Source organism: Enterococcus pingfangensis (assembly GCF_005405205.1).
Classification (GTDB): Bacteria; Bacillota; Bacilli; order Lactobacillales; family Enterococcaceae; genus Enterococcus_A; species Enterococcus_A pingfangensis.
In genome coordinates this window covers 57,672-173,014 of the sequence record NZ_BJDP01000007.1, presented here as the reverse complement: position 1 = coordinate 173,014, position 115,343 = coordinate 57,672, and the positions used below count along the sequence as shown (strand labels likewise).

Below are 115,343 nucleotides of genomic sequence, written 5' to 3'. Positions count from 1 at the left end.
TCGGCGGGATACAATTATTATGTATTGGAATCATCGGGAAGTACATCGGAAAAATCTTTCTGGAAACGAAAAAACGACCCGTCTATATTGTCAAGGAAACAGAAAAAAAGTTGGAGCAATAGACTCCAACTTTTTTAGTACCCGCGTTGCAACTCAACTTGATTGACTGCTAGTTCATTCGTTGCTACATAATTTTTTAGATTGGTTAAGAAAATCTGCATAAATTTATTTTGGAAATCGACGGTCATCCCGGAGATATGCGGGGTGATCAAGAGGTTGTCCAATGTCCAAAGCGGGCTTTCTTTAGGTAAGGGTTCTTCTTCAAAAACATCTAAGGCGGCAAAGGCAAAATATTTTTCTTCCAGAGCAGTCAGCAATTCTTTTGTATGAACGGTATCGCCTCGGCCGACGTTGATAAAAAGGGCCTCTTTTTTCATTTTTTCAAAAATATCGCTGTTGAAGATATGATAAGTTTCATCCGTTCCCGGCAAGATCCCAATCACGATATCCATTCCAGGAACAATTTTTGCTAAATTTTTGATCGAGTAGGTCTCAACAAACCCGTCAGCTGGATGTCCCGTTGTATTGATCCCATAAACATTTACACCGAGACTGCGGATCGATTTTGAAAGTTGTTGGCCGATATGTCCCGTTCCGACAATCAATAAATTTTTTCCGGCAAGCTGGTCATAGTGAATGGCATCGTGGTCCCATTTCTTTTGTTCTTGGTTCTTCACCGCTTGATGAAGTCCACGGTAATAACCTAGCAAGACACCAATGATGTGTTCACTGATCGACAATGCGTGGATTCCGCTGCCGTTGGATAATAAAATATTTTTTGCTGAAAATTCAGCTAAAGGCAGAGAATCGATCCCAGCTGAGATGGCCTGCACCCATTTTAGTTGATTTGTTGCTGACAGTTGATCGTTGAATTCTTTTGACCAGCCGACGGATATTTCTACTGCTGAAAATTCTTCTGGAGTGATTGCTGTTTTGATTTGATAAGCCGGTGCGATTGCCTGAATTTTGTCGATAAATTCTTCACGGAATGTTCGTTGTAAAAAAATAATTGGTTTTGTCATAAGGAGCCCTCATTTCTTTTTACTAGAAATCTCAATTTAATTTTATCAAAAATTCCGAAAAAAAACTGCTTACAAAATCGCAAGCAGTTAATTGGTCGGTAATTCAATTTTGGGAAAATAGTTGATGACTCGGAAAAAGATAAATAAACTAATAAAGGTGATCAAGATACTTGAATCAAAACTAGGTTGGAATAACAGCACGATCGCGGCTAAGATCGTTGGAATCGTGGCGCAAAAGATAATTGTTTTAAAACAATCAAAGAATTTTACTTGCCGTAGTCTTAGTTTTGCTACGATCATACCAGCAAAACCAGCAAAGACCAAGGTCACGAATAAATTGATGAAGGAAGGGTAGATTCCTGCTACCAACATCACCAGTGGTGTCCAAATCGGTATCTTCAAATCTTTCAATTCGCTTCTCAGCTTATCACCAGTCATACTATTTAGCGGCTCTTGACTATAAGAAAATTTCAAAACATTGTCGCCAAATAGTGCGGAACTAACACCGCCGTAATCAGGCAAGACAACGAGTGCCTGTTTTTTTAATAGTCCAATGCTAAAGTAATTTCCAACGAGATCCTTTTCAATATCTTCTTGCGTCCGTTTGTTTTCAGGGTCGAAGGTCAAGATAATTGAATTCGTTTGATAGATGAAGCCTTTTTCGGGCTCTGTCGTTTTGATCTCACCATTTTCAATTTGAAAATCGGGAATCTTTTTGACGATTTTCAGACTGTCGTTTTTGATTTGATCCATTACTTGCAGTGCTTGATGGACACTAGGAATCGCTAAAATCAGACTCAAACCTAATAAATAAACAATCACCTTCCAAAAGGATGTGTTTTTAGCATTTTTCAGATCTTCGAAACGAAAAAGAGATCCTTTGATTAATTGACGAAATGTCATGTGATCGCTCCAATCTTTTTATACAAGAGCCATTGTAGCGAAGTAACGTTGAAATAACAAGGCGATCCGTAAAAAAGTAAAAAGAAATCAAGAAAGAATTGACTAATATTTCCGGCTTCGTTATCTTATTTTAAGAAGAACAGAACAAGAAAGTGAGTAATTATGAAAATCTACCGTCTGTTTAAGGACTATTTAATAGAAAAAAGACTCTGGGAAGTCTTTATTTATTTATTTTTTGGGGGATTAGCAACAGTCGTAAATATCGTATCGTTTACACTATCTTATCAAGTGTTTGACTTGAATTGGCCAATCTCAAATACTATTTCTTGGGTATTTTCGGTCCTTTTTGCTTTTGTGACTAATAAAGTCTGGGTCTTTCAATCAAAAACCGAAAGTTTTAAGGAACTGATTTGGGAATTTAGCAAATTTATTTTTGCCCGCGTGGTTTCTTTCGGACTTGATATGGCTGCGATGTATCTCTTGATCGATTTGCTCCATACAGGCAATTTGATTGCTAAACTAATCACTCAAATCATTGTTGTGGTCGCCAACTATGTTTTCAGCAAAGTGTTTATTTTTAAGAAGGTCGAGATCATCGAGGATAAGGAAACGAATTCCTCACCGCGGTAGGCATATCTTTTGAAGAACAGCGCATTGTTTGATACAGTTAAGATGTAAGATATTTTAAGGAGGAATTGAATAATGGCTTATACTTTACCAGATCTACCTTATGAATACGATGCGTTAGAACCTTACATTGATGTTGAAACGATGCACCTGCATCATGACAAGCATCATAATACTTATGTGACTAATTTAAACGCTGCGATTGAAAAATATCCAGAATTAGCAGAACAATCGATAGAAGAACTAGTAATAAACTTAAATGAACTACCAGAAGACATCAAAACAGCCGTTCGTAACAATGGCGGCGGACATGCAAACCATAGTTTCTTCTGGAAAATCATGGCACCAAACGCTGGCGGTACACCAACTGGCGCCATCAAAGTGGCGATCGATGAAGCTTTCGGCAGTTTTGAAAAAATGAAAGAAGAATTTAAAACAGCGGCAACTGGTCGCTTTGGTTCTGGCTGGGCATGGCTAGTATGGAACAATGGCAAGTTGGAAATTACTTCAACTGCTAACCAAGACAACCCATTGACAGACGGCAAGACACCAATTATTGGTTTAGATGTTTGGGAACATGCATATTATTTGAAATATAAAAATGTTCGTCCAGATTACATCGCAGCTTTCTGGGATGTTGTAAACTGGGAGCAAGCAAACGAAAATTTGGCAGCTGCTAAATAATTTGAATATAACGGAAAGACTGTTACATAGGTCTTTCCGTTTTTTTGTTCTTTTGTTAAATTTTTATGTCCTTCCTAAAATCTTCATAAATATATGGTATAAATCAACTTTGAAGAGCAAATGATCGATTCTTTTAAGGTTTTATTACATAAAATAAATTATTTTTGAGCGGTAGTTGAACCATTAACCGATCTATGAGAAAATAAAACGTAAAAATCGTTGATAGAGGTGTGCCATGAGTCGTTGGAAAAAAATTGTTATAGGATTACTTGTCCTACTGAATCTGGTTGTAGGCGGGATCACGTATTATGCAGTCCAGGTGACAGCTGATGCAAGTAAAATGGTCGATAGTATTCGCCAAACAGTCAAACGAACCAGTTTGAAAAGAGAAAGTGGCGAGAAGCCTAATATCAACGATGCGGAACCTTTTTCGATTTTGCTCGCGGGAGTAGATACGGGCGATTTAGGGCGTTCAGATCAAGGCCGTTCAGATAGTATGATGGTAGTGACCATTAACCCTAAGCAAAAAAAATCAACGATCGTCAGTCTTGACCGAGATATTTTAGCCAAGATCGTCGGCTACGGCACGAACGATAAACTGAATCATGCGTATGCTTTTGGCGGTGTAGAGATGTCAATGGACACGATTGAAACCTTGTTAGACATCCCATTAGATCATTATGTGTCGATCAATATGCGCGGCTTGAAAGATTTAATTGATGCAGTCGGTGGGATCGAAGTAAATAATAAGATTGATTTCACCTTAGATGGTATCCATGTAAAAAAAGGCAAGCAGACGTTAAACGGTGAAGAAGGTTTGGCTTATGCGCGGATGCGTTATGAAGATCCAGAAGGGGATGTTGGCCGCCAACGACGCCAACGAGAAGTTGTAACCAAAATTTTGCGTAAAGCGATGTCGATCGATGGAGTCGGAAATTATCGCAAGATCTTAAAAGCAGTCGAAAAAAATATGGTAACAGATTTATCATGGGATGACATGATGGATATCGGAACTAATTATTTATCGGCCTTTGATACGATCAAGCAAAAACAATTAGTCGGCAAGAGTCAAATGATCGATGAAGTTTACTATCAGATTCTAGGAACAGAAGAATTGCTAGGTATTCAAAATACCTTGAAGAAACAATTAGGCCAAGCAACTGCGGAAACATTACCGAATCTTGAAGAGGCAGACGCTGACAGCTTGTTCTACGACGATTCTGATGGGGGAGCTAGTGAAGACTCGAGTCAATATGCCCCAGGCTATGATGATCCTAATAATTATGACAGCGGTACTTATAGCGATTCTTCAAGTACGGATAATGGTTATCAGCAGTACGATGATTCTACGAGTGAGCAGTATACAGATCCAAATCAAGCGGGCTATGGGGAGAATGCGGATGCACAATATGGACAACCGGCAGTAGCTTACTAATTACTAACTAGGTAAGTAAAAAAGCTTTTTAATAAGTAAGACAACTGAGAAAATTTCCTAAATGAGTATCTATGAAAAAGGCGTATGACAATTTTGTCATACGCCTTTTTTTCGAATAAATAGTGAAAAGTAGCTCTTTGCAATGAGCCGAAATTTCATACTTATTTTTTGAAGCCAGCACTTCTGTTTTAACTTCTTTTTATTTTTGAGATAATTTCACGACCACTTCGCAACGAGCGGTTTGTGGAAACATATCTACTGATTGCAGGTAATCTACCTGATAAATTTTAGTAAGACTCACTAGGTCACGTGCTAAAGTTGAAACATTGCAAGAAATATAAACCATTTGCGGACTAGGTGACTCTTGGATCGCTTTTAACAACTGATCATCTAAACCCGTTCTCGGCGGATCAACGACGATCGCATCCGGTGCGAAACCTTCTTTTAACCATTTTGGCAAGAGACTCTCAGCCGTTCCAACTTCGTAATGCGTGTTGGTCAGATTCATCGTTTCAGCATTTTTTTTCGCGTCGTCGATTGCTTGCGGGATGATATCCATGCCGCGCACTTCTTTTGCTTGCTTAGCTAACGACAGACCGATCGTTCCGACGCCGCAATAAGCATCCACGACTGTTTTTGGTGTGGATAGATCCAACGCCGCAATGGCTTCTTGATAGAGCACTTTCGTTTGCTTGGGATTCAACTGGAAGAAAGCACGCGGTGAAAGTTCAAAGCTTACTTCATTGATTTTTTCATTGATTACTTCTTTGCCCCAAAGATGGATGGTTTCATCACCCATCACAACTGAAGTTTTTTTGTCTTGGATATTTTGCATAATAGAAACAACTTCTGGCAGTCGGTTGGTGATTTCACGGATCAGCGGATTGACTTTTGGCAGTTTTTTCGTTTTTGTGATCAACACTACTTGCACTTCGCCAGTTTCGATTCCGATTCGAACCATCAAAGTACGCATGATACCGGCATTGGTCCGCTCATCGTAAATCGGTACGTCATATTTAGTTAATAAATTTGTTACCGTATTGATGACTTTTTGAGTAGTCGGTTCTTGGACGAGACAGTCTGTCAGAGGGACGAGTTGATGAGAATCGGCTCGATACAATCCGGCTTCGACTTGTTTCGTTTTTTGGTTTTTCCGCAATTGAAATTGTGCTTTATTACGGTAGTGCCAAGGATCGTCCATTCCCAGTGTATCTCGTAATTCAAATTGTTGATAGCCTGCTGGTTTGTATTTTTCCAAAGCTTGTTGCAATAGATCTTTTTTGAAGTCTAACTGTTTGTTGTAGGCTAGATGCTGCAGTTGACAGCCGCCGCATTCTTCATAGACGGGACAAGGTGGAGTGATCCGATCAGGACTTTCTTTCGTGATTTTTACTAAGCTGGCTTCGGCAAAACGCGGAGTTGCTTTTGTGATTTTGGCAATGACCGTTTCATTCGGCAAGGCACCAGTCACAAAAATGATCAGCCGCTTATAATAGGCGATGCCTTCGCCGTTAATGCCCAGCCGTTTTATTTTTAAGGTTAGTGTTTGATTTGGTTTTAGTTGAACAGCCATAGGGAGCCTCTTTCTTAAATTTATATTTTCAGCTTTTTATGTCCTTCATTTTAGCATATTTTTAGTGCTTGGCTGATTATCTATGATAGAATTAATTTTTGTGAGCAACAGCTGGATATCTTTCAGTTAAAAAGAATTTTTTCTAAAGATAAACATATAGTAAAGATACTTGGTTAAAAGAGGAGGACACAAGATGTTGACAGTAGTAAAGATCAGTCAAGGTCGCGGGCCTTATTACAAAGTTGAATTTTCTAATGGTGAAAAACTGCGATTGTCAGAAGATACTGTCGTGCGCCACCGTTTACTCAAAGGACAAGAACTGACCGAAGAAGCATTAGAAGCCATCAAGCAAGAAGGTAAAGAAGATCTAGGATTTCAATTAGCTTTGAATTATTTAAGTTATCAATTACGGACAGAAAAAGAGCTGCATACTTACTTAAAGGACAAAGAGATCGAACAAGCGGATCGGAAAAAAATCATCGAACGGCTCAAGGAAATAAATTTAGTAGATGATCTTATTTACAGTGAAAGTTATGTTCGTACGCAAATGCGCCTAGGGGACAAGGGCCCGCGTGTTTTGCAGCAAAAGCTAAAACAAAAAGGTGTGAGTGACAATAACATCCAACAAGCACTTTATCTTTATGAAGAGGATGAACAATTCCAAGTCGCTTTCCACACCGCTCAAAAGGCATTGAGAAAATTTCATCGCAGCAGTCAGCGAGAAGTGCGGCAAAAACTGCAGCAATTGCTGATGACCAAAGGATTCAATGGTGATATTAGTAAAAGTGTCTTAGCCGAGATCGACTTTTCTGATATTTTGGATCAAGAGACGGATGCACTGGAATTGCAAGGAGAGAAATTATGGCGGAAAAATCAGCGTTTTGAGCCGGCGAAAAAACGCCAAAAAGTCAAACAGAGTTTGTATCAAAAAGGCTTTCAACTAGATCAAATAGACGCCTTTATTCAAAGAAAAGAGGCGGCCGATGAGTAAAAATTGGGAGCGCTGGGACAAACAAACGATAGCTGATTTTCAAGTTGATTTTCTTTCTTGGTATCAACAGGAAAAACGAAATCTTCCATGGCGGTATGATCAAGATCCTTATCGTATTTGGATCTCAGAGATTATGCTACAGCAAACTCGAGTGGATACGGTGATCGATTATTTTTATCGGTTCATGGAGGAATTTCCGACGATCCAAGAGTTGGCCAATGCGCCAGAAGATAAATTATTGAAAGTATGGGAAGGCTTAGGCTATTATTCCCGCGCGCGTAATTTACAAACAGCAGCAAAGCAGATCATGACAGAATTTAATGGTGAATTTCCTACAACTGTTGAAGCGATCCGCTCGTTGAAAGGGATCGGGCCTTACACAACCGGCGCAATCAGCAGTATCGCTTTTAAAATTCCAGAACCTGCGATCGACGGCAATGTGATGCGAGTAGTCAGCCGTTTATTTTGTATCGAGGCTGATGTCGCTAAAGCCAGCAGTCGTAAAGTCTTTGATGAAGCGATGCGGAAAATCATCAGCCAAGACCAGCCGGGAGATTTTAATCAAGCGTTGATGGATCTAGGTTCAAGTATTTGTACCCCCACTAGTCCGCAGTGCGAAAGCTGTCCTATTCAAAACTATTGCCAAGCGTATCAAGAAAAACGTCAAACCGATTTTCCTGTCAAATCAAAAAAACAAAAACCTAAAGATGTTTACTATATCGCAGGGATCATTGAGAATCAGCAGCAAGAACTTTTTTTGCAGCGTCGACCTGAATCCGGTCTGTTAGCCAATATGTGGCTGTTCCCACTAGAAGAAATCTCAAAGACAGCGTTTCAAGAACTCCAGAAACGCTACGATCCAGCTGCTTGGGATCTGTTTTCCAGTTCTTTAGTTGCTGAAGACAATCCGGCTTTTTTCTCTGAGCAAGCGGTTGTCTGGCAAAAAAAAGTACTGGGGGAGGTCAAACATGTCTTTAGCCACTTGCGTTGGCACATTTTAGTTTTTTATGGGCGCAATACAGCACCAGTGACGCTTGCAGGCCAATGGATCCAGCCAAAAGATTTTTCTGATTATGTCTTTCCAAAGCCGCAGCAAAAAATGCTGGAAGTTTTTGAAAATAATTTAGCAGACGACAAAGAGTAGTAGGCAATCTTACATTTTATTGCTATAATAATTCTGATGTCGGTGTGATAACACCCAAACAAATGCGAAAAAATTTTTCGCTGAGGGAAGGGTAGCTATGGGAGTACCAAAAGAAGGAGAGTTTGTGACGATCAAAAGTTACAAACACGACGGCAGTTTGCATCGAACGTGGCGTGATACCATGGTATTAAAAACCAGCGAGTGTTCGCTGATCGGCTTGAATGACCACACATTGGTCACTGAATCTGATGGCAGAAGATGGGTCACTCGCGAACCAGCGATCGTTTATTTTCATCAAAAATACTGGTTCAACATAATAGCGATGATTCGAGAGAAGGGAGTTTCTTATTATTGTAATCTAGCATCACCTTATGTATTAGATGACGAGGCACTAAAATATATTGATTATGATTTAGATGTCAAAGTTTTTCCTGATGGCGAAAAACGTCTATTAGACGTAGATGAATATGAAGCCCATAGTCAGCAGATGCATTACTCAAAAGAAATTGATTATATCCTCAAGGAAAACGTCAAAATCTTAGTAGACTGGATTAACAATGAAAAGGGGCCTTTTTCCCAAGGCTATATTGATATTTGGTATGATCGTTATAAGCAATTGTCGCGTAAGTAGAAAGAAAAGGCTGTACCAAATTATTTGGTACAGCCTTTTTTGCAAGTCTTTCTTTCGGCATTAGCCGTTTGTGAAATTATAGCTCTTTTTTCATATGGACGTGGTCGATCTCAGCATCTTGAAAAATCTCGCCATAAGTAGTATAGCCCAACTTTTGATAAAATTTTTCGGCAGGCAGCTGTGCACCTAACTCGATGTTTGTAAATTTTTGTTGCCGAGCAAAAGTTTCTGCTTCTGCAATGATCGCAGCCCCTAATTTTTTACCGCGGTATTCTTTTAAAACCGCCATCCGCTGCAGTTTGAATGTTTGATCATCTAACGGCAGCAGCCGAACAGTCGCAGCTGGTTTTTTATCAACATAAAGAACAAAATGAACAGAGTAGGCTTCGTTTTTATCGATCTCTAAACTGGCGGGCACACCTTGTTCTTGCACAAAAACTTTTTGTCGAATACGGACAGCATCAAGGTAGATCTCGCTCATCGTATCCTTAGTGATTAAAATTTTCATAATGACACCTTCTTCAAGCAGATTTTGCACTACATGATGTATACTATAAACTAAAACTGAAAAAAGGAGTAGATGGATGTTTGAAAAAATAAAAAATTCAAAATTAATGTTTTGGTCAGTTGAGATATTGATCATCGCAACAGTGATTTTGGTTTCATCAAAAATCGATTTTGTCTTTCAGCCGATTGGGACATTTTTCACCACGTTATTTGCGCCGATTTTAATTGCGGGCTTTTTGTACTATTTATTAAATCCATTAGTGAATCTATTGGCGAAATTAGGAGTCAAACGTTTAGTTGCGATTGCGTTGATCTTTGTTTTGCTGATCGGGATGATCGTCTTGATTTTCTTGAGTGTTATTCCCAATTTAGTGGAGCAGCTAGTTTCATTGGCTAAGAATATCCCGAGTTTTGTCAATAACATGCAAAACTGGCTGCAAGAACTAGCAGATAACGCGACTCGGTTCCCAATTTTTAAAGAATTGGATGTTGATAAATATATCAGCAATCTGGATGTTTCAGCCGGCAGCATCATCCAGCAATCATTGACTGGAATGACAAATGGGTTAGGTTCTATCATCGGAAAGATCACGACCGTAGTATTGTTGCTGGTCACCGTCCCGTTCATTTTGTTTTATATGTTGAAAGACGGCGAAAAACTTGTTCCGAATATCGAACGGCTTTTTCCAGAAAACCAGCGGGGGAACATCAAAGGACTCTTGCAGCAATTAAATAAAACATTGTCCGATTATATCAGTGGACAAGCGATCGAATGTTTGTTTGTTGGAACGTTTACCTTTTTAGGTTATTTGCTGATTGACGTAGACTATGCCTTTTTATTTGGCATGATCGCCGGCTTGACGAATTTGATTCCTTACTTAGGACCTTATTTAGGGCTAGCACCGGCGTTAGTTTATACCTTTTTTGATTCGCCTTACAAAGCGTTATTATGTATCTTGATCGTCTTGATCGTTCAACAAGTCGACGGCAATGTGATCTATCCAAATGTGATCGGGAAAACATTGAATATCCATCCGTTAACGATCATTTTAATTTTATTAGTTGCCGGCAAGCTTTCTGGAGTTTTAGGAGTCTTTTTAGGTGTTCCAGTCTATGCGATTTTAAGGACAGTAGTCGTTTTTGTCGTGAAAATAGTCAAGCACAGCAAGCAAGAGGAACGAGAGCAAGAGTTTTTACATTAGTTAGTGGCTCTTCGCTTGTAAAAGATTGCATTAAAACAGGTGATGTGATACGATTTTACTGTGGCCTTGTGCCACTTTTTTTACACTTTAAATTAAGGAGCGAATGCAATTATGAATGCTGACCCCGATAGTCAGTCGTTAATTTTACAACTAGGTCTATTAGTAATATTAACGTTAATCAACGGATTTTTAGCTGCGGCTGAAATCGCGGTGGTATCGATTAATAAGAACCGAGTGGAACAAAAAGCAGAAGAAGGCAATTTGAAATCGAAAAAATTACTGGAGGTTATTCAAAACCCGAATAATTTCTTGTCAACGATTCAAGTTGGGATCACGTTAGTCAATATCTTGTCAGGGGCTTCTTTGGCGGATAGTTTGTCTACTCGTTTAGCACCTTTATTAGGCGGAGGAGCAGCTGCACGAACAATTGCTGCGGCGATCGTCATGCTTTTATTGACCTATGTTTCAATTGTATTTGGAGAATTATATCCCAAACGAATTGCTATGAACAAAACCGAGGAAGTGGCACAACTTACTTCAGGCATTGTTCGTAAATTAGGAATGATTACAAGACCTTTCGTTTGGTTATTGACGGCTTCAACCAACACATTGGCTAAAATCACACCGATGACGTTTGATGACGAAGACACGAAGATGACCCGTGACGAAATGCGATATATGTTAGAAAATGAAGGCGTATTGGACAACGAAGAAATCGAGATGCTGCAAGGTGTTTTCTCGTTAGATACGAAAGTTGCTCGAGAAGTAATGGTACCGCGGACAGATTCTTTCATGATCGACATCAATGATTCCGTATTAGAAAATATTGATGAGATCTTGAGCGAAAGCTATTCAAGGATTCCAGTCTATAATGAGGACAAAGATAAAATCATAGGGGTCTTGCATACAAAGACATTATTGAAAGCCGCTCGTCAATTTGGTTTTGAAAATGTTGATTTACGAAAGATTTTGCAAGAACCATTATTTGTACCAGAAACGATTTTTATTGATGACTTGCTTTATGAGTTGAAGAAGACTCAAAATCAAATGTCGATTCTGCTTGATGAATATGGTGGGATGGTTGGTTTAGTCACTTTAGAAGACTTATTAGAAGAAATCGTAGGAGAAATCGATGACGAATCTGATGAAGTAGAGAAGCTTTATGAAAAAGTCGGAGACAATGAATACTTGATCAACGGAAAGATGCTGATTGATGAATTCAATGAAGAGTTCGACTTGAATCTGCACATGAGTGATGTCGATACGATGGCTGGTTATTTGATCACTGCTTTAGGGACGATCCCAGATGAAGGGGAAAAACTTTCCTTTGATGTGGAAGATCTGACCTTGATCTCTGAAGAAATGGAAGGCTCGCGTGTCTTGACGTTACGTGCAATTTTTCATCCAGAAGAACATGAAAATGTTGAGCCGGAAGAAGAGCGTCGTTTCTTCACGAAAGATTTTGAAGACGATGAACCGCGTCGTTAATTGAGCAAAAGAAAACATTCTGCTTTGCAGAGTGTTTTCTTTTTGCTGGTTTTTACAAACGTTTATGGAAAGTTGAAATGACCGATGAGTTTATGCTACTGATCTAGTTCATCCAGCAAATCAAGACAATCAAAAATTTTTTAGAAGAAACTCTCTTATTGTCAGAACGTTTCAACTTTCCAACAAAGCAAAATCCATGCTATACTGATTGGGTTGAAATTTTTAGATATTTAGATAAATGAATGGAGCAATAGAATGAACAATCCTAATTTGAAACAACAAGTGGACAGCCGTCGAACCTTTGCGATTATTTCCCATCCGGATGCTGGTAAAACGACGATCACTGAACAATTATTATTATTCGGCGGAGCAATCCGTCAAGCAGGAACGGTCAAAGGCAAGAAGACCGGGAATTTTGCAAAATCTGACTGGATGGATATTGAGAAGCAACGGGGAATCTCAGTAACTAGTTCGGTGATGCAATTTGATTTTGACGGCAAACGGGTAAACATTTTGGATACACCCGGACATGAGGATTTTTCTGAAGATACCTATCGTACATTGATGGCGGTCGACAGCGCGGTGATGGTGATCGATAGCGCCAAAGGGATCGAAGCTCAAACAAAAAAACTTTTCCAAGTTGTCAAACGCCGGGGAATCCCAATTTTTACTTTTATCAATAAACTTGACCGCGATGGCCGTGAGCCGTTAGAATTGCTGGAAGAATTAGAAGAACTATTAGATATCGAATCTTATCCGATGAACTGGCCGATCGGCATGGGAAAAGGTTTGGAAGGGATCTATGATATTCACAATGAACGGATTGAATTTTATCGCCCAGAACGCTATGAAGGCGAACGATTTGTAAAATTAACGAATGGTGAAATCTCTGGAGCTCATCCTTTGAAAGAACAATCGATTTATGAAGATGTTTTAGGCGAAGTTGAATTGGTGCGTGAAGCCGGTGATCAATTTGATCTTGAAAAAATCGAACGCGGTGATCAAACACCTGTCTTCTTCGGCTCAGCGTTGACGAATTTTGGAGTCGAAACATTTTTAGAAACGTTTGTTGATCTAGCACCAAAACCGCATGCGCATAAAACAGAAGAGGACGAACCAATCTCACCTTATGAAGAGGAATTTTCAGGTTTTGTCTTTAAGATCCAAGCAAATATGAATCCAAATCATCGTGATCGGATCGCGTTTGTCCGTGTATGTTCAGGAACGTTTGAACGGGGAATGGACATCACGCTGGGACGGACTGGCAAGAAAATGAAATTAAGCAATGTTACCCAATTTATGGCGGATACGCGTGAAAATGTCGAAGAAGCTGTCGCCGGTGACATCATTGGTGTCTATGATACTGGTAATTATCAAATCGGCGATACTTTATATGAAGGAAAACTAAAAGTCGCCTATGAAGAATTGCCTTCATTTACACCAGAATTGTTCATGAAAGTTACTGCGAAAAATGTGATGAAACAAAAATCTTTCCATAAAGGCATTTATCAATTGGTGCAAGAAGGTGCGATCCAATTGTATAAAACTTATTTGACGGATGAATACATCATTGGTGCTGTAGGTCAGTTGCAGTTTGAAGTTTTCCAACACCGGATGTTGAACGAATACAATGCCGAAGTTGTGATGACTCCAATGGGCAACAAGATCGCTCGCTGGATCGATCCTGAACAATTGGACGAACGGATGAGTTCAAGCCGAAATATTTTGGCCAAAGACCGCTTTGATCAACCGTTGTTCCTATTTGAAAATCAATTTGCAATGCGTTGGTTTGCGGACAAGTATCCAGAAGTTGAGTTGAAGAGTTTGATGTAAGAAATTTAATCTATCGAAACTTTTCGGATATTGAATTTCGAATTTATTTGAAAAAATTTGAACCTCTTTTCTATCAGAAATTGATGGAGAAGGGGTTATTTTAATGAACTGAAATGAATGACAGCATGTTGTTTGTTAGGTGTAAGTTGATAAATAAAGCAAAAAAAATAGTTGAGGCTAGCCTCAACTATTTTTTAGTGATCGACATTTCAATCAGACCGGGAGATTCTAAGTAAGAGATATTTGCGAAATCATAAGCGCCTTGATCTAGTTTTCTTTTGAAATATTTATGTACAAAATCGATTTCTGATGGCTGGATGTTTCGTTTGCTGTTTTTCAAAACGATCTCTGCATGTTTGTAGGCATCAGTATAAATGACGGTCGTATTTCCTATCGTATAGACTTTTATCATATTAGCATCTGTGTTCTCTAACTGCTGGTAAACCATTTTTGAATGACTATTCGTGACGTTGATAAGTTTCATTCCGAAACACCTACTTTCTGGGTCTTAAATTTGTAATGTAATTATATAAGAAAGATTAATAAAAAAGAAGAGGAATGCTCAATTAAATGAGGAAAAATAAAGTTTTTGCTAAGAAAAGGGACCGTGACAGTTTTGTCGCAGTCCCTTGAGCCTAGCCATTACTTTTTGTCTTCTTTGGCCAAACGTTCTGGTCTTGACGTAATGATAATATGGTCTTCTTTATCAAGTTTTGCCTTCAGATCAGTAATTGTTGGGTGATCTAAGTAAAATTCAGCAATTCCATCTTCAATGTTTTCTTGGATTGTCCGACGCAGTGGACGAGCGCCCATCGCAGGATCATAGCCAAGATCGACTAGTTTTTCTTTGACGTTATCAGGTACATCAATGTTAAGCTTTTGTGCTGCCAACATATCATTCACATCATTTAACATTAAGGAAACGATCTTCATCAAGTTTTCTTTTGATAATGAACTGAATTCGATGATTCCATCAAAACGGTTCAAGAATTCTGGGGCAAAGAAATCTTTTAATTGTCCTAAGACAGAGTGGGTAACGCCATCTCGTGCTGCGCCAAAACCAACATTGGCTTCGATTTTACCCGTTCCAGCATTGCTGGTCATAATAATAATCGTATCTTTGAAGCTGACGGTCCGACCTTGTGAATCCGTCAAACGGCCATCATCAAGGATTTGCAAGAACATATGCAAAACATCTGGATGAGCTTTTTCAATTTCATCCAATAAAATCAAACTGTATGGATGACGACGAACTTGTTCAGTCAATTGTCCGGCTTCTTCATAACCTACATAACCAGGAGGTGAACCGATCAATTTAGAGACACTATGTTTTTCCATATATTCACTCATATCAAAACGAATCATCGATTCACTTGAGCCGAATAATTCTTCAGCCAATTGACGGGCTAATTCAGTTTTACCGACACCCGTTGGTCCGACAAATAGAAATGAACCGATTGGCCGATTCTTTTTGTTTAAACCGACACGATTACGACGGATCGCTTTAGCGACTTTATCAACAGCTTCATCTTGGCCGATAACGTGTTGTTTTAGATCATCAGCTAGATTTTTCAATTGTGTTTGTTCTTTTTCTTTCAGTTCGCCAACCGGGATCCCAGTCCGTTTTTCAACGATTTTTTCCATATCTTTTTCAGTGATGACGGGTGTTTCTTCATCCGTTAATTGGCGTTCTTTCATTTTTTGCAGTTTATTGATTTGATCGCGGTAGTAAGCAGCTTTTTCAAAATCTTCTTCTTGAGAAGCTTGCGATTTTTGCTGTTCTGCTTCCGTTAATTTTTTCTCGATCGTTTTTGGATCAACGATTTGGATCGTCAAGTTTTTCTTAGAACCAGACTCATCTAACAAGTCGATCGCTTTATCAGGTAAGAATCGATCTTGGATGTAACGATTGGATAGTTCAGCAGCTGCTTTGATCGCAACGTCTGTATATTTTACATGATGGTAATCTTCGTAACGCGGTTGCAGACCTTTTAAAATCTCGATCGTTTCTTGAACAGAAGGTTCTTCGACACGAACTGGCTGCATCCGGCGTTCTAAAGCCGCATCTTTTTCAATGATTCGGTATTCATTTAACGTCGTAGCACCGACCATTTGTAATTCGCCACGTGCTAGGGCTGGTTTCAAAAGGTTGCCGGCATCCATGTTGCCATCTCCGGCTGCACCAGCACCAACGATCTCATGAACTTCATCAATAAAGAGAATGATATTTTCAGCCTGACGAATCTCTTCGATTAATTTTTGCATCCGTTCTTCAAATTGTCCGCGGATCCCTGTGCCTTGTACTAAAGAAGCAACGTCTAAACGAATGACTTCTTTATCCATTAATTTTTGCGGAACATCGCCGTTTACGATCTTTTGAGCTAACCCTTCAACGACGGCTGTTTTACCGACACCAGGTTCGCCAATCAGAACTGGATTGTTTTTTGTCCGGCGATTCAATATTTCGATCACACGTTGGATCTCTTCATCTCGTCCGACAACTGGGTCAATGTTTCCTTCGCGCGCTTGACCTGTGATATTGATTCCGTATTCATCTAATAGTCCGCCACCATTATTACGGGGAGGTTGATTATTCATACCATTTCCACCACCAAATTGAGTTGGCGGTGTTTGATCTGCGGCGCCTTGTCGTTGTTGCATTTGTTGAGACATTGAGCGGAACAAATCATCTAAACTTCCAAAACCAAATGGATCATTTCCTGCCATTTGCGGAGCACCTCCAGCTTGATTCTTTAATTTTTGATAACAACTTTGACAATAGTCCAACTGCTTTCGTTGACCATTGACATTTGCATATAAATGAATAGTTGCTTCATTTTCTTGACAATTTTGGCAAAGCATTGTTTTCACCCTTTCAATAGTTGATTGTTTCTTCCATTGTACATCGAGTAAGCGAATCTAGTAAAAAGATACGCTGATCAGTTCTTTGACCATTGCTGACCTTGAAACAATTATAGCGTGATTTTTGATAAAAGCAAACAGTTTGCTCAAAATTTTAGCAATCGATCTATCAGAGTGCTAAAAAAATGATGCAGTTCCGCTTTTAGCCATAAGTTTGTTATGGAATATATATGAAAACACGAGAAATAGGGAAATTGGCCGATTGAAGCGAGTATTTTAAGAAAGGGGATACATTTCACTAGAATAAATCAATTAAAATTGGTTGTATCCACCGCCAAAAAATGGTAATCTAAGGAAATGAAGGGCTTAAAATGATGGATAGTATCATGGAGGCCCTAACATAAAAAAACATTTGTTTTTACAAAGGAGAACGGTCAATATGGAAAAAAAAGATTTTCACGTAGTAGCAGAAACAGGGATTCATGCACGTCCTGCAACTTTATTAGTGCAAGCTGCAAGCAAATTTAACTCTGATATCAACTTAGAGTATAAAGGAAAATCAGTTAACCTTAAATCAATCATGGGAGTCATGTCTCTAGGTGTTGGCCAAGGTTCTGATGTTACTATTACTGCTGAAGGCGCTGACGAAAAAGAAGCAATCGAAGCAATCGTAGAAACGATGAAAAAGGAAGGATTATCCGAATAATGGTTGAATTACTAAAAGGTATTGCCGCAAGCGATGGCGTTGCTGTTGCAAAAGCTTATCTGCTAGTACAACCGGATTTATCTTTCAAACAAAATAATGTAGAAGATATTGCTGCCGAAGAAAAGCGTTTAGACGACGCTTTGGCAGCTTCTTCTGCTGAATTAGAAAAAATTCGGGATAAAGCAGCAAAGAGCTTAGGTGAAGAAGAAGCACAAGTTTTTGATGCTCATTTAATGGTTCTTTCAGATCCAGAAATGATTGGTCAAATCAAACAACACATTCAAGATAATAAAGTGAACGCTGAAAGTTCGCTTAAAGAAGTAACTGATATGTATATCGGCATGTTCGAGGCGATGGATGATAACGCTTATATGCAAGAACGTGCGGCAGATATCCGTGATGTTACAAAACGTGTAATGGCACATTTGCTAGGTGTAACATTACCAGATCCGTCAATGATCGACGAAGAAGTTGTCGTTGTCGCACATGACTTAACGCCAAGTGATACAGCACAATTAGATAAAAACTTTGTAAAAGCTTTTGTTACTGATATCGGCGGACGGACATCTCACTCAGCGATCATGGCTCGTTCATTAGAGATTCCAGCAATCGTTGGGACAAAAGAAATCACTGCTAAAGCTAAAGACGGTGTGTTGCTTGCTGTTAACGGGATCACTGGCGAAACGATCGTGAACCCAACGGACGAACAAGCAGCTGAATACAAAAAAGCCGGCGAAGTTTATGCGACCCAAAAAGCAGAATGGGACAAGCTGAAAGATGCTGAAACGATTACTGCAGATGGCAAGCATTTTGAATTAGCAGCTAATATCGGTACACCAAAAGACCTTGAAGGCGTTCATAACAATGGCGCTGAAGCAATCGGTTTGTATCGTACAGAATTTCTATACATGGATTCTTCTGATTTCCCAACTGAAGATGATCAATTTGAAGCTTACAAAGCCGTTTTAGAAGGCATGGGCGACAAACCGGTCGTTGTTCGTACAATGGATATCGGCGGAGACAAAGAATTACCTTACTTAACGTTACCTCACGAAATGAATCCGTTCTTGGGTTATCGTGCATTGCGGATCAGTTTATCTGAACTAGGTGATGATATGTTCCGTACACAATTACGTGCATTATTACGTGCTTCTGTTCACGGAAACTTACGCATCATGTTCCCAATGGTCGCAACATTAAAAGAATTCCGTGCAGCGAAGAAATTGTTCATTGAAGAAAAAGAAAAACTTGTTAAAGAAGGCGTGAAAGTTTCTGACACGATCCAAGTCGGCATCATGATCGAAATTCCTGCTGCAGCTGTTTTAGCTGACAAGTTCGCTAAAGAAGTAGATTTCTTCAGTATTGGAACAAACGATTTAATCCAATACACAATGGCAGCTGACCGGATGAATGAACGCGTTTCATACTTATACCAACCATATAACCCATCAATTCTACGTTTGATCAAAAACGTGATCGATGCAGCGCATGCTGAAGGCAAATGGGCAGGTATGTGTGGCGAAATGGCCGGCGATCAAACCGCTGTTCCGTTATTAATGGGTATGGGATTAGATGAGTTCTCAATGAGTGCGACATCTGTTCTTAGAACGCGCAGCTTGATGAAACGTCTATCAACGACTGACATGGCTGAATTAGCTGAAAAAGCGTTGAAAGAATGCGATACGATGGAAGAAGTCGAAGAGCTAGTTAAGCAATACGTAAAATAAATCAAAAGCTTAATCCGTTGCCTGAAATAGGCAACGGTTTTTTTGTGTAATCAGTAAAGTGGCTGAAAGTGATATTTTCAAGTTAAAATCAGACTATAGGTTGAGATAAAGCTCAAATGCTTATGATATAATTAATTTGCTTTTAAGGAGGCATTACATGAAAATATTACTTTATTTTGAAGGTCAGAATATTATTGGGAAATCTGGCATTGGTCGTGCTTTGAGTCATCAAAAGCGGGCCCTAGCTTCTATGGGAATTGATTATACGCTTGATCCGAAAGCAACAGATTATGATCTGTTGCATATTAATACTTATGGACCAAAAAGTTTGCAGATGGTTAAACGAGCGAAAAAACTTGGGAAAAAAGTCGTTTTTCATGCGCATTCTACTGAAGAAGATTTTCGCAATTCATTTATCGGCTCGAACCAGTTGGCTCCTTTAGTGAAAAAATGGCTAGTCGCATTGTACCAAGAAGCAGACCACTTGATCACACCGACGCCGTATTCAAAGAAATTATTGCGCAGTTACGGCTTAACACAGCCAATCTCAGCGATTTCAAATGGCATCGATCTAAAAAAATATTATCCTGATGAAAAAAAAGAAGCGGCTTTTCGGAAGTATTTTCATTTATCAGAAACTCAAAAAGTCGTGATTTGTGTCGGACTGTTTTTTGAACGCAAAGGAATCTTAGATTTTGTTGAAATTGCTAAAAAAATGCCTGAATACACGTTTATTTGGTTTGGAGATGTACCGATGCTCTCGATTCCAGCGGCTGTCCGACGAGTGGTGAAAAAAGATCATCCAAAAAATGTTATTTTCCCTGGTTATATCAACGGTGATTTGATCGAAGGCGCATATTCTGGAGCGGATTTATTTTTCTTTCCTTCCTATGAGGAGACAGAAGGAATCGTTGTTTTGGAAGCGTTAGCTAGTCAGCAGCAAGTCTTACTGAGAGATATTCCAGTCTATGATGGTTGGTTGAACGATCGGATGAATTGTTACATGGGAAATGACAATCAGGAGTTTGAACAATTGATTCGTCAATTAGTTGAACATCAATTGCCAAATCTTTCGATGGCTGGTTTTAAAACAGCGCAAGAAAAAAGTATCACACAAATTGGTGCAGAATTAAAAGCTGTTTATCAAGAAGTTTTAGAACGGCCTTATGATCATCAAATCTATGCAAAAGTCACGAAATAGTTTGGAGGAATAGACGTGCGGATCGGCTTTTTTACAGATACCTATTTCCCCCAAGTCAGCGGGGTAGCAACGTCAATTAGAACATTAAAAAATGAACTCGAAAAACAAGGTCACGAAGTTTATATCTTTACGACGACAGATCCAGATGCCGATGAATTTGAAAAAGACATCGTGCGGATGCCTAGTGTTCCTTTCGTGTCTTTCACGGATCGGCGGATCGTCGTGCGGGGGATCTGGTTTGCTTATCGGATCGCAAAAGAATTAGAATTAGAACTTATTCATACTCATACAGAATTTGGTGCCGGTTTTTTAGGCAAGATGGTCGCCAATCGTTTGCGGATCCCAGTCGTCCACACGTATCACACGATGTATGAGGATTATCTTCATTATATTGCCAATGGCAAAGTCGTCAGACCTGCCCATGTCAAACATTTCATCAAAATGTTCGTCAACCATTCAACGGGCGTCGTTTGCCCAAGCAAGCGAGTCGTCGATACATTGCAACGGTATGAAGTCGACGTTCCCATGCGGATCATTCCGACCGGGATTGAAGTCGCGCATTTTATTCGTCCGGATATCACGAAAGAAGATACGGAACGTGTTAGAGAAAAACTAGGGATTCAGCCGGATGAATTGATGATTCTATCATTGAGCCGTCTTTCTTATGAAAAAAATATCCATGTCATCGTGCAGCAATTTCCAGAAATTCTAATGAGTTATCCTGCGGCTCGGCTTGTAATCGTCGGTAAAGGACCGTATCGCGAAGATTTAGAAGAGTTGACGCATGAATTAGGGATCGAAGACTATGTCCAGTTTACCGGCGAGGTGGATCATGAGGATGTCGCGTATTATTATCACGCAGCAGATTATTTTGTCAGTGCCTCGACCTCGGAAACACAAGGATTGACCTATGCGGAAGCAATCGCTTCAGGAACACAATGTATCGTTGAAGGAAATGATTATTTGAATCAGTTGTTGGACGATGAATCTTTAGGGGTCACTTTTGAACATGATTCGGACTTCAGTGATAGTTTTATTCGTTACGCGCAACGGCAGATTCCATTAGATCCGCAAGTTCGACAAAATAAACTGATCGAAATCTCTGCTGAACGATTCGGCAGTGAAATATTTAAATTCTATCAAGAAATGATCGTTTACTATGGCGAGAACCACAGTGAAGAAAAAATACCTGCTCGAACCGTTCGGAAAATGCGTGTTCGGATCAATTCGCTTAGAAACGGCGAAGATAAATAAAGCTGAAATCCATCTCTTCATGTATACTGGAGATGGATTATTTTTATTTGGAGGGAAATCAATATGAAAATAGGATTTATCGGTACAGGCGTGATGGGAAAATCGATCGTCAAGCATTTTTTAGCCGCAGGTCATGACGTTGCGGTATACAATCGTACGAAAAGCAAAACAGATGAGCTAGTAGCAAATGGCGCGACTTGGCAGGGAACACCGGCGGACGTTGCGGCAGCCAGCGAGATCATTTTTTCAATGGTGGGCTACCCTAGCGATGTTGAAGAAATCTATTATGGAACAAACGGAATCTTTTCCGCAGCTGTTACGGGGAAATTGTTGGTCGACTTGACGACTTCAACACCGACTTTGGCAGAAAAAATTTATCAAACAGCAAAAGCAAACGGCGCGGCGGCATTGGATGCACCCGTTTCTGGTGGTGACTTAGGCGCGCAAAATGGAACTTTGACAATTATGGTCGGTGGAGATCAAGCAACATATGACCAAGTGATTCCATTATTTGAGATCATGGGGAAAAGTTATTCACTGCAAGGTCCAGCGGGTGCAGGTCAACATACGAAGATGGCCAATCAAATCATGATCGCCGGAACGATGACTGGAATGACTGAGATGTTAGTTTATGCCAAAGCAGCTAATTTAGATGTCCCTAAAGTTTTAGACACATTGTCTGGTGGTGCAGCTCAAAATTGGTCGATGGCAAATTATGCTCCACGAATTTTAAAAGAAGATTACTCACCGGGCTTTTTTGTTAAACACTTTATCAAGGATCTGAAAATAGCGCTAGATGAGGCAGAAAAACTGCAACTTGAGCTGCCTGCGACAAAGCTGGCTGCAGAACTCTATGAACGCTTAGCGGATCAAGGGTTTGAAAATGATGGGACGCAAGCATTGATTAAATTATGGTGGTCATAACCTTAAGTTAGATTTAGTAAAAAAATCATAAATTAATTGATGAAAATCAATGCAAGATACGAGCGGATTTGATACAATAAGACAGAATTGAGAAGAAGGGGGGCACCTAGATGAAACATTCACAATTAGTTGCCATTATTAAACGCTTAGAAGCAATGACTGAATCGACTGATAATGAAGTACAATTGCGTCGTTTTGAAAAAGAAGGCGTAGAAAAATGTACTGTAACTTATGATAATACGACAGAAACATTTGAGCTGACAGAAAGCGACAGCAAACAATCTTATCAATTTGATAACATTGACATCGTTGCAATGGAAATTTATGATTTGATTCAATAAAACGGGGCGACCCGTTTTTTTTGTACTCTTTTTAAACTAAAAGGGTTTCATATGATTTTTGATTATATTTTCATGAGAACAATCTCCTTTTTCTGAAAAAACCAATGCAAATCTTTTGAATTTATTGGCTTTTAGTCAGAAGATATAATAAGGAGGCAATGCTATGTTAGATAAAGAAGTGTACAATCAATTATTCAAACCATCTTTTTCGCAAAAAACACAAGTGACTTTTTGGGATGGTTCTACTAAAGAATACGGCAACACTGAAGGTGACGTCATCTTCAAAATCATTTTCAACGAAAAAATTCCTGTAAAGGAATTGATCAGCAATGCTTCGCTGGCACTTGGGGAAGCATATATGGAAAAGAAAATCGAGATTGAAGGAAATCTGCAAGCGTTGATTTACGATGTTTACAACCAAGCAAATGGTTTTTTCCATAATACGAATTTCAAAAAATGGATGCCAAAAGAAAAACATACTAAAAAACAATCAGCTCATGACATTCATAGCCACTATGATTTAGGCAATGATTTTTATGAAATGTGGTTGGATCGCACGCTGACTTATTCTTGTGCATATTTTGAAACACCAGAAGATACGTTAGAACAAGCGCAGATCAATAAAGTCCATCATATTTTGGATAAATTATTCATTCAACCAAATGAGACATTATTAGACATCGGTTGCGGCTGGGGAACCTTGATCCTGACTGCGGCAAAAGAATACAATGTAAAAGCTAAAGGGATTACTTTAAGCGAAGAACAATACCAACACATCCAAGCAATTATTGAAAATGAACATTTGGAAGAAACCGTTTCTGTTGAATTGCTGGACTATCGTGATTTAAAAGGAACGTTTGATCACATCACAAGTGTCGGGATGTTTGAACATGTGGGCGGCGAAAATCTGCAAGAATACTTCAACGTGATCGGTCAACATTTGGCACCGAACGGAACGGCATTGATCCATGGTATCAGCCGACAACAAGGCGGCGCGAAAAATGCTTGGATCAATCAATACATTTTCCCTGGCGGCTACATTCCTGGTGTGACAGAGCTAGTCGAACACATTACCGAAAATGATCTGCAGTTGCTTGATTTAGAAAGTCTGCGCCGTGATTATCAGTATACTTTAGAACATTGGACAAAGAATTTCCATCAAGTAGCAGATAAAGTTATCGAACAAAAAGACGAAGCATTTTATCGGATGTGGGATCTTTATTTGCAAGCTAGCGCGGCATCGTTCCAAGCTAGCAACATCGATGTGATCCAATATTTATTGGTCCATCCAAATAATAATACGATTCCGATGCATCGGAATGTTTAAGAAGCGGCTTGCCGCTTCTTTTTTTATCGAAAAATTCATTTGATTACCAAAGTAATTTTATAGTAGAATAGATCAAATGGATTCAATGATAAGCATTATTTTTTAGTTAATTGAAAAAATATTGTTGCATTCATAAAAAAAATAAGATATAGTTTGAACATCAAATGATTTGATAATCAAACTAATTAGGTGATGACATGGAAAAAAACTGGGAAGAATTAAATACCTATTTGGTTTCAATTTTCAACGATGTTTTATCGATTGAAGAAAACGAACTAAAGAAATCACAATTCAGCGATTTAACGATTACAGAAATGCATACCATTGATGCAATCGGGATGTACAAGAAGAAGACGACGACTGAAGTGGCTAGAGAATTGCTAGTGACCGTCGGAACACTCACGACATCGATCAACCGACTAGTGAAAAAAGGCTATGTCGAACGGATCCGCAGTGAAGATGACCGGCGCGTAGTCAAATTAGGTTTGACCAAAAAAGGCCGGCTAGTCTTTCGGATCCATCAGCATTTTCATCATGAAATGGTCAAAAGTGCCATCAAAGATTTGAATGCGGAGGAACAAGAGGTCTTTCTTAAAGCGCTAGTGAATCTATATAGCTACTTAGAGGGGATCAAATGAGTAGGAGTTTTGGGAAAATAATCGCGACAGCCCGTTACTTGCCGCAAAAAGTCGTGACAAATGATGACTTGACTGAGTGGATGGATACTTCAGATGAATGGATCCAATCACGGACGGGCATTGAACAACGCCATATCGCAGAAGGCGAAAACACTTCAGATATGTGTGGGCAAGTCGCGAAAAAATTGGTGGAAAAAGCGGCGATTGATCCTATGAGTTTAGATTTCATTATCGTAGCTACGATGTCGCCTGATTATACTTCACCATCGGTCGCCTGCCAGGTCCAAGGACAGATTGGTGCAGAACAAGCGATGGCGTTTGACGTAGCAGCTGCCTGTGCAGGATTTGTTTATGCGTTAGCGACGGCTGAAAACTTTATCCGCGGCGGAATGCAGCGGGGCATCGTGATCGGCGGCGAGAAGACTTCAAAGCTGTTGGATTGGCATGATCGCTCGTCAGCTGTCCTTTTCGGAGATGGCGCAGCAGGTGTTTTACTAGAAGCGGGTGAAGAACCTTCTATTATAAAGCAAATGTTGCGAGCAGATGGTAAACAAGCCAAGGCGTTGACTGCCGGTTTTCGTGCCAATAAAAATATCTTCCATGAAGAATCAGAGACCGACACGGCTTTAGCAATGGACGGCCGCGGTATCTGGAATTTCGCCTTGAATGACGTAACGAAAAGTTTGAAAGAATTTGTTTGTGATGAGTCAGTTGATTATTATCTGCTGCATCAGGCAAATAAGCGAATCATTGAAAAAATCGCTCGTAAAATGGGCGAGCCGATTGAAAAATTCCCGATGAATTTAATGAAGTATGGGAACACCTCAGCGGCGAGTATCCCAATTTTATTGGATGAACTCGTTGAAACGAATCGTTTATCTTTAAATGGGGGACAAAAAATAGTATTGACAGGCTATGGCGGCGGTTTAGCTTGGGGCAACCTGCTGATCCAGCTATAAGTTTGTTAAAAATATAAAATTAAAACTTAAAATTATCGGAGGAACCAACTTATGACATTCGAAAAAATCCAAGACATTATTGTAGAAGAATTAGGAGTAGAAAAAGAAGAAGTGAAATTGGAAACTAACATCCAAGAAGATCTTGAAGCAGACAGCTTAGATCTATTCCAAATCATCAACGAGATCGAAGACGAATTTGATGTGAAAATCGAAACAGAAGACGGCATCACAACTGTGAAAGATTTAGTTGAATATGTTGAGAAACAAAACGCTTAATTAATAAAATTTCGGGAAAAGGCTAGGCGTGAGGCCTGGCCTTTCCTGCTATTAGGAGACAATCATGAAAACAGCATTCTTGTTCAGCGGACAGGGCACTCAGTATAGCGGAATGGGCAAAGAGTTGTACCAGCAAGAAAAAATCGTGAAAGAAACATTTGAAGAAGCCAGTGATTTGCTTGGTTTTTCGATGGAAGATTTGTGTTTCACAGAAAATGACCAACTTAATGAAACAAAATATACCCAACCGGCAATTTTAACAGTCAGTACTGCTTTTTTACGAGTCTTAACGGCTAACGGTCATCAAGCAGATGTCGTAGCGGGGTTGAGTTTAGGCGAGTACACCGCGTTGGTCGCTTCTGGCGCACTAACATTTGGCGAGGCGGTCCAGCTGGTTCATAAACGCGGTCAGTTTATGAGTGAAGCAGCGCCGACTGGCAGCGGAAAAATGGTCGCAGTGCTGAACACAGCCGCAGACGTGATCGAAGATTGTTGCAAACAAGCTTCGGTGCTTGGAATCGTTTCACCAGCCAATTATAATACACCGCAGCAAATCGTGATCGGCGGCGAAGCGGCAGCTGTTGAAAAGGCAGTCGAATTATTACAAGCCGCTGGAACAAAACGGCTGATTCCTTTAAATGTCAGCGGACCATTCCACACAGCTTTATTAGAGCCGGCAAGCAGACGATTGAATGAAGTCTTGCAGACGATTGCATTTGAAAAAATGCAGATCCCGGTAATCTCTAATACCACAGCTAAAATCATGCCGCAAGCTGAGATTATCGAGTTATTGACTAAACAAGTCATGTCGCCAGTTCGTTTTAGTGACAGTATTGAAACATTGAAAGAATTAGGGATCTCGCAAATCGTCGAGATTGGTCCAGGGAAAACACTTAGCGGTTTCATTAAAAAAATTGATCGCTCGTTAACAACTAGCCGAGTAGAAGATAGCAAAACTCTAACAGAGACGATCCACTTTTTAAGCTAGTTCTGCTTTTTACTTAAAAAAATATACGTATAAAGATAGCTGCATTTTTCTTGGAAAATAAATTTCTCACTATGAAACAGGGGGCCCGAATGGAATTAACAAATAAAACGGTATTTATTACCGGCAGTAGTCGCGGAATCGGCTGGGGGATAGCACAAGCGTTCGCGCGAGCGGGAGCAAATATCGTATTGAACGGCCGGAAAACAATCTCTACTGAAAAAATCGCAGCGATTGAAGCATTCGGCGTAAAGTGTGTCAGTATTTGCGGCGACATCAGTTCGTTTGCTGAAGCGGGAAACATGATCAAGGAATGTGAAGAGTCTATCGGCTCGATCGATATCTTGATCAACAATGCGGGGATCACTAAAGATCAATTACTGTTGCGGATGAAACCAGAAGATTTTGATGCTGTCATGGATATCAATCTGAAGGGAACCTTCAACATGACACAGCAAGTTCTAAAAAAGATGATGAAAAAACGCGCAGGTGTGATCATCAATCTTTCTAGTGTCGTAGGTTTGATCGGAAACGCCGGACAAAGTAATTATGCGGCAAGTAAAGCCGGCGTGATCGGTTTTACAAAAGCGGTCGCACGAGAAGTCGCTCCGCGGGGGATCACATGCAATGCGATCGCTCCGGGATTTATCAAAACTGATATGACAGATGGACTAACTGATAAAGTTAAAGAACAAATGGAAGGGCAAATTCCGCTGAAATGTTTTGGCAGTGTGGCAGATGTCGCAAGTGCCGCGTTATTTTTAGCACAAAACAGTTACATCACAGGGCAAGTATTGAATGTTGATGGCGGAATGGTCATGTAAAGAAAGGACGGAAAAATATGAATCGTGTCGTAATTACAGGCTTTGGTGTTGCCTCGCCGATCGGAAATGATGAAGAAACATTTTTAAAGAATTTAAAAGAAGGAAATCATGGGTTTGGTCCCATCACTCGTTTTGATGCCAGCCAAACAGGTATCACGCTGGCGGCAGAAGTCAAAGATTTCCCTTTAGAAAAATATTTTATAAAAAAAGATACGAAACGAATGGAAACTTATTCGCTTTATGCGATCTATTCGGCGCTTGAAGCATTAGAAATGAGCGGAATCGATACTGCGGCAGAAGATATGGAACGCTTTGGCGTGATGATCGGCTCTGGCGTTGGCGGCCTAGGCACGATCCAAGATCAAGTCTTGAAAATGGACGCCAAAGGCCCAGGTCGTGTCTCGCCGATGTTTGTGCCTTTAGCTATCGTAAATATGGCGGCGGGGAATGTCGCATTGCGGATTGGAGCAAAAGGCATTTGTACGAGCACAGTCACAGCTTGTGCTAGTGGAACACACTCGATCGGTGAAGCTTTCCGCAATATCAAACATGGTTACTCCGATGTGATCATCGCCGGCGGAGCTGAGTCTTGTATCAATAAGATTGGTATCTCAGGCTTTGCTTCGCTGACTGCACTGAGCACTTCAACAGATCCTGAACGGGCTTCAATCCCATTTGATACCGAACGAAATGGTTTTGTCATGGGAGAAGGTGCCGGGATCTTAGTCTTAGAATCACTAGACCACGCACAAAAACGCGGCGCAAAAATTCTTGGCGAAATCGTAGGTTATGGCGCTACGTGTGATGCGTATCATATGACGGCACCTTCGCCAGATGGAGAAGGCGCGGCAAGAGCGATCAAAGAAGCTGTTAAAGAAGCCGGAATCGACCCTGCTGAGGTGGATTATGTGAATGCGCACGGCACAAGTACTCAAGCAAATGACAAAGCAGAAAGCAAGGCGATCGAGTCAGCACTGACAGAACATGCTTATGTCAGCAGTACAAAATCACTGACGGGCCATTTATTGGGTGGAGCCGGCGGTGTCGAAGCAATCGCGTCATTATTGGCGATCCAGCATCAATTCATTCCACCGACCGTCAATATCCAAGAAATAGATCCGGAAATCAAAGCAAATGTTGTTGTGAATAAAGCGAAAGAAACACCAGTCAATTACGCTGTAAGTAATTCTCTAGGTTTTGGCGGTCACAACGCAGTGATCTGTTTGAAGCGCTGGGAGGACTAAAAAATGGAAATCAAAGAAGTCAAAGAACTGCTGCATCAGTTTGATGATTCGAGTCTAACTGAATTCGATTTGAAAGAAGGCAGTTTTGAATTATACATGAATAAAAATCAGACGAGTCGTCAACATATGGCACCTGCAACTGTACAGGAATCGGTAGCCGCACCAGCCGCACCGAGTCCAGCAGTTTCAGAAGAAGCAGCACCTGTTGTTGAGGAAGGAAAAGTGATCACTTCTCCAATCGTAGGAATCGTCTATTTGCAACCATCGCCAGAACAAGCGGCTTATAAATCAATCGGCGATCCGGTCAAACAAGGTGAAACAGTTTGTATCATCGAAGCGATGAAGTTATTGAACGAAATCACCAGTGAATTTGACGGAACGATTACTGAGATTTTAGTCGAAAATGAAGATGTCGTAGAATACGGCCAACCGCTATTTCGGATTGGTTGATATAGTTATAGAAAAATTAGTAGCAGGTATTAGGAGGAAAAAATGTTAACAATTGAAGAAATCAAAGAAATCATCCCGCATCGCTATCCAATGTTGTTGATTGATCGCGTGGAAGAATTAGAAGCCGGAAAAAGCATCACAGCAAAGAAAAACGTCTCTGTCAACGAACCATTTTTCCAAGGGCACTTTCCTCATGAACCAGTTATGCCTGGCGTATTGATCGTTGAAGCAATGGCGCAAGCCGGAGCCGTCGCTTTATTATCAATGGATGAGTTCAAAGGAAAAACGGCATATTTTGGCGGGATCGATAAAGCGAAGTTTCGCAAAAAAGTTGTTCCAGGAGACACACTGCTTTTAGAAGTAGAATTAACAAAAGTTCGTTCAGCGGCTGGCTGCGGCAAAGGGATCGCTTATGTCGATGGCAAAAAAGTAGCCGAAGCAGAATTAACTTTTATGATTGGATAGATGTCGATGTTTTCAAAAATATTAATCGCCAATCGCGGCGAGATTGCTGTACGAATCATCCGTGCCTGTCGTGAATTAGGAATTCAGACAGTTGCGGTTTATTCTGAGGCAGACAAAGAAGCGCTCCACACTGAGATGGCAGATGAAGCGATTTGTATCGGTCCGGCGCGCTCAATCGATTCCTATTTGAATATGCAGGGAATTTTGAGTGCAGCGATCGTCACAAATGCGGAGGCGATCCATCCAGGTTTTGGTTTTTTATCAGAAAATAGTTTGTTTGCAACGATGTGTGCTGAGTGTAACATTAAATTTATCGGACCCACTGAAAAAACGATTGATGCGATGGGCAACAAGATCCACGCCCGTCAATTAATGAAAGCCGCAGGAGTCCCAGTCATTCCCGGCAGTGATGGAGCAATCAATACATTAGCCGAAGCAGAAAAGTTAGCTGATAAAATCGGTTATCCGGTGATGTTGAAAGCGGCAGCAGGCGGCGGCGGCAAAGGGATTCGCAAAGTACCAAGCAAAAGCGAACTTGAGCAGCATTTCTTATCGGCTAAATCAGAAGCAAAAGCGGCTTTTGGCGACGATGCGATGTATCTGGAGAAAATCATTTATCCAGCGCGCCACATCGAAGTCCAAATATTAGGTGATCAACAAGGCAATGTCATTCACTTAGGCGAACGAGATTGCTCATTGCAACGAAACAATCAAAAAGTATTAGAAGAAGCACCTTCTGTGGTGATTGGCGAAGAAACACGAGCGATGTTAGGCGAAATCGCCGTCAAAGCTGGAAAAGCGGTCAACTACGAAAGTGCCGGAACGATCGAGTTTTTACGTGATGAAGCAGGTGATTTTTATTTTATGGAAATGAATACCCGAATCCAAGTAGAGCATCCAATCACTGAGATGATCACTGGGATCGATATCGTAAAAAAACAAATCAAGGTCGCTGCCGGAGAACCGTTAGGCTTAGAGCAATCAGAAATCGAATTTAAAGGACATTCTATCGAGTGCCGAATCAATGCTGAAAATCCAGCGTTCGACTTTGCCCCCTCACCAGGCAAAATCAAAACATTGTTGTTGCCTAGCGGCGGTTTAGGTCTGCGGGTAGACAGCGCGATGTACAGCGGAGTAACAATCCCGCCGTATTATGATTCAATGATTGCTAAGATCATCGTTCACGGTGAAGATCGTTTTGATGCATTGATGAAGATGCAGCGCGCGCTAGGAGAATTTGTCTCAGATGGTGTCGTTACAAACGTGGAATTTCAAATGGATCTGATCGGGCATCCGAATGTTTTGTTCGGCGATTATGATACCAGTTTTTTACAAAAAACATTTTTACCTGAGTGGCAACAAAGCGAGTAGGAGGAATTTAGGTGGGCCTTTTTAATAAGAAAAAAAACTACATTCGGATCAATCCTAACCGCGACAGTGGACCAACGACAAAACCGCAAGTTCCTGATGATATGTGGGCAAAATGTCCCAATTGCAAACGGACCTTATATAAAAAAGAAATTCGGGCTGAAAAAGTTTGTCCGCACTGCGGCTATAGTTTCCGGATCAGCGCTTGGGAACGTTTAGCTTTGACGATCGATGAAAAAAGTTTTATCGATTGGGACAATCAGTTGGAACAGAAGAATCCTATCGATTTTCCTGACTATTCAGCCAAGATCGCCAGTGTCAAAGAAAAAACGGGATTGGATGAGGCAGTGCTGACGGGCAAAGCAACGATCAATAACCAGCCAGTAGGAATCGGCGTGATGGATGCCAATTTTATTATGGGGAGCATGGGGACCGTCGTTGGTGAAAAAATCACTCGGCTTTTTGAAAAAGCGACGATTGAAAAATTACCAGTAATCTTATTCACCGCTTCAGGCGGTGCGCGGATGCAAGAAGGAATTTTTTCATTGATGCAGATGGCAAAAATTTCAGCAGCGGTAAAACGTCACAGCACTGCAGGGTTACTTTATATTACGGTCTTGACCGATCCAACGACGGGCGGTGTAACCGCCAGTTTCGCGATGGAAGGGGACATTATTTTAGCTGAACCGCAGACGTTAGTTGGTTTTGCTGGACGCCGTGTAATCGAACAGACAATCCGGCAACAGTTGCCGGATGATTTTCAAAAAGCCGAATTTTTACTGCAACACGGCTTTATCGATCAAATCGTTCACAGAACGGCTTTGCGAGAACGTTTGACCCAATTGCTCGCAGTTCATCAACAGAAAGGCTGGTGTGAGGAATGAGTCTAACTGCTGGAGAAATCGTAAAATTAGCCAGACATCAAGAACGTTTAACTAGTTTGGATTATTTTGAAAAGGTCTTTACCGACTTTCAAGAATTTCACGGCGATCGTTTGTACGGGGATGACCCGGCGATTGTTGGCGGAGTAGCCAAACTCGCGGACAAGCCGGTTACCGTCATCGGGATCCAAAAAGGGGCAGATCTGAAAGAAAATATGCAGCGCAATTTTGGTCAGCCGAATCCTGAAGGGTATCGTAAAGCACTGCGATTGATGAAACAAGCCGAAAAATTTCGGCGGCCAGTGATCTGTCTGGTCAATACGCCAGGAGCGTTCTGCGGAGTCGAAGCAGAAGAGCGAGGAGAAGGCGAAGCAATCGCACGCAATTTGCTGGAAATGTCTGATTTGCGAGTTCCGATCATTTCAATCATCACTGGAGAAGGCGGCAGCGGCGGGGCTTTGGCTTTAGCGCTTGCAGATGAAGTCTGGATGATGGAATACAGCATCTACGCGATCCTTTCACCCGAAGGATTCGCTTCGATTCTTTGGAAAGATGGCAAGCGGGCGAATGAAGCGGCTGAATTGATGAAAATCACTGCGGCCGAACTGTTGGAACTAGCTGTCATTGATCGCGTGATCCCTGAAACGCTGAATGGGGAAAAAATTAGTGAAGATAAAGTTATTCAGCTGTTGAAAAAAGCACTGATCGAGAAAATTACGGAGCTCGCGAAGTATTCTAGCGAAGAATTGATTGAAAAACGATATCAACGGTTTCGCAAGTTTTAAGTTTCAGCGACGGCATTTGCCGTCTTTTTTTATACGCTTAATTTGGTTTTTGTAAATAATTATACATAAAAATATAGAATTATTGAAATAATATGCTATACTTGAAAAAAGTATTCGGAGGGAAGTCTATGAAAACAAGTTTGAAGTTTGTATTAGCGGGATTGATTTTATTAGGATTAACAGCATGCGGCAACAAAGAAGAAGCGGATAAATTAGACACGATCCAAGAAAAAGATGTCATCAAAGTAGCGACTTCACCAGATTATGCGCCATTTGGATTCCATACGACGATCGATGGCAAAGATAAAATCGTCGGGGCTGATATTGAAATGATGGAAGCAATCGCCAAAAAAATGGATGTAAAAGTTGATTGGGTGGATATGAGTTTTAATGCAGTTTTAGCAGCGGCTAAAGAAGGTAAAGCCGACATCGCTGTTTCTGCGATCTCAGCTACGAGCGAGCGTGAGAAGAGTTTTGATTTCACTACGGATTACTATACTTCGCCGCAAGTGATCGTCATCAATAAGCAGTCTGCGGATCAATTCACTTCAATCGAACAGTTGGCGGATAAACAAGTCGGTGCACAAAAAGGCACGATTCAAGAAAACATTGTAAAGCAGCAAATAAAAGATGCTAAATTAGTATCGATTGAAAAACTTCCCAATATTTTTGTCGAAGTGAAGAATGGTTCATTAGATGGATTGGTCGTTGAAAAAACTGTTGCAGATGCGTATGTTAATAAGAATCCGGAATTGATGATCGCAGACATTTCATTGAAAAGTATGAAAGAAGATTCATTGTGTATCGCGGTTCCAAAAGGCAATGAAAAATTAGTGAAGGAACTGAATAAACAAATCAAAGAACTAAAAGCTGCAGGGGCGATTGAGAAAATGGTCGACACCAACAATCAATTAACTCAAAGTGCGGGAGATTAAAATATTTATACATATATCGACTGGATATATGCAATATACAATTAGATATCCAATGTATTTTAAATATTTATACAAAAATGCTTGTTTTATGAAGAATCCATGCTATAATAGATTCATGAAAAAACTTTCCGAAAATAAGCTGTTAGTTTGCGGTCTGCTAAAACAGCAAGTAAACTAATAGATGGAATGAAAATCCGGCTATTTTTGGAAGATTGAATTTTACAGAATATTTAGGAGGAAACAGGATGAAAAAGATTACCGGCTTAGTTATGACAGTAGTAGCACTGATTACTTTAGCAGCATGTGGCGGAGGCAGTGATGAGACAGCTGATTCATCAGCAGAAAAAACAACAGATCAATTAGCAGCAATTAAAGAAGCAGGCGTATTGAAAGTTGCGACATCAGCTGACTATGCACCGTTTGAGTTCCATACAATGGTAGACGGCAAAGATAAAATCGTTGGAGCTGACATCGATTTAGTGAATGAAATCGCCAAAGAGTTAGGCGTCAAAGCAGAAATATCTGATATGAGCTTCAATACTGTGTTAGCTTCATTGAAAGAAGGAAAATCTGACATCGCGATTTCGGCGATCTCAGCAACTGCAGAGCGGAAAGAACAATTTGACTTTACCGACAACTATTACAATCCGCCACAAGTCATGATCATCAACAAAAAAAATGAAGGAACATTCACCAGTCTGGCTACATTAAAAGATAAAAATGTCGGTGCACAAAAAGGTTCGATCCAAGAAGACATCGTGAAAACACAAATCAAAGATGCAAAACTTGTTTCAATTGAAAAAGTACCGAACATGGTAGTGGAAGTCAACAGCGGTTCATTAGATGCGATGGTTGTAGAAAAAACGATCGCGGAATCTTATGTCCAACAAAACCCAGAATTGATGATCGCTGACATCGATTTGGAACCATCCGCAGATGAAGCATTTGCGATTGCATTACCAAAAGGCAGTGATGAATTGCAAACAGAATTGAACAAAATCATCAAAAAATTAAGTGATGAAGGCAAGATCGATGAATACGTCCAAACAAATCACGAGCTGGCTGAAAAATCAGCAGAATAGAGGGAATCGGCATTGAACTTTTCATTTTTAGATAAATACTTGTCTTACTTTGCCTCTGGTGCTGGTATCACAGTAGTTATTTCACTCGTTACAGTCATATTCGGGACGTTGATCGGATTAGCGATCGCTCTTTTAAAAATTTCTAAACATAAACCGTTAAATTGGTTAGCCAATATTTACATCGAAGTGCTTCGCGGCACTCCGATGTTATTGCAAATCATGATTGGTTTTTTAGTTTTACAAGGATTGTTTCCATCAAAAGATCTGGCTGTAGGAGTCTTAACGGTCGATCTAGGACGTTTGCTGCCAGGGATGATTGTATTGTCACTAAACTCTGGTGCTTATGTGGCAGAAATTATTCGTGGCGGGATTACTGCCGTAAATTATGGACAGACCGAAGCGGCTCATTCTTTGGGATTGCGTCCAGCCCAGACGATGCGGTATGTTATTTTGCCGCAAGCATTGAGAAATATTTTACCGCCATTAGGCAATGAGTTTATCACTTTGATCAAAGATTCTTCATTATTAACAGCAATCGGAATCAACGAATTGATGGGATCTGCTCAAATCGTTATTTCAAATTCTTATATTCCACTGGAACCCTATTTTATCGCCGCGGCGCTTTACTTTGTGATGACCTTCGTCACTTCACGTCTGCTTAATTTATGGGAGAAAAAGCTTGGAAAAGGATACCAAAGATAACGCGAGAGGTGAGAAAATAATGACAGAAGCATTGATTCAAATCGAACATTTAAATAAGAAATTTGGCGACAACGAAGTGCTTAAAGACATATCAGCAGAGATCGTGCCCGGCGAAGTGGTCGTGATCATCGGACCATCGGGTTCAGGTAAAAGTACCTTTTTACGCTGTGTCAATTTATTAGAGCTCCCAACGTCAGGAACAATCAAGTTTGAAGGCACCGATATCACAGATAAAAAGAATGATATTTTTAAAACACGAGAAAAGATGGGGATGGTGTTCCAACAATTCAATTTATTTCCTAATATGACTGTTTTAGACAATATCGCGTTATCACCGATCAAAGTTAAAGGATTGGCAAAAAGTGATGCGATAAAAATCGCCAAGGAATTGCTGGAAAAAGTCGGGTTGTCTGAAAAAGCCGATGCGTATCCGCAATCGCTTTCTGGTGGACAGCAGCAACGGATCGCGATTGCTCGAGCGTTAGCGATGCAACCAGATGTGATGTTGTTTGATGAGCCGACCTCAGCGCTTGATCCAGAAATGGTCGGTGATGTACTGGAAGTAATGCAGCAGCTGGCTAAAGAGGGAATGACGATGATGATCGTCACCCACGAAATGGGTTTTGCTAAAGAAGTTGGCGATCGCGTGATCTTTATGGATGGCGGTGTGATCGTAGAAGAAGGAACACCGGAAGAGGTTTTTGATCATCCGCAAAATGCTCGAACGATCGATTTTTTATCAAAAGTATTATAGAATGGATGAGACTAGGCAAAGAAAGCCTAGTCTTTTTTTAAACCTTTGGAGTCTAATGTAGAGTTTTCAAAAAAATTGCGTTATAATCAGGTTTTGTAGAAGTATAAATAAAGTTATAGGAGTTGCCATGTTAGATAAATTCAAACCAACGTGGATGGTCGAAGCCATTTATCAAATAACCCCGGAACAATTGAAAGCTCACGGGTTCAAAGCGGTCTTAACGGATTTAGACAATACGTTGATTGCTTGGAACAATCCTAATGGAACCAAAGAGCTGATCGATTGGTTAAAAATGATGGATGAGGCGGGAATTCCGGTAGTCGTCGTTTCAAATAACAAGGCTAGCCGTGTGGCAAAAGCGTTAGAAAATTTTCAATTAGATTTTGTTCCGCGGGCAATGAAACCTTTTTCGGTAGGAATAAAAAATGCTCAAGAACAACTGGGTATGGCAGAAGATGAACTCGTCATGATTGGAGACCAAGTGATGACAGATATTCGCGGTGCGAGTGCAGCTGGTATCCGCAGTATCCTCGTGCAGCCAATCGTAGCTACGGATGGTTGGAATACAAGAATCAATCGTTTTTTTGAACGTCGTGTGATGCATGTGTTAGTGCGTAAAGATCCTGAGATGAAATGGAAGAGTGGATTATAATGGAAGAAGAATTATTTTGTATCGGCTGCGGCGCAAAGATCCAAACAGAACAACCCAATAAATTGGGTTATACGCCGCAATCGGCTTTAGAAAAAGGTATTGCAAACGGCGAAGTTTATTGCCAGCGCTGTTTTCGATTACGGCACTACAATGAGATTCAAGATGTTTCATTGACCGATGATGATTTTTTACGCTTATTGAATGAATTAGGAAAAGCCGACGCTCTGATCGTGAACGTGGTAGACATCTTTGATTTCAACGGCTCGCTGATTCCGGGATTGCATCGCTTTGTCGGTGATAATCCGGTGTTATTAGTCGGCAATAAAGTTGATTTGTTACCGAAGTCATTGAAACGCGGTCATTTGACCCAATGGATGCGAGAACGTGCCCATGAAGAAGGCTTGCGCCCAGTCGATATCTTATTGACGAGCGCACGCAAACCAAACGAGATGGACGAATTGTTGAAGAAGATCGAAGAATACCGCAACGGCCGCGATGTTTATGTAGTCGGCGTGACGAATGTCGGCAAATCGACTTTGATCAATCAAATCATTAAACAAACAGCTGGTGTGCAAGACTTGATCACGACTTCTCAGTTCCCAGGGACGACGTTAGACAAGATCGAGATCCCGTTAGATGACGGCAAGTATCTCTTTGATACGCCGGGGATCATCCATCGTCATCAGATGGCACATTATCTTGGTAAAAAAGATTTGAAAATCATTGCACCGCATAAAGAAATCAAACCGAAAGTTTATCAGCTGAATGCTGGTCAGACCTTATTTTTAGGCGGCTTGGCTCGTTTTGATTTCATTCAAGGCGAGCGTGCATCGTTTGTTGCTTATGTCTCAAATGATATCGCTCCGCATCGGACGAAACTGGAAACAGCCGATGCTTTCTATGAAAAACACGTTGGTGGATTGTTGCAGCCGCCGCGTCCAGACGAAGTGGCAGACTTTCCTGAATTGGTCCGTTTTGAATTTTCAATCAAAGAAAAAACCGATGTCGTTTTTGCTGGACTCGGCTGGGTCACAGTGACAAAACCCGCAGTGATTGCTGGTTGGGCACCTAAGGGCGTCGATGTTCTGACTCGTAAAGCACTAGTTTAAAAAGTATGATTCAAAAGGGGTGTATCGATGGAATTAAGAGGAAAACAAAAACGTTTTTTACGCAGTCAAGCGCACCATTTACAACCAATTTTCCAAATTGGTAAAAATGGGATTAATGATGCGGTGATTATCCAAATCGCCGAGGCGTTAGAAAAAAGAGAATTGATCAAGATCAATTTACTACAAAATACCGATGAAATCGCGGAAGATGTGGCACGGATTTTAGAAGAAAAAATCAATTGCCAAGTCGTTCAGATCATCGGACGAGTATTAGTTTTATACAAAGCGTCAAGCAAAGAAAAGTACCAAAGAATTTCAAAAGAAGTTCGCAGCATTTAATTTTTCAGCAAAAAAACAAGGAGGAATAACGCGTGTATCAAGATGTCTTAACAATTCCTAAAGTCAAACCAATGACAGTTAACACAATGCCCAAAAAGCAGGTGGGATTGCTAGGGGGGAACTTTAATCCGATTCATCAAGCACATTTAATGATCGCAGAACAAGTCGGTCAAAAAATGGGATTTGATGAAGTCCATCTGTTGCCAAGTTATTTACCACCTCATGTAGATGAAAAGAAAACCATTGACAGTACGCATCGTTTGGCAATGGTCAAATTGGCGATTGAAGACAATTCTTTTTTATCAGTGGATACAAGGGAACTTGCCCGCAAAGGAAAGAGCTACACGATCGATACGATGTTGGAGATGACAGCAGAAAATCCTGATACAGAGTATTATTTTATTATCGGGGGAGATGAAGTGGCTTATTTGCCAAAATGGCATCGAATCGAGGAGCTGGTACAGCTTGTCAATTTTGTCGGCGTCAAAAGAGCGGGTTATACATTAGAAAGCCCTTATCCGATTATTTGGGTCGATGTTCCTGAAATCCAGCTGTCGTCTTCTTATATTCGCAAACAAGTCAAACAAGGGTGCTCGATTCGTTATCTAGTGCCTGAACGGGTCCGAGAATATATTGCGGAAGAAGGATTGTATCTTGATGAATTATAGTGCTGACTATACGACGATGGAACGTGAAGCCTTGATGCAAGCCGTTCAGATGCGGATGAGCGAACGGCGCTTCAAACATGTTTTAGGTGTTGAAGAAACGGCTGTCGCTTTAGCGGAACGTTTCGGCGCATCATCAGAAAAAGCGAGTATCGCTGCTTTGACGCATGATTATGCGAAAGAACGCTCAGATGAAGAATTTCAGCTGGCAATCGAGCAAGGTGCTTATGAAAATAAAACCGAATTATTAAAATACGGGAATGCCATTTGGCACGGACTTGTGGGCGCTGATTTTGTCGCGCGTGAGTTAGCTATTACGGATGAAGAAATTTTAGATGCGATTCGGTTGCACACTACTGGTGCGGCAGAGTTGTCTTTGTTAGCTAAAATCATCTATGTAGCCGATTATATCGAACCTGGCAGAAACTTTCCCGGAGTTGAAGATGCAAGAGTGATCGCATTTAGTGATTTAGATCAAGCTGTAGCCTTTGAAACCAAACACACATTGGCCCATTTAGTTGAAAGCGAAAGTCTCATTTATCCTAAAACGCTGGAAACTTATAATCGCTGGGTGTACGGATTGGAATAAGACTTTTACAACATTTGAATAAAAATAGTAAGCGTAGTTTCAGATAACAAGGAGGAGAATTATCATAGAAAGTAAAAATATGTTAGAAATTGCCGTGAAGGCAGCCGATTCAAAACGAGCGACTGATATCGTGGCATTGGATGTATCACAAGTTTCATTGTTGGCGGATTATTTTATGATTTGTTCAGCAAATTCTGATCGTCAAATCAATGCAATCGTAGATGCGATCGTGGATAAAGAAGAAGAAGCGCAAGTTGAAGTTAAACGGGTCGAAGGAAAAGACGGCGGAAAATGGGTCTTGATTGACTTAGGCGATGTGATCGTCCATGTCTTTAGCACTTCTGAACGTGAATTTTATAATTTAGAAAAATTATGGTCGGATGCACCGCTTGAAAATATCGAGGCGTGGTTAGACTAATGGCTTATGAAACATTTGCTTTTGTCTATGACGAAGTAATGGATGATACGCTGTATCAACAGTGGCTGGATTTTTCATTGCGTCATTTGCCAGAATCAACAAATCAAGTTTTAGAACTTGCTTGCGGTACAGGCGCCTTAGCTGTTGCTTTTGCTGAGCACGGCTTTGAAGTAACGGGCTTAGATTTATCAGAAGAAATGTTGACACTAGCCAGTGATCGTGCGATCCAAGCGGAAGTCGCGATCAACTGGGTCGCAGGCGATATGCTGGATCTGACTGACATTGGGACGTATCAGGCAGTGACTTGTTTTTCTGACTCGCTTTGTTATATGCAAAATGCTCAGCAAGTCAAACAAGTTTTTGCTGGTGTCTATCAGTTATTAAAAACAGCGGGAACATTTATTTTTGATGTCCATTCAACGTATCAGATCGATGAAGTTTTCCCAGAGTATAGTTTTCACGATCAGACAGAAGAGTTCGCTTTTTTGTGGGATAGTTATCCTGGTGAAGAGGAGCATAGTATCGAACACTTTTTGACTTTCTTTGTAAAAAAAGAAGGGGAAGTGTTTGAACGATTCGATGAATTACACAAAGAACGGACTTATCCGTTGGCACGGTATCAAAAAATGCTGACGGAAGTTGGCTTTAACGTTGAAGTTTTTGCTGATTTCACTGATGAACAGCCTGATGAGACAAGTAAACGCTGGTTTTTTGTCTGTCAAAAATAGCCGAGAGCGATCTCGGTTTTTTTGTTATTAGAAAGGAGCAGTAAGATGCGAAGTTGCGGAATTGTGGTGGAGTACAATCCTTTTCACAATGGGCATCGCTATCATGCGGAAAAGGCGCGCGAGTTGAGTGGCGCGGATGTTGTAGTAGCCGTGATGAGCGGGAATTTTTTGCAGCGAGGAGAGCCGGCGATCGTCGACAAGTGGGCACGTGCCCAGACGGCGTTACAAAATGGAGTGGATCTTGTGATCGAATTGCCCTTTGCGTGGGCAGTCCAATCTGCCGATTATTTCGCTAAAGGCAGCATCAAGTTTTTACAAGCATTAAATTGTGATGCGCTCTGTTTTGGTACAGACAGTGACACCGTATTTGATTATGCCGGCTATGGTCGTTTTTTTATTGAAGAAAAAGCAGCGATTGATCAGCTTTTTCACGAATTACCGATCGGTTGGAGTTATCCTGAAAAAATGGCTGAAGTCGTCTCTCGATTGTATCCGAAGGCGCAAAATTTCCCACCAAATCATTTGTTAGGGTTAAGTTATGCCAAAGAAAATGCGGCTTATAATCGTCCGATGGAACTCTTTCCATTGCCGCGAAAAGATCAAGGGTATCATGATCAGACATTACCTGCTGATCAGTTTGCCAGTGCGACCGGGATCAGGCAAGCCGTTTTAGCGGGTGAGGAAGAAGTCGCGGCATTTGTCCCAAGGGAAATGCTGCAAGAACTCAAACAGACAGCAATCTCATGGGAAGATTTTTGGCCGTATTTAAATTACCAATTGCGAGCAAATTCTTTAGCAGATCTTCGAGAAATTTATCAAATGACAGAAGGCTTAGAACATCGGCTAGTTGAACAAGCGGCGCCGGATTTTGCTGGATTTTTGCAAACAATCCGTACGAAACGCTACACCAAACCGCGCTTACAACGGCTGCTGACCTATGTTTTGCTGCAAGTGAAAGTCACTGAGATAAAAGCGGAACAAGAAAATTCAATGCTGCATATTTTAGGTTTCACAGAGCAAGGGCAGAAGTATTTGAATCAGATAAAAAAACAAGTCTCTTTGCCGATAGCCGCAAAGATCGGTCAGCAAGAAAAAGAAAAGCATTTTTTGACATATCGTGCGGATCAAATCTATCAATTGATTCACCCGCAAGAGCAAACAATCGGCCGATTTCCGATTCGAGTATAAAAAATACTTTCCAAAGTGTAAGTGAGTCGTTATAATGAGAAAGTATGAAATTAACGAAAGAGAAGTGAAAATATGGGACGTAAATGGGCGAATATCGTGGCTAAAAAGACCGCGAAGGATGCAAACAACAGTAAAATTTACGCTAAATTTGGAATTGAGATTTATGCAGCAGCAAAATCAGGTGAACCTGATCCGCATGCAAATCAAAAATTACGTTTCGTTATTGAACGGGCAAAAACGTATAATGTTCCAAAACATATCATTGATCGAGCAATTGAAAAAGCGAAAGGATCTGGCGACGAGACTTTCCAAGAATTGCGTTACGAAGGCTTCGGTCCTAATGGTTCAATGGTGATCGTTGATGCGCTGACAAACAATGTCAATCGGACAGCTTCAGACGTTCGGGCGGCCTTTGGTAAAAACGGCGGGAACATGGGGGTTTCTGGTGCAGTTGCTTACATGTTCGACAACACTGCATTGTTTGGTTTTGCCGGTGATGATGCCGATGAAATTTTGGAATACTTGATGGATAAAGAGATCGATGTGCGTGATGTGGTGGATGAAGAAGGTCAAATTATCGTTTACGGCGAACCAGAAGATTTCAATGCGATCCAAGAAGCTTTGAAAGAAAAAGGAATCACAGAATTTTCAGTTGCTGAAATGCAAATGATTCCGCAAAATGAAGTAACATTGACTGGTGAAGATCTAGAGAAGTTCGAAAAAATGATCGATGTACTGGATGAATTAGAAGATGTTCAGCAAATCTACCACAATGTGGAATTAGAAGATTAAAGCAACTAGCGGGTGTGACAAAAGCCTTGTCACACCCGCTTATTTTAGTGAATAAATAAAATGCTAAACAACTCGGTGAAGACTTCTTCACCGAGTTGTTTGGTTAATTTAGTGATTTTTGAACATAAAGATCTGCTGGGATCATTTCCAACAAAGGGCTTTGTTTGCCGATGACTAACAGATTTAGTTCATGCATCGCACGGGTGCAGACAGTATAAAGAATCAGTTTGTCTTGTTCTGTATAGTAATTTTCAGGTGAAACGTTCCAAGCAAAGACCCGGTCAAATTCTAATCCCTTCGCTAAATAAGTCGGGATGATGATTAGATTTTTTTTCATGAAGTCTTCTTCATCAACCAATAGTTGGACTTGAGTTTTTTGTTCAGGAGTCAATTGATCGTAAAGAGCCTGACATTCTTCAACCGTTTTAGCGATGATGGCTGTCCGCCAATATTTGGCTGCCTCAGCGGTTTCTTCAATCTGTTGGATCAAACCATCGATCATTTGCCGAGAGTTATTTGTATAATAAACTTTTGGCAGATCGCCGACCCGAGCCGTCAATTCCACGCGGTTTTCTTGCGTCAAAAATTGGTTGGCAAAATTAGTGATTTCTTCAGTTGACCGATAGCTGGTAGTCAATTCAAAATGAGTCAATGACTGATCAGGGAAAATCTGTGCCAAAGAATGGACCATGCTTTCATTTCCAAAAACTTTTTGATTCAAGTCGCCACATAAAGTATAGGTCGCTTTAGGATACAAATGGCGCAGCAAAGCAACTTGTGCAGGAGAAAAGTCTTGCATCTCATCGATAAAAATGAAACGCGCTTTTTGCTTCACATCTAGCGGATGGATCGATTTCATCAATAGGAACAATAATGTCCCGTCTTCTAAACTAAGGTCTTTCCGTTTGAAATCATTTAATAGTTCTTCGAGCATCAATTTCCAATCCTCTTGTGTCAATTGGTAATGGGCCAACAAACGATTTGGAACATTTTGCAAGAAATGGAGATATTGTTTCGCATAATTGATGAAACCAAAACGAGTGATTTGTCTGCGCAGAGGTTTTAGTTTTTTGCGGACGACTTTTTGAGTCATTTGCCGCCTCAACCGACGTTCAGCTTTTTCTGAATCTTCCATATTGGGGTTGTTGACAAAAGCCGCTTCGATCAACTCATCAGCCGCTTCTTTAGCCCAATCTTTTTTCATTTCGTCTTTTTCTAAGCCGCCTAATTTTTTCAAAAGTTTTGTTTGCAGTAATTGCATCCGCTGATACATTGGCAATTCAGGATTGGCTTCTTGATACCAATTACGAATTTGTTTTTTCGAGATCAAGACTTCTTGCTTCAATTTGATATCGCGGAACAAAGGTCCGAATGGCGCGATCCGTTCAACATAATTATACAATTCCTGGACAATTGCAAAACTGCTTTTAGCCCGCAAGATTCGATCGTCTTGACCGGAAAGGAAGACTTCTTCATGACTTTCTTCCGTATGAATCTGATAAGTCGGCAATAAGGCGCTCAAAAATGTTTTAAATGTTTCGGTCGGGATGCCGCTTTCGCCTAATGACGGCAAGACAGTTGAGATATAATCTGAAAAGATATGGTTAGGAGAAAATAGTAAAACTTGTTCGTTATCTAACCATTTGCGATTGTGGTAGAGCAAGTAGGCGACTCGTTGCAGCAAGGCAGATGTTTTACCGCTGCCGGCGATTCCTTCGACTACTAAGACTTTACTTCTCGCATCACGAATGATCTCATTTTGTGAACGTTGGATCGTAGCAACGATATTTTTCATATGATTCGAAGACGCTTCATCTAAAATTTCTAAGAGAAAATCATCGTTGATCGCTTCTGATGTATCCACCATTGATAAAATCTGGCCTTCACGAATCTTGAATTGACGTTTCAATTGCAATTCGATCGGAATGATCGCGTCATGCGCTTCGTATTCTGTTTGTCCCAACGTGCCTTCATAATAAAGATTGGCGATCGGTGCGCGCCAGTCGATTACAACCGTTTCTTCCTGCGCATCCCGCAAAGAAGAAATTCCTAAATACAAGGTCTCGGTTTCTTGATCTTCTTTAAAATCGATTCGGGCAAAATAGGGATTTTCTCCCATCAATTTAAGCACTCTTTGCCGTTTTTCCTGAGAAGCAAGTGTCTGATAACGCAAAAGCAATTCAGCTTCATGCTGCCTTGTGTCTGCCATTGTTTCAGCTAAAGCCTCGAAGGAACCACCTTGAATTCTTTGACCGGCATTTTCTAACATGTCGGTATCAAATTTTGCTTTGGTTTCTTTCTTTTGGTTGTCCAAAAAGGCTAGTTCCTGTTGGATCAAAGCGCTTGTTTGTTGGACGTGCTCTTGTTCGTATTCACGTGCGTTCATTGAGCATCCCCCTTTGTTTTTCCATCCACTGTTTATAACAGCATAATAGTATAGCATATAAGAAGGAAGAGAAGCAAAAAGTTGATTTTTATGAAAAATAGTTGTGACAGCAGAGGAGAGTTTCAAGAAATTTTGACTTATTTCTGAAGAAGCTGCTTTTCATCGTTAAATTTAAAAAAAGGTGTGACAAGACTTTTGCCGCACCCCTCACGATTTTTATAAATTCCTCATGCATGATTTTTCATATTCATTTTTTCGGTGAGACTGATCTATCTGAGCAGTTCAGTCTGCTAGATTTTTTTCTCCCCACTCGAACATTGACTCTATGATTGGGAAAAAATTTTCCCCTAACTCTGTTAATGAATATTCCACTTTGGGAGGAACTTCCTGATAAACTTCACGATGAACAAGTTTATCATGTTCTAATTCTCTCAATTGTTTTGTCAACATGGCTTGTGTCATTTCTGGGAAGTAGCGGTTAATTTCGCCAAAGCGTCTAGGTTGCTCTGAAAGAGACCAGAGTAATACCAATTTCCACTTTCCGCCTAGTATTTTCTGAACTTTCGCTAAACCACACTCAGGTGAATAATATTTTGTATTCTCCATTAAATAATTTCCTCCTAAAAAAGCTTGAAACATCATTACTACCAAAAAACATAGTACCTATCAAAAAAGACAGTACTTGAATTTTTAATCTAAAAACAATAAAGTGAGTATAACATGGTTGGTATAGTTTTTAAATATCTTGTTCAAATGATAGAAAAGAGTTTATCGATCGAAACAAAATAAAGTGAACCAATTTTTGAAGGTTAGTGTAGCTGATGGAAAGCTTCATAGAAGATTAAAAACAGTTGAATAAAAATTTATATTTGAAAGGTGATTTATCATGAATTCAAACAAACAAAAATTAATTTTAGTTACCGGCGCCACTGGAATCCAGGGCAGTGCGGTAGCTGAGGAAGCGTTAAAGCAAGGGTTTAACGTTCGTATTTTAGTGCGGGATAAAGCAAAAGTAAAAGCTCAAGAACTAATTCAAAAAGGGGCAAAAGCTGTTGTGGGAGATTTCGATGATCCTGCTTCTTTAGATAATGCAATGAAAGATGTCGACGCTGTATTTTCTGTGCCAATCTCTGGTATAGATACCGTTGAAACTGACAGAGAACGCAAACAAGCTTCTGCTTTGATTCACAGTGCTATTAAGAATGGTGTCAAACAGTTTGTGCACACGTCTGTTGCTGCCACCAGCAGATACAAAGAATTTCCGAAATGGGGCACCGGTTATTGGTTTGAAAAGTATTGGACCGATAAATGGGATATTGAAGAAGCGGTTCGTTCTGCTGGTTTTGCGGAGTGGACGATCTTGAAACCAGCTGCGATGATGGAAAACTTTACTGAAAAAGCTAAGTTCATGTATCCACTGTTCGAGCAGGGAGAAATAAGAACGGTGGTATTGTCGGATACGCGCATCGATCATATCGCGATGACTGATGTGGCAAAATTTGCTGTTGCCGCCTTTGCCAATCCAGAAAAGTTCAGTCACAAAAGTATCGAGTTAGCTGCTGAATCATTGACTTATAATGAAATTGCTGCGACTATTTCAGCAGTAACTGGCAAGGCCTTCAAAATTGTTACACTTAGTTCTGATGATGCGCTAGCAGAAGGAGTGCATATATTAAGTGCACGTAGTGAGGAGTGGAATAATATCTCTGGCTATGATGTTGACATTGATCTATTAAAAACTTATGGTATCAAATTAACTTCATTCAAGGAGTTTGCAGAAGAAAATAAAGATAGATTTGAAATAGACTAAGATAGATTAGAAAGTTATTTTGCCAGTATGTGAAAATAAAACACGGATAGGTATTGAACTAAAAAATTTTTTACTACTACATTAAATCTAAGCAAGAACACTAGATTGATTAAAATAACGATTACGAAGTGAATACTGCTAAACCACAGGGCCAATAACCTCGAGTGAAAATTCTTGGTTGTTGGTTTTTTTTAAAATAGAACAAATAGATAAAAAGCCGAAATCCTTGATAAACGAAGGATTTCAGCGTAAGCGTCTGGTGTCACTTGAAAAAATGACTCCCGCAATTAACTTCAAGCGGATTCAATTGTTCCATCATGCGCTCGTTGGATCTGAGCAAGATTGATTTTTTTCATTTTATACAGCTCTTGGGTCGCGCGTTTCGCTTTTACTGGATCTGGGTCGTTAGTCCAAGCGAGCAGTTGTTTATTAACAGTTTGCCAATAGACACCGTAGCGATCTTCCATCCAGCCGCAGGGCCATTCTTTTCCAGCAGCAGTGATTGCATCCCATACGTGATCGATGTCGGCTTGATCGTTGAAATAGAAATAAAAGGAATTTCCCATAGAAAAATCAAAGGCGTGTTTTTCTGGGCTGTCCATAATGATCAGATCTTGCCCGCGCAACTGAAACCCGGCGGCTCGCAGATGTTCGTCTTCTTTGACCGCAAAATTTTGTTTTCCACCAAATACGGTGATCCATTCATCGATCGCAGCTTGAGCCAGACCAAAATTTTCATTTGCAAACATGATGCAGGGCACGATCGTTTGTGCAGTACCTTCTAAGCGAACTTGCCAAGAAAAACCATAGCGGTCATTGGTCCAACCGTATTTTCCCAGTTCTGGATAATCCATCAACGGCATCAATGTTTGACCAGCTTGATTCAATTCTTGCCAAACACGATTCAGCTGCTCTTCGTTTTCACAGTTAACAACATACGAGACTGCCGGAGTCGGTTTAAAAGTATCCCCGCCATTTAGTAAGAGAAATTCACAGCCAGCTAAATCTAATGTGATCGTCAGTAAATCACCGATTGTGCCATGTTCATCTGTAATATAATAAGTTTCATCTTTTATTCGGCTATTTTCAAAAGTCGAAGTATAAAAAGCGGCAGCTTCAGCCAGCTGTCCGTCAAACCATAAACAACAACCAAATTGCTGTTCCATAAAATTTCCTCCTTATAAAAAATTGATATACCAATTTACGTCATATTGATCTTTGACCATTCCGTATAATTCTGCCCAAAATGTTTTTTCAAGCGGAAGCAGAACAGTACCATTTTCCGCTAAACGTTGAAAAATCTCTAAAGCTTCTTCAGCCGTTGTTGCATTGAAAACCAAAGCGACAGTATTTCCGATAATTCTTGGTGACGCTAAACTTTCCGGACTATCAGAGATCATGACATTCGTATCATTGATCTGCAAGTTCGCGTGCAATACTAAATCTTTGATAGAATCATCGACGGGATTATTATCATCGGGGGGCATTTGGCCAAACGTCATGATCTGTGCCGGTTTTGTCTTAAAGACATCTTCATAAAAAGTAATGGCTTCTGCTGCTTGATCTGTAAAATGCAAATAGATATCCATGCGTTTTCCTCCAATCTGATAGGTCTACTTTACCATGATGAAAGGGCTAACAATACTAATTTGAATCGCAAAGACAATCTTTGACAATTTTATCAGAACTATTTATGCTTGAGGCAAGAAGTGAAAGAGGGATGGGATGTTTGATGGAACAATTTAAACTAGGCGAGAGCGTCACAGTAATAAATGGCCCTTTTAAAGGGATTTATGGCGTAATCGTTTTTTATGACAAGCAACAAGAGAAATATTTGATCCGTTTTAGTGGTCAGCAGCAGCTTTATTATTCAGCCAATGAAATCATTTTATGGTCTGAAAAGTAGTTTTTCTGAAGGAATCTTCATTTTAGAACTATTTGTGCTAAAATAAAGCAATAGAAATAAAAAAATAAAGGAGCGATTTATTATGCCATTTGTCCACATTGAATTAGTCGAAGGAAGAACAGAAGAACAGTTAACAAAGATGGTCGAAGAGGTAACCGAGGCGATTTCAAAAAACGTTGGTGCGCCAAAAGAGAACATCCATGTGATCATCAATGAGATGCAAAAAGGCAAGTATGCACAAGGCGGAAAATGGAAATAATAAATATTATGCTTGCATTTCAAATCGATAAGTGTTTATAATGACAATGTAAATGATTGATGAAGAAAGACACCTGAACTTGATAGCTGTTTATCAGAGAGGAAAAGCACGGCTGAGACTTTTCCAGACAAGCGCAAGGGATGACCACTTTCAGAGACTGTTGCACAAATGTAGCAGCGGACAGCGCCGTTATCGCTTGTGAGGAGCAGAAATTCTGCTCAAAGATTAGGTGGAACCACGTTTATTCGTCCTAGTACCGTTTTCGGTACTAGGACTTTTTTTTTATCAATCGAAAATCATAAGGGGGAACTACAGGATGGTAAAAATTTCATTTCCAGATGGATCAATAAAAGAGTTTGACAATGGTGTTACTGGCTTAGAGATCGCAAAAAGTATTTCTAATTCATTAGCAAAAAATGCGTTAGCTGTTGTAGTAAACGGCGAGTTAGAAGATTTGAATCGTGCAATTGAAGAAGATGCGGAATTGAAAATCGTGACTGAAAAAGATGAAGAAGCATTGCCGCTTGTTCGTCATTCAAGTGCCCATTTAATGGCACAAGCAGTTCGTCGTCTATTCCCAAATATGCATTTTGGTGTAGGGCCAGCGATTGATACAGGGTTCTATTACGATACTGATAACGGAGAAAATCAACTTAGTGAAGAAGATTTCCCAGCAATCGAACAAGAAATGAAAAAAATTATCAAAGAAAATCTGCCGATTGAACGCAAAGTGATGAGCCGCCAAGAAGCTTTGGATTTCTTCAGCTATGATCCATACAAAGTAGAATTGATCTCTGATCTGCCAGAAGACGAAGTAATCACAGCGTATTCTCAAGGTGAATTCACTGACTTATGTCGTGGACCGCACGTACCATCAACAGGAAAAATCAAAATCGTTAAATTATTATCAGTTGCCGGAGCTTACTGGCGCGGAAATTCTGATAACCAAATGATGCAACGGGTTTACGGAACAGCTTTCTTCAATCAAGCAGATTTAGATCATTTCTTGAAAATGCGTGAAGAAGCTAAAGAACGCGATCATCGTAAACTAGGAAAAGAATTAGATTTATTCATGATCTCGCAAGAAGTTGGTTCAGGTCTGCCTTTCTGGTTGCCAAAAGGTGCAACGATTCGCCGCGTCATCGAACGTTACATTGTGGACAAAGAAATTTCAATGGGTTATGAACATGTGTATACTCCGGTATTAGCAGACACAAGTTTATACAAAACTTCTGGTCACTGGGATCATTATAAAGAAGACATGTTCCCAATCATGGATATGGGTGACGGTGAAGAATCCTTAGTTTTACGTCCGATGAACTGCCCGCATCACATGATGATCTATAAAAATCATATCCATTCATACCGCGAATTACCAATCCGCATCGCCGAACTTGGGATGGACCACCGTTATGAAAAATCAGGTGCGTTATCAGGCTTGCAACGTGTTCGTGAGATGACAATGAATGATGCCCATGTCTTTGTTCGTCCCGATCAAATCAAAGAGGAATTCCGTCGTACATTAGACTTGATTTTAGAAGTATACAAAGATTTCGGTTTTGATGACTATCGTTTCCGTCTAAGCTATCGTGATCCAGAAAACACTGAAAAATATTTCGATGACGATCAAATGTGGGAAACTTCGCAAAGTCTATTAAAAGAAGTAATGGATGAATCTGGCTTTGAATACTTTGAAGCTGATGGTGAAGCTGCTTTCTATGGTCCAAAACTTGACGTTCAAGTGTTGACTGCATTAGGAACAGAAGAAACATTATCTACGATCCAATTTGACTTCTTATTGCCTGAACGTTTTGATTTAACTTATGTTGGTGAAGATGGTAAAGATCATCGTCCAGTTGTTGTTCACCGTAGTGTCGTTTCAACAATGGAACGCTTTACTGCTTACTTAATCGAACAATACAAAGGTGCTTTCCCAACTTGGTTGGCACCAGAGCAAGTAGCGATCCTACCAGTCTCACCAGAACATCATGGTGACTATGCTTATGAAGTGAAAGATCGTTTGGTTCGTGAAGGTGTTCGTGTCGAAGTCGATGACCGCAATGAAAAACTTGGTTATAAGATTCGCCAAGCTCAAACACAAAAAATTCCTTACCTATTAGTAATCGGCGACAAAGAAGTCGAAGAAGCTTCAGTCAATGTTCGCCGCTACGGTAGTGAAGAACAAGCAGCACAAGATTTAAGTATGTTTATTGAAGCAATCAAAGCAGATATCAACAACATGAGTCGCAGCTAAAAAAATTTCCGGTGAGTTTACTCACCGGTTTTTTTATATCGTCAAAAGATAAAGCGATTTGTGGAAAACTTTTTAAAGAAAATGCCTGAGACCTGTCTTTTGAATCAGCGAAGTTTTCCACAGTAAAATAAAAAATAGAATGTTTCACGAAAGATGAGGCTTTTCTCAATTAATAAACCAGATTTAGCGCTGAAAAAATTGTCAATTAAAAAATCTATCACATATCCGTGAAACAACCGAGATTTTTATCGCAAGAAAAATTAAAGTTTTTAAACGATGGTAAAGGAACTACGAATAATCCTTTTGAAAAACCACTTTTTCAGCTACAATAAGAAAAGTAACTGTCAAAGTGGAAGGAACAGATGAATGAAACTAACGAATCCATTTAAGAAACTTTTTGAAAAATTGAGACTCGCGGACGAAAGCGGCCGCAATCAAAATAGAAGTCATGTCCCATTTAGATTGAACTTTCTATTTTTTGTCATCTTCGGCTTGTTCGTCATCCTAGTCACTCGATTAGGTTATCTTCAGATCGTTGAAGGGGACAAGATGAAAGCTGAGATGAAGGCATCAACAACGATCACGGTAAAAGAAAATGCCCCGCGTGGTGTGATTTATGACGCTAACGGAACAGCTTTAGTTAATAATGTTGCTAACCCGGCAATCACTTTTACTCGCGGCAATTCAATGGAAGCTTCAGATATTCTTGAATTAGCTGAGGAACTCAATACGTTGATTGATGTACCTGCGGATGAAGATCTAACTACTCGTGATAAAAAAGATTATTGGTTAGCCGATAAGGATCATTTAAAAGAAGCCGAGGACCGTTTGTCTTTTAAAGAGAAAAATCTAGATACAACCGATGAATATCAAAAGCTGGTCGATAAAGTCAAAGATAGTGAGATTCAGTTTGATGACAATCAATTAAAAGTTGCGACGATCTTCAAGCGGATGAACGCTGCTTCAGCACTCAGCACGGTTTTTGTAAAAAATGAAGATGTGACCGATGAAGAATTAGCGGTAGTTGCAGAACACGCGGCTGATCTGCCGGGCGTTTCTACAGGAACCGACTGGGATCGCTCCTATAATGCGGCTTTAGACGGTTCATTGAAGAGTATTTTAGGAACGATTACGACAGAAAAAGAAGGACTGCCGGCAGAAGATGCCGATGAATATTTGAAAAAAGGTTATTCACGCAATGACCGTGTCGGTAAAAGTTATTTAGAAAAACAATATGAAGAACAACTTCAAGGTAAAAAAGGCGAATACAAAGTTACTTTGAATCAAGATGGAAACATTGAAAAACAAAAAGAAGTCAAAAAAGGTGAAAAAGGTTCTAACATTGTTATGACCATCAATTCGGACTTCCAGACAAAAGTGGAAGAAATTTTGAAAACTCACTATCAAGGATTGGTAGACAGCGGTGTTGCTAAATATTCGCCGGGTGCTTATGCGGTGGCCTTGAATCCAACTACAGGCGAAGTTTATGCAATGACCGGATTTACCCACGATATCAATAGTAAGACATTGGAAGAAAATACATTAGGCACGATCACAAACGCGTTTGTTCCCGGATCTGTTGTCAAAGGCGGAACGGTTACCGCAGGTTATGAAACAGGAGCAATCAGTGGAAATGATGTTTTGATCGATCAGCCGATTAAATTATCTGGGACGTCATTAAAAGGCTCGATTTACAATCAAGTTTTAGGAAATCAAATCTCTTTGAACACAGTCAAAGCACTCGAATGGTCTTCGAATGCGTATATGATGCAGCTCGTGTTGCGGATGCTGGGCGTTGAATACCAGCAAAATATGACCTTACCGGAAATTGCTTCCACCAAAGAAATGTATAATAAATTACGAAACGCCTTTGCCGAATATGGAATGGGTGTAAAAACAGAAATCGATTTACCAAATGAAGCTACTGGTATCATGAATACTAATTTTGGCGAAGAAAACGGACCTGGCGGCGGGAACTTGTTGGATCTTTCATTTGGTCAGTATGATACGTATACTCCAATGCAGCTTGCTCAATATGCAGCGACAGTCGCTAATGGCGGGACTAGAATCTCACCTCATGTAGTAAAAGGAATTTACGGCAACAATGACAGCGGCGGATTAGGCGATCTGCAAACGGAAATTACCGGGAAAAAATTGAATCAAGTGAATATTACCCAAGATCAGATGGGAATCATCAAGCAAGGATTTTATCAAGCGGTTCACGGCAGCGACGCCTATACAACTGCGCGCGATTTGGCTTCAGCCAAAATTGATCCGGCAGCCAAAACAGGTACCGCAGAAACGGTGGCGGAAAATGGGGCAAGTACGATCAACAGTAACATCGTAGCTTATGCACCATATGATAATCCACAAGTAGCAATCAGTGTGATGCTGCCTAACTTGGATGAAGAACATGATGATACGAATAAAGCCATCGCAAAAGACATATTAAATGCTTTTGCGGACACCTATGGCGTACAATAAGCTAAGGAGCGAGCCTCCTTAGCTTTTTCTATAACAAATTACGCGGAAATAAAATATTTTTCATGTAGCGTTTTTAAGAGTATGATAAACAAGTAAGCATTTAACTGAGGAGTGAAGAAGATGACAGTATACGATTTTGAAGTGAAACAAACAAATGGAACTGAGAAATCTTTAGCGGATTATCGAGGAAAAGTTCTTTTAGTTGTCAATACCGCGACAGGATGCGGCTTTACACCGCAATATGAAGGCCTGCAAAACTTGTATGAAGATTACCAAGAAAAAGGATTTGAAATTCTTGATTTCCCTTGCAATCAATTTGGCAACCAAGCAGATGGCACAAATAGTGAACTTGCGGAGTTCTGTCAGTTGAAATACCATACGACTTTCCAAACGTTCGCCAAGGTCGATGTCAATGGTGAAAACGAAGCACCGCTATACAGTTATTTGAAAGATGCGCAAGGTGGATTACTTAACAAAGCGATCAAATGGAATTTCACTAAATTTTTGATCGATCGTGAAGGAAACGTGATAAAGCGCTATGCATCGCAAACAAAGCCAGAAGAAATCGCCAAAGATATTGAAGCGCAACTTTAAAAACGTCAAGTAGAACTACTTAACAAAAATCATAAAAAGACTAGTCAAGAAAAAGAAAACATGATATGATATCAAAGTCTGAGAAATATCTTGGAAAACTGATTTTAGCTAGGGAGGGAAAATCATGCGCGTAAATATCACTTTGGAATGTACTTCTTGTAAAGAACGTAACTACCTAACAAGCAAAAACAAACGTAACAACCCTGATCGTTTGGAAAAAATGAAATATTGCCCACGCGAACGTAAAGTTACTTTGCATAAAGAAGTAAAATAATCGACGAGCAAGCCAGCAATCGACAGCGATTGTTGGCTTTTTTTGAGTTTCAGTCGAAAATTTACGGACAAGACTGTCAATTAACAGCGGTTATTATTTCTAGTTTTTTTGACTAAATACAGCGCAATACGAGCGCTTTGGAAAAATCTACATAAAATCTTCACACATTCCTAAACAAAAGCTAATCTTCCAATGATAAAACTAATAGTTAAATAGAACATTTAGAAAGGAAGGATCAGATGCGTAAAGTACCACCGATTTTGAAGCCTATCGCGCTTTTGACACTATCGATCTTGATCGCAACAACTTCAGGGATTTTAAATAATTCCAGTTATCGTCAAGTCAAAGCCACGACACCGACGACCGAATCTACGACCAACACGACCGATTCTTCTCAAGATTCGAATACGACTCATGAAACTAGTACGATCAATGAAGAACAAGAATCAAGCGAAGTACCGGATGTAGGTAATAATGAAGAAAGTGCGGTTGCGGATAATCAAGTTGAAACACCGCAATCTTCAATTGAGAATTCTTCTGATACAGCCCAATCTTCAACAGAAGAATCACAAACAACCCCGACACAACAGCAGACAGTTGATGAATCGGCTGGAACAGAAACGAGTGATAGCCAATGACTATATTATTAGATATTATTAATGGATTAAATAAATTTCTAGGCTTTTTAGATATCAGTCCTAAGTATTCAAATCGCGCCTATACATTATTGAGTATCTTGCCGACCGTATATATTTTACGGATCATTTATGGTTTGTGGCTGAATCAAAATTATCTCCAATTAGTGCTCTATGGTCTGGTTCTTATCGGATTGGTCTATTTCATTGTTTTAAACTTCTTTTATTACTTCTTGGATAAAAATGTGAAAGGAGACATCACTCAGCTTTTTGTCAAATACTTGCCGGATGATGCCTTCAATATTCAAAATGAACAACCTAAAAAAGCTAGACAAGGGTTTAAACAAGCAAAAGAAATAGACGTTGACTTTAACGAAGACTATCAATTGAAGCTAGTCGAAGATATCCAGGCGCTGATCGATGAAAAAGAAATCACTACGCGCGATTTGGCAAAAGAAGAGGGCTTTTTGATCGAGGAAAATACTTTGTATCCCTATTACTATGTGAAACAGGCAAGCGTAGGAACTTACCAATTGCAAATTGGAAAAAATTATCGTGAACTAGAAACGATTGGGACAATCCGTCAAACGGAGCCGTTAAGACCGATTGGATTATTTATTGTTGGCGGTGATTTTGTTAAAGAGGGTGTCCGTTATCACGAACCTTATCGATTGAAATTTTTAGTAAAGACAGAAGAAGCCGCGACCCGCACACGTCGCAGTAAAAAATAAATGCCGTTCTGATCAAAGCCGCTTTTATTGAGAAAACGACTTTTGATCAGACGGCATCTTTTTTTATTTTAAGACATCGCGGATATTTTCAATGATTTTGGTATAGGCGATTGGTCCATTGTATAACCAGCTGGATTTGTTATCAAATTCAAATAGTTGGTTGTTTTTTACAGCTGGGATATTACTCCATAATGGATCGTTGAACATAGCAGCTCCAGAATCGCTGTTGACTAAGAAGATGTAGTCGGCATCAAGTTGAGACAAGCTTTCTAACGATACTTGCGAAAAGTCAGCAGTTGCTTTTTCACTAATATCTTTTGTTAATTGAGGAACTTCAAAGCCTAGCTCGTTATAAAGCAATTGCCCGCTGGAACGATTATCTGCTACCATAAAGGCTGAGTTGTTAGTGACCCATAAAACGGCGGCCGATTTGCCTTCGATTTTATCGCCTAAATCTTCTTTTGTTTGTGCGACTAATTGATCGTAATCTTTTTCAACTTTTTCAGCTTGGTCTTTTTTATTCAGCACGTCGCCGATGATCTCTAATTGGTCGCGCCAAGTAACGTTGTCGCCATTTTTTACGACATAAGTTGGAGCGATTTTAGCGTATTCTTTGTACTTTCCGCCTTCAAGCGTGCCGTTTGAACCAATCAGTAAAAGATCCGGTTCTAATTTCAACACATCTTCGTAAGGCAAGTCATAATTGATAGTCGGAATGCCTTCTAGTTCATCTTGCAAGTAATGTTGGATCCGACCTTCGCCGACAGTCCACTGAGCGATCGGTTTTTCATCCAAAGCGACTAAGTAGTCTTCTAGATAAGAAGCGATGATCCGTTTTGGTTTTTTGGGAATTTCAACTTTATGATCTTGTGCATCGGTTACTGTCCGTACTTCATTATTGCTATCTTTACTTTCACTACTTTGTCCGCAAGCGGCTAAGCTAAACAGCGCTAACAAAGAAGCGGTTCCTAGAACTAATTTTTTGAACATAAAAAAACTCCTTCAACATTAATTGAGAATATTTCTCAATTAATATTATTACCGAAAGCACAAGCGCTGTCAATAAGGATCTTTCTTTCATTGACGGGTTGACGATGAAGAAAAAGAGCGTCATAATTGAGAATGATTATCAGAGAAATGAGGAAGATCTATGACAAAATTAAATACGACTGATCTTTCAATCGGATACGAAAAAAAAATCGTTGTAAACGATATTACAGTAGAAATTCCTAAAGGGCAGATTACTAGTTTGATTGGCCCGAATGGTTGCGGCAAATCTACTTTTTTAAAGACCTTAGCCCGGATTCTTGAACCGGCGAAAGGCGAGGTTTTGATCGATGGGGAAAATGTCCAGCGTTTAGATACTAAGACAGTTGCACAAAAAATCGCGTCGCTATCACAATGCAGTACTCAAATAAATGGATTGACTGTAGAAGAGATCGTAGCTTATGGACGCTTTCCGTATCAAAAGGGCTTTTCGGGATTAAAAGAACAAGACCGTCAGCTGATCGACTGGGCGATCGAAGCGACCAATTTGCAAGAGTTGAAAGATCGGACTTTGTTGACGTTGTCTGGCGGACAACAGCAGCGTGTCTGGATCGCGATGGCTTTAGCACAAGACACTGACATCTTGATCTTGGATGAACCGATCACCTTTTTGGATCCGGCACATCAATTAGAAATCTTAGAGTTGCTGCAAGAAATTAATCGTCAAGGGAAAACTATTTTGATGACGATCCATGATTTGAATCATGCTTCACGTTTTTCTGATTACTTATTAGGAATGAAACAAGGGCAATTACTGTTCCAAGGAACGCCCAAAGAAATGTTTACAGCAGATAAATTGTTGACTCTTTTTGATATTCAAGCAACATTTGCGACGTTGCCTAACAGTGATAAACCAATCGTTATCGCGTATGACTTAGTGAAGGAGTGCTAGAAAATGGCTAGACGAAAATATTTCTTCCCAATTGTTTTCATCTTGCTGTTAGCAGCGATGGTTTTATCTTTGCGTTATGGAGCGGTAACTAGTAAATGGACAGATGTTTCTCAAGCATTGCTGCATTTTGACCCGAATGATCAAGGGGAGCAATTGATTCGTTATTTACGTCTGCCAAGAATGCTAGGGGCTGTTTTAGTTGGGGCAGCTTTTGCAATCTCTGGCGCTTTGATCCAAGGAATTACCTCCAATCCAATTGCGGATTCGGGACTTTTAGGAATCAATTCAGGGGCCGGATTAGGTCTCGCATTGATTTTTGCAATCGATGCGAATCCTTCACCGTCTGTAGGTGTCCTTGGCTCATTTCTTGGAGCGTCGGTCTCGATTTTATTGATTTATTTTGTTTCAAAACGAGTTTCATTCGGCTTGTCTCCAATTCGAATCGTTTTGTTAGGGGCGGCATTGAGTTCTTTTTTTGCGGCAATTAGCCAAAGCATCAGTTTGTTATTTGATTTGAATCAAGACATGACTTTTTGGTTTGTGGGAGGTACCGCAAATCTTACATGGAATCAGCTACAGACGATTTTTCCATTGATCTTACTAGGGATCATCGGTGCCTGTTTGATCAGTCCTCAAGTAACTTTGTTGAGCATGGGAGATGAAACGGCGATTTCTTTAGGAAAAAATCCTAGCCGCATTCGTCAGTTAAGCATGCTGTTTGTTTTATTGTTAGCAGGAAGTTCGGTCGCTTTAGTCGGAACGATCAGTTTTATTGGATTGATGGTACCGCATATCGTTCGTTTTTTTGTTGGGCATGATTATCGTTATGTGATCGCCGCATCGGGATTTTTCGGCGCATTATTTTTTGTCGTGGCGGATATCGTCTCGCGTTTAGTTGCACCGCCTTTAGAAACCCCGACTGGAGTGATCATCACGATCATCGGCGTACCATTTTTACTTTTACAAATTAGGAAGGGAAGCTTATGAGGAAAAAAATAGGTTGGCTGAGTTTGCTTCTCTTATTGATACTAGGAATATCACTCAGCCTGACAGTTGGAACGATCCCAGTAACATTCAGTGATCTGATCCGCGTATTCCAACACACTGCTACAACGAGCCAACAATTGATCGTTTTTGATTTTCGGTTTCCGCGCCTGATGGTTTCGATTCTAGCGGGAATGGGGTTGGCAGTCTCAGGGTATTTGTTTCAAACAATTACTCATAATGATTTGGCTGATCCGGGGATTTTAGGGATCAATGCAGGAGCAGGCTTGACTGTTTTGCTTTATTTAGGTTTTTTTGCTACGGGTGAGAATAGCTGGTATTTGCCGCTGATTGCTTGTATCGGCAGTTTTATCGCGACTGGGTTGGTCTATTACTTTGGACGACAAGCTGAACGAATCACGCCTAATCGGTTGTTGCTAGCGGGTGTGGCGGTAAATGCAGGGATCTCAGCGCTGACATTGATCGGAACGATCCAAGTTTCTCGCGATAATTATCAGTTTGTGACAGCATGGCTGGCTGGTACGATCTGGGGAACGACCCAAGAACACGTCTGGCTGTTGCTTCCGTGGCTGGTTTGTCTGTTGCCGTTGATTTTATTGAAGGGGCGTTCATTAGAAATATTGGAATTCGGCGATGATATCGCGGTTGGATTAGGGATAAAATTAAAACGAACCCAGCTTTTCTTTTTGATTTGCGCCGTTTGTTTGGCGGCAGTAAGTGTCTCAATCGCCGGAAGCATCAGTTTTATCGGGTTGATCGCGCCGCATATCGCCCGTCAGTTAACAGGTCGGAAAAATAATCAGACGTTAGTGATGGCGGCATTGATCGGCGGTATTTTGTTGTTGTTCAGTGATATTTTAGCGCGAGTGATTTTGCCGGATGGTGAAATGGCAGCGGGAATCATTGTTTCGTTGATCGGAGCACCGTATTTTATTTTTCAATTGATGAAAAAAAATTAGCATAGTCCTAGATAACGGCAAAATATTTGATCTGATTCTAGTAATTTCGTTAAAGAGGAGTGATCCTCTTTTTATTTTAGGCTGATTTTGTTAGTATTTCTAAATAAGAAGGTGATGAAATGGAAAAACAAGAATTACGAAAACTAGCAATCACTCGGTTGCAAAAAATCGCTGATAGCGAGCAAAGACAAATCCAAGTCGAGCTCATTCTCGATAAATTTTTTCAAAGTAATTTGTGGAAAGACGCGTCTAGTATTGGTGTGACGATGGCGACTCAGTTTGAGTTTCCAACTTCTTTATTGATTCAGCGCGCATTCGAAGCGGGGAAAAAGGTAGCTGTTCCCAAATCATTGCCTAAAGGTAAACTGGAGTTTCATTGGGTTGGGCCTGATACCGCATTTGCGACGACGAAATTTGGCGTCGAAGAGCCGACGATTGAAGCTATTGCGGAACCTGATGAACTAGATTTGCTGATTGTTCCGGGGCTGGTTTATAAACGCTCAGGCTACCGGGTCGGTTTTGGCGGCGGTTATTATGATCGCTACTTAGCAAACTATCACGGTAAAACTTGCAGTTTGGTTTTTGCCGAACAGCTGATGGAAGGTTGGCAAACGGAAACATTCGACCAACAGATTCAGCAATTATTTCTTGCTTAAATCGCTAAATTTGGAAACAATGCGAATCACTAAAAAATGAGAGGAAAATATATGAGAAAAGACAAGCCTTATGTGATGTATACTCTTTTTGCGATCAATACGATCGTCTTCTTATTGCAATATTTATTACCTGGATTAGCGATTGAAAATCAGCTGGGGATGTTCTCGCCATCTATTATTTGGCAGCATCAATATTGGCGCTTTATCACGCCAATGTTTATCCATTTTGGTCTGATGCATTTTGCTTTGAATGGTGTGGTACTGTATTATATGGGACAGCAATGTGAAGCAATTTTTGGACATTGGCGCTTTGCCGTCGTTTATTTATTGAGCGGCGTGCTGGGAAATTTCGCAAGCTTCGCCTTCAATCAACCGACAACGTTATCCGGTGGGGCCAGTACCGCGATTTTTGGTTTGTTCGGGGCCTTTTTAGTTGTCGGTATGCACTATCGCGACAATGGCGCGATCCAAGCGTTGACTCGGCAGTTCGGATTATTTATTTTAATGAATTTAGTCTTTGGTTTGTTTGATTCAACGATCGATATTTGGGGACATTTAGGCGGTATCGTCGGTGGTGCATTATCTGGTTGGGCAGTAGCAGTTCCTTATGGAAAAGAGCGCTTCTCCCTGCGCGCACGGATCACTGCTGTTTTATTTTTTATTTTTGTCATCGTCCTATTGGTCTTTTTTGGTTTAAGAAAATTCAGTATGTATCAATAATCACGGGCAGAAATGTCCGTTTTTTTGATGGAGGAGCAGAGCATGAGATATTTAGCGTTATTTAGAGGGATCAATGTCGGCGGCAAAAATGTGGTCAAGATGAAGGAGTTAAAAGAACTTTTTTCAGAATTAGGATTCACGGATGTCAATAGCTACATCCAAAGCGGCAATATCCTATTTACAACAGATAAAGAAATAAGTGACTTTTCTAAAGAAATCGCAGAGGCGTTTGCCCAACGTTTTGGTTTTTCTGTGCCGATCATCTATCGAACAAAGACCGAAATGTTATCCATTCGCGATCGTTTGCCATTTACAGCCGCTGAGATTGCTGAAGCAGAAAGGCAAGATCCTAAAATAGTTCATCTGTATGTTTATTTTTCAACAGCAAGCATGACTCCGCAAGAAATTTCAGGACTTGGTGAGCGGGCAGTCGTAAAGGATAAAGATATTTATTATCTCACTGAACAAAGCATCCGACTTTCTAAATTAACAGCGAAGCTTAATAAACTAGCTGAACTAACAGCGCGTAATTGGAAGACCGTTTTAAGATTAACAGCATTGTTAGAAGAATAGCTCGATTCAATTTGCGAGTGTCCGCGCAATGAGATAGACTATAAAATGGATGTAAGGGTTCTTTTTTTAAAATAAATTAGGAAATAAAAAAATGGGCTATAAAAATCGATTTTTTTCTGTATAATATTAGGGATGTGGTTTAATGGAAAGTTTGTATGATGTGCAACAACTGCTCAAACAATTTGGTATCTATGTTTACGTCGGGAAGCGAATCTACGATATTGAATTGATGCAGATCGAATTGAGAAATTTATATGAGAGTCGCGTAATCGATCGAGACACTTATTTGCAAGGTTGGGGCATTTTAAAACGAGAACATCACATTGAAGAAAGTCGAGAAGGTGACTAGAGTGGATAAAAAATTATTAGGTATTGATTTAGGCGGGACAACTGTGAAATTTGCTATTTTGACTGAAACAGGTGAAATTCAGCAAAAATGGAGTATCGAAACAAATATTTTAGACGACGGTTCACATATCGTACCGGATATCATTGATTCGATCAATCATCATTTATCATTGTATGATATGGTGCCAGAACAATTTATCGGGATTGGAATGGGAACGCCCGGTAGTGTCGATATTAAGGCTGGTACCGTAATTGGAGCATATAATTTAAACTGGACAACACTGCAACAAGTTAAAAAAGAGATCGAAAAAGGGACAAAAATCAAATTCAGTATCGATAACGATGCCAACGTCGCTGCTTTAGGCGAACGCTGGAAAGGTGCTGGAGAAAATGAATCTGACGTGATCTTTATGACTTTAGGTACTGGTGTCGGCGGCGGGATCGTTATGAATGGGCAATTGCTTCACGGTGCAGCTGGCTGTGCGGGTGAGATTGGACATGTAACAGTCGATCCAACTGGTTTTGAATGTACTTGCGGAAAACGCGGCTGTCTAGAAACAGTGGCTAGTGCGACGGGTGTCGTACGAGTAGCGCGTCAATTAGCAGAAGAATATGCTGGCGGATCAACCTTGAAAGCTCGTCTAGATAACGGAGAAGACATCACAAGTAAAGATGTTTTTGAACTGGCAGAAAATGATGGCGATGATCTGGCTTTGATGGTCGTAGACAAAGTGACCTTCTATCTAGGGTTAGCTTGCGGCAATTTAGGAAATACCCTGAACCCATCAACAATCGTGATTGGCGGCGGTGTTTCAGCAGCGGGTGAATTTTTACGCAGCCGAGTAGAAAAATATTTCAAAGAATTTACTTTCCCGCAAGTCCGCGAAAGTACAAAAGTCAAACTAGCAGAGTTAGGAAATGAGGCCGGCGTAATCGGTGCAGCTTCATTAGCTAAATAGAAAAGGTCAGAGAGGGATTAAGTTATGTCAATTTGGTGGATGATTAATAGTGTACTAATTACGGTGATCGTTTTATATGGTCTGTATGAATTGTATGTGCGGATCATGATGAAACGCTCGGCTAAAATAATTACACAAGAAGAATTTCAAGCAGGGATGCGCAAAGCACAAGTAATCGATGTTCGTGAACGTGATGAGTTCAATGCAAAACATATTTTAAGCGCACGCAGTTTCCCTTATACGATGTTAAAAGAAACGTATAGCTCTTTACGCAAAGATCAACCGATTTACATTTATGACCAAAATAAGTCGATCAGTGCTCGAGCAGCCAACTTATTACGCAAAAAAGGCTACACAGACTTGTACATTCTTAAAGGCGGTATGCAAGAATGGACAGGAAAGATTAAGCAAAAGAAAATCGACTAATGATTCACGGCTAGATAATCGTCTAGCCGTTTTTTTTGTGCAGAGACGGATTTGAGTAAAAAAATCTATTCGGTCGAATTTGACGAGTGATTAAATAACCCGTATTATGAAAGCTGGAACTTTTACAAACTCTCTGCTGGTCAAAGGATGACACAATATCTAGCGAACAAAGGCGTATTTGAAACTAAAAGTACGCGAGGAAGATCTTTTTTTGTAAGAGTAATTGATAAGAAATAGGAGATAGTTATTTATGAGTATAAAATTAGTTGCCATTGATTTAGATGGAACATTATTGAATGATCATCATGAGATCAATGCACCTGTGGTTGAATGTATCAAAGCCGCGCGCAAAGCGGGAGTTTATGTGGTTCTTTCCACAGGTCGTCCATTGTCAGGTACGAAAACTCAATTAGAAGTACTAGGTTTGACAGAAGCAGACGATTATATCATCACCTATAATGGTGCATTAGTTTTAAATACGAAAACCTGGGATATCGTAGCAGAGCATAGTTTGACTCGCGAGAATTATCTTGAGATTGATCACTTAGCAAGATTATTAGGTGTTCATTTGCACGTTACAGATAAAAAAGCGATGTATACAGCGAATCGCGACATCAGTCCTTATACAGTCGTAGAATCTTATTTGGTAAACATGCCGTTGCATTACCGAACACCTGAAGAAATCGCGGAAAATGTAACGGCGGTTAAAATGATGATGATCGATGATCCAGCAATTTTAAGTGAAGCTTTCAAACAAATCCCTGCAGAATATTTTGAAAGATATACGCTTGTTCGCAGCTCGCCATTTTTCCTTGAAGTATTGAATTCTGATGCCAGCAAAGGTTTGGCGTTAAAAGAATTAAGTGAACATTTGGGAATCCAACAAGCTGAAGTAATGGCGATTGGCGATGCAGAAAATGATCTGTCAATGATCGAGTTTGCCGGTACCGGGGTAGCGATGGGCAATGCTAGTGAAATGATCAAGGCTGCTGCTGACTACACTGTTGCAACAAATTTAGAAGACGGCGTAAAAGAAGCGTTTGAACGCTGGGTATTATAATAAGTCATTCGAGTTTCTGATGAATCATCATCAGGAGCTTTTTTTGATTGCTTATTCTGCAATTATTCTCTACTCTTAAAGAGAAGGATCTATCAAAAGACGGAGAATGTGTATGAAAAAAATTGCAATTATTGGTGCGGGACCTTATGGGTTGGTTGCATTGGATCGCTTAATCAAACGAGCACCTGCTACTGAAAAAATCGAACTATTACTGTTTGATCCGGTTGGTTTAGGCGGTCATGTGTGGCGCAAAGACCAAAGTGATCAAGTCATCATGAATACCGTGATGCAGCACGTAACTTTATTTTCAGAAGATGAGGGACCGAATTTAGTTGAATGGAGTCAAACAGAAGCAGTAGCATTTCTAGCGGCCTTTGATTACGGAGAGACCTTGTTATCAGAGACAAAATTAACAGAAAATGATTATTGCCAGCGCCGTTATTATGGTGTTTATCAACATTGGTTTTTTGAGCAGCTGGTGAGCCAGTTACCAGAAAATGTGACTGTCAACTTTATTAAAGAACAAGTCGTCGATTTGACTTTAGCGAAAGAAATCATTTCCATTCAAACAACTAAGGTTTATCAAGTGACTGATGTGATCTTAGCAACTGGCCATGCCCAGAATTATCTCACTGGCGACGAAGCGAAAAACCAAGAATATGCGGAAGTCTACGAGCTTTTTTATCAAGGACCGGGAAATCCTTCAGATACACCGCTTGAAAAATCAGCGACGGGTACGGTGATCATTCGCGGGTTAGGGTTGAGTTTTTTTGATTATCTTGCGCTATTTATTTGTCGCTAAGTGGGGCGGATACTTCATTGAAGAAAAAAATCATTTGGTGTATATATCTTCGGGGAAAGAACAGACCTTGGTTGTAGGTTCCGGCAGAGGGTTGCCTTATCATACGCGTCCGAACAACCAAAATAAGTTGGGAGACGTTGCGCAACCACAAATTTTGACTCCATCATTTATGGCGCAGTTTCAAGGCAATGCGCAAGAATTATTTGATCTATTAAAAAAAGAAGCTGAATTAGTTTTTTACCAAAAGAAATTGGCGGATAAAAAGGTCGATCTGAACAGTTTTTTGCGAGACTATCGAATGGGTGATCGAGCAACTATTTTGCATAAATACCAAATTTCTATCGATGACCGCATAGATTGGATGGAATTACTTGATCCAGCAAAAGCGATCACTCCGCAAGCATTTCCAGATTTTATTCGGACATATTTGGAAAAAGATATTGCAGAAGCAGAACTAGGCAACCAAACTGGGGCAGTTGCCAGTACTATTGATACGTATAAAGAGTTGCAAGCGCCATTGAATGCGATGTTGGATCAAGAAAAATTCTCGCCCAAAGAATATGTTGAAGATTTCTTTGGGACATTTAAACATACGTATAGTTTTCTGACTATTGGCGCACCGATAATTCGGCAGAAACAATTATTAGCCTTGGCAAAGGCCGGTGTAGTTGAGTTTTTAGCGCCAGATATGCAAATAGAAAGAAAAAATGGAGAATTTTTCGCATACAGCAAGCAAGATCCAAAACGTTCTTTTTTTGCCAAAAATTTGATTGAAGCACGTTTGGCAGCAACTAGTTTGGAACATACGCAAAATCCTTTGTTGATCCAAATGCGGGAAAAAGGCTATCTGACTCCGCATTGTGTAACCTTTGATAATAGCAAACATTCGACAGGTGCCATCCAAGTAAATCGTAAGACCCATCAGCTGGTAGCTGAAAATGGGGAAATACTATCGCACATATATTGTTATGGTGTCCCGCTAGAAGGTATTGATTGGTTGAACGCTACCTCTCCGCCGACCCAAAAGCGAGGATCGGATTTTTTATTTAGCCAACCAAATCGTTCAAACAATCTATCACTAAAAAAAGAAAGCTCTAGGGCTTTCTTTTTTAGCGTGCAATTCTTTTTCTGCGGGCTTTTTTACGATTTTCATCGATTTTGGAATCTCTTTCTTCAATCGGATCGATTATTTTCTTTTTCACACCCATTGCTACGCCGGCAACTACGGCCGCTGCTGCTAAAGTGCCGGTAACGAATCCTGAAGCAAATTTACGCATCGTGTCATCACTCCTTTCTCAAATATAAGAAATGTATTTTCCGCTAAAAAACATTCAATGCTGTTCGATTAACTAGTCGATAGCTAAAGCTAAGCAATCTGAAAAAGCTTTTTCTCAAGCTGAGCATATGCAGTTGGCGGATATGTGCAACAAACTAGTACTGTTTCTTATACCTTATTATGAAGCAAAAGTACAAAAATGAAAAGTTTAACGTACGAGCGATTCTTGCTTTCATTTAGTAAAAAACTTATACTTTGTTTACTAAATGAAAAGCGACAGGAGAAGATTAGGAGGAAGCAACGTGTCAATCAGTCAAATGATAAGAGATTTTATTACATTGGCTATCCAATCAGGCGGTTGGATGGAAATGGATCGCTTATATTTAGAAAATCGGGTCAGCGCCATGATTGGAGAAGAAGGATTAGTAAACGCTGAAGTTCAAGCTGTAACTGAACCCGCAATAGCGTTAGTTGAACAGCTTTTGTGTCAAGCTCAAAAAAATCAAGTAATCACCGATTTACAGACAGAAAAAGAGATATTGGAAGCGCAACTGATGGATCTGATGACGCCGCCGCCATCTGTAGTGAATGCTTACTTTGCTCAATATTATTCAAAAGATCCAATCCAAGCAACGGATTATTTCTTTAAATTAAATAAAGAGACGAATTATATCAAAACACGAGAAAATGCCCGCAATAGTTTATTTCCCGTTGAAACTGAATATGGTCAGTTGGAAGTTCTGATCGATTTTTCAAAAACAGAGAACGATCAAGAAGCGTTTGTCGCAGAACGAGCAGCGACAGGCGAGTATCCTAAATGCGAACTTTGTATGGAAAATGAAGGGTATAAAGGTCGAACAAATTATCCAGCACGAAGCAATCAGCGGATCATTCGAATGAATCTCGATGGAGAAAGCTGGGGCTTTCAATATGAACCAAATGCTCAGTATACTGAACAATGCATGATTGCATCAGAAGAACATCGTCCGCTAAAAATAACTAAAGTGACTTTTCAGCGTTTGTTGAAGATTGTGGAAGTTCTTCCGCATTATTTTGTGGGTTCAGATGCGGATCTGCCAATCGTCGGCGGTTCGAAGCCTGCTCATGCACATTATCAAGGCGGGCGTCAAGCATTTCCGTTAGCAGCAGCTGAAATAGAACAATCGTTTACTTTACAAGATTTTCCTAGTATCACCGCCGGTATCGTAAAGTGGCCGCTGTCTGTGATTCGCTTGCAAGGAAAAAAACAAAGTGATTTGGTTGAAGCAGCCAATAAGATTTTAGCAAATTGGCAGATTTATTCTGATGAGCTGTTAGGAATCATTGCACAAGCGGCTGATGGAACACAACATCATACGATTACACCTATTGCTCGTCGAACAGACGATTATTTTGAATTGGATCTTATTTTACGGGATAACAATGTCTCAGCAGAATTTCCTGACGGTATCTTTCATCCACATCCAGATAGCCAACATATCAAAAAAGGAATTCTGGATTTGAATGATGTGATGGGATTAGCAGCACTAGCGCCACGTTTAGAAACAGAACTAAAAGAAGTGGAGCAGTATTTGTTAGGACAAGAAAATACGCTGGCTGATCATCACCAAAAATGGGCCGATCAATTAAAAATGGACAACCAAATTACAGTTGAAAATGTGACTTCAATCGTCCAAAATGCTGTCGGAAAAATTTTTGTGCGCGGACTGGAAGATGCGGGTGTTTTCAAACGCGATGTTGAAGGACAATCAGGCTTTTTACGGTTTATTCATACTTTGTAGGAAAAAATAGTGATAGAAACAAAATTGATTGAACACGATAAAAGAGCGGCGCTAATGCGCGGTTCTTTTTGTATAATTTAGGAAAACGGAAATCTTTCATCGGTTAGTAGGAAAGCAAATAGGGATTGTGTTAAAATATGGCTATCTTAAATGCGAGGAAATGAACTTTTATGAAATTATTAGCGATGGATACATCCAATCAAACATTAGCTGTGGCGGTTTTAGAAGATGAAAATGTACTGGCTCACTTTCAATTAAATCGAAAATTGAATCACAGTTTGTCCTTGATGCCGGCAATCGAAGCAGTGATGCAAGCAAGCGGGCTAAAACCGACGGATTTGGATCGAATTGTTGTAGCTAAAGGCCCAGGTTCTTATACGGGGATTCGGATTGCAGTAACAACGGCTAAAACATTAGCTGAAACGTTGAAAATCGAGTTAACGACAGTTTCTAGTTTGGCAGTAATTGCTGGAAACGTTCGAACAGATAAATTGATCGTTCCATTGATGGACGCACGTCGAAACAATGTTTATGCAGGGGGTTATCATTGGGAGAACCAGCTGGTAAATATTTTAGCAGATCGCCACATCGCGTTGCCTGATTTATTAAAGCAAATAAAGCAACCCGCGATTTTTGTTGGAGAAACGGCTAAATTCAAAGAACAGATTCTGTCAGTGCTGCCGGAAGCCGAAATTTCTGAAGCAGATGAAGTGAATCTGACGAATGGTTTGATCTTAGGGAAATTAGGCTTTTATGCAAAACCGATTGAAAATATCCATGGAGTGGTTCCAGAATATTTAAAACGAGTGGAAGCAGAAGAAAAATGGCTGGAAACACATCAATCTGAGGACGATAACTATGTTGAAAAAATTTAGCGGACTAGTAAAGACCGTCTTATATGGAAAACAAGTGCCTTTTAGTGAAAAATTAATAGAACTGCAAGGCGATGAGCATTTAATGCGAAAAATTATTGATCGAGACATCAAAGAGTTGATTGCACTCGAACGGGATGTGTATTTTGGCGAGACTCCTTGGACTAAAAGCGCCTTTCTTTCCGAGATTCATTCACCGATCCCGCATTTATATATTTGTATTGTAACGAAGCAAGCAGAAATCGCTGGATTTATCGGCAGCCGTTTGATTGGAAATGATACCCATATTACAAATATCGCAGTAGGAACCGCATTTCAAAATCGTGGAATGGGGAAGCTGTTGATTGACGAAGTAGAAAATTTCGCTATAATGAACGATTGTGCAACGCTCTCTTTAGAAGTCCGGCTCAGCAACACAGATGCCCAACGGCTGTATCGACGATTGGGTTTTTCTGCTCGGAATATTCAAAAAAATTATTATACCGAGGATAATGAAGATGCGTTAGACATGATCAAACATTTGGAAGTGAGATAAGTTGGATGAGTTAGCCAGAACGATTTGGGAAATCAGCCGCGCGGCATATACATATGAGGCACCATGGACAGCAGAACAATTTGCCAGCGATATGAAACTAGCTCATAGTCATTACTTTGTTGAAAAAACTGAGACTGCGGCTTTTTTAGGATTTCATCAAGTTTGTGATGAAATCGAGATCACAAATATCGCGACTAAAATAAAAGGTCAAGGCTATGGCGCACAGTTGTTGGAACGCTTGTTGAAATACGCGAAAGCACAGCAAATCGCGACTATTTTTTTAGAAGTCCGTGCTTCGAATCAAGCGGCGCGTCTTTTTTATGAAAAGTTTGGTTTTTTAGAAATCGGCAGACGCAAAAATTATTATCAGCATCCGCAAGAAGATGCAGTGCTGATGTCTTTGAAAGTAGGAAAAGCAGATGAATGAAACAGAACTCATTTTGGCGATTGAAAGCAGCTGTGACGAAACAAGTGTTGCAGTGATTGAAAACGGCGAAAAGATTTTATCTAATATTGTGGCATCACAAATCAATAGCCACAAACGTTTTGGCGGAGTTGTACCAGAAGTAGCTAGCCGTCATCATGTCGAACAAATTACGATCTGTATTGAAGAAGCCTTGACAGAAGCGGCGGTCGAAGCGGAAGATCTTCAGGCGGTGGCAGTAACCTATGGTCCCGGACTTGTCGGAGCATTATTGATCGGTTTGAGTGCAGCAAAGGCTTTTGCTTGGGCAAACAACTTGCCGTTATTGCCGATCAATCACATGGCTGGGCATATCTATGCAGCCCGCTTAGTTGAGCCGTTGGAATTTCCTTTAATGGCGCTGCTGGTTAGCGGCGGTCATACGGAATTGGTTTACATGGAACAAGATGGTTCATTTGAGATCATTGGTGAGACCCGTGATGATGCTGCTGGTGAAGCCTATGATAAAGTCGGCCGTGTGTTAGGACTTAGCTATCCTAGCGGAAAAGAAATCGATGAATTGGCTCATCAAGGAGAAGATACCTATGATTTCCCTCGTGCCATGATCAAAGAAGATAATTTTGATTTTAGCTTTAGCGGTCTGAAGAGCGCATTTATTAACTTGACTCATAACGCTGAACAACGGGGAGAGGTGCTGGAACACAAAAATCTAGCGGCTAGTTTTCAAGCGAGTGTGGTTGAAGTATTAGTTACAAAGACAATCAAAGCGTGCAAAACCTATCCGGTCAAACAATTGATCGTGGCTGGCGGAGTAGCGGCTAATCGCGGATTAAGAGAAGAGATGGCGCGGATGCTTAGTCAAGAGCTGCCCGCTATGAAATTGATCGTACCGCCATTACGCTTATGCGGAGATAACGCAGCGATGATCGGAGCAGCGGCTCATGTAGAATTGCAAAAACAGCATTTTGCAGGAATGAGTTTAAATGCTGTTCCAAGTTTGGCTTTTCAACACATTTAAATTTTGCATCAATCAAAAAGATTGGAACTGCGAAATAAAAATAATCAGCCGGCTTCCTTGAGATTTTTCGAGGAAGCTTTTTTATTTTATTTCGCAAATGAGGTTGATACTTTTCAATTATTCCGTTATCATGAATAAAAATAAATTATTTAAGATATAAACGAATTAATATTCAATACGGAGGCGTTAGTATGACGAGTATTTTCCAAGGGAGAAGTTTTTTAAAAGAAATTGATTTCACTAAAAATGAATTGCTTTACTTAATTGATTTTGCGGCTCACTTAAAAGCGTTGAAGCAACAAAATATTTCGCATAATTATTTAGCGGGGAAAAATATTGCATTATTATTTGAGAAAACATCTACGCGTACACGCTCGGCGTTTACAACTGCGGCAATTGATTTGGGAGCACATCCTGAATATTTAGGAAAAAATGATATCCAATTAGGAAAAAAAGAATCTGTGGAAGATACTGCCAAAGTTTTAGGCAGCATGTTCGATGGCATTGAGTACCGTGGTTTTTCACAAACGACAGTCGAAACGTTGGCGGATCATTCTGGGGTACCCGTTTGGAATGGGCTGACCGATCAGTGGCACCCAACGCAGATGTTGGCGGATTTTCTGACGATCAAGGAGCATTTTGGGAAATTAACAGGATTGACTTTGGCGTATGTTGGTGATGGTCGAAATAATATGGCCAATTCTCTTTTGGTCACCAGTGCTATTTTAGGAGTGAACATTTCGATCGTAACGCCTAAAAAACTTTTTCCAGCAAATGATTTGATAGCGATGGCTGAAAAATACTCTGAAGAAACTGGTGCAAAAATTTTAGTTACAGACGATATTGACCAAGGCGTCGAGCAAGCCGATATTATTTATACGGATGTCTGGGTATCGATGGGGGAAGAAAACGCGTATCAAGAGCGGATTGAGCTATTATTGCCCTATCAAGTCAATCAAGCATTAATGGAAAAAACGCACAAGAAAGAAACAATTTTCTTACATTGTTTGCCGGCGTTTCATGATCTTGAAACAAAAGTCGCAGAAGAGATACAAGCAACCTACGGTCTAACGGAACTGGAAGTGACCGATGAAGTCTTTCGCGGCAAGAATGCCCTGCAATTTCAACAAGCTGAAAATCGGATGCACACGATCAAAGCAGTGATGGCGGCGACATTGGGCAATTTATTTATTCCCCATTCATAAAAAAATTTTCTTGACTAGTCAGATGAAGAATTTTCTGTTAGTATAATGCCAGATAATTATTTCATTGATGAAAAAGAGAAGTCTATGGTCTGTTTTGCAGCGAGTTCGGGCAGGTGAGAGCCGGATAAACAAAAATAGAGGGCGCACTTTTGAGATGAAACGGCAGCTACCGTTATAGTCTAAGTTGGTCGTTTACGACAATAAGAGTGGTACCGCGGGAATTCTCGTCTCTGATGTATGTTATACATCAGGGGCTTTTTTTTCGAATTCTTATATAATAAACGTAATCAGTGCAGTTTTAAATGCACAGAAAATCGTTTTTTATATGCCAAGCTTAGCATCTTAGCCGTCGCTTTTTCATTAATGTGAATCAGGAGGAAATTTGGATGAATAATAAAGAAATCGTTGCACAAGCTATTTTTGAAGCAGTCAAAGAAAACCTGACGCTGCCGGAAGTAGCGCGTTTGCTAGAAAATCCGAAATCAGTAGATCACGGAGATGTCGCTTTTCCTGCTTTTGCACTTGCCAAAGTTTTTCGTAAAGCACCACAGCAGATTGCTGCGGAATTAGCAGAAAAAATCAACACGGAAGCCTTTGAAAAAATTGAAGTGGTTGGTCCGTACTTGAACTTCTTTATGAAAAAAGAAGTTATTTCAAGTATGGTGTTAAAACAAATCGCCAAAGAAGCCAAACATTTTGGCGACAGCATGATCGGCAATGAGGGCAATGTCACGATTGACATGTCTTCACCTAACATTGCTAAACCAATTTCTATGGGACATTTACGTTCAACAGTAATCGGTAATTCTATCAGTTTGATTCTAAGTAAAATCGGCTACAACCCAATCAAGATCAATCATTTAGGTGACTGGGGCACACAATTTGGTAAGCTAATCGTCGCTTATAAAAAATGGGGCTCAGAAGAAAAAGTTAAAGCAGAACCCATCAATGAATTATTGCGCCTATATGTTGAATTCCATGAAAAAGCTGAAACAGAGCCTGAATTAAATGATGAAGCACGGGCTTGGTTCAAACGTTTAGAAGAAGATGACGAAGAAGCATTGGAATTATGGAAGTGGTTCCGCAGCGAATCGTTGAAAGAATTCAATAAAATCTACAGTATGCTGGAAGTTGAGTTTGATTCATACAACGGCGAAGCCTTTTATAACGATAAAATGGATGAAGTCGTTACAATGTTAGAAGAGAAACATCTGTTACAAACAAGTGAAGGTGCAGAAATCGTCGACCTTGAAAAATATGACTTGAATCCTGCGTTGATCAAAAAATCTGACGGAGCAACTTTATACATTACGCGTGATTTATCTGCTGCACTTTATCGCAAACGTGAATATAATTTTGTTAAATCCTTATATGTCGTTGGAAATGAGCAGAGCGGCCACTTTAAACAACTAAAAGCTGTTTTGAAAGAAATGTCATTTGATTGGTCCGATGAAATGGTCCATGTTCCTTTTGGTTTGATCACAAAAGACGGCAAAAAGTTGTCGACGCGTAAAGGAAAAATCGTTTTATTAGAAGAAGTATTGAACGAAGCCAAAGACTTAGCCTTCAAACAAATTCAAGAAAAAAATCCTGATCTGCCGAATAAAGAAGAAGTAGCCCATCAAGTTGGTGTCGGTGCAGTCATCTTCCATGATCTGAAAAATGATCGCCTGAATAACTTTGACTTCAATTTAGAAGAAGTTGTCCGTTTTGAAGGAGAGACTGGCCCTTACGTGCAATATACCCATGCTCGTGCGATGTCAATTTTAGAAAAAGCCAACTTTACAGTTGATCCTAAAGCAATCTATGCCTTAAATGATTCGGACAGCTGGGAAATCATCAAATTATTACAAAGCTATCCAGAAGTCGTGATGCAAGCGGCCGATCAATATGAACCATCAGTGATCGCCAAGCATTCTATTAGAGTGGCGCAAGCCTTCAACAAATATTATGCCCACACGAAAGTACTCGTTGAGGATGAGCAAAAAGATGCGCGTCTTGCACTAGTCCATGCAGTGACAGTCATCTTGAAAGAAGATCTGCGTCTGTTAGGAGTCCATGCACCAAACAAAATGTAATTTGTAAAACAGTCCGAATATCAATCAAGGGCTGGTAAAATAAAGCAAAAAGGAAACTTGGCTAGCCAAGTCTCCTTTTTTGTTTGAATATTTAATGAATTGAAAAGATAGAATCAAGCTTGGGTAAAAATAGTCCCTTGTTCAGGATTTTGTAAAAAACTCGCAACTTTCGCCGCATCTTCAGGTGTATTTGAAATGATGATGATCGTATCAAAACTTGCCATTGTCGCTACGATTAACTCGCTGGAAAGATCATCTAAGACTGAAGCTAATAAATGTGCGTTATCCGGCAAAGTGCTGACGATGGTCATAAATTGGACAGTAGCAACTTTGACAATCACATCACTGGTCATTCGGATCAAGCGTTTGATGTCGTCATCTTCAGTTGGCGTTTGATGTTCTTGGAACAATTCAAAGCGCGGCTTACCAGATTCATCAATCGTTTTTACGATCTTCAAGTCGCGAATATCTCTTGAAATCGTTGCTTGCGTTGCTAAGACTTGGTGTTGCTGCAAGTAATCCATCAATTCATTTTGATTACGAATCGGATTTTCCGAAATAATTTGTTTGATTAATTCATGGCGGTCTTTTTTTCGCATAAAAATCTCCTTATTCCTGATAATACATTTTTTTATTAGAAACGTTGAGTCGACGATCTAGAGACGTCGTTCAAAGAACAAGCGGCAATTCTTAATAACCAAGCGTCAGCCGTTTGTTTGCCAATCATTGAAATCGGCAGTTGTTACGATCTGGCCGTCTTAAATCGTAAAACCAACAGATTAAATAATAATTATGCACTCAGTATAGCAGAAAAAGTTTTTTTGAGCAGTATTCCTACATAAATATTAATCTACGTTTCAGCTGAGAAAAAAAGATTGATTTATTAAAAAGACTCTTGTATAATTACTAATTGTGTGTAGGCGACTACGCAACTAAAATCCACATTTTGACTTGATTTGTAAAGCGGTGCTGCATCGTCAGTTCTTTACAAAAAAGAGAGCAAAAGAGGAAAACAAAAACCAATTGGAGGAAACACAAATGTCAGTATTGTCTATGAAACAATTACTAGAAGCCGGCGTACACTTTGGTCACCAAACTCGTCGCTGGAACCCAAAAATGAAGAAATATATCTTCACAGAAAGAAACGGAATCTACATCATTGACTTGCAAAAAACAGTCAAATTAGTAGACGTTGCTTACGATTACATGAAAGAGGTTGCTGAAGACGGCGGCGTTGCATTGTTCGTAGGTACTAAAAAACAAGCTCAAGAAGCAATCAAAGAAGAAGCAATCCGCGCTGGTCAATACTATGTAAACCACCGTTGGTTAGGCGGAACTTTAACAAACTGGGATACAATCCAAAAACGTATCGCTCGTTTGAAACAAATCAACGCTATGGAACAAGACGGTACTTTCGAAGTATTGCCTAAAAAAGAAGTTGTTGGTTTAAATAAAGAACGTGAACGTTTAGAAAAATTCTTAGGCGGTATCGCTGATATGCCTCGCATCCCTGATGTTATGTATATCGTTGATCCTCGTAAAGAACGTATCGCTGTTCAAGAAGCTCAAAAATTAAACATTCCAATCGTAGCTATGGTTGATACAAACTGCGATCCAGATGAAATCGACGTAGTTATCCCTTCAAACGATGACGCTATCCGCGCTGTGAAATTGATCACTGCTAAAATGGCTGATGCTTTCATCGAAGGCAATCAAGGAGAAGACCAAGTAGCTGAAGAAGACTTCGTAAGTGAAGATGGTGGACAAGCAACTTCAATCGAAGAAATCGTTGATGTAGTGGAAGGCGACAACGCTTCTACTGAATCAGCTGAATAATTTAGTAGCATATGCTGCTTCAAAGTAAATATTTTCCTTTGAAGCAGCTTTTTTAGAAAAATTAAGGAGGCCTTTTTAAAATGGCAGACGTAACAGCTAAAATGGTAAAAGAACTACGCGACATGACTGGCGTAGGGATGATGGATGCAAAACGAGCATTAGTAGAAGTAGAAGGCGATATTGAAAAAGCTGTCGATCTTTTACGTGAAAAAGGTATGGCTAAAGCAGCTAAGAAAAATGACCGCATCGCCGCTGAAGGCTTAGCTTCAGTTGCAATCCATGGAAATACTGCTGCAATCGTAGAAGTCAACTCTGAAACAGACTTCGTTTCTAAAAATGAAATGTTCCAAAACTTAGTTAAAGAAATCGCAGAGTTAGTTGCTGAGCACAAACCAGCCGACATGGATGCAGCGATGAAATTAACAAATGCTAAAGGTGAAACTTTAGACGCAGCATTGATCGAAGCAACTCAAGTTATTGGTGAAAAAATCAATTTCCGTCGTTTTAAAGTTGTTGAAAAAGATGACAATGCAGCATTTGGCGGCTACTTGCACATGGGCGGACGCATTGCTGTTTTAGCTCTATTGAACGGTACAACTGACGAAACAGTTGCTAAAGACGTTGCAATGCACGTTGCAGCTATCAACCCTCGTTACGTTGACGAAAGCCAAATTCCAGACTCAGAATTAGAACATGAAAAAACAGTTCTAACTGAACAAGCATTAAATGAAGGCAAACCAGCAAATATTGTTGAAAAAATGGTTATTGGCCGTTTGAACAAATTTAAAGCAGAAATCGCTTTGGTAGACCAACCATTTGTTAAAGATCCTGATATGACTGTCGAAAAATATGTATCTGCTAAAGGTGCGACAGTTGAAAGCTTCGTTCGTTTCGAAGTCGGCGAAGGTATCGAAAAACGCGAAGATAACTTTGTTGAAGAAGTTATGAGCCAAATCAAAAAATAATTCTGTTTTTTTAACAGTCGGGAACGCACGGACAATGTGCGCTCCCTTTTTTTAAGCAAATTCAAAATTGAGTGGCTTCAAAGGCAGAGTATGCTAAAATATCAATAGAGTGACAGTGGAGGTATTAAGATGGATGAACCAAAGTATAAACGTGTAGTATTGAAACTTAGTGGTGAGGCTTTAGCGGGCGATGAGAAGTTTGGCATCAATCCGCCGGTGATCAAAGAGATCGTTGAAGAAATCAAAGAGGTTCATGATCTAGGGATCGAAATGGCCATCATCGTTGGCGGAGGAAACATTTGGCGCGGACAAATCGGTGCGCAAATGGGAATGGAACGTGCACAAGCAGATTATATGGGCATGTTAGCAACTGTGATGAACGCTTTAGCATTGCAAGATGCCTTGGAAAATATCGATGTGCCAACCCGTGTTCAAACATCAATCGAAATGCGTCAAATTGCTGAACCGTATATTCGTCGTAAAGCAGAACGTCATCTTGAAAAAGGCCGGATCGTAATTTTTGCCGGCGGAACGGGAAATCCTTATTTCTCAACAGATACAACAGCGGCTTTACGAGCAGCAGAAGTAAATGCTGACGTGATCCTAATGGCGAAAAACAACGTCGACGGCGTTTATTCCGCTGATCCTAAACTTGATGAAAATGCCGTGAAGTTTGAAGAATTGACTCATTTAGATGTGATTTCTAAAGGATTGCAAGTCATGGATTCGACAGCAAGTTCATTAAGTATGGACAATGATATTCCACTTGTTGTCTTTAATTTAAATGAACCAGGAAATATCAAACGTGTTGTACTCGGTGAGAACATCGGAACGACAGTAAGGGGGAAATAAAATGGCAGATGCAGTAATGAACGAAACAAAAGATAAAATGAAAAAGGCTCAAGAATCTTTGCAACGTCAATTAGGTCAAATTCGTGCTGGACGCGCAAATGCAAGTTTGCTTGATCGGATCTCAGTCGATTATTATGGTGTCCCAACACCCGTCAATCAAATGGCATCGATCACGATTCCTGAAGCACGTGTCTTAATGGTGACACCATTTGATAAAAACATGATCAAAGATGTTGAAAAAGCAATCATGGCCAGCGATATCGGGCTAAACCCAGCTAATGACGGCAATGTGATCCGCTTGGTGATTCCTCAGTTGACTGAAGAACGCCGTAAAGAATTGGCTAAAGAAGTGAAGAAAGAATCTGAAGGTGCAAAAATTGCTGTTCGTAATATCCGCCGTGACGCGATGGATGATTACAAAAAACAACAAAAAAATGGCGACTTGACAGAAGATGATCTACGTAGTGTTGAAAAAGATATTCAAACGTTAACTGACGATAACATCAAAGCAATCGACCAAATCGTTGCTGAAAAAGAAAAAGAATTATTAGAAGTTTAATTTTACGGCTGGTATGCATTTATTGTATACCAGTTTTTTTATTGGAGACGTGAGTTGCAGCGCAAACAAATGCTGTTTGCTGAAAAGGTCAGAAATACGATTGGTGTAAACAAAAGCAAGCAAGTGCAGCAACGAAAGTTTGAAAAAGTCTAAATACCCATAGATATACATAGGCAAGCTTTTAGATTATTGCTATAATGGCTGATGAATCTAAGTGCTTGTTTGTTTTCTGAAAAATTGGAGAATAAGACAGTAGCTATGTATCATGTAAAAGTAGGAGGGAAAACATGGTCTTACGTTTTTTTCCACAAAAAGAAAAATACACACCGGAAGAGTCAACTTTCATTTTCGATCCTGAGGGTGCAGTGCCAAAGCATATTGCGATCATTATGGACGGCAATGGACGCTGGGCGCAAAACCGTCGGCTGCCGAGAATCGCCGGTCATAAAGAAGGAATGGAAACAGTCAAAAAAATTACAAAGCACGCGAATCGTTTAGGCGTCAAAGTGTTGACACTGTATGCCTTTTCGACTGAGAATTGGAAGCGGCCTGAAGAAGAAGTAAAATTTCTGATGCAGCTGCCAGTCGATTTTTTTGATACGTTTGTCCCAGAATTGATCGAAGAAAATGTTCGAGTTCATGTGATGGGGTATGAGGAATATCTGCCAGCCCACACGCAAGATGCTGTCAAACGTGCGATCGAACAAACCGCGCAAAATGACGGGCTTGTTTTGAATTTTGCGTTGAACTATGGCAGCCGGGCTGAGATCGTTACAGCGATCCAGCAAATGGCTCAAGAAGTTAAAGATGAAGAACTTGACGTTAAGGCAATCAATGACGATGTAGTCGGTGATCATTTAATGACGGGCTTTTTACCGCAAGAGCTGCGTGATCCGGAACTAGTCGTGCGAACAAGTGGGGAAGAACGAATCAGTAATTTCTTGCTATGGCAATTAGCTTATAGCGAATTATATTTTACGAAAGCTTTATGGCCGGATTTTGATGGGGATCATTTAAAAGCCGCAATCGCTGCTTTTCAACAAAGAAATCGGCGCTTTGGAGGCTTGGACAAGGGGGAGAAAAAATGAGACAGCGAGTAATCACTGCGGTTGTCGCTTTAGTGATCTTTATTCCGATTCTGTATATCGGCGGGATCGCCGTAGAAATAGCAGCAGCAGTATTAGCAGGCGTGGGTGTGTACGAATTATTCCGGATGCGAGGCCTTGCAATTTTAAGTGCTGAAGGAGTACTTTCAATATTAGGTGCGGTCTTTCTCGTCTTGCCGGCGGAACGCTGGTTGCCGTTTTTAAATGAACACGACGGTAATTTTCTATTGTTTTATTTAACAGTAATGATCATTTTAGGTATTTCAGTTGTGTCGAAAAATGCTTATACGATTGATGAAGCGGGTTTTCCAGTCGTTACGAGTTTATATGTCGGCATGGGTTTTCAAAATTTGGTTACCGCACGAGCAGATAGTTTAGCTATTTTGTTGTTTGCTTTCTTTGTTGTTTGGGCAACGGATATCGGGGCATACATGGTAGGCAGACAGATCGGCAAACATAAATTATGGCCAGATATTTCACCTAATAAAACGATTGAAGGCGCATTAGGCGGAGTCACCAGTGCAGTCGTAATAGCAGTTATCTTTATTTTGATTCAACCACAAATTTTCCAACACAATCTAGTGACGATGATCATCTTTACGATTATTTTTTCAATCGTTGGACAATTTGGTGATTTAGTAGAATCTGCGATCAAACGTCATTACGGGGTAAAAGATTCAGGTAAGATTTTACCTGGACACGGCGGTATTTTAGATCGTTTCGACAGTATGTTGTTTGTTTTTCCAATGATGCATCTATTAGGAGTATTTTAAAGAGCGGCAACGCTCTTTTTTTAAATTTTTTCTGAAAAGAGCTGTATTTTTTTAAGTCTGTGATAAACTAACTCTAATAAATTAGTGAAGGTAGGAAAATTATGCGTACGATTATTACATTTTTAATCGTTTTTGGCGTCCTTGTGATCGTTCATGAATTTGGTCATTTTTTCTTTGCGAAACGCTCAGGGATTTTGGTTCGAGAATTTTCAATCGGCATGGGACCAAAACTAATCGCTCATATGGGCAAAGACGGCACCACTTATACATTACGTTTACTGCCGATCGGTGGGTATGTTCGAATGGCCGGTTTAGAAGACGAAGAGACTGAACTGAGTCCAGGAATGCCGCTGTCGGTTGAGCTGACTGCTGAAAATGAAGTACGTCGAATCAACGTCAGCAAAAAAGTCCAATTGCCCAATAGTATTCCAATGGAATTGATCTCAGCAGATTTAGTGGATGATTTGACGATCAAAGGGTATGTAAACGGGGATGAGAGCCAAGAAACGATCTATAAAGTTCAGCATGATGCAACAGTTATTGAAGAAAGCGGGACCGAAGTCAGGATTGCGCCGCGAGATGTCCAATTTCAATCAGCGAAACTAGGCGCGCGGATCTTGACTAATTTTGCGGGACCGATGAATAATTTTATTTTGACAATCGTATTGTTCATCGCTTTAGCATTCTTGCAAGGCGGTGTGGCCGATTTTCAGACAAATCAGATCGGTACGGTCCAAGCTGGCAGTCCAGCGGCCGCTGCTGGCTTGAAAGACCATGACACAATCGTCGCTATTGATGGAGAAAAAATTTCTTCGTGGGATGATCTGACAAGTACGGTCACGAAAAAACCAGGAGAAAAGCTGAGTGTTGCGATCGAACAAAATGGCAAACAAAAAACGGTCCAACTAACACCGAAAAGTGTAGAGAGCAATGGTCAAAAAGTTGGTCAAATAGGAGTGACGCCGTATCTTAAAACTGGTTTTCTAGACAAAGTCGCTGGTGGACTGACCCAGTCATGGGAACTGACTAAAAATATTTTCAGTGCTCTAGGATCACTATTCAGTGGGTTTAGTTTGGATAAACTCGGCGGTCCAGTGATGATGTATCAAATGTCTGCGGAAGCTTCACGTGCCGGTTTCAAAAACGTGATCTATTTGATGGCGCTGTTATCAGTCAACTTAGGAATCGTCAATCTATTACCCGTTCCGGCATTTGACGGCGGCAAGATTTTATTGAATCTGATCGAAGGACTACGCGGGAAACCGCTTGATCCAGATAAAGAAGGGTTGATCACGATGATCGGCTTTGGTTTTATCATGCTTTTGATGATTTTAGTGACTTGGAACGATATCCAACGTTTCTTCTTTTAAATGAAAGGATCGAAATTTTTTCGATCCTTTTTCTAATGCAATCATAAATAAAAACAGGTATACTGGAACATACTTGAAAAAGTGAAGGAGATGTCATTTTGTCTAAAAATCGTGAACTGTTCGAAAATTTATTACGACAAATTGAATTGGCTGAGGCTGAGCAGCAACTTGCAGAAATCCAAGCATCAGTAATCCAAGAAGTTGTTGTTCATGAGAAATCTCGTATGTGGGAATTTTTTATTCAAACACCGCAAATTTGGCCAGCCAAATTGTTTTATACTTTTCATCAAAAATTACAATTGGCTTTTCAATCGATCGCAAAAGTAAAATTACATATTGTACCAGCAGACGATCATTTCGAAGAAGCGCTCTTACAAAATTATTGGCAACTGGCGCTGAGCGAGCAAGATTGCGATACCCCGCTTGTCAAGCAAGTTTTAAGTCAAACATTGCCGCTGATCCAAGAAAAGCGGATTGTTTTGCTGATCGACAATGAGACAGTCATCCCATTTTTGAAACAGCAATATTTACCGCTGATCGAAGAAAACTTAGTTTCGTACGGGTTTCCGCATTTGCGGATCGATCCGGAAGTAGACAAAGAACAAGCAGACAAGAAATTACAAGAATTTGAAGTTCGAAAAAAAGAGCAAGCACAAGTAATGCAAGAACAAGCGGCTGCTAGTTTGGCACAATACGAATCAAAGAAAAAAGAGAAGAAAGAAAGTGCCGCTCAATTTGATGGCCCCATCCAAATGGGACGGAATATCCCGGCAGACGAGTCCATTACACCGATGGGAAATATCATCGAAGAAGAACGTCGGATCACTATTGAAGGTTTTATTTTTGATAAGGAAGTCCGGGAACTGCGCTCAAAACGGAAGATCTTGATCTTAAAAATGACGGATTATACGTCATCGTTTGTAGTAAAAAAATTCTCTAATGGGGAAAAAGATGAAGCGATTTTTGATGCGATTGCGAATAATAGCTGGATTCGTGTGCGAGGAAGTGTCCAAGAAGACACATTCATGCGCGATCTAGTTATGAATGCGCAAGATATTCAAGAAATTAAACATCCGCAACGTCAAGATACCGCAACTGAGAAACGTTCAGAATTACATTTGCATACTAATATGAGCACGATGGATGCGATCAACAGTGCAAGTGAATTGGTTGCTCAAGCTGGAAAATGGGGACATAAAGCCATTGCGATTACAGACCATGGCGGTGCGCAATCTTTTCCAGAAGCGCATGCGGCAGGAAAAAAAGCCGGCGTGAAAATTTTGTACGGCGTTGAAGCGAATGTTGTTTCTGATGGTGTGCCAATTGCCTATAACGACGCACATCAATCATTGACTGATGCTACTTATGTAGTATTTGACGTGGAAACTACCGGCTTGTCAGCGGTTTACGATACGATCATTGAATTGGCTGCGGTTAAAATGCACAAAGGAAACGTAGTCGAGACATTCGAAGAATTTATCGATCCTGGACATCCACTGTCAGAGACGACGATCAATTTGACAGGAATCACGGACGAAATGGTTCGCGGATCCAAACCAGAAAAAGAAGTCATGGAGTTGTTTGAACAATTTTGTGAAGGCGCGATCCTCGTTGCCCACAACGCGACGTTTGATATCGGGTTTATCAACACTACTTACGTTCGACACAATATGGCTGAAACGCCGAATCCCGTTATTGATACTTTGGAAATGGCGCGGTTTTTATATCCTGAATTTAAACGTTTTGGTTTAGGCGTTTTGACTAAAAAATTCGGGGTCAATTTGGAACAACATCACCGAGCGGTTTATGACGCGGAAGCTACCGGTCACTTGGCGTGGATCTTTGTAAAAGAAGCAATCGAAAAACATGATATGAATTATCATGATCAGCTGAATGATCACGTAGGCGAAGGGGATTCTTACAAACGGGCACGACCATTCCATGCAACGATTTTGGCGAAAAACCAAGACGGCTTAAAAGATCTATTCAAACTGATCTCAATGTCCAATGTGGAATATTTTGAACGGGTGCCGCGAATCCCTCGTTCGCAATTAAGCAAAATGCGGGAGAATCTTTTAATAGGCTCTGCTTGCTCACAAGGCGAGATCTTTGAAGCGATGATGCAAAAAGGTGTGGAAGAAGCAAAAAATCGGGCGGCTTTCTATGACTATATTGAAGTAATGCCAAAAGCTGTTTACGCGCCACTGATTGAACAAGAGTTGGTGAAAAGTGAAGCAGACTTAGAAGATATTTTGCGAAACTTGATTCAGATCGGAAAAGAATTGAACAAGACCGTTGTCGCAACGGGCGACGTACATTATTTGAATAAAGAAGAAGCAATCTATCGGAAAATTTTGATCAGTTCGATGGGCGGTGCCAATCCGTTAAATCGTCACAGTTTGCCGGATGTTCATTTCCGAACAACGGATGAAATGCTGCAAGCCTTCAGCTTTTTAGGTCCTGAGTTAGCAAAAGAAATCGTTGTCGACGGACCAAATACGATTGTTGACAGCTGTGAAGAGATTATCCCAGTTAAAGATGCTCTTTACACGCCTAAAATTCCTGGTTCAGAAGAAGAAATCAAAAAACTAAGTTATGATCGCGCGCGGGAATTATACGGAGATCAGCTGCCAGATATTATTGAAAAACGGTTAGAAAAAGAACTAACCTCAATTATCGGCAATGGGTTCTCTGTGATCTATTTGATCGCCCAAAAATTAGTCCACAAAAGTAATGCGGATGGCTATTTAGTTGGCTCGCGTGGATCGGTTGGTTCAAGTTTTGTCGCAACGATGACCGGGATCACCGAAGTAAATCCACTGCCGCCGCATTATTACTGTCCTGAGTGCCAGTATTCAGAGTTTTTTGAAGATGGTTCTTACGGTTCTGGTTTTGATATGCCGGAAAAAAATTGTCCTAAATGTGATGCACGGCTGTATAAAGATGGACACGACATTCCGTTTGAAACATTCTTAGGTTTCCACGGAGATAAAGTTCCCGATATCGATTTAAACTTCTCAGGTGATTATCAATCTGAAGCTCATAACTATACGAAAGTATTATTTGGTGAAGAATATGTTTATCGTGCCGGAACGATCGGTACGGTTGCTGATAAAACGGCGTATGGATTTGTTAAAGGCTATGAGCGCGATCATAATTTACATTTTCGCAATGCCGAAGTAGACCGTTTAGCAAAAGGCGCGACTGGTGTCAAACGGACGACTGGGCAACATCCAGGGGGGATCATCGTTATCCCGGATTATATGGATGTTTATGATTTTACGCCGATTCAGTTTCCAGCGGATGACCGCAATTCGGAATGGAAAACAACACACTTTGATTTCCACTCAATCCATGACAATGTATTGAAACTTGATATATTAGGACACGATGATCCAACTGTGATTCGGATGCTGCAAGAATTGTCAGGAATCGATCCTAAAACAATCCCAACAGATGATCCAGAAGTGATGAAAATCTTTTCAGGTCCGCAAATTTTAGGAGTTGAGCCTGATCAAATCTATTCTAAAACGGGAACATTAGGAATTCCTGAATTTGGGACGCGATTTGTTCGCGGGATGTTGGAAGAAACTGGGCCAACGACGTTTGCTGAATTGTTGCAAATTTCTGGTTTGTCTCACGGAACGGATGTATGGCTGGGCAACGCGGAAGAATTGATCAGCCGCGGCGAAGCAAACTTAGCACAAGTAATTGGTTGTCGGGATGACATCATGGTCTATTTGATCCATGCAGGTCTTGACAGCGGAATGGCCTTCAAAATTATGGAGACTGTTCGTAAAGGTCAATGGAATAAAATTGATGCTGAATTACGTGAAACCTATTTAACGGCGATGAAAGAAAACAATGTGCCTGATTGGTACATCGATTCATGTTCGAAGATCAAATATATGTTCCCTAAAGCCCATGCGGCAGCGTATGTGCTGATGGCATTGCGGGTTGCTTATTTTAAAGTTTATTTCCCAATTCTTTATTATTGTGCCTACTTTTCAGTGCGTGCGGATGATTTCGATTTAGTGGCGATGGCCAAAGGCAAAGACGCGGTAAAAGCAGCAATGAAAGCTATCACAGATAAAGGGATGGACGCTTCGACGAAAGAAAAAAATCAGTTGACCGTCTTGGAATTGTGTAATGAAATGCTGGAACGTGATTTCCATTTTGGAATGATCGATCTGTATAAATCCGATGCCCATGATTTTGTGATCGATGGTGACACGCTGATTGCACCATTTCGTGCAGTACCTGGACTGGGTCTAAACGTTGCCAACCAAATCGTGGAAGCACGTAAAGACGGGATTTTCTTATCGAAAGAAGATTTAGCTTCCCGCGGTAAAGTTTCGAAGACATTGATTGAGTACATGGACACACATGGCGTCTTGAAAGATCTGCCGGATGAAAACCAGCTTTCACTTTTTGATATGTAAAGAAAAGGATAAATTCTGGGTTAAAATGAAAGAAACTCTCATCATGAAAATGCTGAGGTTGAATTTTCAATGAAATTGTGCTAGTATAACAAAGTAATCATAGATTGATGGTGAGTGAGCGGATTTTTCGCTCACTCTTTTTAATGGATTAAAGGAGGCTGGCAGTTTGAGCAGTGTAGTCGAAACAGTGACTGACTTAGTAACTCCCATTTTGGATGAGCAGAATTTTGAGTTAGTCGAAGTGGAATTCGTCAAAGAAGGAAAAAGTTGGTTTTTAAGAGTATTTATCGATAAAGAAGGCGGTATCGATATTGAGGAATGCGCCTTTGTCAGTGAAAAACTTAGCGAGAAGCTGGATTTAGTTGATCCAGATCCAATCCCGCAAGAATATTTCCTTGAGGTTTCTTCACCAGGGGCCGAACGTCCATTGAAAAAAGAAGAAGATTACCACAAAGCAATTGGACAATATATCAATATTTCGCTTTATCAAAATATTGATGGTGAAAAACAATATCAGGGCTTCTTGAAAGAATTTACTGATGAGAACTTGACATTGACAGTGAAAATCAAAACACGCACTAAAGAGATGATCTTTGAGCGTAAGAATATCGCGAAAGCCCGCTTTGCGATCGAATTTTAATTAGCAATCAAACCTATTTTTCTTTGAAAAATAGATTCGTTAATATGAACTAGGAGGAAAGTTAAGATGAGTAAAGAAATGCTAAATGCTTTGGATACTCTAGAAGCAGAAAAAGGTGTTTCGAAAGAAATCGTGATCGAAGCGTTGGAGGCGGCGTTAGTTTCTGCCTACAAACGTCATTATGGTCAATCTCAAAACGTTGAAGTTGAATTCAACGAGAAAAAAGGCGACATCCATGTCTATGCGGTGAAGGAAGTAACAGAAGAAGTTATGGACTCACAATTAGAAGTTTCGTTGAAAGATGCGATGGCAATCAATCCTGCCTATGAAATCGGCGATACGATCCGTTTTGAAGTGACACCAAAGGATTTTGGTAGAATTGCTGCTCAAACAGCGAAGCAAGTTATTTTACAACGTGTACGCGAAGCTGAACGCAGCATTATCTATAACGAATACAGCGCCTACGAAAATGATATTATGCAAGGTGTAGTAGAACGCCAAGACAATCGTTATATCTATGTTAATTTAGGGAAGATCGAAGCGGTTCTTTCAAAACAAGATCAAATACCCAATGAACATTACAAACCGCATGATCGGATCAAAGTCTATGTTTCTCGGGTAGAAAATACTTCAAAAGGACCACAAGTTTTTGTAAGCCGCAGTCATCCAGATTTATTGCGCCGCTTATTTGAACAAGAAATTCCTGAAGTCTATGACGGCATTGTGGAAATCGTCAGCATTGCTCGTGAAGCTGGAGATCGCGCAAAAGTAGCGGTTCGTTCAACGGATCCAAACATCGATCCAGTGGGAACTTGTGTAGGTCCTAAAGGCCAACGGGTCCAAGCAATCGTCAATGAATTAAAAGGCGAAAATATGGATATCGTTGAGTGGAATGAAGATCCTGCAGTATTTATTGCAAACTCGTTGAATCCAGCTCAAGTTGAAGATGTAATCTTTGATATCAACAATCCGAAAGTTTGTACGGTTGTAGTTCCAGATTATCAACTATCACTAGCAATCGGAAAACGCGGACAAAATGCGCGGCTTGCTGCTAAATTAACAGCACACAAAATCGATATCAAATCTGAATCTGACATGGAAGAATTTTACGCAAACTATGAAGAATCAGAAGTTGAAGAAATTGAACCCGTTGCAACTGAAGAAGTAGAAGAAGTAACTCCGGATTTGACCGAAGATAACAGCACTTCTGATCAAACGGAAGAATAAACTAATGGGAGGACAGCAAATGAAGAAGAGAAAAGTTCCTTTGCGTAAATCGGTTGTTTCCGGTGAAATGTTCCCTAAAAAAGATTTGATTCGCATTGCCAAATCAAAAGAAGGCGATGTTTCGATTGATCCTTCAGGTAAAAAACCAGGCCGCGGCGCCTATGTTGCATTGGAGCCGGCTGAAGTTGAAGAGGCGTGGAAAAAGCGTGTCTTAGACCGGACACTGGGAACGGATTTGAGCGATGAATTTTATCAAGAACTACTTGATTATGTGAAGCACCAAAAAGCCAGAAAAGAGCTCTTCGGCAATGAATAAACAGAAGGCCTTGAACATGTTAGGCCTTGCAATGCGTGCAGGCAAACTGATCACAGGGGAAGAAATGACGATCAATGAGATTCGCAAAAATAAAGTGAAGCTTGTAATCGTCACTACTGATGCGAGTGACAACACTCAAAAAAAATTATTAGATAAAAGTAAGTATTACCAAACGGCATGTTTTATCGAATTTACTCAAGGAGAGATTTTAGGCGCAATCGGAAAACCTCGAAAAGTTATCGGGGTTTTAGATCGAGGATTCGCCAACAAAATTATGACGTTAATAACAGGTTAGGAAGGTGATTGCATGGGAAAAAAGAGAGTATACGAATTTGCCAAAGAAGTGAATCAATCAAATAAGGATGTCGTAGAAAAAGCACAGTCTTTAGGTATGGAAGTTAAAAACCATATGGGTACATTATCCGGAGATGATGAATCAAAATTGAAACAAGCTTTTTCTAGCAAGCCGCAACAAACTACTCAAGCAAAACCATCAGCTAACCAGCACGAAAAATCAAAATTCCATGGAAAGAGCTCGAAGAACAACCCAAATTTCCAGAATAGAAAAGGAAATAAAGACTTGACACAAACTAATAAACCAAACAACTCAGCGAACGCAAACCGTTCAAATCAAGGGCAACGCCCAACACAAAGCAATCCAAACAACACGCAACGTCCAGCGCAAAGCGGAACGAATAATGCACAGCGCCAAAACCAAGGACAACGTCCCGCACAAAGCGGAACAAATAATGCGCAACGTCAAAACCAAGGACAACGTCCCGCACAAAGCGGAACAAACAATGCGCAACGTCAAAACCAAGGACAACGTCCAGCACAAAGTGGAACAAATAATGCGCAACGTCAAAATCAAGGACAACGTCCAGCACAAAGTGGAACAAATAATGCGCAACGTCAAAATCAAGGACAACGTCCAGCGCAAAGTGGAACAAACAATGCACAGCGCCAAAACCAAGGACAACGTCCCGCACAAAGCGGTAACCAAGGTCAGCGTTCAAATCAAGGCAGCAATCAAAACCGTAACAATAGTTTTGGCGGCAATCAAAATCGCAATAAAAATAGATTTAACAAAAAAGGTAAAAAAGGCAGACAGCAACAAAGCCAAAAACCTGCAGTACCGCCACGTAAATTCCGTGAATTGCCAGAAGTATTAGAGTATACAGAAGGCATGAATGTGGCAGACATCGCGAAGAAAATTCATCGCGAGCCAGCTGAAATCATTAAAAAATTATTTATGATGGGTGTTATGGTCAACCAAAACCAACCATTAGATAAAGACACGATCGAATTACTCGCAACAGACTACGGGATCGAGTCACAAGAGAAAGTTACAATTGATGTCGCTGATATCGATCGTTTCTTTGACACAGAAGATGTCAATGAAGAAAACTTAGTTTCTCGTCCACCAGTAGTAACTATCATGGGACACGTTGACCATGGTAAAACAACCTTGCTAGATACGTTGCGTCATTCACGTGTAACTAGCGGAGAAGCCGGTGGGATCACACAACATATTGGTGCGTACCAAATCGATATCGACGGTAAGCCGATCACTTTCTTGGATACACCAGGACACGCGGCCTTCACAAGTATGCGGGCTCGCGGAGCAAGTATTACAGACATCACGATCTTAGTCGTAGCGGCTGATGATGGTGTGATGCCGCAAACAATCGAAGCAATCAACCACGCGAAAGCGGCAAAAGTGCCAATTATCGTAGCAGTGAATAAAATCGATAAACCAGGTGCCAACCCGCAACACGTAATGCAAGAATTAAGCGAATACGAATTGATTCCTGAAGCCTGGGGCGGCGACACGATCTTTGTAGAAATTTCAGCGAAATTCAATCAAAATATTGATGAATTGTTAGAAATGATCTTACTAGTTGCCGAAGTGGAAGATCTGAAATCTGATCCGACACAACACGGTATCGGAACGGTTATCGAAGCCCGTTTAGATAAAGGAAAAGGACCGGTTGCGACCTTATTGGTTCAACAAGGTACAATGAAAGTCGGCGATCCAATCGTTGTCGGCAATACTTATGGTCGGGTTCGTGTCATGACTAATGATATTGGTCGTCGTGAAAAAACGGCTGGACCAGCAACACCAGTAGAAATCACAGGATTGAACGATGTTCCTCAAGCCGGCGATCGTTTTGCGATCTTCGACGATGAAAAAACAGCTCGTGCAGCAGGTGAAGAACGTGCTAAACGTGCAGTCTTAGAACATCGCAGTGCCAATGCTCGTGTGACATTAGATAACTTGTTTGAATCCCTTAAAGAGGGTGAATTAAAAGAAGTCAACGTGATCATCAAAGCTGACGTACAAGGTTCTGCCGAAGCATTATCAGCATCATTGAAAAAAATCGATGTTGAAGGCGTTCGTGTGAAGATCGTCCATTCAGCTGTTGGTGCAATCAACGAAAGTGATGTCACTTTAGCAGCAGCAAGTAATGCGATCATCATTGGATTCAATGTTCGACCAACACCGCAAGCAAAACAACAAGCATCAGCTGAAGAAGTAGATATTCGTCTACACCGGATCATCTATAAAGCAATCGAAGAAATCGAAACAGCGATGAAGGGTATGCTTGATCCTGAGTATGAAGAAAAAATCACTGGTCAAATGACAGTTCGTGAAACGTATAAAGTTTCTAAAGTCGGAACGATCGCTGGTTGTTACGTCAACGAAGGCTCTATTCAACGCGATAGCGGCGTTCGGATCATCCGTGACGGAATCGTTATCCTTGAAGGCAAGCTTGCCAGCTTGAAACGCTTCAAAGATGATGTGAAAGAAGTTAAGATGGGCTACGAATGTGGCGCAATGATCGAAAACTTCAATGATATCAAAGTTGATGATGTAATCGAAGGCTTTGTTATGGAAGAAATCAAACAAAAATAGTTTTAAGGAGGCTATCGCTATGCCAAATTATCGCGATCGTCGTCTTGCTCAAGAAATTTTAAAAGAAGTCAATGACGTCTTACGAAAAAAAGTTCGTGATCCGCGGGTCCAAAATGTGAATATCACTGATGTCCACGTTACTGGCGACTTGCAACAAGCGACGATTTACTACAGCTTATTATCTGATAAAGCTTCAGATAAGGAAAAAGCTCAAGAAGGATTGAATAAAGCAAGCGGTTTGGTTCGGCGTGAGCTAGGCCATGCATTATCGATCTACAAGACACCTGAATTGTTTTTTGAATTAGATGAATCAGTTGAATACGGTTCTAAAATCGATCAGCTGATCCGAGATTTAAATAAAGAATAAATTCGTTAGAACCTGAAAAATTTTTTCAGGTTCTTTTTGCAATATTGGAAAAATCCTGTTACAGTGTAGGCAGTTTGTAAATGATCCTTTTTTTGGATATTTTCAAGGAGGCACAGTCTAAAATGACTACGGAATTTGAAGAACGGATGAAGGCTCTTCATCAAGAATTTGAAAAGTTGAGCCCGGAAGAACGTAAAATCGTTAAACAAAAGATAAAAAAGGTCAATGTTTTGACGTCGCGTAAATTAGAACGGATGAAACATGACTTATTGCGCATGGAAACTAAGCGGGCACAGCTTTCATTAGATGATGACCCGAAAGAATTGGCAGAACTAGAAGATCGTATTATCAATAAAAAACGCGAGTTCTTAAAATTATTAGCAAAGGCAAAAGATAGTTGTACCCCGAGGTGAGTGAATGGGCCTAATTGAGATTATTATTATTGTAGCCATTGCCATTACCTTATCGAATGTTTTAGCAAAAGTTTTTCCGTCCTTTCCAATTTTCATGATCCAGATCATTATCGGAATTATCATTGGCTTTACCGAGGTCGGCAGTTCGATCCATTTTGAGCCGGAAGTATTTCTAGTAATGATCATTGCACCTTTATTGTTTCGCGAGGGCGAGACGGCAGATATTGCTTCGATTTTGAAGCATTTTGGTTTGATTTTATTGTTAGCTTTTGGCGGCGTTATTTTCACCTTGTTTGGTTTGGGTTTTGTGCTGCATAAAATCTTACCGATAATCCCGTTGGCAGCTTGTCTAGCTTTTGGCGCCTCATTAGGACCTACCGATGCTGTAGCTGTGAATTCTCTAGCGAAACGGTTGGATATTCCAGAATCAGTCATGCACGTTTTGGAAGGCGAAGGACTGATTAATGATGCGACTGGTGTAACGGCGTTTCAGTTTGCCGTGGCGGCTCTTTTGACAGGCCGATTTTCAGCGATGGATGCCTCGATTTCTTTGTTGGAATCAAGTATCGTAGGTGTTTTGGTTGGCTTAGTTATTATTTGGTTTAAAAATGAAATTATAAAAATTATTGAGCGGATTTCTGCGCAAGATGTTTCGGCCTATTTGCTGATTGAATTGATTCTACCGTTTATGGCGTATTTTATTGCGGAATTGTTTCATGCTTCCGGGATCATTGCCGCGGTAGTCACAGGTGTTTTGCAAGCGACCGGATTCCGGCGCGTGAATTTATTTGAAGCGCAGTTATCGAATGTAACAGAAAGCACTTGGAATACAATCAGTTTTATGCTGAATGCCTTAGTCTTTATTTTCTTAGGAATTGAATTGTCGCAAGTCTTTTCTCCTGTATGGAACAGTCAAAGTTATTCAAATGTGCATCTTTTAGGAATAGTTTTGTTATTGACGGCTCTTTTGTTTGTTTTACGTTTCTTATTTGTCAGCGGCTTTTATGTCGTAACGCAAGGTTGGCAAACGACACGAGCACAGTTAAGAGAGCGTCTATTGCTGACTTTTGGCGGGGTAAAAGGAACAGTCAGCATCGCAACGATTTTTATTTTACCGACAACGATCCACGGATTAGCCTTTCCGGAACGGTCATTACTTCTATTCATCACCGCCTGTGTGACCTTTTTGACATTGATCATCGGGATGATTCTACTACCGATTTTGTCTGAAGGGGAAGTCATTCCGCCGACAGATCCAAAATTGATGTTGATATTGCGTGAAGTGATCAGCGAACTTTATACTGACTTAGACAATAAGGAACTCACTGAAAAAGAACGTTTTGCGCTGCTTGCGGTAATCGCGAATTATCAAGGCCGAATCCAACAAGTCTTCAATAACTCGATGCCAGAAAGTGCGCAACAAGAATTCCAAGAAATTCAGGCGTTGATCATTTCGGTTGAACGCGATGGATTAGATGAAAGTTTTAGAAGACATCAAATCGATGCCGGCGCTTATCGGTTGTATTCGCGTTTCATTTCAAATGTTTCTGAATCAGTAACGAAGCAAATGCTGTCACTGCTTAGTTTTTGGCTGATTTTTGTCCGGAGGATCATTCGGATCATTTTGCATCCAAAAATGTTTTGGCAACGGAAGAAAAAACGAAAAGAAACTGTAGATAATCGTGACATCTCATCACTTAGAAAAATATTTATCCGCAACAGTGAAGTGATCTTAGATAGTTTAGAAAACTTGCGGGATGTTTACGATGAAGAACTGATTGACTTTTTTGTCGATGAACGAAATAATCTGATGAACCAAGTCAGCGGACATGGATTGTTTGGAACGTATTTGATCCAACAAGATCCGCAATATGCCAAAGAATTGATCCGCGGCTTTTATTTAGAAAGAAAGTTGATTGATCAGTATGAAGTAAATGCAGAAATCACTAATTTTACGGCGAATAATTACCGCCATCAAGTGAATCAGCTGGAGTCATACACGATGCGGCAATCTTCAGATCCAAGTATTTCATTTGTATTCAAACGTCAGCGCCAGAAACAAGCTAAAGAGCAGGAATAACTGAGGTTGCGACCGAAGTGGCCATCTTCAAGTAATTTCGGCTGATTTCCAAAGAAGCTGGAATACCGATCATTCGGATAAAGGAGTTGTGACAAGCATTTTGTCGCAACTCCTTTTTTTATCCTAATTTTACTGAGGTTCAAGCCCAAAAAATGAATAGTTGATCGTAGTCTGTTAAAATACAGAGCTCAAGCTGATGAATAAGCGTACTTAGCTGATTTTTTCTCAGTCGATGAATGTGAAAAAAATGAGTCAAAAGCTATCTTGTCAATTCTCAGATCAGCTATGATATAATGGGAACGTTAATTATAAAATGAAATGAGGAAATAAAATGGACGGTATCTTGCCGTTATGGAAAGAGCGCGGCATGACGAGTCATGACTGTGTCTTTAAATTAAGAAAGATTTTACAAACTAAAAAAGTTGGACACGGTGGGACTTTAGATCCAGATGTCGATGGGGTCTTGCCTATCTGTATCGGAAAAGGAACCAAAGTGATCGAATATTTACAAGAAAGCGGAAAAATTTACGAAGGCGAAATTACGGTTGGTTTTTCTACTACAACGGAAGACCGCAGTGGAGAAGTTGTCGAGATTAAAGCGGTAGAAGCTCCTTTGACAAAAGAAGCAATCGATCAGATGATGGCGACATTTATCGGAGAGATCACGCAAATTCCGCCGATGTATTCAGCGGTAAAAGTAAATGGGAAACGCTTATATGAATATGCACGAGCGGGTGAAATAATTGAACGGCCTGAACGGATTGCTGTCATCAAAAGTTTTCAACGAACGACTGATCCAATTTATCACGCAGAGACTAAAACACAAAGCTGGCGTTTTCAAGTAACTTGCGGAAAAGGGACCTACGTGCGAACGTTAGCCGTCGATTTGGGAGCAAAACTTGGGTATCCAGCGCATATGTCTGACCTGACTCGTTTAGCAAGTGGCGGTTTTTCAGTCGGCCAAGCAGTGACTTTAGCGCAAGTCAGTGAATTAATGGCGAAAAATCAGATTGATCAGGCGTTGCAGCCAATCGAAGAAGCGATGAAAGATTTCCCGCGGATCAATCTTACACTTGCTGATTGGCAAAAGGTTAAAAACGGGCAAGTTCTGCCAATGAATGATTTTGGTCTAAAAAAAATGCCGGGAAAATTGATTGCATTTTTTTATCAAGACCAATTAGTCAGTCTTTATGGGCAACATCCAGAAAAAAATTGGCTCTTGAAACCAAGCAAAGTGATTCGAAACGAGGTATAGCAGATGGAAATAGTAAAGTTGCGTCATCCGTATAAACCAGAAGAAATTCCAGCAGGAGATTGTGTATTGGTCTTAGGTTTTTTTGACGGTGTCCATCGCGGACATCAAGAAGTAATCAATACGGGAAAAAAAATTGCTGAAGAGAAAAAGCTGAAACTAGCTGTGATGACGTTCAATCAGCATCCGGCAATTGTGTTCCAGCAAGTTCAGAGTAAACCAATTAAATATCTTTCGACTTTGAGACAAAAAGAAGAGCGCATGGCAAGTTTGGGCGTCGATATTTTATATGAAGTGGCTTTTACTTCCGCTTTTGCGGCGTTAGATCCGCAAGAATTTGTTGACCAATATATCGTAGGTCTGCATGGGAAAGTCGCGGTCTCAGGATTTGATTATAATTTTGGAAAAGATCAAGCCGCAGATGCTGAACGTTTGCCTGATTATGCCAAAAATCGTTTTGAAGTAGTCATCGTTGCTAAAAAAACAGAAGAATATGAAACTGAAAAAATCAGTTCCTCACGCATTCGCCGCTTATTATCAGAAGGTCGTTTAGAAGAAGCCAATCATTTGCTAGGCTATGTTTATGAAATCAGTGGCACGGTGATCCACGGTGAAGCCCGCGGTCGTTCCTTAGGCTATCCGACAGCTAATATTCAAGTGCCAGAAGACATGAAACTGCCGAAAGAAGGCGTCTACGTCAATCAGCTTAAAGTTGGTGACCAATGGTATCAAGCGATGGGATCGATTGGACATAATGATACGTTCGGTTCTAATCGAATGCTGACAGTAGAGATCAATATTTTAGATTTTAATCAGGAAATCTATGGAGAAAAAGTAAAAGTACGCTGGTATCATATGCTGAGAGGACAAGTGGCGTTTGAATCGGTTGACGGATTGGTTCGTCAACTCGAAATAGATGAACAGGGCACAAGAGACTATTTTAATAAATAGAAAATAAGACATTCAGAAATGAGTGTCTTATTTTTTTGTCCATCCAACTTTTCGTAGTATGTGATGTTAACTAAAATATTGGTGAGTTGAGATATTTTTATTAATTGATATTTACAATTAGAGGGTCTCTGTGTAAAATCCAGTGATTTTTAAGGATAGAAGAAAGTAGTATCAGGAATGAAAGAGTTGATTTCTATATTCTCTATATAAAGATATCTGCTATCATTGGGTGAGATGGATATGTTCGCTGTCGTGGAGATGATGATTTTTGCAAGTATACCCTATGGTTTGGTTTATTAGTGGATACTTGTTATTGAGAAAAATATTAAAGGTATTAATTGGGAGAACAGGCCAGTAAAAATTTTCCGAGCAAACTGTTTACGTTAGGAGTGATAGGGATTCTTATTATAAAAAAACAAGAATTCTAGAAAGAAGGAACAATTTTTATTTTAAAACTATGCTATTTTTTTGATTGTTGACTCTCCCTTAACAGGAGACACTATCCTGTTAGTGAAAGGGGAGGGTTACAGTGAATACAGCTATCGTGGCTGATCAATTAACAAAAGAAATTAGTGGAAAGAAAATCGTCAATCAATTATCCTTCACTATCAACAAAGGAGAAATATTTGGTCTATTAGGGCCAAATGGAGCAGGGAAAACGACTACTATTGAGACGATTTTAGGGATCAAACGTCCAAATTATGGAACGGTTAAAATATTAGGACTAGATCCTCGTAAGCAGCGTCGCGAAGTTTTTGAAAAAGTTGGCGTCCAGTTGCAGTCTTCCAGTTATCAAAACAATATTCGCGTGGGAGAGCTGTGCCGAGAATTTTCAAGTTTATATAGACAGCCTCGCGACTATCAAGAATTACTAGAATTGTTCAAGTTAAAAAAATTCGAAAAACAATTCGTCGAGAAACTCTCCGGAGGTGAAAAGCAAAAACTTTCGATCTTACTGGCATTGATTCCTGGTCCAGAAATTATCTTTTTAGATGAATTAACAACCGGATTAGATACTGAAGCACGTCGGGATGTTTGGCAAACCATGCTCAAGCTCAAAAAGACAAATTTAACGATCTTTTTGACAACTCATTATATGGAGGAGGCCGAGATTCTTTGTGACCGAATTTATTTGATTAAACGAGGAAATGTTGTAGCGGAAGGGACAATTCCAGAACTCTTGGTGAAAAGTTCACAGAATAATTTGGAGGATGCTTATCTCTGGTTTGTGGGGGAGGAGGCCGATGAATAAAATAATAAGCTTAGCAAAAGTCGAAGGGAAATTAGCGATTCGTTCGATTGATGGGATCCTTTTTGGTATTTTGATGCCCTTGGGGGTCTTGTTATTGACGACTATGATTGCCGGAAATAATCAAGCGGGGGATGCTTCCTATACATTTTTAGACAGCAGTTTCAGTTCGCTTCTAGTTGTTGGAATCTGTGCTACCGCATTCATGGGAATTCCGTTAACAATTTGTGATTATCGTGATAAAAAAATATTAAAGCATTTTTTTGTTACACCTGCCTCCCCGGGGCATTTAATTGCTGCTCAGGTACTAGTAGCCATGACTACCGCAATTATTTCAGCAGGACTGTTAGTATTCGTATCCGTGGTATTTCTTGGCTACCGAATGCAAGGAAATTGGGGACTATTGATCGCAAGTTACTTTTTAATTATGATTGCGATGTATAGTTTAGGGCTGTTAATCGCCAGTTTGTGTAAAACCATCAAAATTGCTAATCTAGTGTGCAGTCTAATTTATTTTCCAGTGCTCTTTTTATCTGGCGCAGTGATTCCGTTTGAGCTTTTTCCTAATGGATTGAAAAAGATCGCTAATGTTCTTCCATTAACACAGGGCGTTCAATTACTGAAAAGTGTTAGTCTCAATCAATCAGTAGGAAATCCATTGTTTGTTTTGCTTCTTTTGATTGTGATTACGATTGTAGGGTTTGGCTTGGCTGTAAAATTCTTTCGTTGGGAATAGAAATAAAAAAGGAGAATCCTATGGAACATGAAAAAATCGAAGAAAGACTTTATCGAATCGGTATGTTCTCTAAAATGAACCAAGTGACAATTAAAGCATTGCGCTATTATGATGAAGTGGGGTTGTTGCGTCCCCGCTTTGTTGATCCTGATAATGGGTATCGTTATTATTCTTCAAGTCAATTAGAACCACTGCATCGTCTCTTGGCGCTCCGACGAATCGGCTATAGTATTGAGGAAATTAAGCGAGTACAAGATGGTGAAAGTGAACAACAAATTTTACAACGAAAGAAACAGCAATTATTGAAAGAAATATTTGAGCGAATGTCAATGCTGTCTCAAATCGAAGGGTATATACAGCAAGGGGAAGAAAACTATCATATGGTGATCAAAAAGTTACCAGAAGCGATTGTGGCATCAACGCGTAAAATCGTTCCGAATTTGGATACGATATTTTCGACGATTCCTGATATGGGTGCACAGATGATGAGAGCCGGCTGTGTGTGTGCTGTGCCAGAATATTGTTTCAGTATCTACCATGACAACGAATATAAGGAAGAAAACATTGATATAGAAGTTTGTGAAGCTGTGACTGAAATGAAAGAAGATGTCGGTGACTTGAAATTTAAATACATTGAAGAAGTACCAGAAGCAATTTGTACGATGCACAAAGGTACTTATAGAGAGTTTCCCAAAGCTTATGCAGCTGCGATCAAGTTTGCTGAGGATAATAGGTATGAAATTATTGATTCTGCTCGAGAAAACTATATTGATGGGATTTGGAATAAGGATAGTGAAGAAGATTGGTTAACGGAAATTCAGATTCCAGTGAAGAAAATATAATGAATCAGCGGAAGATATGAAACTTTTTTTGATTCAAAAATATGTAAATACAACAGGCACACCCCAAAAATAGAAACAGGAGTCAAGTCGTCAAAGGCATTTACAAATACTCGAAAAAAGCTTCGGATCGTTGAAATGATCCGAAGCTTTTTAGTTCTGACTCAAGTGATGGGGCAGTCAATTTTTACTTCCTTTATCGATTGAAAAAGCGTTTTCTTTTTGGAGAACATGCGCCCAAAAAATACCAGTCAACTGGGCGAACAGGAAAAGGATGATCAATGGGACTGCAGCCACAAAAGGTGAGGAAGAATGATACCAATCAACTATCGGACTTTCTAACAGGATCAATACACAACTCAATAAGATATTGATGAGATTGCCTAGGATCAATAAAGGCAGCCGCCGAATTTTTTTTGCATAGAAACCTATGGTCACAGTAAATATTAAAAATAAAAAAATACCTATAAGGGAATCGAAAAGATAATCGATCGCCAACGAAAGATGCATATACGGAATGAAATAAAAGACAAATGGTAATAGTGAAATTATTTTCTTATGCATCATAAACCTCCTCCAATAGAACGCCTCTAAGGTTATTTTATGATTGATAAATGGTCAATTCAATCAAAATTTCAAAAACAATGATAATAATTAAAGTTATTTTATGCTGCTATCAACAAACCGTTATCTGTTTAGAGTTAAATTTTTTTATTAGCAGAGCAACTCTTAGCATTCAAAAAGGAAAGGCACGTTAGATTCGTTGTTTACTGAAGATCAAGTATTCGCTAGAGTTATTCAAATGAACGCTAAATACGGCTAAAACTTTATCAATCATGACCAAACAAAGCAATATTTGCACTTTACTATCTGAATAATTGTGATAATATGATTAGAAATGGAGGGGTTATATGAATAAAGTGCAAGATCGATTTAACAAAAATGTGTATGAAATCGCCGTCTCATTGATTCGTCAATTTGATGAGAAAGTTTCTGGAATTCCTAATATGTTAAAGCTGACATTAGGCGAGCCGGACTTTAATACCCCTGAACACATCAAAGAAGCAGGGCAACAGGCGATCAAAGATAATTTTAGTCATTATACAGGTATGTCTGGGTTGATCGATGTTCGAAAAGCCGCGAGCTGTTTTTTATCTGAAAAATATACAGTCAACTATCAGCCGGAAACGGAAGTATTAGTGACTGTTGGAGCAACTGAGGCGTTATCTGCCAGCTTGTTGGCGATTTTAGAAGCGGGAGACAAAGTTTTACTTCCGGCACCGACTTATCCGGGGTATGAACCGTTGATTTTATTAGCAGGCGCTGAACCCGTCTATATCGATACACGGGAGACAGATTTTATTTTAACACCAGAGCAGATCGATCAGGCAATGGCAGAGCATGGGGACAAGGTCAAAGCCATCATCATTACATCGCCGTCAAATCCAACTGGAGTAGCTTATAATGAAGCAGAGGTTTCTGCGTTGAGCGAAACATTGAAAAAATATCCAATCTTTGTGATCAGTGATGAAATTTATAGTGAATTGAATTATGAAGCAAAACATGTTTCGTTTGGGAAATATTTACGAGAACAAACGATTTTGATTAACGGTTTGTCAAAATCTCATGCGATGACAGGGTGGAGGATCGGTTTCATTTTTGCGCCGGCAGAATTAGTTGAACAAATCATCAAAGTTCATCAATACTTAGTGACAGCTGCCTCGACGATTTCACAAAAAGCGGCAGTTCGAGCATTGGTCCAAGGGATCTCTGATGCGGAAGTCATGCGGGAAGAATACCGTGAACGTCGGGATTTTGTGTATCAGTCTATGACAAAACTAGGCTTTGAAGTAGCTCGTCCTTCAGGCGCATTCTATATCTTCGCTAAGATCCCAGCAGGTCAAGAACAAGATTCAATGAAATTCTGTATTGATTTAGCTGAGAAAAATCAGCTGGCACTTATTCCAGGAATTGCTTTTGGTCCAGAAGGTGAAGGCTACGTCAGACTCAGCTACGCCGCATCAATGGATAACTTAGTTGAAGCAATGAAACGTTTGACCGACTATCTAAACAAATAAAAAAATGGATCAAATCGAAAAGATTTGATCCATTTTTTTATTTGTTCAAGTGATTGAATAATCCGCTGATTGTTTTATCTTGCAAAGCGATCTCTTTGTCTTCGATCGTTACTTTTACTACATGATAATAGTCAGGTAAATCAGGAACTTCTTTTAGTTGAGCGGCTAGAAAATCATTGGCACTAGGATAGTTCACTATTTTTTCTGAGTTATTTGCTTCATAGGTAATGACTAGCATAGTTTTCACTTCTCTCATAGCTGTTTTTTAAGCTAACATTATTGTACATCAAAACTAATAAAAAGTAAGGAGATTTGTCTTTACCAAATATTTACAGTTCTTTACGGATCATTTACACGAACGCGACTAGATATTTACTTTCGATTGATAAAGTAATGATGTACTAAGGAAAAGGAATACAGCGAAGTTTTTCAACAGGTATTCTAAAGAAATTTATTAGTGGGAGTGTATACGATGAAGAAAATTATTTTGGCATTAGCTTTTTCAGGAATTATCCTGGCGGGCTGCGGTGCAGGAAATGCAGCAAAAGATTCCGATTCAACAAAAGAGAATTCTGTAAAAATTACAGCAGTAGGTTCGACAGCCTTGCAGCCGTTAGTTGATGCAGCGCAAGAAAGCTATACGCAAAATCACCCAAACGTTCAGATCTCTGTTCAAGGCGGCGGAAGTGGGACGGGTCTGAGCCAAGTCGAAAATGGTTCGGTAGAAATCGGAAATTCAGATGTTTTTGCTGAGGAAAAAGAAGGTGTCGACGCGAGTAAATTAGTCGACCATAAAGTCGCGGTGGTCGGTTTTGTTCCGGTTGTCAATAAGGACGTCGGAGTAAAAAATATTACGAAACAGCAACTGATCGATATTTTCACCGGCAAACTCAAAAACTGGAAAGAACTTGACGGAAAAGACGAAGCAATTCAAGTGATTAATCGAGCTTCCGGCAGCGGAACCCGCGCTTCTTTTGAAAAATGGGGATTAGACGGGAAAGAATCTATTCAGTCGCAAGAACAAGATTCTTCAGGAACCGTTAAAAAAATCGTGGCCCAAACGCCAGGAGCTATCAGTTATTTGGCTTTATCCTATGTTGATGACAGTCTGCAAGCACTGCAACTTGACGGAGTAACAGCCAATGCTAAAAGCATTACGACAAACGAATGGCCGATTTGGTCCTATGAACATATGTATACAAAAGGCGAACCAGAAAAAGCCTTAGCAGACTTTTTGAAATACATGACTAGTGACGAAGTACAATCTGGTCCGGTCAAAGAATTGGGTTATTTGCCGATAACATCCATGAAAGTCGAACGTGCCGCAGATGGTACTATAAAATAATTTTTGATGGAGTAATTGAAGAAAAGAATCCTTTCCCCAAAAAACAAAAAAGCTGACCTCAATTTTCATTAGAAAGTTGAAGTCAGTTTTTTTAATTATTTGGCAAGGTCACTGTAAAGGTTGAGCCAAGTTTTGGGTGGCTCTCGACTTCGACTGTTCCGCCAAGAATCTCACTGTATTCTTTGACGATAGCCAGCCCTAGACCGGTTCCGCCTGAGTGGCGAGCACGAGCCTTATCCACCCGATAAAAACGTTCAAAGATCCGTTTTTGATCGCTTTTTGACATGCCGATACCATGATCGGTCACCGTGATGACTAATTGATCCGTCAGGCGATAGCGCAATTCGATCTGACTTTTTTCTGCTGAATATTGGATCGCGTTTTCCAGTAGATTTTTAATGATCGGCTGGAAAAAAGTTAAGCGCGTTTGATAGAAACAATTTTTTGCGCCGTCGATCGTAATCAGAATCTGTTTGTTTTTCAGCAAATGCTGATACAAATCGATCTGTTGTTGGAAAAAGTAGTTCAACTCGAGTGCTTGACGGTCTTCGGCTAGATCGCTGCCATCTTTTGATAGTTCAATAATATCTTGAATCAGTCGCTGCAAACGTTTGGCATCATTTTGCATGATCGTCAAAAATTCTTCAGTTAGATCTGGATCCTCTTTGGCACCATCTAATAAAGTTTCCGTAAAGCCTAATAAAGAAGTTACAGGAGTTTTCAATTCATGTGAGACATTTCCTACAAAATCCCGCTGAATTTTTTCTAAGCGGCGGACATGCGTCAAATCATAGACTGTTCCCATCACTTGATCGCCTTTAAGCTCATTTTCAATGTAGCGCAAGCGAATATCTAAGTTCATCGAATCAGGCAGTTTGGCTGAAATTTCTTGATGGACTTGATTTTTATCAACTAAAATTTGTTGGATCAGCTGGATAAATTTATTGTCTTGGATGACTTGCCAATAATAGTGTTGACTAGCGCCGCCGATTTGCAGCAATTCTTCCATAGCCGGATTGATCATAATGAAACGGCCTTCGGTGTCGATAATGAAGACCCCGATAGTCAATTCATGAAAGAGCGTCGAAAACTGTTCCTCAGTCGATGTGTAAGCAGCATAAGTCTCATTCAACTGCTCACTGATTTGATTGACGGTAACATAGAGCTCTTGCCATTGCGAGGAGTTCTGCATGACATAGTTGCTTTTTTCTGGTTCGGTCAACATCCGTTGCAAAACGGGTAAAACGGTCTCAATCGGCCGGTTCCGCTGATAAGTTAGATAACAGATAATCAGATAAATAAAGGCATAAAACAATAGCAAAATAGTAAAAATCGTTCGCTGAAAGTTTTGGGTCTTTGATTGAAAAGCAGACGTTCTTTTAGCGACTCGTAAGATACCGACGATCTCATCGCCAGAGCGGATTGGCTGAGCCGTGTAGAGCAATTCTGCCTTCAAAGTAGTACTGTAACGCACTGAAGAGCCAACATCATTTTTATTTAAAACAAATTTTACTTCTGGTCGATTTTCACGCGTACCAGAGAGATTCGGCTCGGTGCTGTCAAAAATAATTTTTCCTTGTGTATTCAGCAAGGTGATCCGATCTTGCGCTTCATTTGCAAAGTCTTCGATCACGACTTTATTTTTATTGGAATCAAGCGAATCTAAGTCTAGTTGCTGAATGACTAATTCGCCATTGCTAGTCAAAAATTCCTCTTGCAATTCCAATAGTTCTTTCGTGAAAAAATGATTGGCCAACTTCCAACTGCCTAAAAACAGTAGACAGACGAGCAGAAAAGGGACAAGGTAGTCTAAGTGTTTTCGTTTCATTTAGCCGGCACCTGAAACTTATAACCAAAGCCGCGAACTGTTTGCAAATATTGCGGATGTTTAGGATCAATTTCGATTTTTTCTCGTAAGTGGGAGACGTGAACATCAACGATCCGACTTTGACCAGAAAAATCATATTGCCAAATCCGATCCAGCAAAGTATCGCGATCAATGACGCGTTTTTGCCGTTTCATGAAGTAGACAAGCAGTTCAAATTCCTTTGGTGTCAGATCGATTTTGTCATCACGAATGAAAACTTGGTAATTGGCTAAGTCTGCTTTGATCTCGCCAGCAGTCAAAAAGTCATGTTCAACCGTTTCTTGTCTAGGCTCTACTCGGCGAAAAATAGCTTTCATTCGAGCTAGAACTTCCCGCGGAGAAAATGGTTTAGTCAAGTAATCATCGGCTCCGATCTCTAAACCTAAAATACGGTCGATCGTATCATCTTTAGCTGTGAGCATCAGAATCGGTGTATCGATTTTTTCTTGGCGCAATTTTTTTGCGATCTCCAAACCGTCCATTGATGGCAACATCACATCTAAAATAATAAAATCAAATTTTTCATTTAAGGCCAGCTCATAGCCTTCTTTGCCATCTTCAGCAGTAGTGACGGCGTAGCCTTCTTTTTCTAAATTGAAACTCAATAACTTGATGATCGAAAGCTCATCGTCTACGACTAATACACGTTTCATATGGATCTCCTCTCTAGTGGAAGGAATTAATTTTTCTTGTTAAGAACATTTATGAAAGACTATTTCCATACCTTAATAAATGGTATAATGGGAAGGCAGTTTTGTCACCTATTTTCTATTAATTTGATAGGAGAAGTAACCATGCTGGGAATTAGTGCCTGTTTAGGCGGTGTCGCGTGTCGGTACGACGGCGGCTCAAATGAGATTGCGGCGCTGAAAAATTTAGTTGAAACAAATCAGGCGCTGATGATTTGCCCCGAAGATTTAGGCGGCTTACCTACACCGCGTCCTCCTGCTGAGATTCAAGGCGGCGACGGTTTTGATGTTTGGCAAGGCAAAGCAAAAGTTTGCGATCAAGAAGGCAATGATTTGACGGATGCTTTTAAACAAGGCGCAATCAAAGCGTTTAAAGAAATGCAGAAATTACAGATTACAGGTCTTATTTTAAAAGAAAGAAGCCCTTCTTGCGGCAGTAATCTGATCTATGATGGCAGTTTTTCCGGTACTCGGATCAAAGGCGTCGGTGTCGCAACGGCTTATTTCATCCAACAAGGATTACCCGTTTATTCTGAAGAAAATTGGCAAGAAATGAGGATGGCGTAATGGAAATCGAGAAAACCAACCGTATGAATGCGTTGTTTGAATTTTATGCAACGTTGCTGACTGAAAAGCAAATGAACTATATGGAGTTATATTATGCCGATGATTTTTCTTTAGGCGAGATTGCTGAGGAATATCAGGTGAGTCGTCAGGCAGTTTATGATAATATCAAAAGAACAGAAAAAATCTTAGAAGATTATGAGCGCAAGCTACATTTATTTTCGGATTATATCGTGCGGGAAGAGCAGCTGGATAAATTAGAATTGTATGTCACTGAGCATTATCCCAAGGATGAGTTTTTGGCCGCTACGATCACTGGCTTACAAGATTTAGATGAATAGAAAGGAAATATAATCAATGGCATTTGAAAGTTTAACGCAGCGTTTGCAAGCTGCGATGGGAAAGTTACGTAAAAAAGGAAAAATCACAGAATCAGATATCACTGAAATGATGCGTGAGATCCGTTTGGCTTTACTTGAAGCCGATGTCAACTTACAAGTGGTGAAACAATTCACCAAAGAAGTCCGTAGCCGGGCAGTCGGAGCAGAAGTTTTAGAAAGCCTGTCTCCAGCTCAACAAATCGTAAAAATCGTTGATGAAGAATTAACAAAGACCTTAGGAACAGAAGCGGTCGGAATTGAAAAATCACCAAAGATCCCAACAGTTATCATGATGGCTGGTTTGCAAGGGGCTGGTAAAACAACGTTTGCCGGAAAACTTGCCAATCAGTTGATCAAAAATGAAAAAGCTCGTCCGTTAATGATTGCAGCCGATGTGTATCGTCCAGCGGCTATCGACCAATTAAAAGTTTTAGGACAACAACTAAATGTTCCTGTTTTTGATTTAGGGACTGAAGTCAGCCCAGTTGAAATCGTTCGTCAAGGGATGGAACAAGCTCGAGAAAATAAAAATGATTATGTCTTGATCGATACGGCTGGTCGTTTGCACATCGACGAAGCGTTGATGGAAGAGCTGAAACAGATCAAAGAAATCGCACAACCAAATGAAATTCTTTTAGTTGTCGATGCGATGACAGGGCAAGATGCAGTCAACGTAGCACAGAGTTTTAATGAACAGTTAGGAATCACCGGGGTCGTTATCACTAAATTAGACGGCGATACTCGTGGTGGTGCGGCATTGTCAATTCGGGCCGTCACAGGGGCGCCAATCAAATTTGTCGGATCGGGTGAGAAACTAACAGATTTAGAAGTCTTCCATCCAGATCGGATGTCTAGTCGGATCTTAGGTATGGGCGATATGCTGACATTGATCGAAAAAGCGCAACAAGATTACGATGAGAAAAAAGCTGAAGAACTTGCACGTAAAATGAAAGAAAATAGCTTTGATTTCAATGATTTTATCGAACAATTAGATCAAGTGATGGGCATGGGCCCAATCGAAGATCTATTAAAAATGATTCCCGGCATGAGTCAAATGCCTGGGATTGAAAATGTCAAAGTCGATCCTAAAGATGTTGAACGTAAAAAAGCAATGGTTTATTCAATGACACCGGCAGAACGAGAAGATCCAGATTTATTGAATCCTAGTCGCCGCCGTCGGATCGCTGCCGGTTCAGGGAACTCTATCGTCGAAGTCAATCGCATGATCAAACAGTTCAAAGAGTCCCGTAAAATGATGCAGCAAATGAGCAAGGGCAGTATGCCAGCTGGAATGGATCAAATGTTTGGTTCAGGGATCAAAGGTAAAATGGGCAAGATGGCTATGAACCGGATGGTCAAGAAAAGCAAAAAGAAGAAAAAGAAACGCAAATAGCATAAATCGATGAAAAAGCTGGGCAGATTTTACTGTCTAGCTTTTTTTATTTTATACAAAATTCATGCCTAGTTAGCCAGTCAATCGATCTTTTGAGTGCTATACTAACGGTAGTTGATTGCAGCGACTGTTGCAATCATGGAGTAATGGGGTTAAGAAATAATTATTTTGGGGGTTATCAAATGAAAACAAAAAAGATTATCGCTTCACTATTTATCGTATTTTTCTTATTAGCAGGATGTTCGAATAAGGCTGCAGAAGAAACGACAACGGATAAAACAGAAAGTTCAACAGTTGAAAAAGTTTCTGATTCATCTAGCGCTGAAAAGAAGCAGTCGCCTAAAAAGAAGAAAATAGCATTAGCGGGAACTTATTATACGAATGAAGGCACTACAGCCACCGTCGAGCAACTGAGTGATCAAGAGTGGAAAATCACGTATCAAGTTTCAGAAGGAGAAATGACCGCAACATTTATTCCCGATTGGCAGTCAAAAGGTGCCGACTATCAATCAAAAACACAGATGTCAAAATCTGACGGGGATTCAGGATTCAAGATCGACATTGCAGCAACTGCATCGGGTGAGATCACGTTAACGATGAGTGACGGCGATCCAGATCATCAGATGATATTCAGTAATCAGAAACCTAAAGTGACAGCAGACCCAGTTTTACAAGGGGATCTTTCATCTTTTGAAGGTAGCTATTCAAATGATACGACTGAAAAAGCAATCGCAGAATCTGGTTTTACTTTAAATGGGTACACTCCAACGAATTATTATCAAAATGAGACGACCGTTTTCCCAGGTATTTCTAAAAGCGGGGAAGATTGGATCTATTGGGCAGGCTCAAGTCACGCGCATTATAAAATGAATAAAAATCAACTACCTAAAAAGACTAACGGGTATTATGAAGTATCTTTCTTAGGAACAAACGCGATCGCCATTGAAGGCAAAGAATTAGTTTTGACACTTGTTCCTAGTGGTGTATCAGGACCTGACGGCAAGACAAGTGACGAAAATCGCATCTTTTATGATTCCGATGATCAGGAAAGTCTGCGTGAATACCATGACGAATGGTGGAAAGCGTATCAATCTAAACAAACAGAAACAGACCTTGATGTCGAAGCAATTCTTACTGGCGACTTTGCGACATTAGCTGGTACTTGGAAAAACGGAGCAGGTCGAACACTAACGATAAATGCAGATGGAACAACGGATAATCAAGAAAAAATTGTCGCTCAAAGATCCGAACCTGCTGAAGATGGAATTTCTTATGTAAGTATCATGCCTATTAATGGAGGTGGAGGCGCCGCAATCGCTCTATATAAAATTGGTGCGACAAATCCTGAAGGTGATCAATCTGATACGACAAGACCGAGAATCATCATCACGCAAAATAGCGGAAGTTTCCCAGCAGAGGAATATTATTATCGTCAAGACTAAGTGAGTATGTTTAGAAAAGAAGGAGGAATGCAGATGGAACGTTGTCAATGGGCTGGAAGCAACGAAAAGATGCAATACTATCATGATACTGTTTGGGGCGTGCCGGAATACGATGATCAGCGACTTTTTCGGAAGTTAGTCTTAGACATGAATCAAGCCGGATTAAGCTGGCAGACGATTCTGAATAAAATGACTAATTTTGATTTGGCGTATGAACAATTTGATATTGAAAAAGTTGCACAGTTTGATACTGCAAAGGTTGAAGCCTTGATGCAAGACGCAGGAATCATTCGTAACCGCCGAAAAATTGAAGCAGCGATCAACAATGCACAAAAGATTATTGAAATGCAGACAGCCGGGCTAAGTTTCGCTGATTATTTGTGGGGCTTCACCGATCACCAAGTAATAGATAATAAAATCAGTACGGCGAAAGATGTACCTACCAAAACAGCATTATCCGATCAGATTGCTAAAGATCTCAAAAAACGCGGATTTAAATTTGTCGGTAGCACGACGATCTATGCCTTTTTACAGGCCGTTGGAATCGTCAATGATCATGAGCAAGATTGTTTTCGTTACGCAGAATTGACTAAGAAATAGCGGCCGTTAGTTATCTTTATTTTTCAGCAGTAAAATTATCAAAAGATAAGGCAAAAAAATTGGTGTTAGCGGATTAACTTGATAAACTGTTGGAAAAGAAAGAGGTGTGTCCAATGGCAAGAGCAGTTTTTTATGGTGCAATGAGTTTAGATGGCTATTTGGCAGATAAAGAGGACCGTTTAGAATGGTTGTATCAGCAAGAAGGCGGAGATCAGTTTCCCTTTGATTTGTTTTATCAATCGATCGATTACACAATGATGGGACGGCGAAGCTACGAAGTCGTTAAACGAGATGCACAGTTAGAAGTCATCAATCCTGGAAAAGAAAATTTTGTCTTTAGTCATTCCGCAATCAAAGTCGATGACAATATGCAAGTGATCAATGAAGATCCTGTCGAATTCATAAAGAAACTGCCTGCAGATAAAACGATTTGGGTCGTTGGAGGCGGATCATTATTGCGACCTGTGATTGAAGCAGGACTGATCGATGAATGGTGGATTCAGATCGTTCCGATTTTATTAGGAGAAGGTGTCCCGCTATTCTTGCCGCAATCCAATCAACAAAAATTTCAATTACTTGAAACTGAGCAGATTGGTCAATTCGCTCAGCTGCATTTGAAAAAATAAAAAAAGAGTTTGTGATAAAAGTAAGCAGTTTAAAAAAAATAGGCCGGAATTTTTGGGAATTGCTTTTCCAATTTTTCTGAAATCTCGGCTTATTTCTGAAGCTGCTAGAATACTGTTTATTTGGAAAAACGGGGCTGACAAATTTTTGTCAGCCCTTTTTGAGGACATAAAATTTTATTATCCAGTAATTATTTGTTTTCGGTATATAGTGTATGTACACTATATTTTAGGGAGGCTTATATGCATCAATTTTATGAAAGATGTGCGTATTTTACCGCGGCACGTTATATGAGAGCAGTCGATAAGCTAACAATTGATATTTTTAAACCGACAGGGATGGCTCCAGCTTACTCGTATATAATGTTCTATTTGGAAGATTATGGAGAGGTCTCAATTACTGACGTAGCGGCTGGTTTGGGATACGAACGCACAACTGTTTCGAGACTAGTTAATAAATTAGAAAAAGAACAACTAGTTTATTTTAATTACCATGGAAGAAAATCAATGGTTTTGGTCAGTGATAAAGGAAAGCAATTTTTAATTTCAGCGAATCAGTGTTTAGATGAATTGAAAAAAACAACGGACGATCTGCTTGGAGAAACTAAGAAAGAAATGACCGATCTGTTGACGATAAATTATCAAAAATTAGAAGGGAAGTATGAAGATGATCAGTTATAATACTATCAGAGTTGAAAATTTAGATATTTTTTATCGAGAAGCTGGGAGAAAAGACAAACCTACAATGTTATTGCTTCACGGTTTTCCTTCAGCAAGTCATATGTTTCGTGATCTGATTCCGAAATTGAGTGATGATTTTCACTTGATTGCGCCCGACTACCCGGGCTTTGGTCAATCTGAAGCTCCAAATAGAAATGATTTTAGTTACACATTTAAGCATCTAACAGAAATCATCGAACAATTTATTGAGAAATTAGCGATCAATCAATTTTATCTGTATGTATTTGATTACGGAGCACCGATTGGATTTAGAATCGCTAGTGAACATCCTGAAAAGATTTTAGGAATCGTCAGCCAGAATGGAAACATCTATCAAGAAGGTCTTGGAGAGAAGTGGGCATCAAGAAAAGACTTTTGGGAAAATCCAACTCGTGAAAAAAGAGATAGTTATCGAACCGCTTTTTCAGCGGAAACGATCATTGGACAATATACTTTTGGTACAAGAAAAAATACAGTCTCTCCTGACGGTTATACTTTAGATATTGCCTATACTGCAACTGAAGAGTATGCAGAGCGCCAATTAGATTTGATTTTCGATTATCAAAATAATATTAAGGCGTATCCTGAATTTCAAAAATATGTCCGAGAACAGGCACCAAAACTATTAGCTGTATGGGGAAAGAATGATCCATCGTTTGTCCCATTAGGAGCGGAAGCATTTAAAAAGGATAATCCTAATACAGAAGTTGCCCTCCTAGATACAGGGCATTTTGCATTGGAGACACATGCGGCGGTCATAGCTGAACTGATCAAAGAATTTTTTTAGAATTTAAATAAAGAAGGAAAAAATTATGAATAGTCAAGCAATCGGTGTATTCGATTCAGGTGTTGGCGGAATCAGTACACTAAAGAAATTAAGTCAATTATTACCAAATGAACGATTTATCTTTTACGGAGATTCGCTTCACGCGCCTTATGGCGATAAAACTCCAGTTGAAGTTTATAAGTTATCCAAAGCTATCATCGAATATTTTATTACTAAAAACGTGAAAGCAGTTGTCATAGCTTGCAACACCGCGACAAGTGCGGCAAAAGAAAGATTAGTAACAGAATGTCCGCAGCTGCCGATTATTGGAATCGAGCCTGCATTAAAAGAAGCAATTGATAATGAGGAACACAATATTTTGGTTATGGGAACGAAGCTGACAATGACATTGCCTAAATATCAGAAAATGGTCAGTAACTATGGACATACACATAATATTTATTCTGTCGCTTGTCCCGGCTTAGCGGAGTACGTCGAATCTGGTATGACAGATCAACGATTACTAGCTGAGCTACTGGATAAATTTTTGAGTGAGTATCAAACGAAAAAAATAGAAAGTATTGTTCTAGGTTGTACACACTATCCATTTTTAGAAAATGACATCAGAAATTATTTCTCTGGAAAACTTCAATTTCATAATGGTTATGAAGGCGTAGCTAACCACTTGAAAAATTTATTACAAAAGAAAAATCAATTAACTCCGGCAAACGTACAAGGAAAAGTGATATTCTCAGGCAGCAAACAAGAAGAATTGCCTTATTATCAACAATTATTTGATTCTTTAACTTAGAAAGGATGAAGCAAAATGCCATTGGTGAAAATTGACATGATCAAAGGAAGAAGTAATGAAGAAATTAAAGAAATTTTGGATATTTCCTATGAAGTTATGTTAGAAGCATTCGAAGCGCCAAAAGGCGATCGGTATCAGATAGTGACCCAACATGAACCTTATGAGATGCAGATCCAAGACACTGGTTTAGGGATCGAACGAACAGATGAAATAATTGTTTTTTCTTTAACTACTAGATACAGAACAGAAGAACAAAAGAAATTGTTTTATAAAAAGCTAGTGACTCGGCTGCACGAAAGTATCGGTATTAGAGTCGAAGATATCATGATCAATCTGGTTACGAATTCAGATGCAGATTGGAGTTTTTTCTCAGGAAATGCGCAATTTTTAAATGGCGAGTTGAAGTAGAACTACGTAAATGACAAAAGTGGCTATAGTTCTAGACGTTAAGCTCAGCCTTAGAAGAACCTGTTGATTTTGAATTACTTGGCTGTAAAGTGAACCAGAAAAAAATACTTGCCCGCGGACAAGTATTTTTTAATTGATTATTTAGTTAATTTATTGAAGAATTCAATGTATTTATCTGTGATTGTTTTGAAAAATTTCACTGTGCCATCGGCGATGTGGCCATCGTTATCCACTAAGTTCATGATCCCACCGATATATGCTTCGGGCTGTTGTAAGGTTGGAACGTCTAAGAATACTAGTGACTGACGTAAAGCGTGATTAGCGCCAAATCCGCCAGGTCCGCCGGGAGATACAGTTACAACTAAACCAGGTTTGCCGCCCCAAACACTGCTGCCCATTGGACGAGAACCGACATCTAAGGCATTTTTCAATGCGGCTGGAACCGAACGATTGTATTCCGGCGATACGAAGAAGAGACCATCGACTTCACTGACATCTTTACGAAAACGTGCCCAAGCTTCAGGGATAGAACCTTCTACTTCAAGATCCTCATTATAAAAGGGAAGATCATCAAATTTGATGAATTTAGCTTCAAAACCTTCAGGTAACAGCTCTGCCAATTGTTTAGCCACGATTTTGTTGTAAGAATCTTTACGAAGACTGCCGACTAAGATACCGATTTTTTTTGTCATTATAATTCCTCCGCTTCCTATTACTTTTGTTAACCTATAGTTACATCTTACGGAAAATGAGTAAGCGGTGCAAAGGATACGCTTTAAAAGAAAAATAGTACTGTAAAGAAAAAACTCTTTACAGCTAAATCAAAGCGTGTTAAACTACATCTTGTGATTAATTATATGGAGGTGTAGTTATACAATGGCAGTTAAAATTCGCTTGAAACGTATGGGTTCTAAAAAGAGACCTTTCTACCGTATCGTTGTTGCTGATTCTCGTTCTCCTCGTGATGGACGTTTTATCGAAACTGTGGGTACTTACAATCCTTTGAAAAACCCTGCAGAAGTCGTATTAAAAGAAGAAAATGTTTTAGACTGGTTACAAAAAGGTGCACAACCTTCTGATACAGTTCGTAACATTCTTTCTAAAGAAGGCATCATGCAAAAACACCACGACGCTAAATTCGCTAAGAAATAAGGTGATCAGTTATGCAAGATTTAACGAACCTTGTGTTGACGATTGTTCATCCTTTGGTGACAAACCCTGCAGAAGTGAAGTTAGAGATTGAAGAATCTAATGATTTTTTGGAGTACAACTTAACTGTTGCACCTGAAGACATCGGCAGAATCATCGGAAAACAAGGCCGAGTAGCAAAAGCGATCCGTACGATCGTGTATAGTGTTCGGACTGATGGACCGAAAAAAGTTCGTCTCAACATCGTGGATGGTAAATAAAGTGAGAACACTCGAGTCGATTTGATTCGAGTGTTTTTTCGTCAAAAATACGTTAGACTATAGATGGAGGTGTTCCATCATGAAAAAATATTTGTTGTTGTTTAGCGCGGTATTTGTAT

General features: G+C 40.1%; 122 protein-coding genes (2 of these 122 cut by a window edge). 104 read left to right on the top strand and 18 right to left on the bottom strand.

Annotated elements, in window-relative coordinates; genetic code table 11:
* Nucleotides 1-122: the 3' portion of a glycosyltransferase family 2 protein gene (locus tag FFM63_RS05970; protein ID WP_137609410.1), read on the top strand. It extends 811 nt beyond the left edge of the window; only the last 122 of its 933 coding nucleotides appear in the window; its start codon lies off the left edge, out of view; its stop codon occupies nucleotides 120-122.
* A gap of 12 nt (nucleotides 123-134) precedes the next feature.
* Here FFM63_RS05970 and FFM63_RS05965 read toward each other — a convergent pair whose 3' ends face one another.
* Both FFM63_RS05965 and FFM63_RS05960 read right to left on the bottom strand, forming a co-directional pair.
* The gene (locus FFM63_RS05965; protein ID WP_137609409.1) at nucleotides 135-1,082 is read right to left on the bottom strand and encodes a phosphoglycerate dehydrogenase; all 948 of its coding nucleotides are present in this window, start codon (nucleotides 1,080-1,082) and stop codon (nucleotides 135-137) included.
* A gap of 87 nt (nucleotides 1,083-1,169) precedes the next feature.
* Nucleotides 1,170-1,985: a DUF1189 domain-containing protein gene (locus tag FFM63_RS05960; protein WP_137609408.1), complete on the bottom strand. Its 816-nt coding sequence runs from the start codon at nucleotides 1,983-1,985 to the stop codon at nucleotides 1,170-1,172.
* Between the two features lie 162 nt (nucleotides 1,986-2,147).
* Here FFM63_RS05960 and FFM63_RS05955 point away from each other — a divergent pair, with 162 nt between their 5' ends.
* From FFM63_RS05955 to FFM63_RS05945, 3 genes are all read left to right on the top strand, one after another.
* On the top strand, nucleotides 2,148-2,615 hold the full coding sequence (locus FFM63_RS05955) for a GtrA family protein (protein ID WP_137609407.1): 468 nt from the start codon (nucleotides 2,148-2,150) through the stop codon (nucleotides 2,613-2,615).
* 72 nt (nucleotides 2,616-2,687) lie between these two features.
* Nucleotides 2,688-3,296, top strand: coding sequence for a superoxide dismutase (locus FFM63_RS05950; protein WP_137609406.1), 609 nt, complete (start codon nucleotides 2,688-2,690; stop codon nucleotides 3,294-3,296).
* A 235-nt stretch (nucleotides 3,297-3,531) separates the two neighbouring features.
* Nucleotides 3,532-4,731 (top strand): LCP family glycopolymer transferase, encoded by a 1,200-nt coding sequence (locus FFM63_RS05945; protein WP_137609405.1) that lies wholly within the window; start codon nucleotides 3,532-3,534, stop codon nucleotides 4,729-4,731.
* 199 nt (nucleotides 4,732-4,930) lie between these two features.
* On the opposite strand, the gene rlmD is transcribed toward FFM63_RS05945, so the two are convergent.
* Nucleotides 4,931-6,304 (bottom strand): 23S rRNA (uracil(1939)-C(5))-methyltransferase RlmD, encoded by a 1,374-nt coding sequence (rlmD, locus tag FFM63_RS05940; protein WP_137609404.1) that lies wholly within the window; start codon nucleotides 6,302-6,304, stop codon nucleotides 4,931-4,933.
* A 193-nt stretch (nucleotides 6,305-6,497) separates the two neighbouring features.
* On the opposite strand from rlmD, the gene recX reads away from it, so the two are divergent.
* The 3 genes from recX (at nucleotide 6,498) to ntdP (ending at nucleotide 9,070) form a co-directional block, all read left to right on the top strand.
* Nucleotides 6,498-7,295, top strand: coding sequence for a recombination regulator RecX (recX, locus tag FFM63_RS05935; protein ID WP_137609403.1), 798 nt, complete (start codon nucleotides 6,498-6,500; stop codon nucleotides 7,293-7,295).
* Complete coding sequence (mutY, locus tag FFM63_RS05930; protein WP_137609402.1) at nucleotides 7,288-8,439, top strand: A/G-specific adenine glycosylase; 1,152 nt, start codon at nucleotides 7,288-7,290, stop codon at nucleotides 8,437-8,439. Before recX ends, mutY begins: the two co-directional genes overlap by 8 nt.
* Before the next feature lie 97 nt (nucleotides 8,440-8,536).
* Entirely contained in the window at nucleotides 8,537-9,070 is a 534-nt protein-coding gene (gene ntdP, locus FFM63_RS05925) for a nucleoside tri-diphosphate phosphatase (RefSeq protein ID WP_010740416.1), read from the top strand.
* A gap of 76 nt (nucleotides 9,071-9,146) precedes the next feature.
* Here the strand turns inward: ntdP and FFM63_RS05920 are convergent, their stop codons facing one another.
* Nucleotides 9,147-9,578 (bottom strand): GNAT family N-acetyltransferase, encoded by a 432-nt coding sequence (locus FFM63_RS05920; RefSeq protein WP_137609401.1) that lies wholly within the window; start codon nucleotides 9,576-9,578, stop codon nucleotides 9,147-9,149.
* 76 nt (nucleotides 9,579-9,654) lie between these two features.
* Here FFM63_RS05920 and FFM63_RS05915 point away from each other — a divergent pair, with 76 nt between their 5' ends.
* The 3 genes from FFM63_RS05915 (at nucleotide 9,655) to FFM63_RS05905 (ending at nucleotide 14,100) form a co-directional block, all read left to right on the top strand.
* Entirely contained in the window at nucleotides 9,655-10,779 is a 1,125-nt protein-coding gene (locus FFM63_RS05915) for an AI-2E family transporter (RefSeq protein ID WP_137609400.1), read from the top strand.
* Nucleotides 10,780-10,890: 111 nt separating this feature from the next.
* The gene (locus tag FFM63_RS05910) at nucleotides 10,891-12,267 is read left to right on the top strand and encodes a hemolysin family protein (protein ID WP_137609399.1); all 1,377 of its coding nucleotides are present in this window, start codon (nucleotides 10,891-10,893) and stop codon (nucleotides 12,265-12,267) included.
* Between the two features lie 255 nt (nucleotides 12,268-12,522).
* Nucleotides 12,523-14,100: a peptide chain release factor 3 gene (locus FFM63_RS05905; protein ID WP_137609398.1), complete on the top strand. Its 1,578-nt coding sequence runs from the start codon at nucleotides 12,523-12,525 to the stop codon at nucleotides 14,098-14,100.
* 187 nt (nucleotides 14,101-14,287) lie between these two features.
* Here the strand turns inward: FFM63_RS05905 and FFM63_RS05900 are convergent, their stop codons facing one another.
* The gene (locus FFM63_RS05900) at nucleotides 14,288-14,584 is read right to left on the bottom strand and encodes a DUF1827 family protein (protein ID WP_137609397.1); all 297 of its coding nucleotides are present in this window, start codon (nucleotides 14,582-14,584) and stop codon (nucleotides 14,288-14,290) included.
* 158 nt (nucleotides 14,585-14,742) lie between these two features.
* A complete protein-coding gene (locus FFM63_RS05895; RefSeq protein ID WP_137609396.1) occupies nucleotides 14,743-16,962 on the bottom strand; it encodes an ATP-dependent Clp protease ATP-binding subunit in 2,220 nt (739 codons plus the stop codon).
* A gap of 439 nt (nucleotides 16,963-17,401) precedes the next feature.
* On the opposite strand from FFM63_RS05895, the gene FFM63_RS05890 reads away from it, so the two are divergent.
* The 31 genes from FFM63_RS05890 (at nucleotide 17,402) to FFM63_RS05740 (ending at nucleotide 43,270) form a co-directional block, all read left to right on the top strand.
* Complete coding sequence (locus FFM63_RS05890; protein WP_137609395.1) at nucleotides 17,402-17,668, top strand: phosphocarrier protein HPr; 267 nt, start codon at nucleotides 17,402-17,404, stop codon at nucleotides 17,666-17,668.
* Nucleotides 17,668-19,395, top strand: coding sequence for a phosphoenolpyruvate--protein phosphotransferase (ptsP, locus tag FFM63_RS05885; protein ID WP_137609394.1), 1,728 nt, complete (start codon nucleotides 17,668-17,670; stop codon nucleotides 19,393-19,395). The genes FFM63_RS05890 and ptsP overlap by 1 nt, the downstream gene beginning before the upstream one ends.
* Nucleotides 19,396-19,552: 157 nt before the next feature.
* Nucleotides 19,553-20,596: an LTA glycolipid anchor biosynthesis glycosyltransferase, IagA/BgsA family gene (locus FFM63_RS05880; RefSeq protein ID WP_137609393.1), complete on the top strand. Its 1,044-nt coding sequence runs from the start codon at nucleotides 19,553-19,555 to the stop codon at nucleotides 20,594-20,596.
* A gap of 15 nt (nucleotides 20,597-20,611) precedes the next feature.
* Nucleotides 20,612-21,850 carry a glycosyltransferase family 4 protein gene (locus FFM63_RS05875; RefSeq protein ID WP_137609392.1) on the top strand — a complete coding sequence of 413 codons (1,239 nt, stop codon included), beginning with the start codon at nucleotides 20,612-20,614 and terminating at the stop codon, nucleotides 21,848-21,850.
* Nucleotides 21,851-21,913: 63 nt separating this feature from the next.
* Nucleotides 21,914-22,774: an NAD(P)-dependent oxidoreductase gene (locus FFM63_RS05870; RefSeq protein ID WP_137609391.1), complete on the top strand. Its 861-nt coding sequence runs from the start codon at nucleotides 21,914-21,916 to the stop codon at nucleotides 22,772-22,774.
* Between the two features lie 110 nt (nucleotides 22,775-22,884).
* Nucleotides 22,885-23,115, top strand: a complete 231-nt coding sequence (locus tag FFM63_RS05865; RefSeq protein ID WP_010740403.1) for a YkuJ family protein — start codon at nucleotides 22,885-22,887, stop codon at nucleotides 23,113-23,115.
* 163 nt (nucleotides 23,116-23,278) lie between these two features.
* A complete protein-coding gene (locus FFM63_RS05860) occupies nucleotides 23,279-24,442 on the top strand; it encodes an SAM-dependent methyltransferase (RefSeq protein WP_137609390.1) in 1,164 nt (387 codons plus the stop codon).
* Between the two features lie 197 nt (nucleotides 24,443-24,639).
* Nucleotides 24,640-25,080 (top strand): fatty acid biosynthesis transcriptional regulator FabT, encoded by a 441-nt coding sequence (gene fabT, locus FFM63_RS05855; RefSeq protein WP_137609389.1) that lies wholly within the window; start codon nucleotides 24,640-24,642, stop codon nucleotides 25,078-25,080.
* Nucleotides 25,077-26,039: a beta-ketoacyl-ACP synthase III gene (locus FFM63_RS05850; protein WP_137609388.1), complete on the top strand. Its 963-nt coding sequence runs from the start codon at nucleotides 25,077-25,079 to the stop codon at nucleotides 26,037-26,039. Before fabT ends, FFM63_RS05850 begins: the two co-directional genes overlap by 4 nt.
* Nucleotides 26,040-26,090: 51 nt before the next feature.
* Entirely contained in the window at nucleotides 26,091-26,315 is a 225-nt protein-coding gene (locus tag FFM63_RS05845) for an acyl carrier protein (RefSeq protein ID WP_137609387.1), read from the top strand.
* Between the two features lie 64 nt (nucleotides 26,316-26,379).
* Nucleotides 26,380-27,303, top strand: coding sequence for an ACP S-malonyltransferase (gene fabD / locus FFM63_RS05840; RefSeq protein WP_137609386.1), 924 nt, complete (start codon nucleotides 26,380-26,382; stop codon nucleotides 27,301-27,303).
* A gap of 89 nt (nucleotides 27,304-27,392) precedes the next feature.
* Nucleotides 27,393-28,124: a 3-oxoacyl-[acyl-carrier-protein] reductase gene (gene fabG, locus FFM63_RS05835; protein WP_137609385.1), complete on the top strand. Its 732-nt coding sequence runs from the start codon at nucleotides 27,393-27,395 to the stop codon at nucleotides 28,122-28,124.
* Between the two features lie 17 nt (nucleotides 28,125-28,141).
* Complete coding sequence (gene fabF / locus FFM63_RS05830) at nucleotides 28,142-29,368, top strand: beta-ketoacyl-ACP synthase II (RefSeq protein WP_137609384.1); 1,227 nt, start codon at nucleotides 28,142-28,144, stop codon at nucleotides 29,366-29,368.
* 3 nt (nucleotides 29,369-29,371) lie between these two features.
* The gene (gene accB / locus FFM63_RS05825; RefSeq protein WP_137609383.1) at nucleotides 29,372-29,818 is read left to right on the top strand and encodes an acetyl-CoA carboxylase biotin carboxyl carrier protein; all 447 of its coding nucleotides are present in this window, start codon (nucleotides 29,372-29,374) and stop codon (nucleotides 29,816-29,818) included.
* Nucleotides 29,819-29,860: 42 nt separating this feature from the next.
* The gene (fabZ, locus tag FFM63_RS05820) at nucleotides 29,861-30,283 is read left to right on the top strand and encodes a 3-hydroxyacyl-ACP dehydratase FabZ (RefSeq protein ID WP_137609382.1); all 423 of its coding nucleotides are present in this window, start codon (nucleotides 29,861-29,863) and stop codon (nucleotides 30,281-30,283) included.
* 6 nt (nucleotides 30,284-30,289) lie between these two features.
* The gene (locus FFM63_RS05815) at nucleotides 30,290-31,654 is read left to right on the top strand and encodes an acetyl-CoA carboxylase biotin carboxylase subunit (protein ID WP_137609381.1); all 1,365 of its coding nucleotides are present in this window, start codon (nucleotides 30,290-30,292) and stop codon (nucleotides 31,652-31,654) included.
* An 11-nt stretch (nucleotides 31,655-31,665) separates the two neighbouring features.
* Nucleotides 31,666-32,535 carry an acetyl-CoA carboxylase, carboxyltransferase subunit beta gene (accD, locus tag FFM63_RS05810; RefSeq protein ID WP_137609380.1) on the top strand — a complete coding sequence of 290 codons (870 nt, stop codon included), beginning with the start codon at nucleotides 31,666-31,668 and terminating at the stop codon, nucleotides 32,533-32,535.
* Nucleotides 32,532-33,317: an acetyl-CoA carboxylase carboxyl transferase subunit alpha gene (locus FFM63_RS05805; RefSeq protein ID WP_137609379.1), complete on the top strand. Its 786-nt coding sequence runs from the start codon at nucleotides 32,532-32,534 to the stop codon at nucleotides 33,315-33,317. The genes accD and FFM63_RS05805 overlap by 4 nt, the downstream gene beginning before the upstream one ends.
* Nucleotides 33,318-33,445: 128 nt before the next feature.
* Nucleotides 33,446-34,252 carry a transporter substrate-binding domain-containing protein gene (locus tag FFM63_RS05800; protein WP_137609378.1) on the top strand — a complete coding sequence of 269 codons (807 nt, stop codon included), beginning with the start codon at nucleotides 33,446-33,448 and terminating at the stop codon, nucleotides 34,250-34,252.
* Between the two features lie 245 nt (nucleotides 34,253-34,497).
* A complete protein-coding gene (locus FFM63_RS05795; RefSeq protein ID WP_137609377.1) occupies nucleotides 34,498-35,334 on the top strand; it encodes a transporter substrate-binding domain-containing protein in 837 nt (278 codons plus the stop codon).
* 12 nt (nucleotides 35,335-35,346) lie between these two features.
* A complete protein-coding gene (locus tag FFM63_RS05790) occupies nucleotides 35,347-36,036 on the top strand; it encodes an amino acid ABC transporter permease (RefSeq protein ID WP_137609376.1) in 690 nt (229 codons plus the stop codon).
* 19 nt (nucleotides 36,037-36,055) lie between these two features.
* Complete coding sequence (locus FFM63_RS05785) at nucleotides 36,056-36,790, top strand: amino acid ABC transporter ATP-binding protein (RefSeq protein ID WP_137609375.1); 735 nt, start codon at nucleotides 36,056-36,058, stop codon at nucleotides 36,788-36,790.
* Between the two features lie 127 nt (nucleotides 36,791-36,917).
* Nucleotides 36,918-37,442, top strand: coding sequence for a YqeG family HAD IIIA-type phosphatase (locus tag FFM63_RS05780; protein WP_137609374.1), 525 nt, complete (start codon nucleotides 36,918-36,920; stop codon nucleotides 37,440-37,442).
* On the top strand, nucleotides 37,442-38,551 hold the full coding sequence (gene yqeH, locus FFM63_RS05775; protein WP_137609373.1) for a ribosome biogenesis GTPase YqeH: 1,110 nt from the start codon (nucleotides 37,442-37,444) through the stop codon (nucleotides 38,549-38,551). Before FFM63_RS05780 ends, yqeH begins: the two co-directional genes overlap by 1 nt.
* Before the next feature lie 27 nt (nucleotides 38,552-38,578).
* A complete protein-coding gene (gene yhbY / locus FFM63_RS05770) occupies nucleotides 38,579-38,890 on the top strand; it encodes a ribosome assembly RNA-binding protein YhbY (protein ID WP_137609372.1) in 312 nt (103 codons plus the stop codon).
* Nucleotides 38,891-38,922: 32 nt separating this feature from the next.
* Nucleotides 38,923-39,558: a nicotinate-nucleotide adenylyltransferase gene (locus FFM63_RS05765; protein WP_137609371.1), complete on the top strand. Its 636-nt coding sequence runs from the start codon at nucleotides 38,923-38,925 to the stop codon at nucleotides 39,556-39,558.
* Nucleotides 39,548-40,144 carry a bis(5'-nucleosyl)-tetraphosphatase (symmetrical) YqeK gene (gene yqeK, locus FFM63_RS05760; protein ID WP_137609433.1) on the top strand — a complete coding sequence of 199 codons (597 nt, stop codon included), beginning with the start codon at nucleotides 39,548-39,550 and terminating at the stop codon, nucleotides 40,142-40,144. Before FFM63_RS05765 ends, yqeK begins: the two co-directional genes overlap by 11 nt.
* A gap of 61 nt (nucleotides 40,145-40,205) precedes the next feature.
* Complete coding sequence (gene rsfS, locus FFM63_RS05755) at nucleotides 40,206-40,562, top strand: ribosome silencing factor (protein WP_280531853.1); 357 nt, start codon at nucleotides 40,206-40,208, stop codon at nucleotides 40,560-40,562.
* On the top strand, nucleotides 40,562-41,290 hold the full coding sequence (locus FFM63_RS05750) for a class I SAM-dependent DNA methyltransferase (RefSeq protein WP_137609369.1): 729 nt from the start codon (nucleotides 40,562-40,564) through the stop codon (nucleotides 41,288-41,290). Before rsfS ends, FFM63_RS05750 begins: the two co-directional genes overlap by 1 nt.
* A 45-nt stretch (nucleotides 41,291-41,335) precedes the next feature.
* Complete coding sequence (locus tag FFM63_RS05745; protein WP_137609368.1) at nucleotides 41,336-42,478, top strand: nucleotidyltransferase; 1,143 nt, start codon at nucleotides 41,336-41,338, stop codon at nucleotides 42,476-42,478.
* Between the two features lie 72 nt (nucleotides 42,479-42,550).
* Nucleotides 42,551-43,270, top strand: coding sequence for a YebC/PmpR family DNA-binding transcriptional regulator (locus FFM63_RS05740; RefSeq protein ID WP_137609367.1), 720 nt, complete (start codon nucleotides 42,551-42,553; stop codon nucleotides 43,268-43,270).
* 103 nt (nucleotides 43,271-43,373) lie between these two features.
* On the opposite strand, the gene helD is transcribed toward FFM63_RS05740, so the two are convergent.
* A complete protein-coding gene (gene helD, locus FFM63_RS05735) occupies nucleotides 43,374-45,656 on the bottom strand; it encodes an RNA polymerase recycling motor HelD (protein ID WP_137609366.1) in 2,283 nt (760 codons plus the stop codon).
* A gap of 282 nt (nucleotides 45,657-45,938) precedes the next feature.
* Nucleotides 45,939-46,262: a winged helix-turn-helix transcriptional regulator gene (locus FFM63_RS05730; protein ID WP_137609365.1), complete on the bottom strand. Its 324-nt coding sequence runs from the start codon at nucleotides 46,260-46,262 to the stop codon at nucleotides 45,939-45,941.
* 280 nt (nucleotides 46,263-46,542) lie between these two features.
* Between FFM63_RS05730 and FFM63_RS05725 the strand changes: the two genes are divergently transcribed.
* The gene (locus FFM63_RS05725) at nucleotides 46,543-47,466 is read left to right on the top strand and encodes an NmrA family NAD(P)-binding protein (RefSeq protein WP_137609364.1); all 924 of its coding nucleotides are present in this window, start codon (nucleotides 46,543-46,545) and stop codon (nucleotides 47,464-47,466) included.
* Nucleotides 47,467-47,759: 293 nt separating this feature from the next.
* On the opposite strand, the gene FFM63_RS05720 is transcribed toward FFM63_RS05725, so the two are convergent.
* Both FFM63_RS05720 and FFM63_RS05715 read right to left on the bottom strand, forming a co-directional pair.
* Complete coding sequence (locus FFM63_RS05720; RefSeq protein WP_137609363.1) at nucleotides 47,760-48,632, bottom strand: VOC family protein; 873 nt, start codon at nucleotides 48,630-48,632, stop codon at nucleotides 47,760-47,762.
* 12 nt (nucleotides 48,633-48,644) lie between these two features.
* Nucleotides 48,645-49,055 (bottom strand): VOC family protein, encoded by a 411-nt coding sequence (locus FFM63_RS05715; RefSeq protein WP_137609362.1) that lies wholly within the window; start codon nucleotides 49,053-49,055, stop codon nucleotides 48,645-48,647.
* 143 nt (nucleotides 49,056-49,198) lie between these two features.
* Here FFM63_RS05715 and FFM63_RS09785 point away from each other — a divergent pair, with 143 nt between their 5' ends.
* From FFM63_RS09785 to FFM63_RS05680, 8 genes are all read left to right on the top strand, one after another.
* Nucleotides 49,199-49,372, top strand: coding sequence for a transcription termination/antitermination protein NusG (locus FFM63_RS09785; protein WP_171000197.1), 174 nt, complete (start codon nucleotides 49,199-49,201; stop codon nucleotides 49,370-49,372).
* An 82-nt stretch (nucleotides 49,373-49,454) separates the two neighbouring features.
* Nucleotides 49,455-49,631 (top strand): 2-hydroxymuconate tautomerase, encoded by a 177-nt coding sequence (gene thmT, locus FFM63_RS05710; RefSeq protein ID WP_137609361.1) that lies wholly within the window; start codon nucleotides 49,455-49,457, stop codon nucleotides 49,629-49,631.
* Nucleotides 49,632-49,947: 316 nt separating this feature from the next.
* The gene (gene thrS, locus FFM63_RS05705; protein ID WP_137609360.1) at nucleotides 49,948-51,885 is read left to right on the top strand and encodes a threonine--tRNA ligase; all 1,938 of its coding nucleotides are present in this window, start codon (nucleotides 49,948-49,950) and stop codon (nucleotides 51,883-51,885) included.
* A 366-nt stretch (nucleotides 51,886-52,251) separates the two neighbouring features.
* Complete coding sequence (locus FFM63_RS05700; RefSeq protein WP_137609359.1) at nucleotides 52,252-54,369, top strand: penicillin-binding transpeptidase domain-containing protein; 2,118 nt, start codon at nucleotides 52,252-52,254, stop codon at nucleotides 54,367-54,369.
* 120 nt (nucleotides 54,370-54,489) lie between these two features.
* A complete protein-coding gene (locus FFM63_RS05695; RefSeq protein ID WP_137609358.1) occupies nucleotides 54,490-54,963 on the top strand; it encodes a glutathione peroxidase in 474 nt (157 codons plus the stop codon).
* A 124-nt stretch (nucleotides 54,964-55,087) separates the two neighbouring features.
* Complete coding sequence (gene rpmG / locus FFM63_RS05690; protein ID WP_067623696.1) at nucleotides 55,088-55,237, top strand: 50S ribosomal protein L33; 150 nt, start codon at nucleotides 55,088-55,090, stop codon at nucleotides 55,235-55,237.
* Nucleotides 55,238-55,476: 239 nt separating this feature from the next.
* Entirely contained in the window at nucleotides 55,477-55,875 is a 399-nt protein-coding gene (locus FFM63_RS05685) for a hypothetical protein (RefSeq protein ID WP_137609357.1), read from the top strand.
* The gene (locus FFM63_RS05680) at nucleotides 55,872-56,603 is read left to right on the top strand and encodes a DUF6681 family protein (protein ID WP_137609356.1); all 732 of its coding nucleotides are present in this window, start codon (nucleotides 55,872-55,874) and stop codon (nucleotides 56,601-56,603) included. Before FFM63_RS05685 ends, FFM63_RS05680 begins: the two co-directional genes overlap by 4 nt.
* Nucleotides 56,604-56,666: 63 nt before the next feature.
* On the opposite strand, the gene FFM63_RS05675 is transcribed toward FFM63_RS05680, so the two are convergent.
* Complete coding sequence (locus FFM63_RS05675) at nucleotides 56,667-57,593, bottom strand: ABC transporter substrate-binding protein (protein ID WP_137609355.1); 927 nt, start codon at nucleotides 57,591-57,593, stop codon at nucleotides 56,667-56,669.
* 160 nt (nucleotides 57,594-57,753) lie between these two features.
* On the opposite strand from FFM63_RS05675, the gene FFM63_RS05670 reads away from it, so the two are divergent.
* The 11 genes from FFM63_RS05670 (at nucleotide 57,754) to FFM63_RS09885 (ending at nucleotide 66,050) form a co-directional block, all read left to right on the top strand.
* A complete protein-coding gene (locus FFM63_RS05670) occupies nucleotides 57,754-58,542 on the top strand; it encodes an ABC transporter ATP-binding protein (protein ID WP_137609354.1) in 789 nt (262 codons plus the stop codon).
* A gap of 3 nt (nucleotides 58,543-58,545) precedes the next feature.
* Nucleotides 58,546-59,529, top strand: coding sequence for a FecCD family ABC transporter permease (locus FFM63_RS05665; RefSeq protein ID WP_137609353.1), 984 nt, complete (start codon nucleotides 58,546-58,548; stop codon nucleotides 59,527-59,529).
* Nucleotides 59,526-60,506, top strand: a complete 981-nt coding sequence (locus FFM63_RS05660) for a FecCD family ABC transporter permease (protein ID WP_137609352.1) — start codon at nucleotides 59,526-59,528, stop codon at nucleotides 60,504-60,506. The genes FFM63_RS05665 and FFM63_RS05660 overlap by 4 nt, the downstream gene beginning before the upstream one ends.
* A gap of 119 nt (nucleotides 60,507-60,625) precedes the next feature.
* Nucleotides 60,626-61,162: a 5-formyltetrahydrofolate cyclo-ligase gene (locus tag FFM63_RS05655; protein ID WP_137609351.1), complete on the top strand. Its 537-nt coding sequence runs from the start codon at nucleotides 60,626-60,628 to the stop codon at nucleotides 61,160-61,162.
* A 51-nt stretch (nucleotides 61,163-61,213) separates the two neighbouring features.
* Nucleotides 61,214-61,882, top strand: coding sequence for a rhomboid family intramembrane serine protease (locus tag FFM63_RS05650; RefSeq protein WP_137609350.1), 669 nt, complete (start codon nucleotides 61,214-61,216; stop codon nucleotides 61,880-61,882).
* A gap of 42 nt (nucleotides 61,883-61,924) precedes the next feature.
* On the top strand, nucleotides 61,925-62,455 hold the full coding sequence (locus tag FFM63_RS05645; protein ID WP_171000196.1) for a DUF1697 domain-containing protein: 531 nt from the start codon (nucleotides 61,925-61,927) through the stop codon (nucleotides 62,453-62,455).
* Nucleotides 62,456-62,597: 142 nt separating this feature from the next.
* Nucleotides 62,598-62,804 (top strand): YqgQ family protein, encoded by a 207-nt coding sequence (locus tag FFM63_RS05640; RefSeq protein WP_137609348.1) that lies wholly within the window; start codon nucleotides 62,598-62,600, stop codon nucleotides 62,802-62,804.
* A 1-nt stretch (nucleotide 62,805) separates the two neighbouring features.
* Nucleotides 62,806-63,762: an ROK family glucokinase gene (locus FFM63_RS05635; RefSeq protein WP_137609347.1), complete on the top strand. Its 957-nt coding sequence runs from the start codon at nucleotides 62,806-62,808 to the stop codon at nucleotides 63,760-63,762.
* 24 nt (nucleotides 63,763-63,786) lie between these two features.
* The gene (locus FFM63_RS05630; protein ID WP_137609346.1) at nucleotides 63,787-64,188 is read left to right on the top strand and encodes a rhodanese-like domain-containing protein; all 402 of its coding nucleotides are present in this window, start codon (nucleotides 63,787-63,789) and stop codon (nucleotides 64,186-64,188) included.
* A 250-nt stretch (nucleotides 64,189-64,438) separates the two neighbouring features.
* Complete coding sequence (yidA, locus tag FFM63_RS05625; RefSeq protein WP_137609345.1) at nucleotides 64,439-65,248, top strand: sugar-phosphatase; 810 nt, start codon at nucleotides 64,439-64,441, stop codon at nucleotides 65,246-65,248.
* A 112-nt stretch (nucleotides 65,249-65,360) separates the two neighbouring features.
* Nucleotides 65,361-66,050, top strand: a complete 690-nt coding sequence (locus FFM63_RS09885; protein WP_246033292.1) for an FAD/NAD(P)-binding protein — start codon at nucleotides 65,361-65,363, stop codon at nucleotides 66,048-66,050.
* A 1,109-nt stretch (nucleotides 66,051-67,159) separates the two neighbouring features.
* Here the strand turns inward: FFM63_RS09885 and FFM63_RS05615 are convergent.
* Nucleotides 67,160-67,327, bottom strand: a complete 168-nt coding sequence (locus tag FFM63_RS05615) for a DUF3042 family protein (RefSeq protein WP_137609344.1) — start codon at nucleotides 67,325-67,327, stop codon at nucleotides 67,160-67,162.
* Nucleotides 67,328-67,628: 301 nt separating this feature from the next.
* Between FFM63_RS05615 and FFM63_RS05610 the strand changes: the two genes are divergently transcribed.
* From FFM63_RS05610 to argS, 7 genes are all read left to right on the top strand, one after another.
* A complete protein-coding gene (locus FFM63_RS05610; protein ID WP_137609343.1) occupies nucleotides 67,629-69,107 on the top strand; it encodes a UDP-glucose--hexose-1-phosphate uridylyltransferase in 1,479 nt (492 codons plus the stop codon).
* 170 nt (nucleotides 69,108-69,277) lie between these two features.
* Nucleotides 69,278-69,982 carry a tRNA (adenosine(37)-N6)-threonylcarbamoyltransferase complex dimerization subunit type 1 TsaB gene (gene tsaB, locus FFM63_RS05605; protein WP_137609342.1) on the top strand — a complete coding sequence of 235 codons (705 nt, stop codon included), beginning with the start codon at nucleotides 69,278-69,280 and terminating at the stop codon, nucleotides 69,980-69,982.
* Nucleotides 69,966-70,514 (top strand): ribosomal protein S18-alanine N-acetyltransferase, encoded by a 549-nt coding sequence (gene rimI / locus FFM63_RS05600; RefSeq protein ID WP_137609341.1) that lies wholly within the window; start codon nucleotides 69,966-69,968, stop codon nucleotides 70,512-70,514. Before tsaB ends, rimI (FFM63_RS05600) begins: the two co-directional genes overlap by 17 nt.
* A gap of 1 nt (nucleotide 70,515) precedes the next feature.
* Nucleotides 70,516-70,941, top strand: a complete 426-nt coding sequence (gene rimI / locus FFM63_RS05595) for a ribosomal protein S18-alanine N-acetyltransferase (protein ID WP_137609340.1) — start codon at nucleotides 70,516-70,518, stop codon at nucleotides 70,939-70,941.
* Complete coding sequence (tsaD, locus tag FFM63_RS05590; protein WP_137609339.1) at nucleotides 70,934-71,956, top strand: tRNA (adenosine(37)-N6)-threonylcarbamoyltransferase complex transferase subunit TsaD; 1,023 nt, start codon at nucleotides 70,934-70,936, stop codon at nucleotides 71,954-71,956. The genes rimI (FFM63_RS05595) and tsaD overlap by 8 nt, the downstream gene beginning before the upstream one ends.
* 191 nt (nucleotides 71,957-72,147) lie before the next feature.
* The gene (argF, locus tag FFM63_RS05585; RefSeq protein ID WP_137609338.1) at nucleotides 72,148-73,161 is read left to right on the top strand and encodes an ornithine carbamoyltransferase; all 1,014 of its coding nucleotides are present in this window, start codon (nucleotides 72,148-72,150) and stop codon (nucleotides 73,159-73,161) included.
* A gap of 386 nt (nucleotides 73,162-73,547) precedes the next feature.
* Nucleotides 73,548-75,239, top strand: a complete 1,692-nt coding sequence (gene argS, locus FFM63_RS05580) for an arginine--tRNA ligase (protein WP_137609337.1) — start codon at nucleotides 73,548-73,550, stop codon at nucleotides 75,237-75,239.
* A 113-nt stretch (nucleotides 75,240-75,352) separates the two neighbouring features.
* Here the strand turns inward: argS and FFM63_RS05575 are convergent, their stop codons facing one another.
* On the bottom strand, nucleotides 75,353-75,838 hold the full coding sequence (locus FFM63_RS05575) for an arginine repressor (RefSeq protein ID WP_137609336.1): 486 nt from the start codon (nucleotides 75,836-75,838) through the stop codon (nucleotides 75,353-75,355).
* Between the two features lie 439 nt (nucleotides 75,839-76,277).
* On the opposite strand from FFM63_RS05575, the gene rpsB reads away from it, so the two are divergent.
* From rpsB to FFM63_RS05470, 21 genes are all read left to right on the top strand, one after another.
* Nucleotides 76,278-77,075, top strand: a complete 798-nt coding sequence (gene rpsB, locus FFM63_RS05570; RefSeq protein ID WP_137609335.1) for a 30S ribosomal protein S2 — start codon at nucleotides 76,278-76,280, stop codon at nucleotides 77,073-77,075.
* Between the two features lie 80 nt (nucleotides 77,076-77,155).
* Nucleotides 77,156-78,040 carry a translation elongation factor Ts gene (tsf, locus tag FFM63_RS05565; protein WP_137609334.1) on the top strand — a complete coding sequence of 295 codons (885 nt, stop codon included), beginning with the start codon at nucleotides 77,156-77,158 and terminating at the stop codon, nucleotides 78,038-78,040.
* Between the two features lie 129 nt (nucleotides 78,041-78,169).
* Complete coding sequence (gene pyrH / locus FFM63_RS05560) at nucleotides 78,170-78,892, top strand: UMP kinase (protein WP_137609333.1); 723 nt, start codon at nucleotides 78,170-78,172, stop codon at nucleotides 78,890-78,892.
* A gap of 1 nt (nucleotide 78,893) precedes the next feature.
* Complete coding sequence (gene frr / locus FFM63_RS05555) at nucleotides 78,894-79,451, top strand: ribosome recycling factor (protein WP_137609332.1); 558 nt, start codon at nucleotides 78,894-78,896, stop codon at nucleotides 79,449-79,451.
* Nucleotides 79,452-79,738: 287 nt separating this feature from the next.
* Nucleotides 79,739-80,539, top strand: a complete 801-nt coding sequence (gene uppS, locus FFM63_RS05550) for an undecaprenyl pyrophosphate synthase (protein WP_137609331.1) — start codon at nucleotides 79,739-79,741, stop codon at nucleotides 80,537-80,539.
* Nucleotides 80,536-81,330 carry a phosphatidate cytidylyltransferase gene (locus FFM63_RS05545; RefSeq protein ID WP_137609330.1) on the top strand — a complete coding sequence of 265 codons (795 nt, stop codon included), beginning with the start codon at nucleotides 80,536-80,538 and terminating at the stop codon, nucleotides 81,328-81,330. Before uppS ends, FFM63_RS05545 begins: the two co-directional genes overlap by 4 nt.
* Nucleotides 81,331-81,431: 101 nt before the next feature.
* Complete coding sequence (rseP, locus tag FFM63_RS05540) at nucleotides 81,432-82,700, top strand: RIP metalloprotease RseP (protein ID WP_137609329.1); 1,269 nt, start codon at nucleotides 81,432-81,434, stop codon at nucleotides 82,698-82,700.
* Between the two features lie 98 nt (nucleotides 82,701-82,798).
* Nucleotides 82,799-87,142 carry a PolC-type DNA polymerase III gene (locus tag FFM63_RS05535; protein ID WP_171000195.1) on the top strand — a complete coding sequence of 1,448 codons (4,344 nt, stop codon included), beginning with the start codon at nucleotides 82,799-82,801 and terminating at the stop codon, nucleotides 87,140-87,142.
* A 166-nt stretch (nucleotides 87,143-87,308) separates the two neighbouring features.
* The gene (rimP, locus tag FFM63_RS05530; protein WP_137609327.1) at nucleotides 87,309-87,782 is read left to right on the top strand and encodes a ribosome maturation factor RimP; all 474 of its coding nucleotides are present in this window, start codon (nucleotides 87,309-87,311) and stop codon (nucleotides 87,780-87,782) included.
* A 66-nt stretch (nucleotides 87,783-87,848) separates the two neighbouring features.
* A complete protein-coding gene (gene nusA / locus FFM63_RS05525) occupies nucleotides 87,849-89,009 on the top strand; it encodes a transcription termination factor NusA (protein WP_137609326.1) in 1,161 nt (386 codons plus the stop codon).
* A 19-nt stretch (nucleotides 89,010-89,028) separates the two neighbouring features.
* Nucleotides 89,029-89,325 carry an RNase P modulator RnpM gene (gene rnpM, locus FFM63_RS05520; RefSeq protein ID WP_137609325.1) on the top strand — a complete coding sequence of 99 codons (297 nt, stop codon included), beginning with the start codon at nucleotides 89,029-89,031 and terminating at the stop codon, nucleotides 89,323-89,325.
* Nucleotides 89,318-89,620 carry a L7Ae/L30e/S12e/Gadd45 family ribosomal protein gene (locus FFM63_RS05515; RefSeq protein ID WP_171000194.1) on the top strand — a complete coding sequence of 101 codons (303 nt, stop codon included), beginning with the start codon at nucleotides 89,318-89,320 and terminating at the stop codon, nucleotides 89,618-89,620. The genes rnpM and FFM63_RS05515 overlap by 8 nt, the downstream gene beginning before the upstream one ends.
* 12 nt (nucleotides 89,621-89,632) lie before the next feature.
* Entirely contained in the window at nucleotides 89,633-92,242 is a 2,610-nt protein-coding gene (gene infB, locus FFM63_RS05510) for a translation initiation factor IF-2 (protein WP_137609324.1), read from the top strand.
* 19 nt (nucleotides 92,243-92,261) lie between these two features.
* The gene (gene rbfA / locus FFM63_RS05505; protein ID WP_137609323.1) at nucleotides 92,262-92,609 is read left to right on the top strand and encodes a 30S ribosome-binding factor RbfA; all 348 of its coding nucleotides are present in this window, start codon (nucleotides 92,262-92,264) and stop codon (nucleotides 92,607-92,609) included.
* A 122-nt stretch (nucleotides 92,610-92,731) separates the two neighbouring features.
* A complete protein-coding gene (locus tag FFM63_RS05500; protein WP_137609322.1) occupies nucleotides 92,732-93,022 on the top strand; it encodes a hypothetical protein in 291 nt (96 codons plus the stop codon).
* 4 nt (nucleotides 93,023-93,026) lie between these two features.
* Entirely contained in the window at nucleotides 93,027-95,102 is a 2,076-nt protein-coding gene (locus FFM63_RS05495) for a cation:proton antiporter (protein ID WP_137609321.1), read from the top strand.
* Nucleotides 95,103-95,433: 331 nt separating this feature from the next.
* Nucleotides 95,434-96,357, top strand: a complete 924-nt coding sequence (gene truB / locus FFM63_RS05490) for a tRNA pseudouridine(55) synthase TruB (RefSeq protein WP_137609320.1) — start codon at nucleotides 95,434-95,436, stop codon at nucleotides 96,355-96,357.
* Between the two features lie 3 nt (nucleotides 96,358-96,360).
* On the top strand, nucleotides 96,361-97,305 hold the full coding sequence (ribF, locus tag FFM63_RS05485; RefSeq protein ID WP_137609319.1) for a riboflavin biosynthesis protein RibF: 945 nt from the start codon (nucleotides 96,361-96,363) through the stop codon (nucleotides 97,303-97,305).
* 529 nt (nucleotides 97,306-97,834) lie between these two features.
* On the top strand, nucleotides 97,835-98,557 hold the full coding sequence (locus FFM63_RS05480; RefSeq protein ID WP_137609318.1) for an ABC transporter ATP-binding protein: 723 nt from the start codon (nucleotides 97,835-97,837) through the stop codon (nucleotides 98,555-98,557).
* Complete coding sequence (locus FFM63_RS05475; RefSeq protein ID WP_137609317.1) at nucleotides 98,550-99,290, top strand: ABC transporter permease; 741 nt, start codon at nucleotides 98,550-98,552, stop codon at nucleotides 99,288-99,290. Before FFM63_RS05480 ends, FFM63_RS05475 begins: the two co-directional genes overlap by 8 nt.
* 20 nt (nucleotides 99,291-99,310) lie before the next feature.
* Nucleotides 99,311-100,132 (top strand): MerR family transcriptional regulator, encoded by an 822-nt coding sequence (locus FFM63_RS05470; RefSeq protein WP_137609316.1) that lies wholly within the window; start codon nucleotides 99,311-99,313, stop codon nucleotides 100,130-100,132.
* 177 nt (nucleotides 100,133-100,309) lie between these two features.
* On the opposite strand, the gene FFM63_RS05465 is transcribed toward FFM63_RS05470, so the two are convergent.
* A complete protein-coding gene (locus tag FFM63_RS05465) occupies nucleotides 100,310-100,696 on the bottom strand; it encodes a hypothetical protein (RefSeq protein ID WP_246033291.1) in 387 nt (128 codons plus the stop codon).
* Nucleotides 100,697-101,040: 344 nt separating this feature from the next.
* Between FFM63_RS05465 and FFM63_RS05460 the strand changes: the two genes are divergently transcribed.
* The gene (locus FFM63_RS05460) at nucleotides 101,041-102,207 is read left to right on the top strand and encodes a pyridoxal phosphate-dependent aminotransferase (protein ID WP_137609314.1); all 1,167 of its coding nucleotides are present in this window, start codon (nucleotides 101,041-101,043) and stop codon (nucleotides 102,205-102,207) included.
* A gap of 37 nt (nucleotides 102,208-102,244) precedes the next feature.
* On the opposite strand, the gene FFM63_RS05455 is transcribed toward FFM63_RS05460, so the two are convergent.
* Nucleotides 102,245-102,445, bottom strand: coding sequence for a DUF4649 family protein (locus tag FFM63_RS05455; protein WP_137609313.1), 201 nt, complete (start codon nucleotides 102,443-102,445; stop codon nucleotides 102,245-102,247).
* 234 nt (nucleotides 102,446-102,679) lie between these two features.
* Here FFM63_RS05455 and FFM63_RS05450 point away from each other — a divergent pair, with 234 nt between their 5' ends.
* Nucleotides 102,680-103,552 (top strand): phosphate ABC transporter substrate-binding protein PstS family protein, encoded by an 873-nt coding sequence (locus FFM63_RS05450; protein ID WP_137609312.1) that lies wholly within the window; start codon nucleotides 102,680-102,682, stop codon nucleotides 103,550-103,552.
* Between the two features lie 91 nt (nucleotides 103,553-103,643).
* On the opposite strand, the gene FFM63_RS05445 is transcribed toward FFM63_RS05450, so the two are convergent.
* Both FFM63_RS05445 and FFM63_RS05440 read right to left on the bottom strand, forming a co-directional pair.
* A complete protein-coding gene (locus tag FFM63_RS05445; RefSeq protein WP_137609311.1) occupies nucleotides 103,644-105,380 on the bottom strand; it encodes a sensor histidine kinase in 1,737 nt (578 codons plus the stop codon).
* A complete protein-coding gene (locus tag FFM63_RS05440; RefSeq protein WP_137609310.1) occupies nucleotides 105,377-106,072 on the bottom strand; it encodes a response regulator transcription factor in 696 nt (231 codons plus the stop codon). Before FFM63_RS05440 ends, FFM63_RS05445 begins: the two co-directional genes overlap by 4 nt.
* Before the next feature lie 141 nt (nucleotides 106,073-106,213).
* Here FFM63_RS05440 and FFM63_RS05435 point away from each other — a divergent pair, with 141 nt between their 5' ends.
* The 10 genes from FFM63_RS05435 to FFM63_RS05390 all read left to right on the top strand — a co-directional run bounded on the left by FFM63_RS05435 (nucleotide 106,214) and on the right by FFM63_RS05390 (nucleotide 113,815).
* Nucleotides 106,214-106,675, top strand: coding sequence for a 2-thiouracil desulfurase family protein (locus tag FFM63_RS05435; protein WP_137609309.1), 462 nt, complete (start codon nucleotides 106,214-106,216; stop codon nucleotides 106,673-106,675).
* Nucleotides 106,675-107,013, top strand: coding sequence for a putative DNA-binding protein (locus FFM63_RS05430; protein WP_137609308.1), 339 nt, complete (start codon nucleotides 106,675-106,677; stop codon nucleotides 107,011-107,013). Before FFM63_RS05435 ends, FFM63_RS05430 begins: the two co-directional genes overlap by 1 nt.
* Nucleotides 107,014-107,029: 16 nt before the next feature.
* Nucleotides 107,030-108,445: a signal recognition particle protein gene (gene ffh, locus FFM63_RS05425; protein ID WP_137609307.1), complete on the top strand. Its 1,416-nt coding sequence runs from the start codon at nucleotides 107,030-107,032 to the stop codon at nucleotides 108,443-108,445.
* Between the two features lie 182 nt (nucleotides 108,446-108,627).
* Nucleotides 108,628-109,887 (top strand): DUF6287 domain-containing protein, encoded by a 1,260-nt coding sequence (locus FFM63_RS05420; RefSeq protein WP_137609306.1) that lies wholly within the window; start codon nucleotides 108,628-108,630, stop codon nucleotides 109,885-109,887.
* Nucleotides 109,888-109,920: 33 nt separating this feature from the next.
* A complete protein-coding gene (locus tag FFM63_RS05415; RefSeq protein WP_137609305.1) occupies nucleotides 109,921-110,487 on the top strand; it encodes a DNA-3-methyladenine glycosylase I in 567 nt (188 codons plus the stop codon).
* Nucleotides 110,488-110,600: 113 nt separating this feature from the next.
* Nucleotides 110,601-111,113: a dihydrofolate reductase family protein gene (locus tag FFM63_RS05410; protein ID WP_137609304.1), complete on the top strand. Its 513-nt coding sequence runs from the start codon at nucleotides 110,601-110,603 to the stop codon at nucleotides 111,111-111,113.
* A gap of 240 nt (nucleotides 111,114-111,353) precedes the next feature.
* Complete coding sequence (locus tag FFM63_RS05405; protein ID WP_137609303.1) at nucleotides 111,354-111,791, top strand: MarR family winged helix-turn-helix transcriptional regulator; 438 nt, start codon at nucleotides 111,354-111,356, stop codon at nucleotides 111,789-111,791.
* Nucleotides 111,778-112,617 carry an alpha/beta fold hydrolase gene (locus tag FFM63_RS05400; protein ID WP_137609302.1) on the top strand — a complete coding sequence of 280 codons (840 nt, stop codon included), beginning with the start codon at nucleotides 111,778-111,780 and terminating at the stop codon, nucleotides 112,615-112,617. Before FFM63_RS05405 ends, FFM63_RS05400 begins: the two co-directional genes overlap by 14 nt.
* Before the next feature lie 25 nt (nucleotides 112,618-112,642).
* Nucleotides 112,643-113,407: a glutamate racemase gene (gene murI, locus FFM63_RS05395; protein WP_137609301.1), complete on the top strand. Its 765-nt coding sequence runs from the start codon at nucleotides 112,643-112,645 to the stop codon at nucleotides 113,405-113,407.
* Nucleotides 113,408-113,422: 15 nt separating this feature from the next.
* Nucleotides 113,423-113,815 (top strand): tautomerase family protein, encoded by a 393-nt coding sequence (locus FFM63_RS05390; RefSeq protein WP_137609300.1) that lies wholly within the window; start codon nucleotides 113,423-113,425, stop codon nucleotides 113,813-113,815.
* A 137-nt stretch (nucleotides 113,816-113,952) separates the two neighbouring features.
* On the opposite strand, the gene FFM63_RS05385 is transcribed toward FFM63_RS05390, so the two are convergent.
* Complete coding sequence (locus tag FFM63_RS05385; RefSeq protein ID WP_137609299.1) at nucleotides 113,953-114,507, bottom strand: NADPH-dependent FMN reductase; 555 nt, start codon at nucleotides 114,505-114,507, stop codon at nucleotides 113,953-113,955.
* 184 nt (nucleotides 114,508-114,691) lie between these two features.
* On the opposite strand from FFM63_RS05385, the gene rpsP reads away from it, so the two are divergent.
* The 3 genes from rpsP to FFM63_RS05370 form a co-directional block, all read left to right on the top strand.
* Complete coding sequence (gene rpsP, locus FFM63_RS05380) at nucleotides 114,692-114,967, top strand: 30S ribosomal protein S16 (protein WP_137609298.1); 276 nt, start codon at nucleotides 114,692-114,694, stop codon at nucleotides 114,965-114,967.
* A gap of 11 nt (nucleotides 114,968-114,978) precedes the next feature.
* Complete coding sequence (locus FFM63_RS05375) at nucleotides 114,979-115,224, top strand: KH domain-containing protein (protein ID WP_137609297.1); 246 nt, start codon at nucleotides 114,979-114,981, stop codon at nucleotides 115,222-115,224.
* Nucleotides 115,225-115,303: 79 nt separating this feature from the next.
* Nucleotides 115,304-115,343, top strand: partial view of a hypothetical protein gene (locus tag FFM63_RS05370; protein ID WP_137609296.1) — the start only. The gene runs 797 nt beyond the window's last position; the window shows 40 of its 837 coding nt (coding positions 1-40); the start codon lies at nucleotides 115,304-115,306; its stop codon lies beyond the right edge, outside the window.

Coding starts and splice junctions, on each gene's coding strand:
- FFM63_RS05965 (WP_137609409.1), bottom strand. CDS start 1,082: ATGACAAAACCAATTATTTTTTTACAACGAACATTCCGTGAAGAATTT.
- FFM63_RS05960 (WP_137609408.1), bottom strand. CDS start 1,985: ATGACATTTCGTCAATTAATCAAAGGATCTCTTTTTCGTTTCGAAGAT.
- FFM63_RS05955 (WP_137609407.1), top strand. CDS start 2,148: ATGAAAATCTACCGTCTGTTTAAGGACTATTTAATAGAAAAAAGACTC.
- FFM63_RS05950 (WP_137609406.1), top strand. CDS start 2,688: ATGGCTTATACTTTACCAGATCTACCTTATGAATACGATGCGTTAGAA.
- FFM63_RS05945 (WP_137609405.1), top strand. CDS start 3,532: ATGAGTCGTTGGAAAAAAATTGTTATAGGATTACTTGTCCTACTGAAT.
- rlmD (WP_137609404.1), bottom strand. CDS start 6,304: ATGGCTGTTCAACTAAAACCAAATCAAACACTAACCTTAAAAATAAAA.
- recX (WP_137609403.1), top strand. CDS start 6,498: ATGTTGACAGTAGTAAAGATCAGTCAAGGTCGCGGGCCTTATTACAAA.
- mutY (WP_137609402.1), top strand. CDS start 7,288: ATGAGTAAAAATTGGGAGCGCTGGGACAAACAAACGATAGCTGATTTT.
- ntdP (WP_010740416.1), top strand. CDS start 8,537: ATGGGAGTACCAAAAGAAGGAGAGTTTGTGACGATCAAAAGTTACAAA.
- FFM63_RS05920 (WP_137609401.1), bottom strand. CDS start 9,578: ATGAAAATTTTAATCACTAAGGATACGATGAGCGAGATCTACCTTGAT.
- FFM63_RS05915 (WP_137609400.1), top strand. CDS start 9,655: ATGTTTGAAAAAATAAAAAATTCAAAATTAATGTTTTGGTCAGTTGAG.
- FFM63_RS05910 (WP_137609399.1), top strand. CDS start 10,891: ATGAATGCTGACCCCGATAGTCAGTCGTTAATTTTACAACTAGGTCTA.
- FFM63_RS05905 (WP_137609398.1), top strand. CDS start 12,523: ATGAACAATCCTAATTTGAAACAACAAGTGGACAGCCGTCGAACCTTT.
- FFM63_RS05900 (WP_137609397.1), bottom strand. CDS start 14,584: ATGAAACTTATCAACGTCACGAATAGTCATTCAAAAATGGTTTACCAG.
- FFM63_RS05895 (WP_137609396.1), bottom strand. CDS start 16,962: ATGCTTTGCCAAAATTGTCAAGAAAATGAAGCAACTATTCATTTATAT.
- FFM63_RS05890 (WP_137609395.1), top strand. CDS start 17,402: ATGGAAAAAAAAGATTTTCACGTAGTAGCAGAAACAGGGATTCATGCA.
- ptsP (WP_137609394.1), top strand. CDS start 17,668: ATGGTTGAATTACTAAAAGGTATTGCCGCAAGCGATGGCGTTGCTGTT.
- FFM63_RS05880 (WP_137609393.1), top strand. CDS start 19,553: ATGAAAATATTACTTTATTTTGAAGGTCAGAATATTATTGGGAAATCT.
- FFM63_RS05870 (WP_137609391.1), top strand. CDS start 21,914: ATGAAAATAGGATTTATCGGTACAGGCGTGATGGGAAAATCGATCGTC.
- FFM63_RS05865 (WP_010740403.1), top strand. CDS start 22,885: ATGAAACATTCACAATTAGTTGCCATTATTAAACGCTTAGAAGCAATG.
- FFM63_RS05860 (WP_137609390.1), top strand. CDS start 23,279: ATGTTAGATAAAGAAGTGTACAATCAATTATTCAAACCATCTTTTTCG.
- fabT (WP_137609389.1), top strand. CDS start 24,640: ATGGAAAAAAACTGGGAAGAATTAAATACCTATTTGGTTTCAATTTTC.
- FFM63_RS05850 (WP_137609388.1), top strand. CDS start 25,077: ATGAGTAGGAGTTTTGGGAAAATAATCGCGACAGCCCGTTACTTGCCG.
- FFM63_RS05845 (WP_137609387.1), top strand. CDS start 26,091: ATGACATTCGAAAAAATCCAAGACATTATTGTAGAAGAATTAGGAGTA.
- fabD (WP_137609386.1), top strand. CDS start 26,380: ATGAAAACAGCATTCTTGTTCAGCGGACAGGGCACTCAGTATAGCGGA.
- fabG (WP_137609385.1), top strand. CDS start 27,393: ATGGAATTAACAAATAAAACGGTATTTATTACCGGCAGTAGTCGCGGA.
- fabF (WP_137609384.1), top strand. CDS start 28,142: ATGAATCGTGTCGTAATTACAGGCTTTGGTGTTGCCTCGCCGATCGGA.
- accB (WP_137609383.1), top strand. CDS start 29,372: ATGGAAATCAAAGAAGTCAAAGAACTGCTGCATCAGTTTGATGATTCG.
- fabZ (WP_137609382.1), top strand. CDS start 29,861: ATGTTAACAATTGAAGAAATCAAAGAAATCATCCCGCATCGCTATCCA.
- FFM63_RS05815 (WP_137609381.1), top strand. CDS start 30,290: ATGTTTTCAAAAATATTAATCGCCAATCGCGGCGAGATTGCTGTACGA.
- FFM63_RS05805 (WP_137609379.1), top strand. CDS start 32,532: ATGAGTCTAACTGCTGGAGAAATCGTAAAATTAGCCAGACATCAAGAA.
- FFM63_RS05800 (WP_137609378.1), top strand. CDS start 33,446: ATGAAAACAAGTTTGAAGTTTGTATTAGCGGGATTGATTTTATTAGGA.
- FFM63_RS05795 (WP_137609377.1), top strand. CDS start 34,498: ATGAAAAAGATTACCGGCTTAGTTATGACAGTAGTAGCACTGATTACT.
- FFM63_RS05785 (WP_137609375.1), top strand. CDS start 36,056: ATGACAGAAGCATTGATTCAAATCGAACATTTAAATAAGAAATTTGGC.
- FFM63_RS05780 (WP_137609374.1), top strand. CDS start 36,918: ATGTTAGATAAATTCAAACCAACGTGGATGGTCGAAGCCATTTATCAA.
- yqeH (WP_137609373.1), top strand. CDS start 37,442: ATGGAAGAAGAATTATTTTGTATCGGCTGCGGCGCAAAGATCCAAACA.
- yhbY (WP_137609372.1), top strand. CDS start 38,579: ATGGAATTAAGAGGAAAACAAAAACGTTTTTTACGCAGTCAAGCGCAC.
- yqeK (WP_137609433.1), top strand. CDS start 39,548: ATGAATTATAGTGCTGACTATACGACGATGGAACGTGAAGCCTTGATG.
- FFM63_RS05750 (WP_137609369.1), top strand. CDS start 40,562: ATGGCTTATGAAACATTTGCTTTTGTCTATGACGAAGTAATGGATGAT.
- FFM63_RS05745 (WP_137609368.1), top strand. CDS start 41,336: ATGCGAAGTTGCGGAATTGTGGTGGAGTACAATCCTTTTCACAATGGG.
- FFM63_RS05740 (WP_137609367.1), top strand. CDS start 42,551: ATGGGACGTAAATGGGCGAATATCGTGGCTAAAAAGACCGCGAAGGAT.
- helD (WP_137609366.1), bottom strand. CDS start 45,656: ATGAACGCACGTGAATACGAACAAGAGCACGTCCAACAAACAAGCGCT.
- FFM63_RS05730 (WP_137609365.1), bottom strand. CDS start 46,262: ATGGAGAATACAAAATATTATTCACCTGAGTGTGGTTTAGCGAAAGTT.
- FFM63_RS05725 (WP_137609364.1), top strand. CDS start 46,543: ATGAATTCAAACAAACAAAAATTAATTTTAGTTACCGGCGCCACTGGA.
- FFM63_RS05720 (WP_137609363.1), bottom strand. CDS start 48,632: ATGGAACAGCAATTTGGTTGTTGTTTATGGTTTGACGGACAGCTGGCT.
- FFM63_RS05715 (WP_137609362.1), bottom strand. CDS start 49,055: ATGGATATCTATTTGCATTTTACAGATCAAGCAGCAGAAGCCATTACT.
- FFM63_RS09785 (WP_171000197.1), top strand. CDS start 49,199: ATGGAACAATTTAAACTAGGCGAGAGCGTCACAGTAATAAATGGCCCT.
- thmT (WP_137609361.1), top strand. CDS start 49,455: ATGCCATTTGTCCACATTGAATTAGTCGAAGGAAGAACAGAAGAACAG.
- thrS (WP_137609360.1), top strand. CDS start 49,948: ATGGTAAAAATTTCATTTCCAGATGGATCAATAAAAGAGTTTGACAAT.
- FFM63_RS05700 (WP_137609359.1), top strand. CDS start 52,252: ATGAAACTAACGAATCCATTTAAGAAACTTTTTGAAAAATTGAGACTC.
- FFM63_RS05695 (WP_137609358.1), top strand. CDS start 54,490: ATGACAGTATACGATTTTGAAGTGAAACAAACAAATGGAACTGAGAAA.
- rpmG (WP_067623696.1), top strand. CDS start 55,088: ATGCGCGTAAATATCACTTTGGAATGTACTTCTTGTAAAGAACGTAAC.
- FFM63_RS05685 (WP_137609357.1), top strand. CDS start 55,477: ATGCGTAAAGTACCACCGATTTTGAAGCCTATCGCGCTTTTGACACTA.
- FFM63_RS05680 (WP_137609356.1), top strand. CDS start 55,872: ATGACTATATTATTAGATATTATTAATGGATTAAATAAATTTCTAGGC.
- FFM63_RS05675 (WP_137609355.1), bottom strand. CDS start 57,593: ATGTTCAAAAAATTAGTTCTAGGAACCGCTTCTTTGTTAGCGCTGTTT.
- FFM63_RS05670 (WP_137609354.1), top strand. CDS start 57,754: ATGACAAAATTAAATACGACTGATCTTTCAATCGGATACGAAAAAAAA.
- FFM63_RS05665 (WP_137609353.1), top strand. CDS start 58,546: ATGGCTAGACGAAAATATTTCTTCCCAATTGTTTTCATCTTGCTGTTA.
- FFM63_RS05660 (WP_137609352.1), top strand. CDS start 59,526: ATGAGGAAAAAAATAGGTTGGCTGAGTTTGCTTCTCTTATTGATACTA.
- FFM63_RS05655 (WP_137609351.1), top strand. CDS start 60,626: ATGGAAAAACAAGAATTACGAAAACTAGCAATCACTCGGTTGCAAAAA.
- FFM63_RS05650 (WP_137609350.1), top strand. CDS start 61,214: ATGAGAAAAGACAAGCCTTATGTGATGTATACTCTTTTTGCGATCAAT.
- FFM63_RS05645 (WP_171000196.1), top strand. CDS start 61,925: ATGAGATATTTAGCGTTATTTAGAGGGATCAATGTCGGCGGCAAAAAT.
- FFM63_RS05640 (WP_137609348.1), top strand. CDS start 62,598: ATGGAAAGTTTGTATGATGTGCAACAACTGCTCAAACAATTTGGTATC.
- FFM63_RS05630 (WP_137609346.1), top strand. CDS start 63,787: ATGTCAATTTGGTGGATGATTAATAGTGTACTAATTACGGTGATCGTT.
- yidA (WP_137609345.1), top strand. CDS start 64,439: ATGAGTATAAAATTAGTTGCCATTGATTTAGATGGAACATTATTGAAT.
- FFM63_RS09885 (WP_246033292.1), top strand. CDS start 65,361: ATGAAAAAAATTGCAATTATTGGTGCGGGACCTTATGGGTTGGTTGCA.
- FFM63_RS05615 (WP_137609344.1), bottom strand. CDS start 67,327: ATGCGTAAATTTGCTTCAGGATTCGTTACCGGCACTTTAGCAGCAGCG.
- tsaB (WP_137609342.1), top strand. CDS start 69,278: ATGAAATTATTAGCGATGGATACATCCAATCAAACATTAGCTGTGGCG.
- rimI (WP_137609341.1), top strand. CDS start 69,966: ATGTTGAAAAAATTTAGCGGACTAGTAAAGACCGTCTTATATGGAAAA.
- tsaD (WP_137609339.1), top strand. CDS start 70,934: ATGAATGAAACAGAACTCATTTTGGCGATTGAAAGCAGCTGTGACGAA.
- argF (WP_137609338.1), top strand. CDS start 72,148: ATGACGAGTATTTTCCAAGGGAGAAGTTTTTTAAAAGAAATTGATTTC.
- argS (WP_137609337.1), top strand. CDS start 73,548: ATGAATAATAAAGAAATCGTTGCACAAGCTATTTTTGAAGCAGTCAAA.
- FFM63_RS05575 (WP_137609336.1), bottom strand. CDS start 75,838: ATGCGAAAAAAAGACCGCCATGAATTAATCAAACAAATTATTTCGGAA.
- rpsB (WP_137609335.1), top strand. CDS start 76,278: ATGTCAGTATTGTCTATGAAACAATTACTAGAAGCCGGCGTACACTTT.
- tsf (WP_137609334.1), top strand. CDS start 77,156: ATGGCAGACGTAACAGCTAAAATGGTAAAAGAACTACGCGACATGACT.
- pyrH (WP_137609333.1), top strand. CDS start 78,170: ATGGATGAACCAAAGTATAAACGTGTAGTATTGAAACTTAGTGGTGAG.
- frr (WP_137609332.1), top strand. CDS start 78,894: ATGGCAGATGCAGTAATGAACGAAACAAAAGATAAAATGAAAAAGGCT.
- uppS (WP_137609331.1), top strand. CDS start 79,739: ATGGTCTTACGTTTTTTTCCACAAAAAGAAAAATACACACCGGAAGAG.
- FFM63_RS05545 (WP_137609330.1), top strand. CDS start 80,536: ATGAGACAGCGAGTAATCACTGCGGTTGTCGCTTTAGTGATCTTTATT.
- rseP (WP_137609329.1), top strand. CDS start 81,432: ATGCGTACGATTATTACATTTTTAATCGTTTTTGGCGTCCTTGTGATC.
- nusA (WP_137609326.1), top strand. CDS start 87,849: ATGAGTAAAGAAATGCTAAATGCTTTGGATACTCTAGAAGCAGAAAAA.
- rnpM (WP_137609325.1), top strand. CDS start 89,029: ATGAAGAAGAGAAAAGTTCCTTTGCGTAAATCGGTTGTTTCCGGTGAA.
- FFM63_RS05515 (WP_171000194.1), top strand. CDS start 89,318: ATGAATAAACAGAAGGCCTTGAACATGTTAGGCCTTGCAATGCGTGCA.
- infB (WP_137609324.1), top strand. CDS start 89,633: ATGGGAAAAAAGAGAGTATACGAATTTGCCAAAGAAGTGAATCAATCA.
- rbfA (WP_137609323.1), top strand. CDS start 92,262: ATGCCAAATTATCGCGATCGTCGTCTTGCTCAAGAAATTTTAAAAGAA.
- FFM63_RS05500 (WP_137609322.1), top strand. CDS start 92,732: ATGACTACGGAATTTGAAGAACGGATGAAGGCTCTTCATCAAGAATTT.
- FFM63_RS05495 (WP_137609321.1), top strand. CDS start 93,027: ATGGGCCTAATTGAGATTATTATTATTGTAGCCATTGCCATTACCTTA.
- truB (WP_137609320.1), top strand. CDS start 95,434: ATGGACGGTATCTTGCCGTTATGGAAAGAGCGCGGCATGACGAGTCAT.
- ribF (WP_137609319.1), top strand. CDS start 96,361: ATGGAAATAGTAAAGTTGCGTCATCCGTATAAACCAGAAGAAATTCCA.
- FFM63_RS05475 (WP_137609317.1), top strand. CDS start 98,550: ATGAATAAAATAATAAGCTTAGCAAAAGTCGAAGGGAAATTAGCGATT.
- FFM63_RS05470 (WP_137609316.1), top strand. CDS start 99,311: ATGGAACATGAAAAAATCGAAGAAAGACTTTATCGAATCGGTATGTTC.
- FFM63_RS05465 (WP_246033291.1), bottom strand. CDS start 100,696: ATGATGCATAAGAAAATAATTTCACTATTACCATTTGTCTTTTATTTC.
- FFM63_RS05460 (WP_137609314.1), top strand. CDS start 101,041: ATGAATAAAGTGCAAGATCGATTTAACAAAAATGTGTATGAAATCGCC.
- FFM63_RS05455 (WP_137609313.1), bottom strand. CDS start 102,445: ATGCTAGTCATTACCTATGAAGCAAATAACTCAGAAAAAATAGTGAAC.
- FFM63_RS05450 (WP_137609312.1), top strand. CDS start 102,680: ATGAAGAAAATTATTTTGGCATTAGCTTTTTCAGGAATTATCCTGGCG.
- FFM63_RS05445 (WP_137609311.1), bottom strand. CDS start 105,380: ATGAAACGAAAACACTTAGACTACCTTGTCCCTTTTCTGCTCGTCTGT.
- FFM63_RS05440 (WP_137609310.1), bottom strand. CDS start 106,072: ATGAAACGTGTATTAGTCGTAGACGATGAGCTTTCGATCATCAAGTTA.
- FFM63_RS05435 (WP_137609309.1), top strand. CDS start 106,214: ATGCTGGGAATTAGTGCCTGTTTAGGCGGTGTCGCGTGTCGGTACGAC.
- FFM63_RS05430 (WP_137609308.1), top strand. CDS start 106,675: ATGGAAATCGAGAAAACCAACCGTATGAATGCGTTGTTTGAATTTTAT.
- ffh (WP_137609307.1), top strand. CDS start 107,030: ATGGCATTTGAAAGTTTAACGCAGCGTTTGCAAGCTGCGATGGGAAAG.
- FFM63_RS05420 (WP_137609306.1), top strand. CDS start 108,628: ATGAAAACAAAAAAGATTATCGCTTCACTATTTATCGTATTTTTCTTA.
- FFM63_RS05415 (WP_137609305.1), top strand. CDS start 109,921: ATGGAACGTTGTCAATGGGCTGGAAGCAACGAAAAGATGCAATACTAT.
- FFM63_RS05410 (WP_137609304.1), top strand. CDS start 110,601: ATGGCAAGAGCAGTTTTTTATGGTGCAATGAGTTTAGATGGCTATTTG.
- FFM63_RS05405 (WP_137609303.1), top strand. CDS start 111,354: ATGCATCAATTTTATGAAAGATGTGCGTATTTTACCGCGGCACGTTAT.
- FFM63_RS05400 (WP_137609302.1), top strand. CDS start 111,778: ATGATCAGTTATAATACTATCAGAGTTGAAAATTTAGATATTTTTTAT.
- murI (WP_137609301.1), top strand. CDS start 112,643: ATGAATAGTCAAGCAATCGGTGTATTCGATTCAGGTGTTGGCGGAATC.
- FFM63_RS05390 (WP_137609300.1), top strand. CDS start 113,423: ATGCCATTGGTGAAAATTGACATGATCAAAGGAAGAAGTAATGAAGAA.
- FFM63_RS05385 (WP_137609299.1), bottom strand. CDS start 114,507: ATGACAAAAAAAATCGGTATCTTAGTCGGCAGTCTTCGTAAAGATTCT.
- rpsP (WP_137609298.1), top strand. CDS start 114,692: ATGGCAGTTAAAATTCGCTTGAAACGTATGGGTTCTAAAAAGAGACCT.
- FFM63_RS05375 (WP_137609297.1), top strand. CDS start 114,979: ATGCAAGATTTAACGAACCTTGTGTTGACGATTGTTCATCCTTTGGTG.